The following is a 115,343-nucleotide window of genomic DNA, read 5'->3' as shown; positions in this document are numbered from 1 at the left end:
CGTCAGCAGCCCCTTCATTCAAATAAGCGCGCTGTCCAGAGCGGATAGTAGTAATTAATGACCCAGTCGCGTGCACTTAATAACCCGTGCTGGTGTCCCTGTAATTTGTGGATCTATTATGGAATCAACAGAAAAGTTGACCGATACCAACGCCATTCTGGCATATCTTTACGAGACGTTCCCGTTATGTTTTATCGCTGAAGGCGAAGCTAAGCCTCTGAAAATTGGTTTATTTCAAGACTTGGCTGAACGGTTAGCCGACGATTCCAAAGTCAGCAAAACACAGTTACGTATTGCTATTCGTCGCTACACTAATAGCTGGCGCTATTTGAAAGCCCTAAAAGAAGGCGCACAACGCGTTGATTTAGATGGCAACCCATGTGGCGCGTTAGAAGCTGAGCATGTAGAACATGCGCAGAAAGCGTTAAAAGAAAGCCAAGACAAGGCACGTGCTCGTCGTCAAGAAGCCAATAAGGCGGCTGGTAAAGATGAGCAGAAGCCACGTGATGCAGCTAAACGCAAACCTCGCGCTAAAGCAGAATTTGCTAAAAAAGCCATCGGTAAAAAACCAGCAGCTAAAAAAGTTGAAGCTCCAGCAGTGAATCTTGTGCCTGCTGAGTTGTCTCAATTGTCATCTGGTCAAAAAGTTAACGTTAAACTGGGGGCAACTCCGGTACCAGGTGTGATTAGTGATATCACCAAAGAAGACATTCAGGTTCAACTCAATACAGGGTTGACTGTGAAAGTAAAAGCAGAGCATATTCTGCTGTAACAAGGATAGATACTTAGGAGTAACTTGCTGATGCGAAAGATTATTATAGCTGCGTCCATGGCCAGTATGTTGTTGGGTTCTCAGGCGTTCGCTATAGCTCCAACAATTCCGATCGGCGAGTTACCTGAGCTGCATCAAGAGCCCCAACATCAGGTTACTAGTAAACGTGTCGCCGGGCTCTTCACTCGCTCTCACTACCACCGTATTGCGCTAGACGACCAGTTTTCCAAGGCGATCTTTGATCGCTTTTTAGAACAACTGGACTATCGCAAAAACGTCTTGTTACAAAGTGACGTCGATAAATTCAAACAGCAGTACGCCACCAAATTTGATGACATGATCAAGAGTGGCCAACTGGAACCTGCTTACCAGATGTTCGATTTAGTGCAGAATAAAAGCTATGAGCGTTTTGCTTATGCGCTGACTTTGCTTGACACTAAAATGGACTTCACCGTGCCTGGCGACAAATATGTCTTTGACCGTAAAGATGCTGCTTGGCCGAAAGATGAAGCAGAGCTGGATGAATTGTGGCGTCAACGCGTTAAGTACGATGCTCTGAGCTTGAAGCTTACCGGCAAAGAATGGCCTGAAATTGTTGAAGTGTTGCAAAAACGCTACAACAACGCCATCAAGCGCATGAAACAAACCAACAGCGAAGATGTTTTCCAAGGTTTGATGAATGCATTTGCGCGTAGTATCGAGCCGCACACTAGCTATCTGTCACCACGCAATGCTGAACGTTTCGAGATGGAGATGAACCTCAGCCTTGAAGGTATCGGCGCCGTATTGCAGATGGAAGATGACTACACTGTTATCAAAAGTTTAGTCGCCGGTGGCCCAGCAGCCTCTAGCGGTAAGCTGGAACCAGACGACAAAATTATCGGTGTTGGTCAAGACAATGGTGAAATCGTTGATGTTATCGGCTGGCGTTTAGATGACGTTGTTGACCTGATCAAAGGGCCAAAGGGCAGTGCAGTAACCTTGCAAGTATTGCCGAAGAAAGGTGGCAATGCAGCTAAGCCATTCAATGTGACTGTGACCCGCGACAAAATCCGTTTGGAAGACCGCGCTGCCACTTCAAAAGTGATTGAGCCAGAAGCAGGCCCGTATGCACATCGTAAGATTGGCGTGGTTGAAGTGCCGGGCTTCTACATGAACTTGTCTAATGATGTTGCTAAAGAGTTGGAAAAACTTAAAGCGGATAAAGTTGAAGGCATTGTACTGGATCTGCGTGGTAACGGCGGTGGCGCATTAACTGAAGCCACATTGATGACAGGTCTGTTCATTGACCAAGGCCCTGTAGTGCAGATCCGTGACGCATCAGGCCGCATCACAGAAAACCGCGATAACGATGGTAAAACATACTACGACGGCCCACTGACCGTGCTGGTTGACCGTTATTCGGCGTCTGCTTCAGAGATTTTCGCAGCGGCGTTGCAAGATTATGGCCGCGCGTTGATTGTGGGTGAATCCACCTTTGGTAAAGGCACCGTGCAACAGCATAAGAGCCTTGGTCGTATCTATGACATGTACGACAAGCCGATTGGTCACGTGCAATACACCATTGCTAAGTTTTATCGTATCAACGGTGGCAGTACTCAGCGTAAAGGTGTAACACCAGACATTCTGTTCCCAACAGCGTTGGATGCCGGTGAATACGGTGAAGCCGAGCAAGATAATGCCTTGCCATGGGATCAAGTACCGCCAGCGCAATATCAGCCGTTGAACAATGTGACTAACGCTGAAGTTACGGTATTGGATAAGGAACATGAGCAACGTATCGCGAAGAATGTTGAGTTCTCTTATGTTCAAGACGATATCAAATTGTTCCGAGCTCACCACAAAGAGAAGAGCGTTTCTTTAGTGGAAAGTGAACGTCTAAAAGAGCGTGATGACGAAGATGCTAAAGCATTGGTGCGTTTGAATGAACGTCGTCAAAAGCACAACCTCAAGCCATTAGCCAAACTTGAAGATGAAGATGAGGTCAGCAAAGAAGAGCAAGAGATTGCTAAACCTGATGTCTTCCTTGATGAGGCGGCGTATATCACCCTAGATATGGTGGATTACAAAGCCAAAACTAGCCATAACAGCTAGAATAAATACCAAATAAAAAAGCGCGCATAATGCGCGCTTTTTCGTCAAATGACTGCATGATGCAGCATCGTAAAAATTCAATCAGAGGCAGTACTATGTCAGATAATCAAACCTCTCCCGTGACTGCAGTACAACCAGCAGCCAAACGTCTTGCCGATTACCAGCCGCCAGATTACTTGGTGCCAGAATTGAATTTAGCTTTCCGTTTAGCGCCACAAACCACTCGCGTGACCGCCGTAAGCCAAATTGAACGCAATGGCGAACACCAACGCCCATTAGTGCTAGATGGCGAGCAACAACAGATTGAACAGGTATTAGTCGACGGCGCCGAAGTCCCTTATGAACAAGCGGATGGTAAGCTCACGATTGCCAACGTGCCTGCTAAATTTGAACTGACGGTTGTGACAATCATTGACCCACAAGGCAATTCAAGCCTTGAAGGGCTGTATATGTCAGATGGGGCTTATTGCACCCAATGTGAAGCCGAAGGTTTCCGTCGCATTACCTTCTATCCTGACCGCCCAGACGTATTAGCGTGTTTTTCAGTGCGTATTGAAGCGCCGACAGAATTTCCTTTCTTGCTGAGCAACGGTAATAAAATAGAAGAGGGCAGCTTAGCAGACGGCTGGCACTATGCTTGTTGGCAAGACCCATTTCCAAAACCGTGTTACCTGTTTGCGCTAGTGGCAGGTGACTTTGATTTGCTGGAAGACTGTTTCACCACCAAAAGTGAGCGTGATGTGAAGTTGCAGGTGTTCGTCGACAAAGGCAATTTGAATAAAGCGCATCACGCTATGGCATCGTTGAAAAAAGCGATGGCATGGGATGAAAGCCGTTTCGATTTGGAATATGACCTCGATATCTACATGATTGTTGCCGTCGACTTTTTCAACATGGGTGCGATGGAAAACAAAGGTCTCAACGTGTTTAACACTAAATATGTGTTGGCCGATGAGCAAACCGCCACCGATGAAGACTTCCATGGTATCGAATCGGTGATTGGCCATGAATATTTCCATAACTGGACCGGCAACCGTGTCACTTGTCGTGATTGGTTCCAACTGAGCTTGAAAGAAGGCTTAACGGTGTTCCGTGATCAAGAGTTCAGTTCAGATGTTGGTTCGCGCGCGGTTAACCGTATTCATGCCATTAAAGTGATGAAGAACCATCAGTTTGCTGAAGACGCGGGGCCAATGTCGCACCCAATTCGTCCAGAAGAAGTGATCGAAATGAACAACTTCTACACTGTGACTGTGTACGACAAAGGCGCAGAAGTGATCCGCATGATGCATACCTTGCTGGGTGAGCAAGGTTTCCAAGCAGGGATGAAGCTCTATTTTGAACGTCATGATGGTCATGCGGTGACTTGTGATGATTTCGTACAAGCGATGCAAGACGCCAGTGGTAAAGATTTGACGCAGTTCCGCCGTTGGTACTGCCAAGCGGGAACGCCAGAGCTGACGGTGACTGACAGCTATGATGCCGATAAAGGTGTATACCGCCTCGACATCAAACAATTCACGCCAAGCCGCGCTCATGAAAAACCAAAGCAGCCACTGCATATTCCGTTCAGCGTAGAACTGCTCGATAACGACGGCAAAAGCTTAGTGAATGAACTGTTGGAGCTGACTGAAGCTTCTCAACATTTCGAGTTCGCCGTATCGGGTGGTGCGTCGGTGCCATCACTGCTGCAAGATTTCTCTGCGCCAGTGAAATTGCATTATCAATATTCTACCGCTCAGCTATTGGTGCTGATGGGCTTTGCCAGCAGCGAAGTGGCTCGTTGGGAAGCCTCAGTATCGCTGTTTAGCCAAGCGGTATGGCAAAACGTGGCGCGGTTGCAACAGCAGCAAGCGATGAGCTTAGATAGTAGTGTGATTGATGCCTTCCGTGCCGTGGTACTACACGCCAGCCAAGACCACGCGCTATCTGCGGAAATGTTGAAATTTGCTACTGCCAACTCGTTGATTGAGCAGGTCGAACAGGTTGATTTGGACGCGCTGTTCAACGCCCGTGATTTTGTTATCGATGCTATCGCCGATGCTACTGAAGATGAATTGCTTGCGCGTTATCGCGAGTTAGCGGGGCAAGACAGTGCCGCTAGTCGCAGCTTTAAAAATGCCATGTTGGCGTTGCTGGCGCGCAGTGCTGATGGTCATGAAAGCCTATTAACGCAGCAATTTAGCTCAGCCGTTGGTATGACCGATGCGCTTGGTGCATTGGCCGCAGCGGTAGCGGGTAACGCGGATTGCCGTGACGAATTGTTACAGCAATTTGGCGACCGCTGGCAAGATACCCCACTGGTGATGGACAAGTGGTTCATGCTGCAAGGTTCTATCAACGAAGACAGCGTGTTTGAGCGTTTGACTAAGTTGCAAGATCACCCCGCGTTTAGCTTCAACAACCCTAACCGGGTACGTTCGCTGCTGGGCGCATTCGCATCGACTAACTTGTCGCAGTTCCATCGTGCAGATGGCGTTGGTTATCAGTTCCTGACTGACGTGATCAAAAAGATGAACGGTCTCAACCCGCAAATTGCGGCGCGTATTATGACGCCACTGATCCAGTTCAGTAAGTTTGATGCTACACGTCAAAACCAACTAAAAGCCTGTTTGCAACAGCTGTTAGATATGCCGGATCTGTCTCGTGATGTTTATGAGAAAGCTTGTAAGGCGTTAGGACAATAGTGGATGCGTGAGTTTGTTTTTCGAATGAGTGTCAGCTTTGACGAGTTCAAGCCTTTTTATCAAGGCATTGCAGAAAACGTGCAAGTGACTGATATCAACGGTTTGGTGCTACGGATTAACGGGCGGCATTTTCGGCAGTTTCTTACCGCCAGTGGTATTCACGGCACCTTTAAGTTGCTGATTGATGATCAAGGCCGATTTCAGTCGTTGAACCTCATTAGATAACCGATTTATTAGCCACCCGTTTGGGTGGCTTTTTGTAGGCACTTTTTGCCAATGGTCGGCTTTATTGACTATTAGCAAATGTTAACAGTTATTGTTTTGTCGATTAGCCTAAAGTAGTGTTATCGGTATCACTGTGGGTATCGGTGGGGCAAGTGTCCAGATAACGGTTCAGCAACAGTAAAAAAATCTTTACTGGTGTTGGATAACATATTTATTTCAAACTAAAATTTTGCTCGAAATGAAGAATATTTGGTAATAAACTGCGGCACATGACCTCGGTCACACTCTTTATTCTAGGCCAGGGTCTGTAAAAATCCCTTAAATGAAAAAGCGTTCGACCGACGCTTAAGGAAACCTCATTATGGCTTTGAACAATTCAACGCCCTCCGTATTGCTGGAAAATGTTGTCAGCCTAATTCATAGCAAAATTGCGCATGATCATGCCAAGCAAGTCGAGCAATTCGCCACTTGTATGTATGCGCACATGTCAAAAGATGATTTACGCGCTCGCAATGATAGCGATCTTTATGGCGCACTTTTGAGCTTATGGAATGCGCTCGACAAGACCGAAATTGGCCAAACTCACATGCGCGTGTTCAACCCTAGTCAGTCCAAGCATGGCTGGCAGAGCACGCATACCGTGATCGAAGTTGTCCAACCGGATATGCCGTTCTTGGTGGACTCGCTCAGCATGGCGCTGAGCCGTATCGGTATCACCGCGCATATGATGTTGCACACGCCGTTAGCGATTGAACGCAAAGGCAACCGTATTGAGCGTGTCACACCGGTAAAAGGAAGCAGCGACAATAGCGATAAAGTCGCTGTTTTTCTAATTGAAATCGACCGTCAAAGCAGCGAACAAGATTTAAAACTAATCGAAAAAGAGCTTGAAACAACGCTGGCTGACGTGGCTGCTGCTGTAAGTGATTGGCAGCCGATGATGGAAAAAATGGCCGATATCGCCGCGCAATTGCCTAAATTACCGTTCCCAGGTGAAAAGCACGAGCTGGATGAAGCCATTAGTTTTATCAACTATCTGAGTGATCACCATTTTACCCTGCTGGGTTATCGCTACTATGAACTGCGTCGTATCGAAGGTGATGTTGAGCTAGTGCCAGATATGAACTCTAGCCTTGGTTTGATGAAAAAACCGAGCAAAGATCAACCTGAGCATGGCTTACGCTTATCTAACTTCTCTGACACCGCTCGTCGCCAAGCACTCGATAGCAAAGTGCTGGTGCTGACCAAAAGCAGTGCCCGCAGCCGTGTACATCGTCCTGCCTACGTTGATTACGTTGGCATCAAACGTTTTGACGAGCAGGGCAATGTGATTGGCGAAGCGCGCTTCGTGGGTCTGTACACGTCAAATCTGTACAACCGCAGCCCTCGCGCCATCCCAATGCTGGCGGAAAAAGTGCAACGCGTGATGGATATGTCAGAACTGACCCCGCGCTCACATGATTTCAAAACCCTGCTTAACATTCTCGAAAACTTGCCACGCGATGAGATCATTCAAGCCTCGGTGGATGAGTTATACGAAATGTCGCGTGGCGTACTGGAAATGCAAGACCGCGACAAATTACGTCTGTTTGTGCGTAAAGACGGCTATGGCCGCTTTATCTCTTGCTTGGTGTACGTCTCTAAAGAACGTTACAACACCCGTCTGCGCCAAGACACTCAGCGTATTCTGGCCGAAAGTTTTAAAAGCTCAGAGGAAGTGGAATTTACCACGTACTTCTCTGAATCCTCGCTATGCCGAACCCACTATCGGGTTAAGGTAGACAATAACAATAATATGGAAGTCAATGTGGCACAGATAGAACAAAACCTGATTGAAGCCGCCCGTTCATGGGACGATAAACTCTCTAGCGCGCTGCATGCCTCCGCTGGCGAAGAGTTAGGTACCCGTTGCTTCAAACGTTACGCGAGTGCGTTCCCACAAAGCTACAAAGATGACGTACTGCCGCCATCAGCTGTGGTGGATATTCAACAACTGGAAGCGCTGGACGATGACCATCGTCTGGGCATGTTGTTCTATCAACCACAAGAGTCTGCTAAGCAAGGTAACAAAGTTCGCCTGAAACTGTTCCATAAAGACGAGCCAATCCATCTGTCAGATGTGCTGCCAATGTTGGAAAACTTTGGTCTACGCGTGATTAACGAACGTCCATATGAAGTGATCACCGCCGATGGTGCGACCTACTGGATCCTCGATTTCTTGATGACCGTCCAACACGCAGTGTCTGATGAAGTTGTCGATAGCCAAGATCGTTTCCAAAACGCCTTGTCGCTGGTGTGGAACAAAACGCTTGAAGATGATGGCTTTAACCGCTTAGTGTTGGCAACCAACCTGACTGGACGTGAAGTCTCCGTTGTGCGTGCTTACGCAAAATATATGCGCCAAATCGATGCCACCTTTAGCCAAGCCTATATCGAAGAAACCTTCGCTCGTTACCCACAGATTGCTGATTCATTAGTGAAGATGTTTGTGCGTAAATTCAATCCAAAATTGAAGACGCGCACCACCGCTAAGTTTGTTGAACAGATCAATCTGCGTTTAGAAGATGTCGCTAGCCTCGATGATGACCGTATCATCCGTCGTTATCTGGATTTGATTAACGCGACGCAGCGTACCAACTTCTATCAAACCACCGAAAGCGGCGAATTCAAGAGCTACGTATCGTTCAAGTTTGCGCCAGACCAAATCCCTGAGATGCCAAAACCGCTGCCTAAGTACGAAATTTTCGTCTACAGCCCACGGGTTGAAGGTGTGCACCTGCGCGGTGGCCGCGTAGCGCGTGGTGGTTTACGTTGGTCAGATCGCCGTGAAGACTTCCGTACCGAAGTGCTTGGTCTGGTGAAAGCCCAGCAAGTGAAAAACACCGTTATTGTACCGGTGGGCGCCAAAGGTGGTTTCGTCTGTAAACAGATGCCACAACAGGCGTCTCGTGAAGCCGTATTCCAAGAAGGCCAAGCGTGTTACCGCCTGTTTATCCGTGGCTTGTTGGATATTACCGATAACATCGTCAATAAAGAGATTGTGCCGCCCGTTGATGTGGTTCGTCACGACGAAGACGATCCCTATCTGGTGGTTGCTGCAGACAAAGGTACTGCCACGTTTTCTGACTTAGCCAACAGCATTGCTGAAGAATATGGCTTCTGGTTAGGTGATGCGTTCGCGTCAGGTGGCTCACATGGTTACGACCATAAGAAAATGGGGATTACCGCACGTGGCGCTTGGGAATCTGTAAAACGTCACTTCCGCGAAGTGGGTATTGATTGCCAAACCACAGAGTTTACTTGTGTGGGTATCGGTGACATGGCCGGTGATGTGTTTGGTAACGGCATGCTGCTGTCTGAGCACACCTTGCTGCAAGCGGCATTCAACCACATGCACATTTTCATTGATCCAACACCAGATGCTGCAAGCAACTTCGCTGAGCGTCAACGCCTGTTTGACCTGCCACGTTCAAGCTGGGAAGACTACAACAAAGCGCTGATCTCTAAAGGCGGCGGTATCTTCCTGCGTAGTGCGAAATCGATTTCATTAACACCAGAAATGAAACAGATGATCGGCACGAGCAAAGCATCAATGACCCCGAATGAGCTGATCCGTGAACTGCTGAAAATGCCAGTCGATCTGTTGTGGAACGGCGGCATCGGTACCTACGTTAAATCGACCAAAGAAACCAACGCTGAAGTGGGCGACCGTGCTAACGACGCACTGCGCGTTAATGGTAATGAAGTACGTGCCAAAATCATCGGCGAAGGCGGTAACTTAGGTTGTACTCAGTTAGGCCGTATCGAATACTGCGCTAACGGTGGCCGCATGAACACTGACTTCGTGGATAACGTGGGCGGTGTGGATTGTTCCGATAACGAAGTGAACATTAAGATTCTGCTGAACAGCTTAGTGGCTGAAGGCGACTTGACTGTTAAGCAGCGTAATGTGCTGTTGGTAGAGATGACCGACGAAGTGGCCGATATCGTCCTGCAAGATTGTATCGATCAAACTCGCACCATTTCCGTCACACAAGCGCACGCTGCGGGTCAGTTGAAAGAACACATCCGCTTTATCCACTACTTGGAAAAAGAGGGCAAACTGGACCGCGCATTAGAGTTTCTGCCAACCGAAGAAGAGCTGAACGAACGTCAAGCGGGCAACCGTGGTTTGACCCGTCCAGAACTCTCAGTACTGGTAGCTTATGCGAAGATGTTGCTCAAAGAGCAGTTGGTGACGCCAGAAGTGACTGACGATCCACATCTAAGCCAGTTGTTAGTGGATTACTTCCCGCACAAACTGCAACAACGTTATGCCGACAAAATGAGTTCACACCCACTGCGCGGTGAAATCATTGCCACATCGTTAGCCAACCAGTTGGTGAACGAAATGGGCTTAAACTTTGTGCAACGTATGCAGGATGAGACTGGTGCCTCAGTTGCCGAAGCCGCTATATGTTACTCTATGACAAGAGAAATATTCGGATTAGGTGATTTAGTTTCAACCATTTCGAAACTGGGCAGCACCGTTCCAGCGGTGGTTCAGAGTGAAATGTTGCACCAGTTGCGCCGTAATATGCGCCGTGCCTGTCGTTGGGTACTGCGTAACCGCAACCGCAGCTTGAACATTGAGCAAACTGTTAGCTTCTTCAAACCTGTGTTTGAAGTGCTGCGTGACAACGTCCAAAACTACTTAGTTGAAGACGAATGGAACGGTATCGATGTTGATATCAAAGCGCTGGAACGTGAAGGTGTACCAACAGACGTAGCCAACTTGGTTGCGAAAATGAGTACCTTGTTCTGTGCATTGGATATCGCCCAGATTGCCGAAATTGAGCACAAGCCTGTGGCACTGGTTGCTGAGACTTACTATAAGTTGGGCGCCAAAGTTGAGCTACACTGGTTCCTCGAGCAGATTACTGCGCAAACTGCAGCGAACCATTGGCAAGCACTGGCACGGGCAGCCTTTAGAGAAGAGCTCGATTGGCAGCAACGCTCATTGACCTCGGTGGTATTGCGTAATTGTGAAGATGGGGCGTGTGACTCATCTGTAGTGCTTACGCAGTGGATTGACAGCCATCAAAGCTTGTTGGAACGTTGGTTCAGCATGCTGGCCGATTTCAAAACCTCGGGTGTACATGAGTTTGCTAAGTTTTCGGTGGCGTTGAGAGAGCTAAATCTCCTTATTCTGCACTGTGAAGGGCAGCGATAAATATTATAAAATTTCAAGCCCTGGCATAATGCCGGGGCTTTTTTTAGGTCTTAGGAGAACACATGTTTTACGAACTCGCACAAAAGGTCATGTTTCAGATGGACCCGGAGCTTGCGCACAACTTTGCCATGAAAGGGCTTGGTACAACCGCAAACTCGCCACTGAACTGCTTTTACAAGCAGAATATTGCCCCTGCGCCAGTGACATTTATGGGGGTGACGTTTCCCAACCCTGTAGGTCTCGCTGCTGGTATGGATAAAGACGGTGAATGTATCGATGCATTTAGCGCCATGGGCTTTGGTCATGTTGAAGTCGGTACTGTGACACCTCGTCCACAACCAGGTAACGACAAACCGCGCTTGTTTCGTATTAAGCCTGCTAAAGCGATCATCAACCGTATGGGATTTAATAACAAAGGTGTCGATAACCTCGTTAAAAATCTTATTGCGAAAAAATCCAACGCGATCGTGGGTGTTAATATTGGTAAAAATAAAGACACACCAGTAGAACAGGGTAAAGATGATTATTTAATCTGTTTAGATAAAGTTTACCCATACGCTGATTATATCGCGGTGAATATTTCATCTCCTAACACACCGGGATTGCGTACGATGCAATATGGTGAGTTGTTAGAAGATTTGCTCAGCAGTTTAAAAACTCGTCAGAAAGAGTTGGCTGAGAAATATAAAAAATATGTGCCGATTGCACTAAAAATAGCTCCAGATTTAAACGAAGACGAAATTCAAAAAATTGCTGATGCATTATTAAATAATGAATTCGATGGCGTTATCGCAACCAACACCACTTTGAGCCGTGACGGTGTGAGCGGTCTGGCTAACGCTAACGAGACTGGCGGCATGAGCGGTAAGCCACTCAACGAATTGTCTACCAAAGTGATCAAACAGCTAGCGACATGCCTGAAAGGGCAGATCCCTATTCTTGGTGGTGGCGGCATTAGCAGCGCAGAAGATGCGCTGGCAAAAATGGATGCTGGTGCGACTATGGTGCAAATCTATTCTGGCTTTATTTATCAAGGGCCGAAATTAATTAAAGAGATTGTTGATGCTTATCGATCTAAATAAATAGATCCGATCGAAATCTCGACATTTGATCTAAAAAGGATCGCGATTGCGATCCTTTTTAGATCTTGTTAAATAAAAATATTTTTGGAAATTTCATCTAAACTGTTGTAATCTTGTTCAAATAATAGCAACTTAATTTTGATATTGATTAATTTACCAGCTAAATTGTAATCGGATAAATAATAAGGCCACACGGATTACGCTATGTTATTAATGCCTGATAAAACTTGGCAGTGGAGATATAACACCTCGTTCGATGTGTTAAGTATATCTCTGGGCGCCGATATGGAGTTTCTTACTCCCTATAAAAGTAAGGTGTTGATCCCAGATGCATTCGGTGCAGCTGAGTTCGATATTGAACATGCGCGTTATTACATGGACATTGTCGAGCGGCTAAGTAAGCGCATGTCACTGGCAGACGCCTATCTAGTGCAGGTAGCCCTGAATGCTACTGCTGCGCGGTTTATGCAAAAGCCACAAATGCCTAAATCCTGGTTCTTTGAGTCGAGCGATGTATGTGTTTATAGCGAGCCCGGCAAGCTGTTTGATTTACGTTGCAATGGCGACCGTGTATTGGTGTTGGTGGTAGAAACCAGTTTGCAGGCGTCATTGGTGATGTTGCTTGATGAATGCTGCGCCTTGAGTGATAGCAAGCAGCTAAAGCGGTTTGACACCATTAAGGTGATGCACGATAGATTGCATCCGCTGCGGGCGCAGCAGCAGATTGTCGCAGCATAAAATAACCGCAGATATTGCGTAGATGTAAATAGTGTTAACATAACAAAGGCGATCATCATGATCGCCTTTGTTGATCTTGCACAATGATCGCACTAAACGATCGCGCCGCGCTTATTTGGCATTACGGTGACGCTTCGCCAGATTGGCGTGAATTTGCGCCAAACTCATCTCTTGGTCTTCCAGCAGCACCAGCAGGTGATAGATCAAATCAGAGGCTTCATTCACCAGCTCTTCTTTATCATGTGTTGCCGCCGCTAATGCGGTTTCTAAGCCTTCTTCGCCCACTTTTTGTGAAATACGCTTAGTACCACGAGCAAACAGCGATGCGGTATAGCTGCTGCTTGGGTCTGCATGTTTACGACCGTGGATCAAGGTTTCTAATTCGTGTACGAAAGGATGTACTTCATCGCCATCCCAGCAGCTCTCAGTACCATTGTGGCAGGTGGGGCCAACGGGTATCGCTTGTACTAGCAGTGAGTCGTTATCACAATCGACGGCGACTGACACCAACTGCAAATGGTTGCCTGAGCTTTCGCCTTTGGTCCACAAACGTTGTTTACTGCGGCTGAAAAAAGTCACCAATTGCTTATCAAAGCTGGTTTGCAGCGCTTCGGCGTTCATATAACCCAGCATCAACACTTTGGCAGAATAGTAGTTCTGCACCACGACAGGTACTAAGCCCGCTTGTTTTTGCCAATCAACGCCGCTGAGCAGCGCTTGTTGCTGCTCGTTGGTCATCGTAAAAAGAGTGTCAGTTTCCATGCAAAATCCTGTTATTAAGCGATGCGTTGATGGCGATCATCAGCGCGGATGCAGATCTGTTGTTCACGTAGATACTGCTTCAAATCGGGGATGGGAATGATGCCTTTGTGGAATACGCTGGCGGCGAGGGCGGCGTCCACTTGGGCTTCAACAAATACGTCGCGGAAGTGTTCCATTGCACCGGCGCCGCCGGAGGCAACTAATGGCACATCACACACTGAACGCACTTTACTCAGTTGCACTAAGTCATAGCCTTGGCGCACGCCATCAGAGTTCATGACGTTTAATACGATTTCACCACAGCCTTGTTTCTGCGCTTCTTCCACCCAGTCGAGGGTAAACCATTGAGTGTCACGGGTAGCGGCTTCATCCCCGGTAAACTGCTTCACTTTATAGCTGCCACTGTCGGCATCAAAGAAAGAGTCGATACCCACGACCACACACTGACGGCCAAACTCGTCGTGTAAGCGACGGATCAAACTTGGGTCTGACAGTGCAGGGGAGTTTACTGAAATCTTATCGGCACCAAAGGCGAGGATCTCGCGCGCTTGCTCGATGGTTTTAATGCCGCCAGCCACACAAAACGGAATATCAATCCGTTCAGCAACACGGCTCACCCATGACTTATCGACTACGCGCTCATGGGCACTGGCAGTGATATCGTAAAACACCAGTTCATCGGCGCCTTCTTCGGCATAACGTTGTGCTAATGGCACAATGTCGCCGACAATTTCGTGGTTACGGAACTGCACGCCTTTAACCACTTTGCCTGCTTTCACATCGAGGCAGGGAACTATGCGTTTGGCCAGCATGTGATTGCCTCCTGTACGCTGAATTGATTGGTGAGTAACGCTTTGCCAATAATGATGCCACTGGCGCCGCTGTCGCGCACTGCGGCGACATCGTCCAAGGTGGCTATACCGCCCGATGCTTGCCATAGGATTTCTGGAAACTTCTGTGCCAGCTCCTGATAGAGTGAATTGTTAGCGCCAGTCATAGTGCCGTCGCGACTGATATCGGTGACTAAAGCGTGCTTGAGTCCAACTGGGGCATATTCTGCCACCAGTGATTCCAGCGTTTTACCGCCGCCACTTTGCCAGCCGTGAACCGCCACGATTTTTTCACCCTCAGCGTTAATGTTCACATCGAGCGCCAGACAAATTGCCTCAGCACCAAAACGGACAAACCAGCTTTTTACTAGCTCAGGTTCGCGCACCGCCAGTGAACCAATGACCACTCGCGATACGCCGCAGGCCAACAGTTCTTCCACTTGCTCGATTGAGCGAATACCGCCGCCAACTTGCAGTGGGGTGTTTAAGCCTGCTGCCAGCTCAGCAATCAACTGAGTTTGGCGTTTGGCAGGATCTTTAGCGCCAGTTAAATCCACTAAGTGCAGTTGCTTTGCGCCTTGCGCTTGGTATGACTGCAATTGTGCTAGCGGGCTTAAATCAAACGTCGTTTGTTGGCCGTAATCTCCTTGGTAGAGGCGTACTACTTGGCCGTCAATCAGATCGATTGCAGGAATGATCATGCCACACCTCCGATCACGCTAGCGTTATAGGCGGCCAAGCTATCGCTATCCATCTTGAGAAAGTTGGCTAACATTTTGGCGCCTACCGCAGCGCTTTTTTCAGGGTGGAATTGCAGCCCCATGAAATTGCCATCGGCAATCGCCGCACTAAATACTTCACCATATTCACTGGTGGCAATGCTGTATTCGCTCACCGGCGCGCAGAATGAATGCACAAAGTAGACAAAATCTCCGGCATTGATGCCATCAAGCAGGGGATGTACTTGGCCGTTTTTGAGCACTGGCGTTAATTGGTTCCAGCCCATGTGCGGCGTTGGCAAGTTTTGCGTATCGAGTGCGCGCACTTCGGTAGGAATGAGCTCAAGGCATGGCGTATCCGCAGCAATGGCACCTTGTTCGGTGGATTTGCTAGTCATCAACTGCATACCGAGGCATACGCCCATCACTGGTTGAGTTAAGCCTTTTACGAGTTCAACCAGATTTTTCTGTTTCAGCGACGTCATCGCCGCCGGGGCACTGCCCACACCGGGCAGTACCACGCGGGTGGCCGCTTTAATGGCATCAGCATCGTCAGTCACTAACACATCAGTGCCTAAACGCTCAAACGCAAAGCGTACTGAACTCAAGTTGGCACAGCCTGTGTCAATGATAACGGTCGCTGCTGTCGTCTTAGTCATTACAGCACTCCTTTACTTGATGGCAGCGCGTCGCCTTCTACTTTGATGGCTTGGCGTAGTGCACGGCCCAGCGCTTTAAATAGCGCTTCCACTTTGTGGTGTTCATTTTGTCCGGTACAACCAATGTGCAGTGTACAACGCAGACCATCAGCAAATGAGCGGAAGAAGTGTGGCACCATTTCGGTGGCCATACCGCCGACCGCATCGCGCTCAAATTCACCCGTGAACTTAATAAAAGGGCGGCCAGAGAGATCCAGCAAACATTCACCGCTGGCTTCATCCATCGGTAAGCTAAAGCCAAAACGGCCAATACCGCGTTTGTCGCCTAATGCCTGACGCAGTGCATCGCCCAAGGCTAAGCCGGTGTCTTCTACGCTGTGGTGGTCGTCAATGTGCAAATCGCCTTGCACTTGCACGCTGAGGGTGAAATTACCGTGGGTAGCGATTTGATCCAACATATGGTCAAAAAAGCCGATACCCGTATTGATGCTGTTGCCACTGGCGTTATCTAAATCGACCTTGACGCGAATATCCGTTTCTTTCGTGGTACGCACCACTTCCGCTTGGCGGCCTCGATTCAGCAGCTGTTTGCAGATCTCATTCCAGCCCAGAGTTTCACGATCGTATTGGAAGCTTTTCAGCCCCATCGCATCAGCCAGTTGTACATCAGTAATGCGATCGCCAATGACGGCGGAGGTGGTGAAGTCCACTTTGCCGCCAGTGAGGTAATCTTTCACTAAGCCGAGTTTCGGCTTGCGGCAGCTGCAGTTATCGCCTGGGAAGTGCGGGCAGATCAGTACATCGTCGAATTTCACGCCTTGGCTTGCAAAAATCTGCATCATCAGTGCATGTGGTGCATCAAAATCCGCTTGAGGAAATGAATCTGTGCCCAAGCCATCTTGGTTAGATACCATCACGAGGCGATAACCGGCTGCCATCAGTTTTAACAGTGCAGGAATGGCTTGTGGCTCAAACGCCAATTTATCGAGGCGATCTAACTGTTTGTCAACGGGGGGCTCTTCCACTAACGTGCCATCACGGTCGATAAAAAGAATTTTCTGAGTCATAGGGTATTTACCTTTAGTGCCGCTGAAGCGGCTTCATTGTTCTATTTAGCCATTGTGTGGCTTACGCTAAAAGCTGCTGCAACACCGTGATAATTTGGTCGGTTTCGCGTTCGTTAGTAAAGCTGAAACGGATGGCGTCCACCAAGCGCGGATCGCGATAGGCGCGCGCGACTATGCCCGCATCTTTTAAGCCGTTGCTGATCTTGGCAATATCATCAAAATACACCAACAGGAAGTTAGCTCCACTCGGTACGACCTTAGCGCCAAGGTCGGTTAATGTCGCAGCTAAGCGTTGTCCTTGTGCTTTTAACAGCGCAACATCCGCCAACATATTGGTGATGCCGTCATCACTGAGTGCTTGTACCGCTAAGGTCGATACTGGCAGAGGGACTGGATACGGCGCAATCACCAACATAATGATGTCGATGATGTCAGTGCTTGCCATTAAAAAGCCACAACGAGCGCCAGCTAAGGCAAACGCTTTTGACAGCGTGCGTAAAATCACCAAGTTAGGGTAGCTTTCAAGCAATTTTGCCACGCTGTTTTCTGGGCAAAATTCGATGTAGGCTTCGTCTACAACGACCAATTGGTCGGGCAGTTGTTGCAGTACCTGCTCGATACGCTCAACGCTTAATACTGTGCCAGTTGGATTGTTAGGGTTGCAGATGAACACCAATTTGCAGCCTTTAACACCGCTGATATCGCTCGGCAGTTGATAATCTTCGCTTAAGTTCAGCGCATTTACCCCAACATTGAAGGTTTTAGCACTGATGCTGTACATGCCATAAGTTGGGCCAAAAATAGCGATGCTATCGCGGCCGGGAATACAAAAGGCACGGATCAGCAGTTCAATCGCTTCATCGGCACCACGACCACAGACGATGTTGGCCGCTGGAACATTGCTGTATTTGCTATACGCTGCAATGAGCTCCGGTGGTTGGCATTCTGGGTAGCGGTTCAAGCGCGCTAACTCAGTGCGGTTAAATGGGCTTTCATTGGCGTTGATCCAGATATCACCACGGCCACCAATACGGCGCGCGCTTTGATAGGGTTCTAAATCTAACAGCTCAGGGCGCGCAAGGCGCTGCGCCAAATTCAGGTTGCTCATTTCAGTTGCTCCGACCAAGTAGTCGCTTCGGTTTCAATGGTTTGTAAACGCAGGGCTACCGCATTTTTGTGGGCATCTAATTGCTCGGCGGCCGCTAAGGTCATCACCGCTTGCCCTAAATTTTGTAAGCCAGTGGCGGACAGTTCCTGCACGGTAAAACGGCGTGAGAAATCTGCCAGACTTAGGCTAGATACGGTACGGCTATAACCGTAGGTTGGCAGCACGTGGTTGGTGCCACTGGCGTAGTCGCCCACCGATTCTGGCGTAAAGCGACCGAGGAATACCGACCCCGCTGCACGGACATATTTGAGCACTTCACGTGGTGCTACTGTTTGTACAATTAGGTGCTCAGGGCCATATAGGTTGGAAACCGCTGCCGCTTGTTGCATATCATCAACCAGCAGCGTACGGCTGCAAGATAGCGCTTGGGTCGCAATCTCGGCCCGTGGCAGTTGGGCTAGCTGTTGCTCCAGCTCCACTGCAACTTGGGCGGCCAGTGTTTCACTGTCGGTAACGAGCATAACTTGTGAATCGGGGCCGTGTTCGGCTTGTGATAATAAATCAGCGGCGATAAACGCAGGTGACGCGTCTTTATCAGCAATCACCAATACTTCTGACGGGCCAGCCGGCATATCAATGCTGACGCAGGCGCGAGAGTCTTGTGACACTTGGCGTTTAGCTTCAGTCACAAAACGGTTACCTGGGCCAAAGATTTTGTCGACAGGCTTAATGGTTTCAGTACCAAAGGCGAGGGCGGCGACCGCTTGTGCACCACCTGCTTGATAGATTTCATTCACGCCGCATGCGGTGGCTGCGTAAACAATTGCATCATTAATCGGCGGTGGGCTAACCAACACACGGCGCTCACAACCAGCGATTTTGGCAGGCAAGGCCAGCATCATTACGGTGGAAATCAGTGGCGCACTGCCACCGGGAATATACAAACCTACCGCTTCAATGGCTTCTGTGCGCAATTCGCAACGGATGCCCGGCTGGGTTTCTAACGAAATCGGCGCAGGCTTCTGTGCGGTGTGAAAAGTGTTGATGTTGCGCATTGCCTGTTGAATGGCGGCTTTTAACTCGTCACTGACACGGTCACAAGCGGCGTTAATTTCGGCTTCTGTCAGTTGGATATTATCTACATCAGCCTTATCAAAGCGGGCGGAATAATCACGCAAGGCGTTGTCGCCGTTGGCAATAACAGTGTCGATAATCTCACGCACGGTGACTTCTAACTGTTGGTCACCTACCAGTGGTGAGCGGGTTAGCGCAGCTGTTTGAGCTGCACTATCCAACTGATTCCAATTAAGCAATTCCATCGCCATTACCCCATCATTTTTTCAATCGGCATCACCAGAATTGAAGTAGCACCTAAGGCTTCCAACTCTTCCATGGTGTCCCAGAATAGGTCTTCACTGCTAACGGCGTGGATAGCAACGCGGTTAGTGTCATCGTTTAAGGGTAATACGGTAGGGTTTTCCGCACCCGGCAGCAGTGACACAATCTTGTCCAGCTTGTCAGTTGGTGCGTGCAGCAGAATGTATTTACTTTCACGAGCGCGGATTACGCCATTGATGCGGCTCATCAGTTTGTTAATCAGTGCTTGTTGTGCTGGGTCTTGCGTTTGATTGGATTGGATTAAACAGGCCATAGAGCGGAAGATAACATCGGTTTCGTACAGACCGTTGGCTTCGAGCGTGGCACCCGTTGACACTAAGTCACAAATACCATCAGCTAAACCTGCGCGGGGGGCAACTTCCACTGAGCCTTTCAACATACAATCGCGATAAGCAATGCCTTGTTGGTTCATGTAGCGACGCAGCAGGTTAGGGTAGCTGGTGGCCAAACGCATGTTGGCAAGGCTTTGTGGACCGTCATATTCGACTTCATTTGGCACCGCCAAAGACAAACGGCAAGCGCCGAAGTCGAGTTGACGTAGTTTGTTCACTTCAGCATTTTTACCCAGTGCTTCGCGTTCTAGCTGCTCTTCTTCCAGTACGTTTTCACCCACAATACCGAGGTCAACCACACCGTCCATCACCAAGCCCGGAATATCATCGTCTCGTACCCGCAGTAGATCCAGCGGCATATTATCAGCGTGCGCGATAAGGCGTTGTTCGTTAACGTTAAATTTTACCCCGCACAGCTTGAGTAACTGCTGCGATTCTTTTGATAAACGTCCAGATTTTTGGATGGCGATTCTGATGCGTTTCGTTGAAGTCATTATGGTTGTTCCCCTGATTATTGATTCGTAAATTTGGCCCAGATAACAAAAAACCCCCGGAATTCCTTCCGAGGGTTATAAGTGATCTTGAATCAACCGCCAGAAGGAATGTACCTTCGGCAGTCAGCTCCGAAGGCTACCGCTTATGATGGTGGTGATGGTTGCCGAACTGGAACTGAGTCATTAACTAAAATCCTGTTATATAAACTTAACTGACTTTGCAATTAAGTGAAATTCTTTGGTGTTTACTGCTAAGCAGCAACAATGTGTTGGTAACGGTAATCTGTTCAAACTGAATTTGCAAGCCCCAATTTTGTATTTTTTAATGATGAGTTTATTGGGCGGTATTAGCTGGGCTTGTGTTATGCAACAGGTGATTAGCACTTGTGGTCGCCACATAAAAAGCGATAATTCAGCACAGCAGTTATTACCAAGCTTAGTTTGCTGGAGTTATCTATCCGTCGCTTGCAACAAGAAGTATCGCGTATCTTCGCCGAAAATGGCGCGCTCGCCAGCGGTGTACGCGGTTACAAAATTCGCCATGAACAAGTCACCATGTCGCAGGCCGTTGCGGGGTTATTATCGAGCACGCCACTGTTTGATAAACCCACTAAACCGCTAGTGTTGGAAGCGGGTACTGGCGTGGGTAAAACGTTTGCCTATTTGGTGCCAGCACTGTTATCTGGTCAGCAAGTGATCATTTCTACCGGCAGTAAAAACCTGCAAGAGCAATTGTTTTATAAAGATATTCCCGCCTTGCTCGACTTGCTGCAAATCTCCCCTAAAGTGGCGTTACTTAAAGGCCGCAATAACTACTTATGCCAACTGCGATTAGAACAACAGCTTAACGGCGCGCAATCGCTCGATGAACGGGTACTAGATGATCTACTGCGCATTCAGCTGTGGTCAGCTGCAACCTCGGACGGCGATCTCGGCACCATCGCCAGCGTGTCGGAACAATCTCACGCCTTGCTGCTGGTGGCCTCCACCAAAGAGAGTTGCACTGGTAAACGTTGTCCGCATTACGACGCCTGTTTTACTCGCAAAGCGCGGCTCAGAGCGATTGATGCCAAGCTAATTGTGGTCAATCACCACCTGTTTTTTGCCGATTGGGTGTTAAAAGACACAGGATTTGCCGAGCTGCTGCCGGATGCTGATGCGCTGGTGTTCGATGAGGCGCACCAACTGCCCGATATTGCGGTGAGTTATTTTGGTCAGCAGTTATCGCTTAACAGCTTGTATCGCATGCTCGAACGCATGGAAAAGCTGTATGAAGCCGAGTTTCGTGATACGCCACAACTGGGCGAGTTAATTCGACGGCTAATGACCCGTCTGCGTGATTGGAGCGCTAGCTTAGTTAATCGAGATATGCTCGATTGGCGCATGGTGCTGGCGGATAAAACCCTCGCCAGCCAAAGCTGGCAACTGTTGGATGAATTTCACACCCTTGAGCGCGTGTTGCTCGGCAACGTAGGTCGCCACGATGATCTCGACGACTATTTTGAAAAGTGGCAAGAACTGACCAGTAAATTCAATCATTTTTTGGCTTGTGATAACCCACAAGCGGCGTACACCATTGAGCCGAGTAAAGACCTGCCGTTGCTAAGAATGGCGCCCATTGATGTCACCAAAGAGTGCCAAGCACTGTTTAATGATGAGAAAAAATGGGTGTTTACCTCGGCCACCTTACAGGTCAACCGCTCGTTAGCGCACTTCAGTAAAGGGCTGGGCTTAAAAGAGTGTGACGAACTTATTCTCGACAGTCCGTTTAACTATCAACAAAACGCGCTGTTTTGTGTACCACGGCAACTCGGCGACGTGCGCAGTAATAGCGATTATCAGTTCAGCCGCTGGGTAGAGATCTGCATGCAGGCGATCAGTGCCGCCAAAGGCCGCACTTTTATTTTATTTACCAGCCATCGCATGCTCGAAAAAACCGCCCGCGCGCTGCAAGGCCGTTGTCACTATCCGCTATTAGTGCAAGGCACTGCCAGTAAACAAAGTCTGTTGAAAAAATTCCGCCAACTCGGTAATGCTGTCCTGCTTGGCACCGGCAGTTTTTGGGAAGGCGTTGATGTGCGTGGCAAACTGCTATCGTGCGTCATCATCGATAAGCTGCCGTTTGTCTCACCCGACGATAATCTGTATCGCGCCCGCGCCCGCGCCAATGCTATCAGCCAACGCGGTGGCGATCCGTTCCGTGATATTTCCCTGCCACAAGCGGTGATTGCACTCAAACAAGGTTTCGGTCGACTAATCCGTGATGAACAAGATGCTGGCGTGCTCATCCTGTGCGACAACCGTATCGTTAATCGCGACTACGGCGCCGCGTTTTTGAACTCGCTGCCGCCAATGGCTCGCTCGCGGGATATGGCACGGGTGGTGCATTTTTTGGAGCAAATCAAATGATTTTCATCATTTGATTTGTGGGGGCGGTGGTGTTGGCTGTTTGTTTTCAGGTTTCATGTTGGAGGTATTGTTGCCTGCAAACTTTTGCGTAGTTAATTGCCTGCAGCAGGGACATGCATGGATGCATTAATGCCGTGGAGGACAGGACGTCCGAGAACGAATTATGTGCATGCAGCCATGTGGCACGATGTGAATCCATCCTTGGAATCTCAACGCCTGCTAATTAAATCCATGTAATTAGCCAGCTCGCCATCCTTAGCTCGCGCTCATAAGTACATCGCTACGCGATATTCGCCTTGCTGGCGACGGCCACAAGTCCGCATGTGCTGGGAATTCTCGGCGTTATCCTGTGACATTTGTGTTTGTTGAAGATGGATCAGAGTAAAGCATTTTTGCCCATTTCCTTGTCACACATGGCTGGTTAAGCTTCGAATGAAGCTAGCCAGTTGACCAAATTTTAGTAATGCAACAAAGTGATATGGTATTGGGAAGCTTAGGAGGGACTAGTTCAGTGAATGTTGCTCAAATATACAAGAAATGGGATATTCCTTTTATCTTGATAGGTTCAGGAAAAGTGGTTCCTAGAAGTTACGCAATTCGTGTCATTGAAAATATAATCAACGATGGATTTGTCTTGTTAGGGTACGACGCTTTTGCGGTTTTAGCTGATGGGAAACGTTGTCCTGTGATCGACTCAGATGCTTCATTTAGTAGAGCACACCAACCTTCCGCTCAAGATATTGGAAACTCAATTAAGGACGATCCTCCTGAAATTTCACATTATGAATTTGTTTTCATGGCAGAAGAATAATTGGAATGTGTCTATTGCCCCAAAACGACTTAACTCGGCATTTTCCTGTAGTCAAAGTTGGAATAGAACTAATTCTGGACGACAAACTGGAGATGATTAGACGCCGCCAAAAATTAGAAGAAGCTAGTAAAGCTATCCATCAGGCAGGTGTTGAAATTGGACAATGAAACTAATCGGGTAGCCGGAGGTATCCAGCCCCACACCCCCCTGTATGCGGTTCCGCACAGGGTGGTTCATTTAGAATAGTGAAGCGCGATCCAACCATCTCGCAGTGAATAAAGCGCTTCGGATGTTAAGTAATCAAGTGATAACGGCTGATTGATCCCCGGAGATTTTGCACTACGCCATGGCCCTTTGCTGGCAATACCACACGCAACTGCTGCTTGAACATGCACACCCAGTCTTATTAAGTTTCGTACCTTGGTACGCGGTTTCCGCCACTGACGCCAGTAGGCCATTCTTACTCTGCGCCGAATCCAATGATCCAGTTCGACACATCGCTGATATCCACTGGCGATAGCAAAGTAATTGACCCAGGCTCATATGATGTTCTTGTTCATCAGCTCGCAGACTTGCTCGCGGCTTCCTCCAGACAAGACCTCGTGGTTTTGCCCTTGCCATTCGCTAGTAGTTAGCGTTCAATAACAGTTAGTTAATTGAACGGTGGTCTTCCTACAGAGGACTTTCACCTCAATGAGTTCATACCCATACTAGGCGTTCGCTGGTAAGCGGAAGATTCACTAGAAAAGGATTATCTATGTTTAAAGAACCGATAAAATCATCATTTGCAACGGTACAAATAGGTGTGGCCAAGGCGGATGGTAAGCTGTCATTGACGGATACAGAGGTTGTTTTTGTCCCATTTAATGAGCAGCTTGGCCTCGGCCCTTACCATATCAAACGTGATGAAATAAAGTCAGTGATTCAAGATGTGGGTAAGGGGGGGGGGATCATTCCGATCACAACCGATGCGATTCGAATCACTTTATCAAATGAGTCGACGTTTGTTTTTATCACGGCTAATCCGAAACAATGGGTCGAAATTTTCAGTGAAATTACCGGCTAACAAGGCGTTACAGTGGGGCTTGGCACGCTTGGCATTTTCAATTTGCGTTTGGTTTAGTGGTCACGCGTTGCCAGCCCTTAGGCTGGCGTTGAACTGTAAAAAGGAGCTACGGTGGGAAATAATAGGGAAGTTCAAGTTCTGGAAGCTGAAGAATTATTGCGTAAAGCGATGCTTGAGTCTGACACCGTTACCTTAGACAAGCTATTGTCAGCCAATCTAATATTTACGAATCATTTAGGTCAAATCCTTGGCAAAAAAGATGATTTAGAGGCACATAAATCAGGTTTGTTGCACATATCCAATATTTCTGTCGATGATCAACAGATTAAATTACAAAAGGATACAGCGGTTGTGTTTGCCAAGGTAACAATCAATGGTAACTATGATGGTAATCCAGCGAATGGAACATACATGTTCACCCGAGTTTGGCAAAATACAGAAGGTAATCACTGGGAAGTAATAGCTGCTCATTCCAGTGTGCTTAGCGTTAAAAGTATGAAGAATGAATACGCACAATATATGATCTCTTGGATCGAAAAGAGCGATCCGCAGTTTCACCCCCCAATTTCTGACTGCTATGGCACACTGAAAGCGTATTGGTTAGATTCGGGCGTGGACTTCAACGAAGATGAAATGAAAGAGAGGCTGTGGTCATGGGTAGATGGTAATGGTGGGCCAAGAATAACCAGCGACAAAGAAATGGCTTTAGCTCGTATGGTTTTATGCCTCGCCTACAAAGATAAAGAAACCATGGATGAACTCAAAGATGTAGGGTTCTTCGAAGATTTATTAGAACAGTATGGGTATGCTAGGTCAGAGATAAATCGCATCTATGAGCAGCAAAACTTTTAGCAAGACCAGACGCAATCGCCCACTTCGTAGGCTGGACCTGCGTGCTCCGGCCAGTGCTGGCGGTGTTAGGTGAATAGGGATTTGAGCATGACTGAAGATATAGAGCATGATGACTTGCCCGTTCTTTGTTCCGATTGCTTCAAGGACGAAGGGCTAAAAATTGATGCGTCCAAGAGTGGTCTGGAGTTAGAAGAGCCATGTCCAAACTGTGGAAGCCTAAAAGGGCGTAAGCTTACGAAAAAGCATATTTTAAGCGTCGCTTGGAGATTCTTTGTAAGCGGGACAACCATACGATGTCAATATGGTGCAGCTCCAGTTATACAATTCAATGAGCATCAATATGGCAAGAGCGATATGTCACCTTCTCCGTGGCTTAAAAATGACATCAAATTAATTGAAGACGCTGCGGGGATTGGATTCTTCCATTATGGCCCCCGCCTTTGGATGGTTGGCGACGTCGAACCTCTCAAGGCCTTAGAGGATGTTAAGACGCGTCAGAACATCGTTGACCGAATAATAAATGAGTACCCAGAAAGAACTCTCGCCAAAAACGAGAGGTTCTATCGTCTTCGTGTTAGTCCAAATCGTCCAGATGATCCGCTTGAATATGACAGTCCGCCTGTTGCCCTTGCGGGTAAAGGTCGCTTAGATTCAACCGGATTCCCAGTCATGTATGGGTCACAGGATATTGACGTCTGCATCCACGAATGCCGCGCCGCAGCGGAAGATGACATTTACGTGGCCACTCTGGCGCCACTCCGTAATTTGCGCCTCTTAGATTTGACCCATGTTTTAGAAGAAACATGCACAGAATTCGAAAGTCTAGATATGGCAGTTCATATGCTATTTCTCGCGAAGTCTCATTCATACGAAATTTGTCGCGCGATTGCGTTAGCTGCGAGGCACGCTGGATTTGATGGTGTAATTTACCCTTCATTTTTCAGTTTAATTCGCACAGGGGGACATCCGTTCGAGACATCCTATGGCCTTTCCTTACGTCGATATCATCCAGAGCGAGAAAAATATGCTCAGGTATACACGATTGAAAACTTCGCATTGTTCGGGCGTCCACTGGAAAATGGTTTGGTGAATGTTGAATGTCTCAATCGATTGGTTCTCACTCGGGTAGGATATCAGGGACATTTTGGGCCAGTCACATATTAGTATGCAGCGAAATAGACAATATTTGCTAAGGTTCTAAGAAATTAAATATCCGTGATTATTTTAGGAATGATAGGTATATCGTTGTGGATAACAACTTGCTTTCGGCACATCAAATCACCTAAAAATTTGCTGTATGCGGGCCCAACTACGCGCCGCAAGCTTGTGGTTTGCTGTGCAAACTTTACCACATGCGTGCTCTGCTCCCGTTGGGCCGGTAAGCAAGGCGTTATGTGTATAGTCATGGCCACTGACTGAATTTAAAGTACGCCTGCTTTCCTGAGCGTATTCGTGAACTGAAATCTGTAACGCCCCTTAGATTATTTGGGGCAATAAAAACTACATAGTAAGAGCTGGTAATGACGTTGTATTTCAAAAAAATTAGTCGCTATTTTCGCCAATCATTGATCGACACCGACAGGCTCTGTCCTGAAGATAGGGATATTATTCCGGCGTTGGGGGCTGAAAAAAAACAGGACCCACAAGCCGATTATGTAGCTCTATCTACTAACCTTTGGCAGCAGGGGCAAGTCGATCCCAACTTGGCTGAGCAAATCATTGAAGCGCATCAACCTAAAAACAAGCCACCTCTAAAGCAGCTAGAAATTGTGATCTTCCCCCGTGTCGATCACCTCAATTATCAGGGCGGAGAAAGTGACAAGCGAAAACGCCGCGTATTGATGCCCTTAGTTGTGTTTGCCAATTTACTGCGTGATGGTAAGTTGCAGCCAACCAATAAAGCACCCTGGATACCGCGTATCTGGATTGGTCCAACCCAAAGTGCCACGCAGCCTTTCACAGAAATGGGCTTACTGGATGCATTTTTTACTCAGCACCCATTTGAAGGTATGGACAACTGGTCGCAGCTCACGGCTTATTGCACCAGACTGTTGTGCAAAGCAACCGGTGAAACTTACCGTGAAGCCAGTGATAAACGACCTGCTACACAGCTGAGTGAGCTGGCTATATCACCCGAATATTCATTAAGCGACCAGTGCTTATTGCAGTTGAATACGCCCGTTGTAGGTGCGAAAAGTAAGATGCTAAAGGTGCTTGACTTTATGATAGAGCATGGGCGCTTCCCCAAGCTCTATCAGGTATACAGTAATCGTAATGGTTCCAAGCTAAGAGCGCATATTGATAAACAAAACAGTGCAGAACTAGCGAAACAACATGTGGGCCAGATGTCGGGGGAGTTTCCGTTATCCGTTAAACAACGCAATGCACTGCATCACTTTATTGAACAAAAGTCAGGTGAGATTCTGGCAGTAAACGGGCCACCGGGTACGGGAAAAACAACCTTGTTGCGCTCGGTTGTCGCTAATCTCTGGACACAAGCGGCACTGAGTCAAAGTGACGCGCCATTAATAGTTGCCACCTCAAACAACAATCAGGCTGTAACAAATATTTTGGAAAGCTTTGCTCGAATTGACGAAACAGGGTTAGATGAATGCCTGAAAGGCCGCTGGCTACCAGAGGTAGACAGTTATGGTTTGTATTTCTGTTCAGGTTCAAAAGCTAACCCAAATAACTCTTATCGCTACGCTGGCCCTAAAGGCGAAGGGTGTATGGAAAGATGGCAAACTCAGACCTTTGTCATTGATGCACAACAACATTTCCTTGCTAAAGTCAAAAACTGGAAGCAACGTGAGTGTAAGAGTGTTGATGATGCGTTAACTACCTTGCACAAAGAAATGTGCGCAACTCAGCATAAGATCAGGCTGGGTTTTGACTATTTAGAAGCCTGGCAGTTGGTTTTATGTAACATTGAAAAGCAATATGGCTCACTGGAATCACTAAAGACACGCATTGCTGAGACCAAAGCCGCCATTACCGAACATTCTTTGACCTATAAACAAGAGAAAGCTCTACTGGATGCGGTTTATAACCTTTGGGAATCGCGAAAATGGTGGGTCTCTTTATTGATGTGGTTGCCCATGATTCGTAAGCAAGAATCACGTAAGACAGCGCGATTGCTGAACCAATGGGACAAGGTGCTCGGAGTTTTCAGCGATGATGAGGTTGAAGTGGCGCTGAACCAACAAATGGCGGGAATCCGTACCCAAATCAGCCAACTGGAACAACAGCTCTCAAAGGCGGAAGACTGTTTATCGCATTTTCAGTTGCAGCAGGAAAATCTCAATACTTGGCTTGCACCAGCAGAAACGCAGACGCTGTTTAGCAAAACAATGCCCGAGCAAGTAGCGGAGCTGAATGACCGTTACTACCGTTTCCGCCTGTTTAAGTTGGCGACGCACTACTTTGAAGGGCGTTGGCTAAAGGAGACCAGAGCTTTTGTTGAAAGCAATGATCAAGACAAAAAATCACCATTTAAACTACTACGCAAGCTCCGACGCTATGCCAAGTTAACGCCTTGCTTTGTCTCTACCTTCTATATGGTACCAAATACATTCATGGCGGGAGAGTTTAAAGATGAGAGTTGGACAGACCTGCCGCAGCTAGAAGAGATTGATTTGCTTATTGTGGATGAAGCAGGCCAAGCCCTACCAGATATCTCCGCAGCCAGTTTTGCGCTAGCGAAACGGGCAATAATAGTCGGAGATACTGACCAAATAGAACCAGTATGGAGCATTCCTGCCAGTGTCGATCGCTCTAACTTGGCCCTGTTCAAACTATTGGAAGATGAGCAAGATTATGAACGATGGCTAGGCAGTGGCATGCTGGCAAGCAGTGGGAATGTGATGCGACTGGCGCAAAGGCAATGTCACTATCATCAGTTTGACCAACTGCAGCGAGGTCTATATCTCACTGAACACCGTCGCTGTTTTAACGATATTATAAGTTATTGTAACGACTTGGTGTATCAGGGAATACTAGAGCCTCTTCGTGGTAACGTTAAGCACGACGTTCCTTGGGGTACAATGACCTTACAGTCTGTTTATTCGCCCTCTCAATCGTTTGGTGGTAGTCGAGGTAACTTTGGAGAGGCAGAAGCGATTGCTCAGTGGTTGGTGGCACAATATGACGCGCTGCTGACCTACGCAAGGCAACAAAATAAGGAATTTCAAGCCATGGACGATGCCGATGTGCTGCGTCTTACTGTCGGTATTATCACGCCTTTTAGCAAACAGGCTGGCTTAATTCGCGCTGAGCTCCGAAAGGTAGGTATTGAAGGATTGACCGTAGGCACCGTGCATAGCTTGCAAGGAGATGAGCGCTTGGTTGTACTGTTTTCTAGCGTATACGGCGAAAACAATAAAGATAGCAGTAAATTTTATGACGCTGGTCCGAATATGTTGAATGTTGCCGTGTCCCGGGCGAAAGATGCATTTATAGTATTTGGAAATCCGAATGTGTTCGGAGCGAATGTCGCAGGCTCGCCATCAGGCTTATTGAGGCAACGCCTTGTATTAAAAAATGATATTCCAAGAGCAGAAAAAGCAAACTATTCGCTTTCAGTTGGGTAAACACATAACAATGTGCAGCAGTTCGCAGCCTTTAGTTGTCGAACTCGCCCGCTCTCCGCTGTACAAGGAGTTAACCCATTGATATTTCTATCCGAAGTAAGCGCATTAGAGTTAGGGCTTTAACTCAGAAATGTCCAAAAACTCGTTGCTAACGCGGAGTATTTTAGGCCAGTACCATTCCTATTTTGGGCGCCTCTGGCGGCGCGTGTTTAGTTTCAAATGACGCCATCGGGCGATGGCCTATTCGCCGCATCTTCCTATGACGACTATATTGCTGTAGTACTATTCGTCAGTGTGTTAGGGCTTCTGGGACGTCTATGGCGTTAAAAAGGTCGTGCGAATGTCTGATGGTGAGCTGAATAAACCCAAATTGCTGATTGTTGACGATGTGGCTGAGGACTAACAAATACGCTTCCCCAGCTAGGGGCTATGGGTTACAACACTTGCTTGGCGTCGTCAAACGCCTTTATGCTGAGCAAGTATTTGACAAGGAGTTAGCAAAATAATGTCAGTTGTTTTACCTCAAGGATGGGCCTCAGTTTCAGTGCCAGCCAGTTCGACCATGCGTGCCTACCAAAAAACCTATGCTGATGGTTTAGATGTTGTGTTGAGTATTGAGCATAGCGATAACGTGTACCAATTGTGGTCGTCGGTAGAGCATCGTTGCTCTGGGCCGGTAAAAAATATGGATTCTGCCCATACGCAACTTGATACCGCGATAAACGCGGCGGTAGATGAAATGGTTGCATGGGATAAAGCATAACGCGGGTGAGTTAAAACGTATGGCTTAGCATTACGCCGTGTTAGACTTGGCTGGTAGCTGCGGATGTTAGCTGGCTTAATCTTGACCTTGTATAAGCGGAAACACATCAGCCATACACAGATATTTATCCGCGCTTATTATCGAATCGTTGTTCTTTTTCTTGCCAGATGATGTCGCTGCGCGTTTCTACGGTGCTGCACTGAATTATCAACCCACCAAAAAGATCGTGGACATGTGATTGCTATGCTGCGCGAAGCTCTTCGCTAGTGTGGTGACAAATTACACTAGCTATTGCCATTCTGTTACAAATTAGTTACCCCTAAACCCCGTAAATTCGGCCTGCTAATGTTAAAAATGTTATAACATAGCGCTCTTTATTTAAGCCCCTGATTGAGAAGGACACTGAATGAGAGCGCGAAAGACGCATCTGCTTTGGTTAGCGCCAGTAGTTGGTTTACTGGGTAATATTTCAGCAACCCATGCTGCAATTCAACAAACAAAAGGCGACTTCGAAGATAAGTTTCGACAACTTGATGAAGTGCTGCCAACCCCAAACGTCTACCGTAATGCGGCTGGCGAAGCCGGGCACCAATACTGGCAACAACAAGTTGACTACGTGATTAAGGCGCAGCTCGACGAGAACAAACGCCGCATTGACGCCACTGAAAGTATTACTTATCACAACAATTCACCTGACACGCTGAGGTACTTGTGGATCCAACTAGATCAAAATAAGTTCCGCCCTGATTCTATGTCCGCGCTGACCGATACCTTTGGTGGTAACAGTGGCCGCGGCCCAGCCTCGCAAGTTGCTAGCAATGATAAACCGGCAAAGCTGAGTTTGAGTGCATTGCGTCGACAACATTTTGTGGCCGATCATCAGCTAGGCTTTCAAATCAATGCCGTTAAAAGTGACGGTGATGAGCTGCATTACGTGATCGTAGGCACCTTGATGCGGGTAGATTTGGCCTCGCCGCTAAAGTCCGGTAAATCGGTGAAGTTCTCAATCGATTATGGCTACAACATTGTTGAAGAAGATGCGGTATCAGCCCGCTCTGGCTACGAGCATTTTCCTGATGACAAGCGTGAAGGTGGCAACGATATTTTCTTGTTGGCGCAATGGTTTCCACGGTTAGCGGCTTATACCGATTACGAAGCATGGACCAATAAAGAGTTTTTGGGACGCGGCGAGTTTACCTTGGAATTTGGTAACTACGATGTGTCGATGACCGTACCTGCGGATCATATTGTGTCGGCGACCGGTGTGCTGCAGAACCCGAAAGATGTACTGACTAGCACTCAGCGCGATCGTCTTGAGCAAGCTAAAACCGCCAAACGCCCTGTCTTTATCGTGACCGAGGAAGAAGCGCTCGAAAACGAAAAAGCGGGTACCGATAAAACCAAAACTTGGCACTTTAAAGCCGACAACGTGCGCGATTTTGCTTGGGCATCTTCACGCAAATTTATGTGGGACGCCAAAGGTATTGAGCAGGGCGGTCCGCAAAAGCATGTGATGGCGATGTCGTTCTACCCGAAAGAGGGTGGCGATTTATGGAAGAAATATTCCACCGAAGCCGTGGTGCATACGCTGGATGTGTACAACCGTTTCACCTTTAACTATCCGTATCCAACGGCACAGTCGGTAAACGGTCCGGTAGGCGGCATGGAGTATCCCATGATCTCCTTCAATGGCCCACGTACTGAGTTGCAAGACGACGGCTCACGCACTTATTCCTTATCTGAAAAACGTTTTCTGATTGGGGTAGTGATCCATGAAGTAGGGCACAACTATTTCCCGATGGTGGTGAACTCTGACGAACGCCAATGGACGTGGATGGATGAAGGGCTAAACAGCTTCTTGGATGGCGTGGCTGGTCGTGAATGGGACCCAGATATCCCGTGGGGCGTAGAGCCGCGTGATGTTGTAGGTTACATGAAAGGTTCATCACAAGTGCCGATCATGACGCAATCCGATTCGGTACTGCATTTAGGGCCAAATGCTTACACCAAACCAGCGGTAGCGCTCAATATTTTGCGCGAAACCATCCTTGGCCGTGAGCTATTCGACTTTGCCTTTAAAGAATATGCGCAGCGCTGGATGTTTAAACGCCCAACACCATCCGACTTTTTCCGCACCATGGAAGAAGCCTCAGGCGTGGATCTTGATTGGTTCTTCCGTGGCTGGTTTTACACGACCGATCACGTCGATATCTCTATCGACCGCGTTTATAAGCTGCGTTTAGATACCAAAAATCCTGATATTGATTTGCAGCGCCAACGCGAAGCGGAAATGGACAAGCCGCTGTCACTCACCGATGAGCGTAACCGCAATGAAGGCCGCAAGTTGTGGGTAGAACGTTTTGAAGATATTAAAGACTTCTACGACGACAACGACCAATACACGGTGACCAATAAAGACCGTAACAAGTATCAAGAATTCCTGAAAAAGCTGAAACCATGGGAACGCGATACGCTGGAGCGAGCGGTACGTGAAGATAAAAACTACTACGTGATGGACTTCAGTAATCTGGGCGGTTTGGTCATGCCAATTCTGTTGGAAATGGAATTTGCTGACGGTACCAAAGAGTCGATGCGCATTCCGGCAGAGATCTGGCGTCGCAGCCCGAAAGCCGTGTCTAAGTTGATTGTTACTGACAAGGATAAAGAACTTTTAAGCGTAACCGTCGATCCTCGTTGGGAAACGGCAGATGTGGATGTAGAAAACAACTACTACCCGCGTCGCATTATTCCTTCACGCATTGAAGCTTACAAAGACAAAAAGAGCGAAAGCCGCGTCAACATGGATCTGATGCAAGACAGCAAAGCGGAGTTAAAGACCGAGTCAGAAGATGAGTCCAAAGACGAGGCAAACAATGACGAATAAGCCAACGCGCCTTATTCATCGGAGTTTACAGCTGAGCTTGGCATTGTTGCTGATGCTGGTGACGCAGCTTGCGGCTGCGCACCAAATCAAAGCGGCTATCACCACAGTATTGTTTAACACGCATACGCAGAATATTGAGGTGATGCACCGTTTTAATCTGCACGATGCCGAGCATGCGGTAAAAGCACTGTTCGACAAAAAGGCCGATATTCTTGGTGATAGTGCAACTCAGCAAGCATTTGCTGATTATGTGGCCGAGCGGTTTGCGTTGTTAAATGCCAACGGTGAACCGTTGATGCTTAACTCGGTGGGCTACGAAATTGAGGGCAAGTTTTTCTGGGTTTATCAGGAAACGGCGCAACCGCCAGAGCTACGTGGTTTAACTGTTCGCCATGATGCACTACGCGATTTGTGGCCAGCGCAGATTAATACCCTCAACGTTGAAGGACATGGTGACATCAAAACGCTGACATTCCGCGATAACGTGGAACTGCTCAATGTTGAGTTTGATGCGCAGCCTAATTAAGACGTAATGTTTGCGGGTAAAATTACCACTGTTTAACGCCAGTCAGCGCTTTACTGACTGGCGTTTTTAATGCGTAACAACCGTGTTGAGCTTACTGGCGAAGACCTGCTTTTGGTGTTATCTGGCCTGCGTATGATTCAATAAACGCCAACGCACGATGTGCTAGTCAAGTAGGGTGAGCTAGGCTAGGCTATAGTACATGTTCACTATGTTTATCAATACTGTTGACGAATATCGCCTTTATGACACTGCAAAATAGCACGGCCAATAAGTTTTGTATTACGGTTCTGTACCGCGTCGAGCCCGGTTGCTTAGGGCCTGCCGGTATGGACTATATCGAAGCGTTTTGTGCCTACGCGCAAACCGAGTTTGAAAAGCTGGCCTATGACGCCATGAATTGGTCGATAGCGCCTCGTTACGACAAAACCTTGCCGGAAATTCAATATCAGTTGGCGGGCAAAAGTCTTTCCAAAACCCAAGCCACGCTCTATTTTACCAAGAAAGGTCTAGAACTTGAGCGTTTTGAAGAGCTCCTAGAACTCAAAATCGCCGACTTAATCGAAAAACATTTAGGGCGGCATTAAATTTCATTATGGCTGGCTTAATGACACAAGGAGTTCGTAAAATGGATGTAAGTTACGCAGTAAAACAAAGTGCCAAAGGCTGCGTGGGCGGTGTCATTGGCTATTGGCTTAATAAGTGGCTGGCAATATGTCACGTTGCCATACACATTGCTTGTTGCTGGTGGCATGTTCGGGGTGTTGTTTGGGGGTTATATGTGGAAGAGTAATAAAGCCTCATTCCGTGTAATAGACAATCATACCAAACACTAAAGTTAATGATTAACCACAATAAGTGGATTCAGTTGACCTTCTAGGATATATGCTTTAGCAGTAAAGATAGCGTATTAAAAAAGCAGGCTATGCCTGCTTTTTTGGTGTTTGAGTCTCACTCATGGTTAAGCTTTTTTGTCTTCCGCTAACCATTGGGCGAACTGCTTGGTGTAGTAGCTCACAATCACGCTGGCGCCGGCACGTTTGAAGGCGATAAAGCTTTCAGTCACGATGGCGCGTTCATCAACTGCACCTGCCATAGCGGCAAACTTCACTGAGGCATATTCACCACCCACGTGGTATGCCGCCAGCGGCAAGTCAGTGCGATCACGCAGACGTGCCAGTACGTCTAAATAGGGCAGGCCGGGTTTCACCATCAGAATATCTGCGCCTTCTTGTTCGTCGAGCATGGCATCAACCAATGCTTGGCGGCCGTCAGCGCAATCCAGTTGATAACCTTTGCGGTCGCCTTTCAATTCACTGGCAACGGCTTCACGGAAAGGACCGTAGAATGCTGAGGCAAATTTGGCTGAGTGCGCCAGAATGGATACGTTCTCATAACCCGCAGCATCCAAACCATCGCGCATCGCGCGGATTTGGCCATCCATCATGGCTGATGGTGCCAGCATATCGGCACCCGCTTTGGCGGCGCATACAGACTGTTTAACCAAGTTTTCTACGGTGACATCGTTACATACATGGCTGTGACCATCGATGATGCCGCAGTGGCCGTGGTCGGTATATTCGCAGAAACAGATATCTGGAATGACCACCATGTCAGGCGCAGTAGCCTTGATGGTTTTGATCATGCGTGCCAGCAAGCCGTCATCATTCCAAGTATCGCTACCTTGGGCGTCTTTATGGTGAGAAATACCAAAAGGCATGATGTAGCGCACGCCCAGTTGTTGCAGCTCTTTGATTTCCGCTTCAAGCATGCTTTCAGGGAAACGACTGATGCCCGGCAGGGTTTTAATCTCTACCGGCTCAGTGATGCCTTCTTCAACGAAAATACAATGGATTAAGTCGTCCAAGCTGATGTGGTTTTCACGCACCATGGCTCGTAAAGGCTCAGAGCGGCGCAAACGGCGCATACGGCGTAATGGAGCGACAAATTTGGTTTGGCTATCTGACATGAGCTTTCCTTAGTTAAAACTGCTGCGGCCCGCGCAGGCGAAAGGCGTACTTTACTTGAGATTGCACCATTAGAGTGTGCTTCTATAGCAAGTGCTGACAATATAGGGGGTTTACTTAAGCAAACTATGAAATCGATCACAAATGTTTTGTTGTGATCCCTCGGTGAGTACTTGTTAGCTGCACAAATCATCAACAGTTAGCATGCTCGAGGGCAAACTCCGGCCATTGGAATCAATGGGTTTGGTGGTATGATTGCGACGTTTTTTTATTTGCCACCGATGTCGGCACCAAAAAAGGTTTAGTGATACATGAGCTCCAATGCTTCCAGCTTGCCAGTGATTCTGGCACTCGACACTTGTACTGAAAATTGCTCCGCGGCACTGAAAACCGCTAACGGCCAGTGGCATGAGCGGGTAGATGCGCCGCGTGAACATAGCCAGCGCTTATTGCCGATGGTGCAAGGTTTGCTGCAACAGGCGCAATTGAGTATGGCGGATGTGGGGTTGATTGCTTATGGCCGCGGGCCCGGAAGCTTTACTGGTATTCGGATCTGCACCTCAATGACGCAAGGGCTAGCGTTGGCGCGCGAAATTCCGGTCATTGGTATTTCTACGCTGGCGGCGATGGCGCAACAAGCGATTAGCGAACATGGGGCTGAGCAAGTGTTGTGTGCCATTGATGCGCGTATGGGCGAAATTTATTGGGCGGCCTATCAAGCTGTTAATGGTATGGCGGTGGAAGTTGCTCCAGAGCAGGTTTCTGCGCCGGAGGCATTAGCCGTACCATTTGAAAATGCCAAACCGATCTACTGTTGCGGTACCGGATTTGAAACCTACGCCGATTTGCTGCATATTAACCCGCAGTTAACATTGCTTGACGCCGTGAAATATCCCGATGCCAATGCTATGCTTGCTCTGGCTGAACGCGGCTTTAATGCTGGCGAAGCAACTTCAGTTGATGAGCTGAAACCTGTGTATTTGCGTGACACCGTGGCATGGAAAAAGCTGCCAGGCCGCGAATAAACTCAGCGGGTTGGGTGTGAACGATTCATGCCCACTACCGCAAAAAGATGTGTGGTAGTTAACGTGCGAATGGATTAAGACAACTATGGCAATCTCACCAGTTTCGATTAATAACACGCCGAGCTTGACGCAAGCTGTGGCGGGCAATCGTCCTGCTGCGCAGCGGGAGAAGGTGATATCGCCAGAAATTACCGCTGAACAAGCCACACGTTCGATTACCATTGATAGTGATGTGGTGGATGCAAAATACCAAGCTAGCCTTGAGTATGACAGCGACACCAATGCCCACTCCAAGGCCATTTCTCAATATCTGTTAACGCAACATGCCGATCAACGTGACACCATTTCCAGCATGGTGGGCGTCGACGTCTATGCCTAGTTCTCTTCCATCTGCTGCTGAACACCGAATTCCTGGCCGTGGTCAATTCATTGTTGAATTGATTGTGGCGCTGATTTTGTCCCGCGCACCTTATATCTCGATCCCGTTTAAATGGTTGGAGTGTTACTTCCACGAACTATCTCACGCATTAGCCACACTACTTTCGGGTGGGCGCGTGGATCATATCGAGCTCTTTAGTAACGGCGCTGGCTTGTGTTTTTCCAGCGGTGGTTGGCAAACGTTTATTGGTTTTAGCGGCTATGCTGGTGCCGCTGGCTGGGGGGCACTGCTGTATTTTCTTGCCTGTAGCCGTTATGCCGCTAAATCGGCTTATGCTTTGATGGGCGCAGGTGTGCTGTTCACCATGCTGCTATGGGGCAGGGATGTGCTGACCATTTCCATCATGCTTGCGCTCGCTGTACTGTTTTTATTGCCGCTGAAGTTTTATCGCACTGTGATTATGCGCGGTAGTTTGCGCTTAGTGGCACTCATTGTGTTACTCAACGCCTTATCAAGCCCAGCGGTGTTGCTGGGGATCAGCGTTCGCAGTGATGCCAGTAACTTAGCACAGCAAACCTTCATTCCAGCTTTCGTTTGGGTGCTGCTGTGGTTTACCTGTGGTCTGCTAGCGTTAATGAGCTGCTGGTGGCGAATTAACCAAGCGCGTGCAAATGTTGAATGACATCAGTTTTTGTGAACATAAATTATATAAATCGTCATGTTAGACACTGACAAATCCGCTCAACTGTGGCAACCTTGCGCCGCCGCTGAACCGCTGTCGTTTGAGATAGGGGAGCAGCACTATGCCGCGTTAGCTTGGGGTGAGCCACATCTGCCGTTGATGGTGATGTTTCATGGTTGGTTAGACAATGCCATGAGCTTTGCACCATTGGCCGAACAGCTACAACAGCATTTTCGTATTATCGCTTTTGAGTGGCCGGGTCATGGCCGCTCTGCTTGGCGGCCGGGGAGTTATCCGTTGCAGTGGGTCGATTATCTGCTGGATATGGATCGCCTGCTGGCGGTGTTGCCGCAGCAACCACAAGTGGTTATCGGTCATTCACTCGGTGGCATTGTCGCAGGCGCTTACGCTGCGCTCAATCGCGATCAATTTGCTCAACTTATTTTGATTGAAGCATTCGCGCCGTTACATGAAGCGCCGGAGTTGGCGCGTGGCCGTTTGCAAAAGAGTTTGCGTCAACATCGGCAGCGCACGACTAAAGCGCATCATTATGTTGAGTTAGCGCAGCTGGTTGAACAACGGCACCAACTGACGGGTTTAGAACACCATTGGTGTGAACTGATCCTCGCGCGCAACTTAGGCGAAGATGAACGGGGTCATTATTGGCGGATTGACCCGCGCTTGCGGTGGATGAGTCCAACGCGCATGACGACCGAACAGGTGGCGTCTTTGATGACGACGGTGCATGTGCCCACCTTATTGTTGTATGGCACTGAAGGCTTTGCTCATGTGCAACAGCAACTGCCGTTGGCGCAGCAATGGTACCAATCGCTCACTTGTCAGCAGTTGAAAGGGCACCATCATTTGCATATGACCCATGCTGTCGCTACAGCGGAAGCGATAATTCGCTATGTTTCAGCGACAAAAGTCTAATGACGGTCGCTAGGAAATTCGCCAAATTTATGTGAAGATGATCAAAATTCAAACGGGCGTATGATTTTTGTCACAGAACAAAACGCAGCGCTCAGTGTGGCCAATTATGGCTGCCGGAAAACTATAAAAGATAATGGCATGTGTCCGTCGACACTCAGCAGCGACACCAGACGGAATTGCTACCGGATAATTAGGAGAGATTTGTGGATCTACGCTGGATAAACCAGTTACCTGCCGAGGTGCCTGCTGAAATCGATGCGGATCGTTTTCCTTCTTTAGTGGCGTTATTTGACAACGCCGTTAAGCACTATGCGGACCAAACTGCTTACGTCAATATGGGCGTAGGGATGTCTTACCGCAAGTTGGAAGAGAAGAGCCGGGCATTTGCCGCTTACCTCCAACATGATTTGGGGCTGAAACGCGGTGATCGCGTCGCCTTGATGATGCCAAACTTGTTGCAATATCCCATTGCCTTGTTTGGTATTTTGCGTGCCGGTTTAGTGGTCGTTAACGTGAACCCACTGTACAAACCGCGCGAATTGAAACACCAGTTAGTAGACTGCGAAGCCAAAGCCATTGTCGTGGTATCTAACTTTGCCAATACCTTGCAGCAAGTGCTTGATGAAACGCCAGTAGAACATGTCATTATCACCGGTATTGGCGATCTATTAGGTGTACCGAAACGCACTTTGGTGAATTTTGTTATTAAGTACATCAAGCGCATGGTGCCTAAATATCACCTGCCTAACGCTATCTCTATGCGTAAAGCGCTGCGTGCTGGTGGGCATCACAAATTTACGGATCTGCCATTAACGGGCGATGATCTGGCCTTTTTGCAATACACCGGTGGTACTACGGGTGTGAGTAAAGGTGCGATGTTGACCCATCGTAACGTCGTCGCCAATATTCTGCAGGCTGATGCCACATTTTCACCACTGTTGGATGATGGCAAAGAAAATGTGGTTACTGCTTTGCCGCTGTACCATATCTTCGCGCTGACGGTAAACTGCTTCCTGTTCCTGCATAAAGGTTCACAAAATCTGTTGATCACCAATCCGCGAGATATTCCCGGTTTTGTTACAGAGCTACGTAAATTCCCATTTACCGCAATCACAGGCGTTAACACCCTGTTTAATGCTTTGGTGGCTAATCAAGAGTTTGCGCAGTTGGATTTTTCCGGCCTGAAACTCACCGTGGGTGGTGGTATGGCGGTACAACGTGCCGTGGCAGAAAAATGGCAAGCGATGACCAAAAGCAAGTTGTTGGAAGGTTATGGTTTGACAGAAGCTTCACCGGTTGTAGCGGCCTGTCCGCATAATCTGAGCGAATATAACGGTTCTATCGGCTTTCCACTGCCATCAACCTTGATCCAGATCCGTGATGCTGAAGGTAACAGCTTACCGCAAGGCGAAATTGGCGAGTTATATGCGAAAGGCCCGCAAGTGATGAAAGGTTATTGGAATCGCCCAGAAGAGACCGCCAAAGTGATAGATGCCGATGGTTGGTTAGCAACGGGCGATATCGGTTATATGGATGAAACCGGTTTCTTCTATATTGTTGACCGTAAGAAAGACATGATTTTGGTGTCTGGCTTCAACGTGTTTCCAAATGAAGTGGAAGACGTGATCGCGCTGCATCCTAAAGTGGTGGAAGTCGCTGCCGTGGGCGTTGCTAACGATGCCAGTGGTGAAATTGTGAAAGCATTTATCGTCGCCAAAGACAAATCTTTATCGAAAGATGAAATTGTCGCCCATTGCCGTCAGTATTTAACGGGCTATAAGGTACCAAAACTGGTAGAATTTCGCGATGAACTGCCAAAGAGTAATGTCGGCAAAATCCTTCGAAGAGAGCTTCGTGAGGAAGTAAAATCCGCCTAGTTACTGAAAGCCGGCAAAGATGTCGGCTTTTTTATGGCCGCTGTCGCAGAGTTAAACAGGAGTATGTTTTGCAAAAGTTTGTGTACGTTGGTACTGCTGATGCATTGCAAGCATTAGTCACGCAGTACCAGCGCAGCCCATTGTTGGTGCTTGATACTGAGTTTGTTCGCACACGCACCTATTACGCGCAGTTAGGGTTGATTCAAGCGTTTGATGGCACCACGTTAGCGCTGATTGATCCAGTAGCGATTAAAGACTTATCGGCGTTTTGGGCGCTACTCACCGATAGCAATATCTTAAAGTTGCTGCACTCTGGCAGTGAAGACTTAGAAGTATTTGCCCACCTTGGTCAATGCCAACCTGCACCGCTGTTAGACTCGCAGTTAGCTGCGGCACTGGCAGGGATGGGCCATGGTTTAGGTTATGCCAAACTGGTACAACAACTGTTGGATGTTGAGCTGGATAAAGGCGAATCACGTACCGATTGGTTGAAACGTCCGTTGAGTGCAGCACAGTTGCAGTACGCGGCGAATGATGTTGATTACCTGTATCAGCTGTATCCCAAACTGTGTGCGGCGTTGGAACAACAAGGCCGTATGGCGTGGGCACTCGAAGAAAGCCAACGTATGACCGAAGGCCGTTTGGATGCACCAGATCTACAACACGCCTACTTAAAAGTGAAAAATGCCTTTCAGCTAACCCCAATGGAATTGGCGGTATTGCGCGCGTTGGCAGCGTGGCGTATGGCGAAGGCGATTAAACGTGATTTAGCGGTTGGCTTTGTAATGAAAGATCACACGCTGTTAGCGCTGACCAAAAAACAGCCGACCTCACTGAATGAGTTACTGCAATCACGCGATCTTTCTGAACATGAGAAACGTATTCACGCCAAAGAGCTTGTGAAAGTGATTGCCAATGCTGATAAGCAAAATCTGCCTGAACCTATTGATGTGCTGGCTTTAAAACCAGGTTATAAATCGGCATTTAAGGTAATCAAAAATACGATTGTGGCGATTGCAGAAGAAAAACAGGTGCCGATCGAACTGTTGGGTTCAAAAAAATTGATCCATGAGTATCTGGAATGGTTATGGGCGCAGAAACAAGGCGCACAGCCGTTGGTGCTACAAGGTTGGCGCGGTTCACTACTTACTGAAGGCTTAGCCGCAATTGAGCCACAACTGCGTTAATGGGTAGGTTAAGCTAACTAGTCGGTTGCCGCCTAATTTAGCGCGGCATGCAAACGTAAGCGCTTAGCGATACAGACCAAGGCATGTCATTACGACATGCCTTTTGCTTTAAAGTGGGCACAATAAGCGCGGTCCTCTTTTTGGATATGCTTAATCAGCCAGTCTTTCAAAAAGCCCATCAACTCATCACCAATATCTTCACCTGCTTCCACGCGTTTTTGGAATGCCAGCACTTGGTCAACTAAGCGGGTATGGTTGGCGCTATGCGCTTGCTCCTGCGGGTATTGCAGCAACTCAAACAAGGTCTCTTCGTACTTGAAATGGTTTGCGGTGTAATCAATCAGCCCTTGCACCACGCGTTTGATGGATGCCGCACCATAATTATGGTGCAACAAGTAATACAACTCGTTGATTAAGTTGACCAAGGTTTGGTGTTGGCGATTGATTTCAACCAGTCCTAAGTCTAAGTCGGCATTCCACTCCATAAGCTTCGGCCGTAGTTTGTCTTCGCGTTCCACCTGCTCACTATCCACATTAAAGCGATGCAGCAGCGAGGTGATCTCTCCGGCCATGTTGCGCACGGTAACACTTGCCATCAAGGTTTCTTGGGTCGCAATCACGTTGTTATCTGACTCTTGTTCAATCTCACTCAGATATCGATTTAGCTGTTCGGTTTCGGCCAGTTGCTCAGCTGACAGGGTAGAGATGTTATTGCTCAGCTGGTCCAGGTCACTGATTTGCTGATTCAAAGTGGTAAAACTGCTTTCTGCCGCTTCGGCTGCGCTAAAAGCGTTGTCGATACGGCGCTTGTTGCTTTCCATGGCGGCAACTACAGCTTCAATCTGTGTTTGCAGGTTGGAGATCTTGTTATCAATATCTTGGGTAGCGGTTTGGGTTTTTACTGCCAGTTTGCGTACTTCGTCGGCGACCACGGCAAAGCCCCGGCCGTGCTCTCCTGCTCGGGCTGATTCAATGGCTGCGTTGAGCGCTAGCAGATTGGTTTGCTCGGCAATGGTGGTAATGGTATCGATAACCTCACCAATGTGAGCACTTTCGCGCCCCAGTTCGGCGAAGTGGGCATCGGAACGTGAATACTGGCTGCTCACCTCTTTGAGCGTGGTTTCAAGCCGTTTCATCGCCTGAATACCTTCGCTCGCTTGAGTGTTGGCCGCCGAGGCTTGCTGATAGCTCTGCTCACAAAAATCGGAGACTCGCGCCGAGATGTCCAGCAGTTGATTAATGGCTTGCTTGGATTGGCTCACGTCTTCTTTCTGTTTAATTGCGCCGCGTTTGGATACTTCAGAATCTTTCTGCACTGTATTGGCCACATTGAGCATGTGGGCGCTGGTTTTGCCAAGAAAATACACCGTGCGTGAAACGTCTTCACCGATGCGGTTAATGGCGCGAAACAAGGTGCCACCAAGTTCACTTGTTTGGGTAATCCGGTTGCGCAGGTCACCTTGGGCCAACTCCAGTGCGGTGTGACGCGCGTTTAAAATAATGCGGCGAAATAAGGTTAACAACCAAGTGATGCCCACGGCGTAGAGCATTAATAGCAATAACAGTAGCCATTGCTGCTGTTGGAAGAGGTAGCCAGCAATAGGCAGTAGCACAACTACAGCGATGGCACTCCCTGCAAGTGGTGATATATTCATCACCCGTGACATTCCTTTATCTAACATTCGAGGCCTCATTTGGTGAGCGGAAAATGGTGCTTAGTAATTATATTAGGCTATCGCTAATGTAACTATTGTCAAAAAGGCGTATAGCATTGATTGATTTGGGGAAATTTTGATCAAAATGTCATGAGTTGCGAGTTGCGAGTTGCGAGTTGCGAGTTGCGATTGAAACCCGGGTTAAAGCCGCTAGCGACTTCGTGTAGCAAATGTTGCGAGGCGATGTTCAACTCAGCCAACAGGCATGCATGGCCACAGAATGTTGACCTGATGCTACCCAGACAGCATCATCATTGGCAGTATGCTACGCATTTTAGCGGATGATTAGATGGGATTTGAACGAATTCAAGGTAGTCGCTACCTAGGGACTGTTTATCTTTGCTGGTTGTTTTTGCAGCAGGCAGCGCGTGATTTAGGCAAGGCAGGTGATGTGCCGTGTAGTTATTCTCCACCAACAGCGCCTAACGCTGAATAAATTGCGCGCTGTCGCTGCCCGAAGGGTTCATTTAAACGCCTCCTGAACTTTGTTGCGCCCAGCTTGCTTAGTTGACTAAGCGTCGCTGGTCTCGCCTCGTTCATAATGCGTTTATTTTGAACAAAAATTAAACACTAAAGATAAACAGCCCCTAGTTGAACAACAGTCGTTATCTGTCATTTATGACAGATTTACAACGCGACTCACTATCACCTACGGTGAAAACGTCGTCTTTTCTAAGTTAATGATGTTTACGCCGATACGACATACTGCTGAGTTTGTCGTTAATTCAACGCGCTACACGCTTAAGGTTAGCTGGTTGCCGATTTGGTGCGCCAAACTTATGCAAGGTGAAGACATTGTCATCTCAGAACTGCTGCCTAAACGTCGGAAGCGCTCACTGATTTTGCTTGGATACTCTGGGTTCATGCTGTTAGCTAAGGCTGCATTTGCAGTGATCAAACCTTGAGAGTGTTTGAATTAAACCGACATTCAGAGCAGTAAAAGCTGAGTACCAGCTCTGTTATATCAAAGTTGACCGACGTTAACTAATGATTCAGAGTATTGCTTTGTTGGTAAGGATTGCGGCCTAACTGTATGAGACTCGTGGGAAAGTTAACATCTTGGAATGATGAAAAAGGGTTTGGCTTTATCACACCTTCCAATAGCCCTCAGCAACTTTTTGTACATATCAGTGCGTTTCCGCGTTATGAACAACGCCCGAGTATCAACGAATTTTTATCATATGAGGCGCAAGTCGGTAAAAACGGAAAGCCTCAGGCGGTGCGTGTTCAGCGCTTGGCAAATTCATCTTCGCGTAAGCGAACCACACAAGGTAAATCGGTCAATGTGACCAGCATTCTGCTAGTTGCAGTTGTGGTCGTGACCGTTGGCTTTGCCGCTCGCTCGTATTTTAGCCGCTATTCACATCGATTAGATTTAGAGCAAGGTAAGATTGATCAAGCGTTGATCCCCGCTGGCTGTGATGGCCGAACCATGTGTTCGCAAATGACATCTTGCAGCGAAGCCAAATGGTTTATCAATAACTGTCCGTTGACCAAAATGGATGGTGATCACGACGGTGTACCCTGTGAGTCACAATGGTGTAGTAACTAAGTGTTTGGCTAAGACATTGTGCTACAGTTTGCCTGCTCCAAAGCGGAGCAGGCGATAGCAAAACTTAGTCGTACATCAGTTCCAATTGCATCAGCAGCATCTCTTCACCGCCACTGATTTTGATATCTCGGCTGTTGCAGGCCGGGCAGAGATAGGCGATGTCATCGGGAATGGAGTGGGCACCGCAGGCATGACAGTCCAGCTCCAATGGGGCAATTTCCATCTCTAACTCAGCTCCACGACAAATGCCATCTTCGCGGAAGGTGTCAAACGCCGTTTTCACCAGTTGCGGTTCAACGCCGCTGAGCACACCGATTTTAACGGCGACTCGGGCAATGCCAGTGGCTTTGTTCTCGGCGGCGAGTTCTTCGCATTGGTTGATTAAGGCGCTGACGATAGAAAACTCATGCATTAGCAGATCCTCGGCAGTAGCTCGCCTTGTGGCAGATCGAGATAACGTTTGCTGCCCCAAGGGGATTGCATGATCACCTTGCCTTGATGCTCTTCAGTCACGGTACCGATAATGGCGGCATCGTGGCAGCCGCAGAAGCGATGCATGATTTCAACCGCGGCTTCAGCGGCGGCTTGCGGCAGGGCAATGACAAAGGTCCCTTCGTTCGCCAAGTCCCACGGTTCAAAGCCATAAAGCTCGCATACTCCGCGCACTTCATCACATACTGCAATGTGCTTTTCTTCAATATCAATACCGACATTGGCGGCCTTGGTCCATTCGTTCAGCACTGCGGCAATGCCACCACGGGTTGCGTCACGCATGGCGTGCAGTTCGAGATTGGCAGCAATTAAACGTTCGACTACTGACCACAAGGTGGCGCAGTCTGAGGTGAGTTCGCTTTCAAGCTCTAGGCCTTCGCGGGCGGTCAGAATCGCTGCACCATGGCGACCGATATCGCGTGAAAGAATAATGGCATCGCCGGGGCGAATGGCACTGACGGAGATCCCTGGTTTGATGATACGACCAACGCCGGAGGTATTGATAAATAAGCCATCAGCGCAGCCTTTAGGCACCACTTTGGTGTCACCGCAGACAATGTGTGCACCAGATTTTTTCAGCTCTTCGGCCATGCTATTAACGATGGTTTTGAGTTTATCCAGTGCAAAACCTTCTTCGATGATAAAGCCGCAGCTTAAATATTGGGGTTCGGCGCCCATCATCGCCAGATCGTTTACTGTGCCAGCAATCGCCAATTTACCGATGTTGCCGCCTTGGAAAAATAGCGGGGCAACGGTGAAAGAATCGGTAGTAAAGGCGGTCGCGCCATTTAAATTCAGCGCGGCGGCATCTTCTTCACGGCGCAAAATCGGGTTGTCGAAGGCATCAAAAAATAGTTTGCCAATGAGCTCTGCCATTTCGCGGCCACCGCCGCCATGACTCAATTGAATTTGGGTAGGTTTCGCCATGATTTACTCCACTCCGGCATAGCGATAATAGGCGTTACAGGCGCCCTCTGAGCTGACCATGCAGCTGCCTAATGGTGTTTGCGGGGTGCAACCGCGTCCAAACACGTTGCAATCTTTCGGGTTCGCTTTGCCACGCAGGATGTCGCCACACTGGCAAGCTTTATGATCGTCGATCTCTTTAACGGGCAAGCGATCAGCAAAATGCTTTTCAGCGTCGCGGTGGGCATATTCAGCACGCAGTTGCAGTGATGAGTGGGCAATCGGCCCCAAACCTCGCCAACGGAAGCTGTCACGCACTTCAAAAAACTTATCGACTTTTTGTTGCGCCACCACGTTGCCTTGCTCGGTCACAGCGCGTTGATACTGGTTTTCTAACTCGGCGCGGCCAGCCACTTTCTGCTTAACAATGGCGAGGATTGACTGCATAACATCGACGGGCTCAAAGCCGGCAATCACCACGGGGGTTTGATACTTATCAACGGTAGGTTGGTAGATTCTGCTACCGGTGATCACACTGACGTGTGACGGGCCAATAAAGGCGTTCACTTTGGTGTCGGGATCGGCCATCACTGCATCAATCGCCGGTGGCACCAATACGTGGTTGATATGAAACAGTAGGTTATTCAAGCCCAGTCTTTCGGCTTGTTCCAGCAGCACTGCTGTCATTGGTGTTGAAGTTTCAAAGCCAATGGCAAAAAACACGACGGTTTTAGTTGGGTTTTCTTGGGCTATCTTGATGGCGTCTAGCGGTTGATAGACCGGGCGGATATCACAACCTTTGGCGCGAAATTGCGCCAAGGAGCCTTGCGAACCCGGCACGCGGATCATGTCACCCAAAGTTACTAAGATGACATCGTCAATCGCCGCTAGCGCGGTGGCTTGGTCGATGCGCTCTTTCGGCATAATGCACACAGGGCAGCCGGGGCCATGGATGAAGTGAATATTGTCCGGCAGCAGTTGTGGCAAACCAAACTTCATAATGGTGTGCGTGTGACCACCGCAGACTTCCATCATATAGACGGGTTCTGGCAGTTCGTTAGCGAGTGCCTGGATTTGGCGTGACAACTCACTGATGGTTCGCGGATCGCGAAAACCATCGTACAGCTGTTTAAGTTGCAGCTCAGGCATCTTCCTCAGCCTCCAGCTTTTGCACAATCTCTTTGTACAGTTCGAGACTTTCAAGCGCTGAAGCGGCATCGATCTTATTCATCACAAAGCCGATATGGATCAGTACATATTCGCCAATGGCTAACGGTTCATCCAGCAGGTGACAACTTACCGTACGTTTAACACCTAAGGTATCCACGGTAACGCTGCCATCCTCGGGATGTAGCTCAACAACCTGCGATGGAATAGACAAACACATTAGGCTGGCTCCTCAGTTTTGCTGCCAAACGTGGCAAGCTCGGTGGCAAACCATTGCGCCACGTCTTTCATGCTGTCAGGCTCTTTGACGGATACGTTGATCACGCGTGCATTAGGGTTAAGTTTCAACACCGCAGCCTTAGCCACTTCAGGATCAAAATCGAAATAGGGCAGCAGATCGCATTTGGTGATGAATACCACGTCAGCTTTGCGGAACATCACCGGATATTTTTCAATTTTGTCTTCGCCTTCAGGCACCGATACCAACACCACATTTTTGTGGGTGCCGACGTCATAGCTGGCAGGACACACTAAGTTACCGACGTTTTCGACAAAGCAGATGTCCATGTTATCTAGCGGTTGTTGATGCAGTGCGCCGTGTACCATAAAGGCATCTAAATGGCAGGCGCTACCCGTTTGAATTTGTACTGCATTAATGCCTTTGGCCTTCAAACGGTCGGCATCGCGCGAAGTTTCCAAGTCACCTTCAATCACGCAGTAACGCTTGTCGGTGTAGTTGGTTAAGTGCTCCAGCAGGGTAGTTTTACCGCTACCTGGACTACTCATCAGGTTAAACGCCATGACGCCGTGTTCTTCAAAATGCTCACGGTTGTGGGCCGCTTCGATATCGTTCTTATCGAGGATTTTATGAATAACGGATAAGGTTTTCTTGTCGTTTAACTGAGGGTTAGTCATCAGATGATCATGGTTATGATCGTGGTGATGGGCATGACCTTCACCTGTCAGTGAACATCCGCAATCTTTACACATATCTACTCCGATATTTCCTGTGAAACCGCTTGCTGCGGTTTAGCTGAATCCTTTGCGATCTGCTTGAGTTGGTGCAAACCGTACCAAAGTTGTCCGAGGGCAATACCGCCATCATTAACGGGCACCAGCCCTTGCGGTAACCAAGAGATGCCTCGAACACTAAATTGCTGCTGACAAAACTCAGTCAAACAGCGGTTTTGAAATACACCGCCGGTAAGTACCACGGGCAGCGGTTGCGCTAGCCGTTGTTGTGCGGCGCTGGCGGCGTCACAAATCGCGTTACCTAACGCATGAATAAAGCCCAATGCTAGCGCTTCAATTGATGCTCCACTGCGCAAAGCGTGGACAACATCAACAAATAACTGCTGGCTTTGCCAACTGCCGAGCGGCAATTCCGCGTCGCTATTGCTCTGTAATTGCAGAGGATACGGCATAACATCACTTGCTAATGCGCGCCTTGCCGCACTTTCAACTAAAATGCCGGCTTGGCCTTCAAACTGTGTGTGTTCCATTAGACCAAGCAGCACCGCGAGTGCATCAAATAGTCGGCCGACTGAATGGGTCATTGGCATTTTGCCACTGCGCATGACTCGCTTGAGGTTATTGAGCATGCTCTCGCGTTGTTGGGCAAAGCAGGGTAGTTGCCGTAATGTGGTGTTATCGAGCTGCTCAGTCAGTAGCGCGAACAGCAAGCGCCACGGTTGTTCAATCGCTAGCTCATTGCCGATGAGTGTCAAGGGCTGCAGGCTGGCTAGGCGTTGATATTGGTGGTTGTCGGCCAGTAGCAGCTCGCCGCCCCAAAGTTCACCGTTATCGCCAAGGCCGGTGCCATCAAAACTGAAGCCCAGCACTTGGCCGTGATAATCATTGGCGGCCAATGTGGCTAACACGTGGGCATAGTGATGTTGCACGCTGATAGTTGGCGCGTTTTGCTCATCCGCCCAGCGGCTAGAGGCATATTGCGGATGCAGATCGCGCACGATATGACTGGGGCTAAAGCGATACATGCGTTGAAAACTGGCTAAGGTGCGCTGAAAATAGCCCTCGGCGCCGATACTGAACAGATCACCAATGTGTGGGCTGAGGCAGAGGTTATTACCGATGTTCAGCGCCAAGGTGTTCTTTTGCTGCGGCCCCACGGCGAGTACAGCCAGATCGGCAGCGTCGATAGTTTTACTGGGTAGTATCAGCGGCGCATAACCGCGGGCTAAGCGCAGTACTTGCACGTCATTACCTACCAGTTGTACTACCGAATCATCACAACCATTAACAATCGGGCGGTTGTGGTCGAGCACGGCATCAACCACGGCAAACGGCGCTTGTGCCAGCTGCTGAAGAATGTCGCTGCTATCGGTGATAATTGGCTCGCCAGCAAGGTTGGCGCTAGTGGCAACCAGCGGAAAATCGAGCGCATCTAACAATAGCGTATGCAGCGGGGTGTAAGGTAAAAATAAGCCGACGCGGTCAATTGTTGGTGCGACTAACTCACTTAATGCAGCGTCGGTGGCAGCGGTATTTTTAGCGAGTAGTACGATCGGGCGTTCTTGGCTAGTCAGTAGTTGCCATTCAGCGTCACAACCAGTGGCGTAAGCTTGCGCCATCTCTAGGCTAGCAACCATCACCGCCAGCGGCTTGGCTGGGCGCTGCTTACGTTGCCTTAATTTGGCCACTGCGTCATTAGAGGTAGCGTCGCAGACTAAGTGAAAACCACCTAAACCTTTAATTGCCAATATCTCACCGCGCTTGAGGGCGGCTACGGCCAGCTCAAAGGCGGCGTGTCGTTGGCCTACTGTCTCGCCGTTGCTATTGAGTAAACGTAGCTGTGGCCCACATTTTGGGCAGCTCACTGGCTGGGCGTGGTAGCGGCGGTCAAGCGGGTTTTCATAGGCGACGCGACACGTTGGACACATGTCAAATGTCGCCATGGAGGTGTTCTGCCTATCGTATGGCAAGTGATTAATAATGCTGTAGCGTGGGCCGCAATGGGTACAATTTACAAAAGGATAGCGATAGTGGCGGTTATTCACATCGTGCATTTCAGCCAAGCAGGCGGGGCAGGTGCTTTTATCACTACTGACCACCGTTAGCGCATTATCGGTGCTATCACTTTTTTTGATGGAAAAGTCGGTTAACTCGCCGTTTGGTGCAATGGTTTGCTGCTGAATATCATCAAGCCGTGCTAATGGCGGCCTGTCAACATAAAGTAAGCTATCAAATTGATTGATCGCACTAGCGGTGCCTTGCACGACAACCGTGACACCTTCACCATTGTTGAGCACATGCCCGGTCAATTGACAGCGTAACGCGAGTTGGTAAATCCACGGACGAAAGCCCACACCTTGCACTATGCCGTGCATGCGATAACGGCGTGCAATGTACGATATAGCGTCAGGTGTGGTACTCATGCTATTTGCCTCGACGTTGACGTAAGTACAACGCGCCACTGGCCAAAAGTGCACCATCGAGATCTTGTTGTTGGCTGCTTGCCATCGGGAAGTTTTTCCCTAAGCGCAGCCCCAAGCGTTTTACTAGCACTGGGTTAGTGAACTCATCACCAGCGAGATAGACGCATTTTATACCGACATTCAGATCTAACCGCTCAATCCAGTTGGCGATAAAGTCTGCCAAGGAATCGTTCATCGCAAACGCCAGTTTGGCTTCATCTTCGTCACCCGCGAGGCGGAAGCTGACTAAGCTGCCGATAGCTTTGGTCCAGACAAAACTGCTATCACTGCTGTCGTCTACTTTGGTCAGCGGGAAATCAATCCTTGGTGAATTTGCACTGCGATTGCTCATCGCTGCGGCAATAAACGCTTGGGCCAATGCTTTGGCGTTATCCGCTTGAATGCCAACGATGACTGCAGCGACGCTCCACAATGCTTCTAACGAGGCAACACGGGTGACACTGGAGAGATCTAACGCCAGTAACCGCTGTTCGATCTCTGGGTGTTTGGCGACAAACTTTTGCCATACCGCGCCGTGCTCACTTTGCTGCATCGCGGCCGCAATAGCGCTGCCTGCGCTCGGCAATTTAGGCAGAGTGATAAAAGGGGCAAAGGTGCCGTTGCTATCGCAGGTGACAATCTTGCTATCAAATTGACGGCTAAAGTACAGCAGCGCGTAATTACTGTGTTGTGCAAACTCGGCGGCTAGACCCAAAGCGGCGCATTCGGCGGCTTGAGCGGCGTTGGTGCTGTCCCAGACTTGGGCATCGCTAATAGTGCTTTCAATCACAGGCTGTTTGTGTGAACCGCTACTGTGCGCCACATAGGCACCAAAGCGAACATCGTCGTGTAACGGCTCTTTCAATGGGGCGCCGGTGCTAGCGCTGCTGAGGTGGCTACTATTGGCATGTGCGGGAATATCAGCTCTCAGAATGTTGGCAAACACAGGCTGCTGAGCACCGCTAATATAGATCCAGTCAACGCCTTTAACGCGTAGCAGCTCACACAACACTTGTTGTAAACGCGTGGCGGCAAAACCGACCGGCAATAACGCTGATGTTAGTTTGAGTTCGGCTTGCGGCTTAAGTAGCAACAACGGCTTCTCAATTGATGATAGCGACAACACTTGACGGTTTTCTAACACAAACTGTTGGCTCAGTGTGTTGGGATTACAGATCAACACAGCGCAATCAGCGCTGGTCATTGGCTGACGGCTTAGCTGAATGTTGCCGTGCACGTCGGGTAGGGTAATCGTGCTACCGTCTAGCAATTGCTTGGCGAGTTGGACTAAGTCAGCGGGCTGCAGCGCGGCCAATTCTGGTTTGCGAGTGATCGCGACTTCGCCGTGGCAATGGGCACAAGGCAAACTCAGCTGGGCAAAGTGGGGATGTTGGTTGTCACCAAATTGCGGTTGGCAATGCTGACAAAACGCTAATGTGGCGTTGGTATCTGCCAGCGGTTTATCGCTACCGAGACGCTGCTCAATCGGAATAATCCTTGATTCAAGCAGGTAAGTGCTGATTAAAAAGTCTTGTGCCAGCGCATTTGCTAAGGCTTCTAACGCTGCTTGCTCGCCTTCGGCTTCAATAAAATAGCGCCATGTGATTGGCAGTTGCTGCAGCGCAGCGTCACCTTGTACCTGCACCGCTTTCAAACCGACGGTTAGCGTTAGCGGTTGGTAATTAAGATATTGATTACATAAGTAACCGTACCAAGGCACTTGACGAGAGCAGTCAAACTCAAATCTAAGCAGTTTCATATTATTCAGTATCCTGAGTTTCCGTTGCGTGTGGCAGGTGGCCACTTTCCCGATCGCCCATCGATAGACGCGGAATGTAGGAAAGAGGGATGAGTTCGGCAATATCGGTGTTACCGACTTTTTGACATTGCCAACCTTGCTGAGTGAGATAATTAATTAAGGTACGTTCCATCACAGGTACGGCGGCTGCGATACGATCGGTCAGCCCTAGGGTCATCGGCTCGATAACTGTCGGGGTTACCCCCAATACCATAGTGTGTGGACGGTCGCCGACCATCTCCATCATGGTTAGCGTTTGCAGCATTTCCACTTCGTGGGCGCTGCCTTGCCAATCAATTTCGGGTGGGGCGTTATCAAAATCAAAGAAATAAACTTCGCCCGGGGCACAGCCAGCCGCATTGACAGTATCAACCACAATAAGTGATGGATATTGCGCAAGAATTGGCGTAAGACCTTGGGCAAGCGTACCACCGTCGAGCATCACTAATTGATGCTCTGGGTGGCTGAACTGGTAGTTCTCGTGAATATAATTGACAAAATGTACGCCGATACCTTCATCGGCGTACAAGACATTGCCAATTCCCAATAGCAATGTATTCATTGGGCTCCTAGTGTTTCTCTGGGTGGTAGTCGTAGCCAGAAACAATCGAATCAACAGAGTTGTGTTTGAAACGAATGCCCATCCAGACTGCCATGTAAACGTGGATAACTAAGAAGATAATGAATACCCAGGTGATGTAGTGGTGCCAGATGCGCACCTGAGCTAAACCACCGAGTAATTCAGTGCACCAGCTTGCTACACCCCACAATGCACCACCCAAACCTTCATGGTAGATGTTGGCGTACAGGATCAGACCTGAGATACAGATCAAGAACGCCATTACCGAAATCATCAGGTAGGTCATGTATTGCAGTGGGCCATATACCCCTTTGTGATCTAAGTGACCCATCCAGAAGTAAGACTTAATCTGGATGATCCAGCTGCGATAATTCAGTACGTCTTGTAAAGAACGACGTTCAATGTCGTTCTTACTAAAGAAGTACAAATACGCGCGAGCGAGTGTCACCGCACACAAAATAAAGCCAAAGATGAGGTGAGAAAAACGGATCCAACCTTGTACGAGTACGTCGGTTGAAGCAGAACCCACCACAAATGGCCATGCGATATAAAAGCCAGTTGCTACCAGTGCAACAATTGACAAAGCACGTAGCCAGTGAAAAATGCGGACCGCAGCCCCAAATATTTTCACCTGCTCATAGGAAACTCCAGCTTTTGACATGGTACACCTCCTTAACAGGCGCTTGGGTCAATGCGGAATTCACCCAAAGATTGTCCTTTGTAATCCATCACATGTACTGCACAAGCCATACATGGGTCGAAAGAGTGAATAATACGCACTACTTCCAACGGCTTAGTTGGATCTTCCAGTTGTAGACCCATCAATGATGCTTCGTATGGGCCAATTTTGCCGTTAGCATCTTTAGGACCAGCGTTCCAAGTGGTAGGTACCACCGCTTGGTAGTTTTCCACTAAACCGTCTTTGATGCGGATCCAGTGGCTCAGCATGCCGCGTGGTGCTTCAATCATCGCGTGACCAACATATTCTTTGCTGGAATCGATGTTGGGTTCAACGTAAGTGGTTTCGTCAGCCAACAGGTTGTGTACCAAGGCATCAAAGGTTTTTACTGCTTCTTCGGCAATGACGCTGGCTTGCAACATACGGGCAGCAGTACGGCCTAAGGTAGTGAACAGTGCCTCAACAGGTAACCCCGTGGCTTTCAGTAAACCATTGACAGAATCAACTACGACTTTGTTACCTTTGGCATAGTTGACCAACATACATGCCAGTGGACCGACTTCTACAGGTTCACCGTTGTAACGAGGTGATTTCACCCAGCTGTATTTCTTGTCACCGTCCAGTGTTGGCAGTTTGCCGTAAACGGTGTCGCGTTCTACCAAGCCTGTGTAGTTAGGCACGGTCGTACCGTCATACGGGTGTTGAGGTTTGTCAGCGGTATACCAAGCGTGGGTCACATCTTCAGCAATCATATCTGGGTTGATGTCTGTCACATTGCCCAAATCGCCATTGAGGATCACGCCTTGTTCGAACAGGTATTCTTGGTCGCCAAGCGCAATTTCGTTAGTCGCCATGAAGTTTTTGATGTTCACGCCACCCAGCACTGAAGGTTCAGTACCAAAGGCTGCCGCAGCCATCACGATATCTGCACGGTAAGCGCGTTCGATAAAGTCCTGAACGATTGCGTGTTTTTGTTTCCATTCCTGCAGACGAGCAGGGCTCAGCATGTCACGGACAGAAGTTACACCACCAACAACTAAAGATTGTGGGTGAGGTTGTTTACCACCGAAGATAGCCATCATTTCTGCGGCAATACGCTGAACTTCTAACGCTTTCAGGTAGTGAGATAGGGCGATCAGATTTTGTTCTGGTGAGAACTTGTAAGTTTTGTTGCCCCAGTAAGCGTTAGCAAATGGGCCTAACTTACCTGTTTCCACAAAGCCTTTCACACGTTCTTGCACGGCACGCAGTTCACCATCGCTAGTGGCGATTGGGTTATGGACGTATTCGTGAGCGATTTGTGATGCCTTTACTGGATCAGCACTCAGTGCTGAAACCACGTCTACCCAGTCTAAACCGTGTAGGTGATAGAAATGCACAATGTGGTCATGCAGCATCAAAGAGGTATGCATCAGTGAACGCAGATAACGAGCGTTCAATGGAATTTTCAAACCCAGTGCGTTTTCAACGGCTTCAGTACCTGCGCGATAGTGTGAATAGGTACACACACCACAGATACGTTGCACCAATAGACCAACGTCCATTGGAGTACGGCCTTTCAAAATAACTTCCAGACCACGCCACAGCGTTGAAGAAGACCACGCATTTTGCACAACATTGTTTTCATCAACTTCTACTTCAATACGCAAGTGGCCTTCGATACGAGTAATTGGGTCAATAACGACGCGTTGATTCATTTAATTAGTCCTCCTTGGAACCGGCAAATACACTAGCAACAGCATGCGCGCCGATACCAACAACGGTCGCTGCGAGAATAACACCACCAATGGTGTCAGCAGTTGCATCAAGACCATGTAGCAGTTGACGGCCAAGAGGTTTTTCGAAGTCTGCCATGTCATCCCAGAAGTTAGGTTCTGAACACCCCATACAACCGTGACCGGCCAATACTGGCCAGCTAACATGGTGGTTAAAACGTTCGGTAGGGCAGTTGTTGTAAGTGTAAGGACCTTTACAACCTACTTTGTACAAGCAGTAGCCTTCTTTAGCGCCTTCATCACCGAATTTTTCAACAAATTCACCGGCGTCAAAGCGACCACGACGTTCGCAGTTATCGTGTACGCGAGCACCGTAAGCCCATTTGGGACGGTTAAACATATCCAATGCTGGCAAGCGGCCAAACATGACGAAGTACATCAATGTACCCACGATATTTTTCTCACTTGGTGGGCAGCCACCCAAGTTAACCACGGCTTTGTCGATGACTTCATAAACACCTTTCGCCCCAGTTGGGTTAGGTGCAGCAGCCTGTACGCCACCGAAAGAAGCACAAGTACCAACAGAAATGATCGCAGCAGCGCCTTCGGCAGCTTCTTTGATAATTTGCATGCCAGTATGGCCTTTACAGCCTACGGTAAGAAATGTGCCATTGTTGGCAGTTGGTACAGCGCCTTCAACGGCTAGCAAGTAGTTACCTTTGTATGCTTCCATTGCGTGTTCGAGGTTTTCTTCTGCTTGCCACCCCGCTGCAGCCATCAACGTTTCGTGGTATTCAAGTGAGATATGGTCGAAGATCAGCGAGTCTAGGTTAGGCGTATCAGTACGTACTAGTGATTCAGAACAACCAGTACATTCTGCTAAGTGCAACCAGATTAATGGTACGCGATCGGCTAACTCTGCCGCTTCTGCTACCAAATTGGTAAAAGGCAGTGGCAGTGCTAGTAATGCAGTAACTGAAGCGCTCCATTTCATGAAATCACGACGAGTGATCCCAAGTTTGAGCATACGCTCTTGTAAAGACGTTTCTTGACGAGGAGGAAGTTGGCGTAATGCCTCTAACCGCTTCCGACCTTGTTCAAAAAGGGCTGAATGTGTGTCCATGTTATGACCTTTTATGTTTTTTGAACGGGCTTTTTTGCGTTATAGCTCACACGGCTAACGGCAGCGATCTTAGGGGGCAACCATTGAGGGATGTTTGAGTTACGTCAACATTTCCGAGAAATTGGGACTCTTGAAAAATTTAGATTATTAGAATATGAGCAAGATCAATCCTAAATGGACGAATTGGGACATTTTGACCACATGGGTTTTGAAAGATTTAATCACTAGATTACAGTGGATTAGAAGTCATTTTTACCGAAAATATGCATTAAATTATTAAGTAAATCCTTAATTGGTGTGTTTTTGTTCTAATATTTGCATTGGAAATAACAAAAGTTGGCGTGAAATTTGTCACTTTAACAGCGTTTTTCGGTTAGCGTGCTGTTTAATAAAGCGATAACTCCGCCGCAAAATAATGCGACGGAGTTCACGCATACTAACGATGTTACTGTGAGCTTAGTCCGAATGTTTCGGGTGGTAGTCATAACCCGACACAATTGCATCTACCGCGTTATGTTTAAAGCGAATGCCCATCCATACCGCCATATAAATATGGATCACCAGAAAGATGATAAATGCCCAAGTGACATAATGGTGCAGAATACGTATCCAAGCTAAGCCGCCAAACGCCTCTGTAACCCAAGCCGCCGGGGCCCAGAGTGCACCGCCCATACCTTGGTGATACACGTTGGCATATAAGGTCAAGCCGGTAATACACATGAACAAAGCCATTAACGTCACGGCGAGATAGGTGACATATTGCAGTGGGCCATATACGCCTTTGTGCTCTAAACCACCAATCCAAAAGTAGGACTTAAGCTGGATTATCCAGCTACGATAATTTTTCACGTCCTGAAAAGAACGCCGTTCAATATCGCTTTTGCTGAAAAAGTATAGATAGGCGCGTATTAATGTTACAGCGCACAAAATAAAACCGCAGATTAAGTGAGCGTAGCGGATCCAACCTTGCACTAACACATCGGTGCTATCTGCGCCTACGAGATAGGGCCAAGAGATATAGAAGCCAGTCGCGGTCAATATCACAATTGAAAGTGCCCGTAACCAGTGAAATATCCTAATGGCGGCACTAAACACTTTTACCCGTTCATATGCGGGAGTGGCTGTTGCCATAAGTTCCTCCTTAAGCGGCAGTTGGGCCGACACGGAATTCACCCAATGATTGACCTTGGTAATCCATCATATGTACTGAACAGGCCATGCATGGGTCGAATGAGTGGATGATTCGCAGCACCTCTAACGGCTTGGTCGGATCTTCAAGCTTTAATCCCAACAATGAGGCTTCATAGGGGCCGATGTTGCCATTAGCGTCCATCGGGCCCGCATTCCATGTGGTTGGCACCACCGCTTGATAGTTCTCAACTACACCATGCTTGATACGCACCCAATGACTCAGCATACCGCGGGGCGCTTCAATAAAGGCGTGACCGACGTACTCTTTATTCGGATCAATCTTGGGTTTGACGTAAAGCGTTTCATCGCTGGCAATATTGGTGATGAGTGCATCAAAAATAGCGTGGCATTCATCAGCCAATATCTCAGTTTCGATCATCCGCGCTGCGGTACGTCCTAAGGTAGTGTACAGCGCCTCCACTGGCAGGCCCGTTTCATTTAAGAAGCTATTGACTGCATTAACCACTTTTGGGTTACCGCGGGCATAGTTCACTAACAAGCAGGCCAGTGGACCGACTTCCATCGCTTCACCGTTATAGCGTGGTGATTTGACCCAGCTATATTTCTCGGCCTCATTAATCGCGGGCAGTTTGCCGTAGATGGTATCGCGTTCGACAAAACCGGTGTAGTTGGGAATGGTGGTGCCATCATACGGATGCTGAGGTTTGTCTGCAGTGTACCAAGAGTGGGTCACGTCTTCGGCAATCAAACTTGGGTCAACATCGGCCACTTTGGTTAAATCGCCATTGTGGATCACCCCTTGCTGATACAGATACTGACCATCGGCACCATAAAACTCGTTGGTGCAGATAAAGTTATGCACGTTGACGCCCCCCAGTACTGAAGCTTCACCGCTAAAAGCATCGGCAGCCATGCGAATGTCAGGATGGTAAGCACGTTTGATAAAATCGCGCACAATGGCGTGTTTAGCCTGCCACTCTTGCAGTCGTGCCGGGCTTAACATATCACGTACCGAGGTGACGCCACCGACAACCACTGATTGTGGATGCGGTTGTTTACCGCCAAAAATGGCCATCATTTCGGCCGCAATGCGCTGTACTTCAAGCCCTTTGAGATAGTGAGACAGGGCGATCAGGTTTTGTTCTGGTGAAAAACGGTAAGTCTTATTGCCCCAATAAGCGTTAGCAAATGGCCCCATCCGGCCTTTATCGACAAAACCTTGGACGCGTTTTTGTACGGCACGTAAATCACCTTCGCCTGCCGCCAGAGGTTCATCCGTGTATTGCAGGGCAATTTGCGCCGCTCTGGCGGGATCAGCACTCAGTGCCGACACCACATCAACCCAATCCAACGCATGCAGATGATAGAAGTGCACAATATGGTCGTGATAGTGCAGGGCGCTCATCATCAGTGAACGCAGATATTTGGCATTGAGTGGTATCTGCACCCCAAGCGCGTTCTCTACGGCTTCGGTACCACAACGATAGTGCGAATAAGTACAGACGCCACAGATGCGTTGCACCAGTAGTCCGACATCCATTGGTGTGCGACCTTTAAGAATGACCTCAATACCGCGCCAGAGCGTAGATGATGCCCACGCTTTTTGGATGACGTTTTGCTCGTCTACTTCCACTTCGATACGTAGATGACCCTCAATACGAGTAATTGGGTCGATAACAACACGTTGATTCATTGATTAATCCTCTTTGGAATGAGCAAACAAACTGGCCACCGCATGGGCGCCGATACCGATAACTGCTGCGCCTATAATTACCGCGCCAACGGTGTCAGCGCTGGCGTCTAAGCCATGCAGCAGCTGTCTTCCAAGAGGTTTTTCAAAATCGGCCATGTCATCCCAAAAGTTGGGTTCGGAGCAACCGATACAACCATGTCCCGCCAGCACGGGCCAACTTACGTGACCATTAAAGCGTTCTGTTGGACAGTTGTTGTAGGTATAAGGGCCTTTACAACCGACTTTGTAGAGGCAGTAGCCGTCTTTCGCATTGTTGTCACTAAACTCTTCGACAAATTCACCTGAGTCGAAGTGACCGCGACGTTCACAGTTATCATGCACCCGCGCGCCATATGCCCATTTAGGACGGTTAAACATGTCAAGTGCAGGTAGGCGACCAAACATGACAAAGTACATCAGTGTTCCGACGATATTTTTCTCGCTCGGCGGGCAACCACCAAGGTTGATCACGGTACGATCAATCACTTCATGTACCCCCTTAGCTCCGGTTGGATTTGGTGCAGCGGCTTGCACGCCACCAAAAGAGGAACAAGTGCCCACGGAGATGATCGCCGCCGCGCCAGCCGCTGCTTCTTTAACTAACGCTAACCCGGTTTTGCCTTTGCAGCCCACCGTCAGAAATGCACCGTTATTGGCGGTTGGTACCGCGCCCTCGACTGCCAACAAATAGTTGCCGTGAAATTTGCTCAACGCATGTTCAAGATTTTCCTCTGCTTGCCAACCTGCGGCCGCCATCAAGGTTTCGTGATATTCAAGCGAGATATGATCGAAAATCAGCGTATCGAGGTCGGGCGTATCGGCGCGAGTAAGTGACTCAGAGCACCCCGTACATTCGGCCATGTGCAGCCAAACCAGAGGCACGCGGTCAGCAAGTTCAGCGGCCTCTGCCACTAAGCTGCTAAAAGGAAGCGGAAGTGCCAACAGTGCAGTCACTGAGGCGCTCCATTGGAGAAATTCACGGCGAGTAACGCCGTGATCTAACATTTTATCTTTGAGTGATTCCTGCTGACGTGGAGGCAATTGCCTGAGGGCGTCCAGCCGTAGTCTGCCTTGCTCAAAGAGCGCTGCATGTGTATCCATGGATTAACCTTAATTTATTGATATTGCTCAATACGCACGTCGCGAAAGGCGTAGCGTCACACCGAAGCGGCAGGACCGCTTCAAACTCTAGGAAAGGTACAGTCATTCAAGAATGGCGAGCTCGGGAAAAGGTGAGATCGATCATGAATTAAGACGAATGGTGACAATCTAGGCAATGTAACTAATGAAATATTGATCCGGATCAACAATCATTAGAATTAGGTTAAAAATGCTGCGTTTTGAACCAATTATCAGACTGATGCTCAAACATCACAGAGATTATTGGTCACGCTATTAATGGTGCTACCGCCATGCAGTGTGATCTTCCTTTTTGTTCGTGAATAAGAAGCTCTTATTATGCGCATACTGTTGATTGAAGATAACGATTTACTCGCCCAAGGCCTGCGGCTTAGCCTTGAAAAGCTGGATATTCAGGTGGACCATGTGACCACCATCAAACAAGCGGAAGCCGCGGTGTTGAATGAAGCGCTAAGCGCCATCGTGTTGGACTTAGGGCTGCCAGATGGTAACGGTCGCAGTTTGCTGCAACAGTGGCGCCGACGTGGCATTGATATTCCTACCATAGTGCTGACGGCCAATACTGACTTTGATACTAAACTTGCCTGTCTTGATATTGGCGCGGACGACTACCTTGCTAAGCCGTTTGATGTGCGCGAGCTGGTGGCACGGGTTAAGGCCATTGTGCGTCGTCATCACGGCATGGCGGAAAACAAGCTGGAAGTTGGTTCGTTATCGATGGACTTAAACACCCACGATGTCTCTTTTCGTGGTGAAACCATTCAGCTATCAAGACGTGAATTTCAACTGTTGTTAGAGCTGGCGCAATCGGCTGGGCGGGTATTAACCCGCGGTCAACTTGAGCAGCTAACCTACGGCTGGGATGAAGTCGGTAGTAACTCCATCGAGGTGCATATTCATCACCTACGCAAGAAAACCACCACCGAGCTGATTAAAACCATTCGCGGTATCGGTTATACCTTGGCTGAGGTGGAGTAACTATGTCACTGCGTTTAACCATGATCGGCGTGATGCTGCTTGGCATCTCGCTGTCTATTGGTATCTCCACTTGGTTGAGTACCCACGACTCTGAGCAGCAGATTGAAGAGCTGTTTGATGCGCAGATGCTTCAAAGCGCCAAAATGATGGAAATGTTCTACGGTGCCCAACCGAAAGATCATCGCGAAAACTTGGTTGAGCATCCGTTATTACTTGAAATCACGCCAGCGAAGTATGAAACATTTCACCAAGATGCCAACGCCGAGTCTTTGGCCTATGAACAGAAGCTCGCCATTCAGATTTGGAATCCTAACGGGCAGTTGTTAGTGCGTTCAGCCAACAGCCTGCCATCACCAATGACCGAGTTTAAAGTAGGTTATCGTGAAATCACCATGGGTCATCGCCTATGGCACTTGTATACCTATTATTCGAAAGCGACTGATGTCTGGATTATTACTGGCCAACGTAATGATGTACGCCAAGAACTGGTTGATCAGATCATGGGCAATAGCGTTTTGGGACCAGCGATTATCTTTCCGCTGGTCGCACTGTTGATGATTTTCCTGTCATATTGGTTGTTTGAACCGGTACAAGAGCTAGCGCGCCGATTGCTACAGCGTTCTCCCGCCGACCTGACGCCCATTCATATGAAATTGCCGAGCGAGTTAGTGCCAGTACGTGATGCGATGAATGGTTACATTGAGCGTATCGGCGATGCGATGGTGCGTGAACGCAAATTTAGTGGTGATGCCGCCCACGAGTTAAAAACGCCACTAGCGATTATCAAGTTGCACCACCAAGGCCTTGAGCAGACGCAAGATCCCGCCGAATTGCAGCTGCACCATGCCGCTATCGATAAAGGCATTGTGCAGATCAGCCACACCATCGAGCAGTTATTACTGCTATCGCGGGTTGATTCGTTAGCAGGCTTAAACGTTGAGGCGGTGTCGCCGGAACAACTGATTAATGAAGTTTTGAACGATCTTCTGCCGATTATTGAACCTTATGACTGGCAGCTAGATTTTGCCGCAAATCTTAAAGCTAACGGCGATGGTTTCTATCTCAAGTTGGTGTTTAAAAATATTATTGAAAACGCCTGTAAATACTCGCAAGGCTTCAGCCCAATTAGTATTCGGACTTGGGCAGACACGAAAGAGCAGATGGCGGTGATTCAAGTGTTGGACTCAGGGCCAGGACTCAGTGAAGTAGATTGCCTGCAAATCAAAGAGCGCTTTTTCCGGGCGGCAGGGGAGAAAGTTTCAGGCTCAGGCTTAGGGTTATCTATTTGTGCGCAGATTGTTGAGTTGCACCATGGCCTGTTAGACATTCACCCTGGTAAACCACGTGGGCTGGATGTTCGAATATATCTGCCATTAGCACAACCCAAAAAATTAAATGCTTAAACTACACCGGCGCGGCTAAGGCGAGCAAGATTAACGCCTTTAAGCGCCGAAATCTGGTTCACCAGATGATTTACCTCTTTAGCTTGGCCTTTCAAAATAATCGTTTCCAAGCAGCGGTGGTGATCGATGTGCACATGGGTACTACACAGAATGTGCACTAAGTGATGGTGTTGTATCTCAATCAACTTTTCTGACAAACCTCGTTGATGATGATCGAAAATCAGCGTCAGTACACCCACCACATCTTCAACGCTGTCATTCCACTGTTTATCCACGATGCGGTCGCGGAACAGATCGCGAATATATTCAGAACGCGATTGATAACCACGAGAGGCGATATCAGTTTCAATCTCTTCAAATAGTGATTGGGGTAGGGAAACGGTAAACCGTTGAATTTCATCGTTTGCCACGGTAACTCTCCGCTAAATATGCACGATAGAACTTTACTGTGATAATAAAGGCGCGACTGTGAGACATATCGCGCCCTTATTAAAGTAAAAACGCGCACGAGGCGCGTTTTTGCGTAGCTTAGAAGTTCGCTGTACGCGGTGCCCGAGGGAACGGGATCACGTCACGAATGTTGCTCACGCCAGTCACATAAGACACCAGACGTTCGAAACCTAAACCGAAACCTGAATGCGGTACGGTACCATAACGGCGCAGGTCACGATACCACCAGTAATCTTCTGGGTTCAGATCCATCTCCGCCATACGAGCGTCCAGTACGTCCAAACGTTCTTCACGTTGTGAACCACCGATGATTTCACCAATGCCTGGGGCCAATACGTCCATTGCCGCCACGGTTTTACCGTCTTCGTTAAGACGCATGTAGAACGCTTTGATATCTTTTGGATAGTTTTTTACTACCACAGGGGCTTTGAAGTGCTCTTCTGCCAGATAACGTTCGTGCTCTGATTGCAGGTCAATACCCCATTCAACTGGGTATTCAAACGTCTTACCGCAGTTTTGCAGAATAGTCACTGCATCGGTGTAATCCACTTGTGCAAAATCGCTGCTGACGAAGTTTTCTAAGCGTTCAATAACGCCTTTGTCTACACGTTGTGCAAAGAACGCTAAGTCATCACGGCGTTCTGCCAATACTGCGTTGAAGCAGTACTTCAGCATCTTTTCTGCCAAACCTGCAACATCATCTAACTCGGCAAACGCTACTTCAGGTTCAACCATCCAGAACTCCGCCAAGTGACGGCTAGTGTTGGAGTTTTCTGCGCGGAAGGTAGGGCCAAAGGTGTAGATTTTTGACAAAGCACAGGCGTAAGTTTCGCCGTTCAACTGGCCAGATACGGTCAGGAAGGCTTCTTTACCGAAGAAGTCTTTGTCGTAATCCACTTTACCGTCAGCGGTGCGTGGCAGGTTTTCCATATCCAGTGTCGAAACACGGAACATTTCACCCGCGCCTTCACAGTCAGAAGCGGTGATCAACGGCGTTGATACCCAGATAAAACCGTTTTCGTGGTAAAAGCGGTGAATTGCTTGAGATAGACAGTTACGCACACGCATAACTGCCCCCATGATATTGGTACGTGGACGCAAGTGCGCCAATTCACGCAAGTGCTCAACGCTGTGGCGTTTTGCTGCCATTGGGTAAGTATCAGGATCTTCTACCCAACCAGTAACTTCAACCTTAGTAACTTGCAGTTCAAAGTCTTGGCCAGCACCTGGGCTTTCAACAACTTCACCCGTCACAACTACGGAGCAACCAGCCGTTAAGTGCAGCACTTCGTCATTGTAATTTGGCAAGCTGTTAGGCACTACGCCCTGGATTGGATCGAAACAAGAACCATCATAAACCGCGAGGAATGAGATCCCAGCTTTTGAATCACGGCGTGTACGAACCCAGCCACGTACTGTGACTTCGCTACCTACCGGATGCTCACCTTTAAATACAGATGCGACAGATGCAACACTCATTATTGCTTTGAACTCCACTGAAATAAAACACTGCCTGTTCTTGGTGTTACTGGCATAAACGCGCGACAACACCTATTTTGATCACACAGCAAAAAAATTTGGAGGTTCATATTACCTTGCTGGTGGCTTTTCTCAAGCTGAAAAAGGTATTCTTCATGTTGATCAAGGATTTTATGTGGTAGGAGTCTTAAATGAACAAGTTGCGCGTGTTGCAATTGTTGTTGGCCGCCTTGTCAATTGTTGGCTGGGGGCTAGCTGTATACGCGCTGCTGATATTTGACGAGGCTCGCCCAGACAGACAAGTGGGCTACTTTCTCAGCCGTGGCGTGCAGGTGAGGTTGCGCTGGGAGCCAGTAGCAACGGCTCATCTGGAACAGATCATCTGGAGCTGCGCGGTGATTAGTTTGCTGAGTTTGTTGGTGAACTGGTACTGCGCCAGTCATAGCCGCATGGGCTACTGGTTTAATATCCCATTACTATTATTGATTTCGATCACTTCTGGTCTGTATCTACGTTTCTTAATCTAATTGACGGCAGAAAGTATCAATGATGGCTGCCGTTGCGCCCCAAATCAACCGCTGTTGGTAGGGAATAAAGGTGATCGGCGTTGGGTGCTGCCGACGCGAAAACCATAAGGTTTTACGATGTTGAGGCGCCAGTAGAAAAGCCAGCGGGACACTAAAACTGTCGGCCACCTCATTAGCATCTAATATCGGCGTAAACGCTTCATGTACCAACCCCACCACAGGCGTGATACTAAACCCAGTTAAGGTGTGGTGTTCCGGCAAGCAGCCGAGCACTTCCACCTGTTGCGGTGCTAACGCCACTTCTTCCCATGCTTCCCGCAGCGCAGTAGCGATAATGTTATTGTCTTGTGGCTCCGGTTTACCACCAGGAAACGCTATCTGCCCTGGATGCGCCTTGAGGTGCGTGGGGCGCTCGGTCAGTAACAACTCCACGCCACGTTCGGTTTGATAAAAGGCTAATAATACGGCCGCTGAGCGCAATCTAATGCCTTCGGTTGCCACTCGGCGCGGCTGCGGAGTCGCACTTAAGGCAAAACGGGTACGCAGTTGCGCCAGATTTTCCATGGGGCTAATTATCCTAATTTGCGGTTGGCGGCGATAAGATTGGCAGAATCTTACTGACTTTATCAAACGTTTCTTGATATTCCGCCTCGCCTTCGGAATCAGCGACAATCCCCCCCCCAGCCCAGCAATATAGTTGACCTTGCTGGCCGAGCAAGGTGCGGATCGTAATGCTGCTATCCATGCTGCCATCTTGACTGATATAGCCAATAGAGCCGCAATAGATGCTGCGCCGTGATGGTTCTAGTTCGTCAATAATTTCCATGGCGCGGATCTTTGGTGCTCCAGTAATCGAGCCTCCGGGAAACGCAGCACGTAACAAATCACTTGCGTGTAAGTTGGCTGGCAGTTGGGCGGTCACGGTACTCACCAGATGGTGTACCGCTGGAAAACTCTCAATGGCGAACAGTGCCGGCACGCTGACACTGCCAGCAGCCGCGACTTTGCCAATATCGTTGCGTAGTAGATCAACGATCATTAAGTTCTCGGCGCGGTTTTTCTCCGATTGCTGCAGTTCGTCTGCTAATTGCGCATCTTGTGTCGAATCTGCTGAACGAGGGGCGGTGCCTTTAATTGGTTTGGTTTCAATCTCGCCGCGTTCACTGAGTTTTAAAAAACGCTCTGGTGAAATCGACAGCACGCTTAAACCATCCCATTGGAAAAACGCGGAGAACGGAGCCGCATTGCTTGCCCGCAACAGTTGATACGCCAGCCATTCATCGCCTTGGTAAGCGGCATTAAACCGTTGCGTTAGGTTGATTTGGTAACAGTCACCGCTGTGCAAATAGTCCTGAATTTGCGCAAACTTGGCTAAATATTGCGCTTTAGTGAGCTGAGTTTGCCAAGCGGAAGTTAGGCGGAAATCGGCGAATTGTGGCGCTGCATTATCAATAAGGCGCTGCAACCGAGCGGCGAGGGCAGATAGATCCATCTCGGCGTTACCGCTCACTAATTGCCATTGTTGCCCAACAGGTTGTTGGCTATCCCGTATTAAAGCCCATGCATAGATGCCTGCCGCCAAAGCTGGAAAGGCTAAGTCGTCGATTGCATGGCTGGGTAACTGTTCGTAGTGTCGGCCGAGGTCATAACTCATCGCCATAATGGCGCCGCCACTGAACGGCAGTGTGCTTGCCAGCGGCTGCGGAAAGTAATGGGTGAGTTGTTCATGGACAACTGCAAGTGGTTCTTGCGTCGTTTCAGTTTGATGGGTGAGCTTGCCAGCTGTATCAAAATGCTGCACTTGGCATAGTTCGATACCGTCTTTAGTCGTAGTTGACACCTTGGCTAGCGGTTCAGCAGCGATGATATCGAAGCGTGCATCGGCATGATTGGCATCGGCTGAATCGAGTAACACAGCGTATGATAATTGACGTAACGCACTGAAAACACGGACAGTGCTGAGTTGCCAAGGCAGAAATAAATGATGACTATTTGTCGAAACTGAGATGTCGGACATCCTTTTTACAACCTAAAATGTGATGTAGCCCAAACTGTGGTGAGAGGTTATTATAACCGCCAACCTATACCAAGAACCAATCTGCCTTTGGTAACTTCGCGTTATTTAACGTGTTTACTGCCAGTTTTTCGTGCAATGGCAGCTATCTTCATCCCTGCTTAATCTGTTGCTGGGGAACAAGGTTAAGCAGCACCATGAAGGCGAAGGGCAGCGATGCTATGGAGCGCAAACATGTCTGTTATTAAGCAAGCCGACTTCATCGACAGTATTGCCGATGCACTGCAATATATCTCGTATTACCACCCGAAAGATTTCATCGATGCTATGGCGGAAGCCTACGAGCGCGAACAAAATCCCGCCGCTAAAGATGCGATTGCCCAGATCTTAATTAACTCGCGTATGTCGGCAGAAGGTCACCGTCCGTTGTGCCAAGACACGGGCATTGTCACCTGCTTTGTCTACGTGGGTATGGGCGTACAGTGGGATAAAACCGATATGACCATCCAACAGATGGTGGATGAGGGAACTCGTCGCGCGTATACCAATAGCGATAACACCTTACGTGCATCAATCGTTGCCGATCCTGCGGGTAGCCGTAAAAACACCCGTGATAACGCCCCCGCAGTGGTGCATATTGTGTCGGTAGCTGGCGATCATATTGAAGTTGCGATTGCGGCCAAAGGCGGTGGTTCTGAAAATAAATCCAAAATGGTGATGCTCAATCCATCGGACGATGTCGCTGCATGGGTGGAGAAAACGCTGCCAACGATGGGCGCGGGTTGGTGTCCTCCGGGCATGCTTGGTATCGGCATTGGTGGTACGGCTGAAAAGGCGGCGGTAATGGCTAAAGAAGCTTTGATGGAAAGTGTAGATATTCACGCTCTGCAAGCTAAAGGCGCGGAAACCACTGAAGAAAAACTGCGTTTAGAAATCTTCGAGCGTGCCAATAACTTAGGTATCGGTGCACAAGGTCTTGGCGGTTTAACTACGGTGCTGGACGTTAAAATTAAAACCGCGCCGACACATGCTGCGTCAAAACCGGTGGTGATGATCCCTAACTGCGCGGCCACCCGCCACGTACATTTCCATTTAGATGGTAGCGGTCCAGCAGAACTGCCTGTGCCATCGCTCGCCGACTGGCCTGAGATCACCCGTGAAGCGGGTGAGAATACTCGTCGCGTGAATCTTGATACCGTTACCCAAGCTGACATTGAAAGTTGGCAAAGCGGTGACACGTTACTGTTGTCTGGCAAAATGCTGACAGGGCGTGATGCGGCGCATAAACGTATTCAAAGCTTATTAGAAAGTGGCGAAGGGCTGCCGAAAGGCGTCGATTTTAAAGGTAAGTTTATTTACTACGTGGGACCGGTTGATCCGGTTGGTACTGAAGTCGTTGGCCCAGCAGGCCCAACCACCAGTACCCGTATGGATAAGTTTACCGAGATGATGCTGTCACAAACCGGGCTGATGGGCATGATCGGTAAGGCCGAACGTGGCCCAGCCACTGTTGAGTCAATCAAAAACCACAAAGCGGTGTATTTAATGGCGGTTGGTGGTGCAGCCTATCTGGTATCAAAAGCGATTAAGAAAGCCCGCGTGATCGCCTTCGAAGATCTTGGTATGGAAGCGATTTATGAATTTGATGTCGAGGACATGCCTGTTACTGTAGCGGTTGACTCCAACGGGGTTAACGCTCACGATATTGGTCCGGCTGTTTGGAAAGTGAAGATCCAAGAGGCCAAGTAATAGAGCTTCCTCGAAGGGGCCGCAATGGCCCCTTTTTATTGACTTAAATTAAACTCCTTAAGAAGAGCAATAAATGAAAATCAACAAACTTGGTGTAGCGCTTTTAGCGGCAGGTGTTTCGCTCGCAGCCAGCGCTGCAGATAAAACACCTTTCACTGTGCAAGATCTGGTTAAGCTTAATAAACTGCACTCTGTTGCAGTGTCGCATGACGGCAGTAAATTGATTTATGGTTTGAAAACCGTAGACGATACAGGCAAGGGCGATTCCGATCTTTACCTACTCGATTTAACTCATAAAGATGCTAAACCCTACCGCCTGACCAGTGCCGCAGGTACTGAGCATGACGTGGCGTTTAGCAGTGATGACAACAGCATCTATTTTGTGGCTGCACGTAATGGCAGTAGCCAACTTTATCAACTGCCACTGAACGGTGGTGAAGCGCGTCAGGTATCTGACTTACCGCTAGATATTGAAGGTTACAAACTGTCTAACGATGGTAAGCGTGTCGTCATGAGCATTCGCGTATTTCCTGAATGCCCAACATTGCAGTGCTCGGCGGATAAGTTCAAAGCGGAATCAGAACGTAAATCGACGGGCCGTGAATACAGCCAATTGATGGTTCGTCACTGGGATACATGGTTTGACCATGCGCGTAGCCATTTGATTGTGGCGCCAATTGTTGATGGTAAGTTGGGTGACACTGTCGATGTGACCCAAGGCCGCGATACTGAAACGCCGCCAAAACCTTTTGCTGGTATGGAAGAAGTGACATTCTCCACCGACAGCAACTACGTAATTTATAGTGCGAAAGCGCCATCAAAAGATCAAGCGTGGACCACGAACTACGATTTGTGGCAAGTGCCTGCAACCGGTGGTGAAACTATCAATCTGACTGAAGATAACCTCGCGTGGGATTCTCAAGCGGTATTTTCAGATGATGGCCGCTACATGGCGTATCTGGCGATGAAACGCCCGGGCTTTGAAGCTGACCGTTTCGGCATCATGTTGCGTGATACGGTTACTGGCCAAACCAAAGAAGTGGCACCGTTGTGGGATCGCAGCCCATCGTCGTTGAGCTTTGGTAAAGATAACAACACCTTGTACGTGACTGCTCAAGATGTTGGACAAGTATCCGTGTTTGCCATCAACACCCAATTTGGCGACGTACGCCCACTATATAACGATGGTAGCAACAGCCTCATCGGCATGGCGGGTGACCGTTTGATTATCCGTCACTCATCATTGGTTGAGCCGGGCGATCTGTGGTCGATGAATATGGATGGTCAAGACTTACAACGTCTGACCAATGTAAACCGCGCCAAATTGGACAAGATCAAGTTTGGTGATTTTGGCCAATTCAGCTTTAAAGGTTGGAACAACGAAGAAGTGTACGGTTACTGGTTGAAACCCGCTAACTTTGAAGAAGGCAAGAAATATCCCGTAGCCTTCCTTGTACACGGCGGCCCACAAGGCTCTTTTGGCAACAGCTTTAGTTCGCGTTGGAACCCAGAGTTATGGGCCGGTGCCGGTTATGCGGTAGTCATGGTCGATTTCCACGGTTCAACGGGTTATGGTCAAGCCTTTACTGATTCAATCTCTAAAGATTGGGGCGGTAAACCGTTAGAAGATCTGCAAAAAGGTCTGGCGGCGGCAGCCAAGCAACAGGACTGGATTGATGCTAATAATGCCTGTGCGTTGGGTGGTTCATACGGCGGTTACATGATGAACTGGATCCAAGGCAACTGGAGCGACGGCTTCAAGTGCTTGGTTGACCACGCAGGCTTGTTTGACATGCGCTCTATGTACCACGTGACTGAAGAGTTATGGTTTCCTGAACACGAGTTTGGCGGCACTTATGAGCAGTCAAAAGAACTGTATGAGAAGTTTAACCCAGCCAACTACGTGCAAAACTGGAAGATGCCAATGCTAGTCATCCACGGTGAGAAAGATTTCCGTGTGCCTTACGATCAAGGCTTAGCGGCGTTCTCATACATGCAACGTAATGATATTCCATCCGAGTTGTTGATTTTCCCTGATGAAAATCACTGGATTTTGAATCCTCACAACCTTGAGCAGTGGTATGCCAATGTGTTGTCTTGGATGGATCGTTGGACAGGTAAAACTGTGCAATAACATCTTCTAAGGTGTCGATAAATCTCATATATACTTATATGTAGATGCGGCATCATCTCGCTAAAGCCGATGGAAACATCGGCTTTTTTGTCGCTTAATTACACAGTTACGTTCATGATGTGGCTGTTATGTCAATTTATGTCAGGCCATTAACCTGTGGTTAAGCTAAAACTCCCTAAATTGAATAGCACGCCAGACGAAATTTTGAAAAGAACTGTTTGTTAAATAAAAATAAAATATGTAATCAGTGTTACTCGCTAGATCGGATTATATGCCCGTTTGTTTATGTAATTGGTCACAAGCGGCAAAGAAGGTATCGCTAATCTGTTCGCTTTGCGATAGTCCCAGCGAAAATGCGACAACCGCTCATTATTTAGCTGATTAGTATGCTTACTAACGCTTTATTTACATTGGATTTAGTAGTAGCTTATTAGCGTATTTTATTTCCTTTCTCTTTTTGAAAGTCCCACCACTTTTGGGGCAAAAATTGTCTGCTAATTCAGAGCTTCCATCTTGTATAAAAGGTTCGTCATCGATGCTAAATAGAATCGGAAAAATAAACGTCTTGGCCCTTGTGGTCTCCATTGGACTGTCAAGTACCGCTTTTGCTAGCGTTAATCCTACAACGCCATTGATCCAAGAAGGAAAAGTCGAGTCCGTTTTGGCGCCTAAATCAGCGGCGATGGAAAAAGACAAACCAGCAGACAATGCGATTAAAGCGCAATTTGCTAAGAGTGGTATCTTTAGCTCTGACACCGTAAAACGGTTAGCTAAATCTTTATCTGAAAAGCCATATCAAGCGCCGGAAGAAAACCTGCCAGCGCCGCTGAACAATATGACTTACGAGCAATATCGCGATATCCATTTCCGCCCAGATGAGGCGATCTGGAAAGGCACTAAACTGCCTTATCAGATGCAGATGTTTCACCGTGGCTTTTACTACAAAAGCAAAGTGGAGTTGGCGCTGGTAAACGGTAACTTAGCTACACATTTAGCCTACAACCCAGAATACTTTAATGCGGGTAGTGTGTTTAACCAGCCGTTGCCAAAAGGTGATATTGGTTACAGCGGTTTCCGCTTGCACTATCCAATCAAACGTCCTGATTACTTCGACGAGCTGTTGGTGTTTCAGGGGGCTACCTATTTTCGCGCATTAGGTAAAAACAATACTTACGGCATTTCAGCCCGAGGCTTAGCCTTGAAAACCGCTGACGCTGAAGGCGAAGAGTTTCCGGTATTTAAAGCATTCTGGATTGAAGAGCCGCAAGCGGACTCTAACTTGATGGTGATCTACGCCTTGTTAGACAGCCCAAGCGTGACTGGTGCTTATCGGTTCTCAGTTCGTCCAGGGGATAACACCCAAATGGACGTTGAAGCGGTGTTGTACCCGCGCGTTGACCTAGCAAAAGTTGGGTTGGCTCCGGGAACCAGTATGTACCTGCATTCATTGAACGGCCGTCAGAACACTGACGACTACCGTCCAGAAGTGCATGATTCTGATGGTTTGCTGATGCTAAACGGCCGCAGTGAACGCCTGTGGCGTCCATTGGCTAACCCACGTAACCTGCAAATTTCCGCGTTTATGGACAACGCTCCGCAAGGGTTTGGTCTAATCCAACGCCAGCGTAACTACAATGCTTATCAAGATATTAATGCGCAGTACGAAAAACGTCCGAGCTTGTGGGTCGAGCCACTAGGCAACTGGGGCCAAGGTTCTGTGGTATTAACTGAGATACCAACTGATGCAGAGATCCATGACAACATCGTCATGTTCTGGCGTCCAAAGGATACCTTGAAAGCCGGCGGTGAATACCGTTTTGCCTATCGCTTAGTCTGGGGTGAAGAACCTTCTGTTAAAGCGGGTAACGTGACCGTTGAACGCACCGCTAGCGGCCGCGCCGATGTGGCGAAGCCAACACCAAAACGTCTATTTGTAATTGACTATTCGTTGAATGGTGCACCGCGTCCAGCAACTATGCCGACTGCCAAAGTCGAAGCCTCAAACGGTGCGATCAGTAACGTACAGGTACAAGAGAATCGCCACAATGGTGGTTATCGGTTGACCTTCCAATTTGATCCAGCCGATGCGACGGTATCAGAGTTGCGCGCCGAACTGCAATTTGCTCAGCCAGCGGTTGAGCCAGTTGATACGCAAGGGATCGGCAAGGTTGAAACTTGGTTGTACCGTTGGTCTAAATAGCAGGAGAGTTACATGGAGTCTCGTTTCAGCCATAGTCTGATTGAAGAGCAACATCCTGTGTTAGAGGGTGGGGCGGCTATGCCGCCCGAAAAGCCGCAGCCTATGCCTGCGCAAGATTTGCGTAAATTGAGTAAGGGATTTCCGCGAAATAGTATTAACCCTAACGGTGTTAAATCCAAAGTGAGTCGCCGCGTGTTAGTGGTTGGTTCCGCGTCGGCTATTTCGTTGTTTGCGATCTACGAAATGCTGCAAGTTTTCAGTGTCGCCTCAGTAACGCCGTTGGAATATGTGGTGTTAGCCTTGTTTGCGATCAACTTCTGCTGGATTGCATTGGCATTTAGTGGTGGTGTGGCTGGCTTTATTACCATTATGTCACGTCGTTTCAAACCGCGTAGTAATACCACCGAAGACATACTTACCGATAAAGTCGCGGTATTGATGCCAACCTATAACGAATCGCCAGACCGAGTATTCTCAGCGGTAGAAACTATGGCGATGCGCTTGGTGGAATACACCAAAGATACCCAAGAACATCAGCAGTTTTCGTGGTTCATTCTGTCAGACACGACCGACCCAGATATTGCCTTAGCCGAAGAACAAGCATTTTGGTTATTGCGTAAGCGCGTTGCCGGCAAAGTGCAGGTGTATTATCGCCGCCGCCGCAAAAATACTGCGCGTAAATCCGGTAACGTGGCAGACTTCTGTACCCGTTGGGCAGCACATTACGAAAGTATGCTGGTGCTGGATGCCGATAGCTTGATGCAAAGCCATTGTATTCTTGAGCTGGCTAAGCGTATGCAAGCAGATCCTGACGCTGGCTTGATTCAAACCATTCCTTACTTGGTAAGTGGTGTGACCGTGTTGGCGCGATTACAGCAGTTTGCCGCGCGTTTTTATGGCCCAGTGATTGGTACTGGCCTAGCATGGTGGGTGCAAAAAGAGGGTAACTTCTGGGGCCACAACGCCATCATTCGTGTGAAAGCGTTTGTTGAATGTGCCGGCCTGCCAACCCTGAAAGGTAAGCCACCGTTTGGTGGACATATTTTGAGTCACGATTTCGTCGAAGCGGCACTGATCCGCCGTTCAGGTTGGAGCGTTAAAATCGCCGCTGACTTGCCGGGCTCATTTGAAGAATGTCCGCCATCAATGATTGATATGGCGATCCGTGACCGTCGTTGGTGCCAAGGTAACTTACAGCACAGCCGCATTTTGCCAACCAAAGGCTTACATTGGATCAACCGTTTGCACTTAGTGACCGGCATCATGTCCTACCTGTCATCACCGTTTTGGTTGATGTTGATTCTGGTTGGTTTGGCGTTGGCGTTGCAAGCGCACTATATCCGTCCCGAATATTTTACCGATCAATTCTCGCTGTTCCCTAAATGGCCAGTGATGGACTCAGACCGCGCACTGCGGCTGTTCTATATCACCATGGGCATTCTGTTTGCGCCGAAGATTTTTGGCTCAATTTTGTTATTCACTGACAGTAAACAGTGCAAACAACTGGGCGGTAGAGTCAAAGTTATTGGCAGTATTTTGCTAGAGATTATTATCTCTGCGCTGATTGCACCTATCATGATGTTTATTCACTGTGGCGCGGTGTTTGCTATTTTATCAGGGCAAGACAGCGGCTGGGCGCCACAGCGCCGTGACGATGGTAGTTTGCCTTGGAAAGATGTGTTGTATCGTCACCGCTGGCACATGGTGTTAGGCATTGTGATCAGCTACTTAGCCTATTTGGATTCGTGGGTGCTAGTGGCTTGGCTATCTCCTGCATTGATCGGTTTGTGGATTGCTGTGCCGTTATCGATGGCAACGGCATCGCAGAAAATTGGGCGTTGGGTAAAATCGAAGAAACTGCTGGCAACGCCAGAAGAGATTGAACCGCCACAATTGATTATTGCCGCTGCTGAGGCGCGTAAAGCCTATGAGCGTTCACTGACGCAGATCTGGCATCTACCCGGTTTGTTAGAACGTCCAGAACTGATGGAACTGCATATGGCGATTATGGATAAGTTGCCGACCCATGTACCCGGTGGCCAAATTGAAGCGCTGGATGCGATTGCTCGCGTCAAAGTGCACGAAGCACAAAGCCAGCAGCAACTGCTCGGAGTGCTCGATAACAAAGAGCGCAGTTATGTGCTGGGTAATCCATTGTTGTTGCAGATGATGCAGAAACTGCCCAAAGAACATGCTGAAAACGATGTGATTAGTATCTGCTAAGTTATACACCGCAGTTGCTCAGTCAATAAAGAATGCCGGACGCCATAGTGCTCCGGCATTCTTTATTGACTAAGAAGCGTGATCGCATCGCCGCTTTGAAGTGAGGTGTTTGCTAAGTTTGCCAATAGCGATTAAATTAAACACTCGTTTGAAATTGCCGAGGCTAGTCATGAGTTCATATCACGCACCAACCGACGAGATGATGTTTCTATTGCAGCGAGTATTTGATGCACCTTCTGTATGGCAATCGTTGCCCGCACTGGCAGATAACATCGATATCGACACCGCCGCGGCAATTTTAGATGAAGCCGCCAAGATCAATGGTGAGTTGGTCGCACCGCTCAATCGCAGTGGTGATGAACAAGGCGTGAGCTTTACTGACGGGCAGGTGTTTACGCCTGCGGGCTACCGTGATGCCTATCGCCAATATGCCGAAGGTGGTTGGGTGGGCTTGTGTGGCGAACCCGAGTTTGGCGGTATGGGCATGCCGAAAATGCTGGGAGTGTTGGTGGATGAACTTGGCTACAGCGCCAACAACGCCTTTAATTTGTACGGTTCGCTCACCGCTGGGGCGGCGCTGTGCATTCATGCGCACGGCGATGAGCAACTCAAACAGCGTTTTTTGCCTGGCTTGTATTCTGGCGAATGGGCAGGTGCGATGGATATGACGGAACCGCAAGCGGGTTCCGACTTACGTTGCATCAGTACCAAAGCAGAACCTCAAGCTGACGGCAGTTATTTAATCAGCGGCAGTAAGATTTTTATTACTGGCGGCGATCATGATTTGACCGAAAACATTATCCACCTCGTGCTCGCTAAAATTGCCGGCAGTGAGGGCATCTCTCTGTTTGTTGTGCCTAAACTCAAAGTGGATGCTGAAGGCAATTGCGCGCAAGCTAACGGGGTAAGCGCTGGGGCAATTGAGCACAAAATGGGACTGAAAGCATCGGCCACCTGCGTGATGAATTACGATAATGCTGAAGGCTTTTTGGTGGGACGCGCTAACCGCGGTTTAGTGTGTATGTTCACTATGATGAACTACGAGCGCTTGTCGATTGGCATTCAAGGACTGGGTAGCGCCCAAGCGTCATATCGCATGGCGGCTAACTACGCCAAAGAGCGTTTACAGGGCAGTGATAGCCACAACGCACAGCAACAAGCGCCGATTATCGTCCATGGTGATGTGCGACGTATGTTGCTCAACAGTCGCTGCTTAACCGATGCGGGCAGGGCGCTGGCGGTGTTCACTGGTTTACAGTTGGATTTAGCCAAATACAGTCAAGACAGCGAGCAGCAAGCATATGCCACTAAGCTGGCAGCGCTGCTCACTCCGGTCACTAAAGCGTTTCTTACCGACCGAGGTCTAGAATGTGCCATCAATGCCCAACAGGTGTTCGGCGGTCATGGTTATATCCGAGAAACGGGAATTGAACAGTGGGTACGCGATACGCGTATTGCGCAAATTTATGAGGGCACAAACGGCATTCAAGCCATCGACTTTGTGGGGCGAAAATTGATCGCTGATCGCTTGAGTACCGTCAGCGAATTATTCCATCAGCAGTCGTTGCAGCTGGCCCAGTTTAGTGACGTTCCCTCTCATTTAATCGCACAACAACAAGCGATGCAGGATGAGTTTTTGTCCGCACTTAACGACGTGATGCTGGCCAAGGAGCAAGACAGTCATCTGATCAACGCGGTAGCGGTTGATGCGCTGGATGCGTTTGGTTATTTGATGTGCGGCTATTTTTGGCTGCTGATGCAACAAACGGCGCAGCAACATCAAGCTACGTTGCCTCAGGATTACGTCAGTAGCAAAGCGCAACTCGCCGACTACTATTTTGCGCGGTTAGCGCCTCGTTTTACGATGCATTTAGCCAGTGTTAAAGCCGGTTCAAGCGCAACCATGCAGCTGGATGTTGCCGCGTTTTAATTGGCAAGCGCAGTGTTATTCAATAATGATTAGCGCTGCGCTTTGTCGGGCGCCTTGCTGGCGTTAGGTGTCGCTACTTGTGGTGTTTTGGCTATCGCTCGGCGCTGCGACAGCTGTTTTACTAATTGTTTAAGCAGCGGTGGGGCTAATGTCGTTGGATGGTATTGGCTGGCAGGTAAGCCGGTTTCTAACAGTACAAACGGGTACAAAGCCGCTGCGTCACCAACACCTATCTCAATAAAGCCTGCCAGATTGTCAACCCCCGTCATACTGCCTGTTTTTGCTCTTATCTTGCCGCGTAATTGCGGATTGACGAAGCCGCGCTTGTATTGGAGTGTACCGTTATTGCCTGCTACGGGCAGTGCTTTGATGAGCCAATGCAATTGCTCATCTCGTTGCAATAACAGCAGCAGTGAAAACAGCTGTCCTGCGCTGACTTGGTTGTAGCGGGATAAGCCAGAACCATCGACAATATTGGCGTTGGTCAGGTCGACCCCAAGTTCAGCTAAGGTTTGTTTTAGCGCTAACGCGCCATACTCAAAACCGCTGTGCTGAAATAGTTGCTCGCCTAAACGCTTCAGTACACTATCGGCAATCAAATTATCGGATTTGGCTAACATCTCAGTCAGCAGCTGCTGTAACGGCATTGACGGAAATTGGCTGATTAAGGTGGCCTTTGTCGTATCCGCTGCCGCGACTTTAATCTCGCCATTAATGTGGAATGTGTTGCCGACTTGCTGCTTGATTTGCGCTTGGATATAAGCGGCAGGGTCAACAATCGCCACTTGCAGTGGCAGTGGGTCGCGTAGTTGGTAACAGCCTGTCAGTTGGTATTGGTTCCCTTGCGCATGACCCAAGTGCAGCTTACATAAGGCACTCGGTGCTTGAGGCTGATAACTGGCGCGATTGTCGATGGTTAACGGATAGTTTAAATGCACACGGCTAGGGTAGACCGCTGGCGTAGTCACCTTGGTTGTAGCCTCCGTCAGTTGTTTTTGCTGCGGCTGAATACTGGTGACGGCACCTTTTACGCAGTTTTTATCGAGGATCAGTTTGCCAACCGGTGCCGCAAAGCAAACGCCAAGATCATCCCATAACCAACCCGCGCCCCATTGGGGGCCGTCATCATCAGCCACCAGTAGTAGGTCTCCGTTTACTTCGGTAATACCTGCTTTAGGCACTTCAGCTAACAATCGCCCCAGTTGCCCACTGGTTAGCCGTGGGTCGCCATCAAACTTGAGCAACAGGTTGCCGTTGAGTTTCTGGCCTTGAATCTGCCCTTGGTAATAAAGCGCGGTACTGAATACAAAATCTGGCCCTAGCACTTTGGTGGCGGCGACGGCGGTAAACAGTTTCTGTGTACTGGCAGGAAGTTGCAGTTGTTGGCTATTGAAGTCGATCAAACGCTGACCGTTGGGATCGGCCACAATTAATGACACATTGGTATTGTTGGTTTGCAGCGTTTGCCACGCAAAATCACTCTGTGCCGCATTGGCGAAGCAACTTGCCGCATACATTATCATGCTCGCCATTAGCGTAATGGCCGAGGGGGAACGTCGGGCGGTGAGGGCGTGGCATTGTTTCTTCATCGAATACTAACTGGGTAAGTGATTATTCATCGGTATCATCTGATACCATCAAGCTATAAAGTTTCAAGGTAACAAATACCACTAATACCAGAAACAGTGGCATCACCAAGGCGCCCAACCAATCTTTAAAATGGAAGATCCCCCATGCCGCCGCCAATGTGGCCAACAGCGTAAACCATAGCTCTTTTTTCATGCAAAAACCTTTCTATATACAATATTACTGCGTACTATTTTGCCCGCAGTATAACTCGCTAAACCACTGATAGCGGGTATTTATCGTCGTAAAAATAACAAATTGGCGATTTCTGAAGCAAATTAAGCTTTTGGCTTAGCGGTTCGCCGAGAAACTGCTTGCCGATGCGGCCACAAGTCGGTAAGTTCTTATCCCTTATTTTGGCAGCAGCTTTTTGCTGGGCAAGTGATATAAGTTCCCGTGGTGGAATTATAGATAGGAGGATATCTTGCTGGACCATTCTGGCGGCATTGCCATTAGCCCTGAGAACATTCATTGGCTACTTACGCCGATTCATTTCAGGGAAACACTGCTTGAACAGATCAAGCAAGCACAAAAAGTCATCTATATTGCAGCACTGTATTTAGAAGATGATGATGCTGGACGTGAGATCCTCGATGCACTGTTAGCTGCCAAAGCGGCCAATCCACAGCTTGATATTAAAGTTTTCGTCGATTTTCACCGCGCCCGCCGTGGCCTAATTGGCCAAAAAGGCGATAGCGGTAACTATCTGTTGTACCGTAAATTGATGCAGCAAGCGGCTACGCCATTTGCTATCTACGGTGTACCGGTAAAATCGCGTGAGTTCTTAGGGGTGTTGCACCTCAAAGGCTTCGTTATTGATGACAACGTCATCTATAGCGGCGCTAGCCTGAACAACGTGTATTTGCAAAAGCAGCAACGCTATCGCTTGGATCGTTACTATCTGATCAACTCCGCTGAACTGGCGGCCAGCATGATCGATATGATTGACCAAGATATTTTGGCCGATGAAGCTGTTGTTAAACTAACCGATGACAACTGCTGTAAACCCGATAAAAACCAACTGCGCGCGTTTAAGCAGCGCCTTGCTCATGCCTGTTACCGTTTCCGTAGTCAACGTGCTGGCTTGCGGGTGACACCTTTGGTGGGGCTAGGGCGCAAAGGTAACAAGCTGAACAATGTGATTTTGGAGCTGGTGAAGTCGTCGCAGCGCGAAATGTTCATCTGTACGCCATACTTTAATCCGCCATATTCATTGTCGCGGGCGATCAGTCGCCAACTGCGCCGGGGTGTGAAAATCGATATTATTGTCGGTGACAAAACCGCTAACGATTTTTATATTCCGCCGGAAAAACCGTTTTCGACCATTGGTGCCTTGCCGTACTTGTATGAGCAATCACTGCGTAAGTTTATGAAGCGTCAACAATGGGCAATTGAGAAAGGGCTGTTGAATGTCTATCTGTGGAAGCATGAAAATAATAGCTTCCACCTGAAAGGCATTAGCGTAGATCATCAGCAACACTTACTGACGGGCAGTAACCTTAATCCACGTGCATGGGCATTGGATTTAGAAAACGGTCTATTAGTGCATGATGAGCAGCAACAGCTAAAAGAGAAGTTCGTTGATGAGCAGCAACGTTTGCTGGTGCACGGTCATAAGTTAAATCATTACCGAGCGCTCGATACACTGCAGCAATATCCGGCACCCGTGAAGAAGATTCTCAACCGCATCCGTCGCTTAAAAGCGGATTTATTGCTACGGCGCATTCTGTAATCGGTAGGGGCTGATTATCTGAGGTGTTTAAATGAAGCCTTCGGGCAGCGGTAGAGCGCAATTTATTTGGCGTTGGGTGTTGTTGGTGGAGAATAATTCCACGGCACATCACCTGCCGTGCCTAAATCATGCTCTGCCAGCTGCAAAAACAATCAGCAAAGATAAACAGCCCCTCACTAACTAGGTACACAAGATTGTCGTTAGACGTTGAAGTTAATTGCGCCGCCAATGCGCAACAACCGCTGCATGCGGTGCATCGCTTGTTTGACTATCGGCAATCTCTGGCCACTCGCCCTTACGCCTCGCGCGGGAACAAAGTGGTGCGTTGTCGTCGCTGCATGTTGCCACAAACTGTCTGTACTTGTGCATGGCGCAAGCCTTGTCACAGTAATGCAGCGTTTGCATTGGTGATGTACGACACCGAAGTACTCAAGCCAAGTAATAGTGGTCGGCTGATTGCCGACCTGATCCCAGATACTTACGCCTTTTTATGGTCGCGCACCGCACCAGATGCCGGGCTCTTGGCACTACTGGCCGATCCGCAGTATCAGCCTTATCTGGTGTTTCCAGCAGAATATGCGCTTGAGCAGCAGCAAGTGGTAGCGCAATTGCCACAGGCAATTGAAGGCGCATCGGCGCAGAAGCCACTGTTTATTTTATTGGATGGCTGCTGGCGCGAAGCGGTGAAAATGTTTCGTAAAAGTCCCTATCTGCAAACGTTACCCATGCTGTCATTTAGTCCTGAAAGCATTGCCCATTATCGCCTGCGCAAGGGGCAGCGTGATTTTCAATTAGGCACTGCCGAAGTGGCAGTGCTGGCACTACAAGCATGTGGTGAACAAGCCAGCGCGGCAGCACTGGCGGATTGGTTTAATCTCTTTGTGGAATGCACCTTGTGGGCTCGTTGCCGCGATAAAATGGCGTCAATGGATAGCATTGCGGCGTTGCGCGAACTGGTGGCGCAACGTTAACTCAGTTTTTACTGGTGTGTTTTAGAATGTCACCCACCAGCTGATGAGCCATTTTGATATCTCGTTCACCCAATTGCGCTACACCGTCCAGCAACCACTGTTTTAATTTGTCATCCTGTTGATTGCCCAGTTGTGCCATGGTTTGCAACACCCGCTTTTTTAACGCCTGAGTTTGCTGCTCATCGGCAGCCTGTTGCTGTAAGCCGATGCGTTGGTCTGAACGTTTCATACCTAACTCATAGCTGTACACCATCACCGCTTGCGCTAAGTTAAGTGATGGATACTCACCAGCTAATGGCACATAGCTGTAGAGATCGCACAGGGCCAAGTCGGTATTCGACAAACCGCTTGCTTCACACCCAAACACAATCGCTACACGAGATTGTGGTTTATCTGCCAACAGCTGGGCGAGTTCGTCTGGACTATGGAAAGTATGCGGGCTGCTACGATCACGGGCTGTGGTAGCCACTAGCAGGTCAAACTCGTCTCGCAGTGCTGCCAAGCTATCCGCTGTACGAACGTTGCTTAATATATCCTCTGCGCCACAGGCCACCCATTGCGCTTCTTCTTCAGTATGAGCTTGTGAATCAACCACAATTAACTCACCAAACCCTTGGGTTTTTAAGGCGCGTGCCGCTGCACCTACGTTAGCCGCACGCGCAGGGCGCACCAGAATAAAACTCAATGACATGACAGCTCCTTATTTTTATCGCCACATTATAAAAGGGTTTACTGCAAAATTGCTGTTTGTTTTGCCGTTAGGTATGGGGGCGTTGTGCGCTAACGTTGGATTTTTGCGCAAGTTGACTGCGATATGCGTCAGCCGTTGCCAGCGGCATATCGCCAACTTAGGCAATGGCTAACTGTGGCTGTGAAAAATAGCGACAAAAAAATAGTGTTAGCTCGTACGCATTTTGCTCGCATCCCCATTTGCATTTTGTTTGAAACTAGAATAGTTTGAGTATCAAGTTAATTGACTATCAAACGAATTGGATTTTTGTCATGGCTCAGCAATTTCACTCAACAACCCGTTGGCAACAAACGCATAATTTTAGTCACGTGAATGAAGGGGGGGAACGCAGTACTAAACTGGTGTTAGTGTTAACCCTGATCACTATGGTGGCTGAGATCACCGCCGGTACGGTGTTCGGCTCGATGGCATTGCTGGCCGATGGTTGGCATATGGGCACTCATGCCGCGGCATTTATGCTGACCTTATTTGCTTACTCATACACCCGTAAGCACGCCAACAACCCACGCTTTAGTTTTGGTACGGGCAAGGTGAGCGTGCTAGGTGGGTTTACTAGCGCTGTCGCGTTGGGCTTAGTGGCGATTCTGATGTTGATAGAATCAATCATGCGCTTGCTGCATCCTGAAAATATCCAGTTTGATCACGCAATTTTGGTGGCGGTGATTGGTTTGATTGTCAATGTGGTGAGCGTGTTCCTACTGAAAGATAACCACAGTCATCACCATCATGGTCACGACCACGGACACCATCATCATGATGACCATAATCTAAAAGCTGCTTATTTCCATGTGTTGGCCGATGCGTTGACCTCACTCTTAGCGATTGGGGCCTTGATGGCGGGTAAGTACGCTGGCTTGACTTGGTTAGATCCGTTGATGGGCATTGTGGGGGCCATCATTATCAGCCGTTGGGCATGGGGCTTGGTTAAACAAACAAGCCCAATTTTGTTGGATGCCTCTGTCGCACCAGCGATGAGCCAACAGATTATCGCGAAGATTGAAGCGGAACATGATCATAAAGTGATTGATATTCACGTATGGCCAGTCAGTGCTGACAACCATGCAGCGATGGTGACTTTAGTTAGCCATGAGCCTAAAGCCGCAGATTATTACCATGCATTACTGGCAGATATGCCGCAGATTGACCATCTCACCGTAGAAGTGAATCGCTGTGACGATTGTCACCAAGCGGAACACCCCCGTGCAAGCTGTTGCCAGCAAACTAACCTGCATGACCATGGGCATTCTCATCACCATCATCACGGTCATCATTAAGGAAGGGACGTTGTATGGCAACTGACGTAATCCAGCAGCAGATTAACCACGCAGTCATTGAATTTTATGAGCGTCTTTCTTCATGGGAGCAAAGTGTGGTGCGTGATCAAGGCGTGTCGTTAGCGCAGATCCATGCGGTTGAAATCCTTGGGGCAAATGGTCCATTGCGCATGAAAGACCTCGCCGACAAGCTGGGGGTTACTACGGGGACACTTACGGTGCTGGTTGACCGCTTGGTTAAGAATGGACTGGTTGAACGCCAGACAACCGAGGGCGATAGACGTGCAGTGTCGGTTAATCTAACAGCAACTGGGCAACAGATGTTTGCTGAGCATGACCAGCTACATTTGCAGTTAACCAAGGAGATGACCACCAGTCTCGATGCCACTGAATGTCAGCAATTTTTGAGTTTTCTTGAGCGTATCAATCGCGCCTTTTAAATGATGAATCGCCGACTAATAGGATATTTATTGGTCGGCAAAACCTCTTAAGCAAACCTTAAGTCCTCAAAGCTACAAATACTATGTTGATTGTTAACCCATCGATGTATATCGGATGCTTACAGGACTTCAGGTGCTTAAATCGCTCTCAGTAAATCGCGTTACTTTCTTGCTGGCACTGTTTTTTGTGATGGTGTTTAACCTGCCGTTTTTTGCGGTGGTAAAAAGGGGCTTAGAACACCAGGCGCATATCGATCCGCTATTTGTTGCCACCATTCCGGTATTCCTTGTTGCCATTCTGGCGGCGTTGTTTTCTCTGTTTAGTTTTCGCTATCTACTCAAACCATTTTTTGTGGTGCTGATTTTACTGTCATCCAGCGTGTTTTTTGCCGCCTTTAAATACGGGGTGGTGTTTGATACTGGCATGATTGAAAACACTCTTGAGACCAACAGCTCAGAAGCGATGACCTACCTTAATTGGTCGTCAGTAATTAATTTTCTGGTCACTGGCATTTTGCCCTCGTTGTTGTTGCTTAAAGCCGATATTGCGTATCGCCCATTCGTTAAGGAGTTGGCTCGTAAAGCCTATTTCATTGTGGGTAACATCTTAGTTGCCGGGATGATTGCTTTCGTGTTCATGCAAAACTACGCGTCATTTTTGCGTAACAACATGGAAGTTAAACGATATCTTGTCCCCAGCTACTTTGTTGGCTCAGCAATTAAGTATGTTGATCAGCACTATCTACAAGCACCGCTGGTATACCAACCGCTGGGATTAGACGCAAAAGCCGAACCTATTGCACCGCAAGCCAAACCGCAATTGTTGGTGATGGTAGTGGGGGAGACTGCTCGAGCGATGAACTACCAATATTACGGTTATCAGCGCGCGACCAATCCTTATACCCAGGCCTACAATTTACAGGCGTTTGACGACGTACAATCTTGCGGCACCGCCACAGCGGTGTCTTTGCCTTGCATGTTCTCGCGTATGAACCACAGTGATTACGATGGTCGCCGCGCCAAGGCGCAAGATTCCGTGTTGGATGTACTCAACCATGCCGGCATTGAGGTGTCGTGGTTGGATAACGATAGCGGTTGTAAGGGCGTGTGCGATCGCGTTGCCAATACAGTGATAGACGTCAACATGGATTCGCCACTGTGTGACGGCAAATTCTGTAAAGATCAGGTGTTGGTTGACGCCTTAAACAACGCCTTAGCGACGCCAACAACTGGCGCTAAAAATCGTATCATTGTGTTGCACCTTATTGGTAGTCACGGGCCAACGTATTACCTCCGGTATCCCAAAGAGCAGCAAAAATTTATGCCGGATTGCCCGCGCAGCGATATCCAAAACTGCACCCGTGAGCAGTTAATCAATACTTACGACAATACCATTTTGTACAACGACTACATTCTGTCCGAAGTGATTCGTACCCTACAGGCACAACATCAGTATCAACCCGCGATGATGTACCTGTCAGATCACGGTGAATCCTTGGGGGAAAAAGGTTTATACCTACACGGCACACCGTACAATTTCGCCCCTAAGGAGCAAACCACCGTACCTTGGTTGGTGTGGTTACCAAACGAATTTGCGAGCGCTAACGGCTTGCAAGTGCAGTGCGTTAAAGGCTTAACCGCGCAGCAGGGCATCAGTCACGATAATCTGTTTGATACCTTGTTAGGCATGTTCAACGTGCGATCTCAGGTGTACCAAGCTGATAAAGACTTATTTGCCCGATGCCGTGGTTAGCGGCTTTGCGCTGTGATGACTGACAACGCCACAATAGCGCGAAGGCTTGGTTACCTTCATAAGACGCTAGCCATCTTAGTCTCTGTTATCGCGTTAGCCGTGTGATGTTAGGTTAACTCTGGCACGTTATAATTGCCCAAATTTTGGTAATCAGAGCTTATGCCATTGCCGACCTGAGGCAGCGGATTAACGATGTAATAAGTAGGTCAGACAGCATTGCCAATGGTGAGGTTATCATCGCGCCAGAGGCATATAGCGATGTATTCACTGTAAATGAGGGGGATACTGCACCGCATATTCACTGCTCTGTTGGGCCGGTAAGCAAGGCGTTGCGCCAAAGATCGGATGAACATCCATACTTTTGTGCAATATCCTGATAATTTGAATGTTCTGGCTGCCAATTTGTTGATAAAAAATAACGTGAGTTCCTTGGGGAAATTTCCGATATCCTTCTCTGATATCGTCACATGTTTTGCCAATATCAGGATTTTCTGCAAATAGCCAAAAAGATTCGTCAAATTGTTTAAGATAAACGTTACGCTGTTCTGTGCCCCAACGTCGAGAAGTAAAGAGAGCGATGTCTTTTAAATCTGATTTCGCCTTATTGGTGAGTTGGAATGGCTTCATTCTCTTTCTTCGTTATCGAGTTCATTGACAAATGAATCAAGGTCATAGTCAGCCATGCCACTTTCTTCGCCTTCAACCAGAAGTTGGCGTAGTGTATTCATTTTTGTTTCTTGGGTTTCAAGCAAGCGCAAAGCAGAACGAATGACTTCACTTGCAGAACCGTAGCGCCCACTTTTGATTTGCTTCGCAATAAAACCATCGAAGTGTTCGCCTAAAGTAATACTCGTATTTTTAGCCATCACAGCCTCCTTAATACCAAATAATACCTAATTATGGTATCTAAAGGGCTTCGGGGCAAGTGGCGGCGCATAATCGGGTAGCCGGAGGTATCTAGCCTCCAGCTCTCACACCATCGTGCATGCGGCTCCGCACAGGGCGGTCAATCTAGAACACCTAGCGTGTTATTTGGCTAGGACAGTGAACGGCAATCCATCCATCTCTTTGTGAATACAGTCCTGCTTTCTTCAAATACTCATTACTCAGCGCTTGCTGTATGCCTGGGGTTTTCGAGCTAAGCCAAGGGTCTTTACTTGTAAGCTCACCAGTAACAGCGGCTTGGATCCTGACACCTCGTTTAAGTAAACTCTGCACCTTAGTCCGAGGCTTCCGCCACTGACCCCAGTAGCACATATGCACTCAACGACGGAGCCAGTGGTCTAAATCGACACAGTGCCTGGTAAGCGTCACCATTGTGCCTTCCAGCTCCAATAGCGCTAATAACTCGGGTAGCGCGGTAATCTCGTTCGATTTTTCATCCGTCCGTCGCTGCCCTAGGACTCCCCCGTTTTTGGTCGCAAAAGCACTTGTCATGTGCAAGGGCAACGCGAACTGTATATTTAGGATGGCAGATTTGCGAGATAGTAGTGGCTGACTAGCCGTTAGTTTTTAATATTTGCATGGCTTATGGCTTATGGCTTATGGCTTATGGCTTATGGCTTATGGCTTACCGTTCATCCTAGCTTCTACCTTACATTCCACGTTATGATTAGCGCACAGGATGTAGATGTATCTTAACAGCGGTTGTTAATTTGATGAAAAATAAAACAATTATTTCACTTTCTGTCGTTGCTGCGCTGCTTGTTTGCCTTGCCTTTTTAGTGCTCGGTTTTATTTATGATTATGACAGCGACGTTGAAACTATGTATCAGGGACTGACGCATAACGCTGACGCTTTGCTGTTTTTTCTGACGATTTTTGCCGATACCTTTGTCGCTGTGGCGGTGTTGTTATGGGGATTTATACGCACATCAACAACGCGAAAGGTGGTGACATCTTCTGTGGTATTCGTCATCGCTACCGTTACCATCATTCGCATCTACTATTTTGACGATTTTTATTTCGACTACATCGTTAAAGATAATCCCTACGACGGCTATTTCGTCAGGGACGCCGACAAAGACACCGAGAGCGGTGCCAACTTCAAAGATCAATATCCCGAATATTTCCGCGACACTATCGGTAACAGCCGCATCTTAGTCGATAAGTACCGTGCGTCGCTGTATGGCAATAGAGCCAGTATGGCGCTGGATTACAATATCTGTTTAAACGGTAACGACATCAGTTTTGTGGCCGTGTTTGATTATCTTGAGACGGCCGATTATTGCAAACCTAAGACGTTGAATGTGCAACAGTCAATGTCTTTTACGCTGACGCCACTTGGCGATAACAGCTTTTACTGTGAAGAGTGTAAAAATTATCTGCTACCGATTTATTGGAAGCACATTGACGAGCATTAATGGCGTTTGCGTGTGCCTATTGCTGGGTAATGAGCGCTAGCATTGGCCGTAAGCGGCAACGGTAGCTAGCTGATAAGGGAGGGGGAATCCCTGTAATATTTTGAGTTTTATCGCGTGGCGCATTTTTGTGTTAACGCATTATAGATAGCGTGGCTCGTTGAATGTGAACCGTTGTAGGCTTCGCACTATCAGCTAGCAAAATTGTCGTCATGAAGGTGCGCGCCTTCGACTCACAATGCATGAAGGATTATGATAGCGGCTGGGAATGACGCACATTTGCCATAGGGCATTAGCGTTTGAAATAACAAAAGGGAAATATGATGGGTAAAACAATTGTTCTGGCCTTTGGCTTACTGCTATCGGTTGCGGTACAGGCACAAGAAGCTAGCCGAGCTGATGTTGAAGCGCTGTTGGAAGCATCAAACATGAATGCGATGATTGAGAATATCTACGATCAATCCAGCCAAATGTTTAACGGTATGGGGAAACAACTGGGCATTAAACCCGACGAGCAAGCTTTATTCGAAGCATACATGGCGCAAGTGACCAGCGAGATGCGGAAAGAAGTTAGCTGGGAAAAGATGAAAGAGCCGATGATTCAGATCTATCTCAAGCATTACACCGATAAAGAAATCAAAGACATGCTGGTGTTCTATCAATCTGAAACCGGACAGTCTATGGTGAAGAAAATGCCCGCAGTCACCCGAGACTCACTCATGTTGTCACAGCAGATGATGCAGAATTTTATCCCTAAACTGCAAACGCTGGCGGAAGATTTCAACCAAAAGCTGCAGGCACATCGCCAAGCTAAATAACCCATCATTAGGAGCAAGTGTACGATACGGCGCTTGCTCCTTTTGTTTGGTATCAACAGTGATCTAATGGATGAGAAGAACTAGCGATGAAAGTGTTAGACAGCGAAAGTTGGGCTTGGTTTTTGTTTGAGCATGATGGCGACCTGTTGTTAGATGCTCATTGCAGCATGAGTGCGGTGAGTTATAGCTTTATGATCCGCTTGAATGGCGAGGAGCGAACGCGTTACTTACATGAAGGGCGCAGCTATTTGTCCTCGCTGGCGCACGCGATTCATTATTCTGTGCCTATCTCCAAAAACACCGATTCGATTTATCAGAACCGCGATGTCCATAACGATTTTGCCGAATTAGCATTGACTGCCATTAAGGATTGGCGAGCGCATACGTCGCAATCAGCCGCTGATGAGTAATGTCTCGTCCTACCTAGATTATTTATAAGCAAGAACAGCTTGAAAGAGACACATGAACAGCCACCGTACAATGTTCTCAAAAAGGCAACATCTGGGATCTTGATGATATTTACGAGGGCAGGTGGCATAACAGATCTTGGCTGCCTCGGCGCTGAAAAAATTTGCTAAGTGCGCGTTGGTAACGCAAATTAATTGGTACTTCGCTGGCGTCAGCGATTTCTGTGACCATTGACGCGGTAGGTGATAATAAAGCCACACGTATGTTAACCATGAAAGAGGCAAGTGCTACGGATGCAACGGCATTGGCACAGCAAATGGATTTAATCGAAATTGAACAAAAGGATAATAGTAAGCTTATGAAAGCTATTCTCGCTGTGACTTTGGGCGTTTCTCTATTAGTTGGTTGTGCGGACAGTATCAATATCACTCAGAATATGGCAGCCAAAAAAACGGTCATTCCTGAGTCCACTACTGTCTATATAGCGTTGCCCAGAGATGGCAGTTATGGCAACACAAATTATTCGGGCTCTGGAAAAACAGTCGCAAGCATTATCAGAGCCGCATTCTTAAAACATCTGGTAGATGTTGACGTTGGACGGGATTATCAATCGTACAAGCAAGCGTTGGCATCAAGTGCATCTCAACCAGTAGATTTACTGGTTTATCCTTCAATTTTACATTGGGAAGATAGAGCTACAGAGTGGTCTGGTATCCCCGATAAAGCCAGTATCAAAATCGTTATCTATTCGCTAAGCGATGAGAGCGTCATTTCTTCAGTCACCATTGATGGGACAAGTGGATTAGCTACTTTTGGTGGGGATCATCCACAAGATCTATTGCCAGAACCTGTTGGTACTTATGTTGATTCGTTATTTTGATTCGTTCAAAACGAATGATATGTCTATATTGTTGTGTTGCTAGCTTAATAGGCTTGATGATGAAAACGCTCGTAAAAATAATCATATTTGTACTATGTGGGCTGAGTATATTGGGTGGTGTCGCCGCCGCGGCAAGCAAGTCCTTTGAAGGGCTCAACCTCAATAAGCTGAAGCTGCCACGGCAAGTCATTGGTTCGGAAAAGGGGCTTAATCTGCTGCAGGTTGTTGGGGTCGCATCGAGCAGTTATGGGGATTACGAATATCTCGACAAAAATAGTCGCTCTACCAGCCAAGTACATGCGGGCACTATTGTGGTAGCAGTGTTGCAATATGGCTACGGCAACGCCAACGCCGCGTCATTGGCGGCATCGGAGCCAGATGATACGAATACGGTCACCTTTTGCGGCAGCTTGAGCAATATACATAACTGTCGGGCAGGCGAGAAAGTATCAGGCTGGATCTATTTTTATCAGTTCAATCAAAGCCAAGGCGGTTACTTCACTATGTCGGCTAACTCAACCGCCGCGCCTTTCGGCACCTCAAAAGTGGCTATGACGATTAAATCTCGCCAGTGGCACTAACCATAGGAAAAGCGTTCAACAGATCAAATTGTGGGGGATTAGTGAAAGTTATTGAGAACAAACAAAAACAGCCTCAAATGAGGCTGTTAGTCGAGCGTTTAGTTCGCCGCGTTACTTGAGACCATATTGTTGCTGGAATCCGCGTCGTTAGCTTGCACCAAATCAATCGCAGTCTGCTGCCCAACACCACCACCAAGCGCTCGGTAGAGAGTAATCATCGCTAACTGGCGATCGCGCTGTGCTTCACTCAACTCTAGCTCGGCAGTAAAGTGATTTCGCTGTGCATCGATCAAATCAAGCGAGGTAGCCACCCCGTTTTTATAGCGCAGTTGAGCTAAGCGCAAGTAGGCGGATGATGCATCCAACAACCGGCGTTGTTCAATCCACACCTGTTGCGCCCGTTGGTAATCATTCATGCCGTCTTTCACTTCAGTGTAGGCATTCAATACCGCGCTGCGATAAGCCAACAACGCTTGTTGCCGCGTTTCTTGCGCAATCGTCAGCTCTGCATCTAACTTGCCTGCATTGAAGATTGGCGCCGTTACCCCACCCGCCAGCGACCAGGCGACACTGCGTGCTTTGAGAATATCATCGAGTGATTCCGACTCTCGGCCATAGGCACCAGTGATAGTGAAACTTGGCAGCTTGGCTGCTTGCGCAACGCCTACATCGGCGGTGGCGGCAATTAATGCTTGCTCGCTGGCTCGCAGATCGGGACGTTGTTCCAGCAAGCGTGATGGAATCCCCGCGACTAATGATTCTGGGAATTGCTTATCTATATCCAAGCTGACGGTGTCGATGTCATAACTGTATTCACCCAGCAAAATACGCAGCTGATTGCTTTTTTGCTGCCGTTCATATTTCAGCTGCGGCAGATTGACCATGGCGGTTTGATATTCCACTTGTACCTGACGTACATCAAGGCCAGAAATTACCCCGTTTTGATGACGCAAACGCGCAATGGTGAGCTCTTTAGCACGTAACTCGGCCGTTTCTTGCGAGATTTGTAGCCGTTTTTCGATATCAGCTAACTCGTAGTAGGCGGCAGCCACTTCACTGATCAAACTGACTTTAGCGGCCAACAATAACTCGGCACTGGAGAGGGTATTCGCCCATTGGCCTTGGTCAGCGCGGCGTTGCGCGCCCCAGATGTCTAGCTCCCATGACGCCTCAACGCCCAAAGTGCGGGTTGAGTCATACAGACCACCGCTGTTGGTCAGGCCGCTATCTTTGGTGCGTTCGGCACCGACAACGCCGTTCACTTCTGGCCAGCGGTCCGCGTTGGTCACCGTCAAACTGGCTTTGGCGGCGCGTAAACGGCTTTGCATGGTGGCTAGCGATAAGTTGTTACTTAACGCATGCTCAATCAGCTTTTGCAGTTGTGGATTAAGGTAAAACGCTTGCCAATCTTTTACCGAACGGGCTTTGTGATCTTGCTGCAAGCTGGTGCTGTATTGCTCCGGCATTTGCAGATCGGGCGCTTGATAATCAGGCCCCACCACACAACCTGAAAGTAATGCCACGGTTAACATGGCTAACGGACGTTTAATCATGCTCCACCTCCGTGGCAAAAGTGCTCTCTGGTGTGATTTTCTGACGCAACCAACCGGCGGTGGTGACGAAGAATAACGGCACCAGAATGATACCGATACTGGTCGCCAGAATCATACCGCCCAGAATGGGAATCGATACCGATTGGCGGCTCACCGAACCAGGCCCGCTGGACATAACCAGTGGCAGTACGCCAAGAATAAAGGCGACGGAGGTCATCAAGATGGGTCTAAAGCGCATGGCGGCAGCTTTAAGTGCGGCCTCGGTGCGGCTCAAGCCTTCGCGATACAACTGGTTAGCAAATTCGACAATCAGAATGGCGTTCTTCGCCGCCATACCAATCAGGGCGATAAATGCCACTTGGAAGAACAGGTTGCTCTCCATGCCGCTGGTCAAGGTGGCAATGGATGCACCTAACATGGCAACAGGGGCGATCAACAGTACGGCAATTGGAATGGTCCAACTTTCGTACAGCGCCGCCAAGAATAGGAACACGAACAGCAAGGCTAGACCAATCGCAATCGAGGTTTGGTTAGCAGAACGTACTTCTTGGAAGGTGATACCGGTCCATTCATAGCGGAATTCTGGTGGTAGCATCGGCTTCGCCACGCGGTCAATCGCTTCAATCACGTTACCGGTGGAGTAACCTGCGTTCGGCACCACACTAATTGCCGCACTAGAAAACATGTTGTAGTGGGTTACACTGGCGGGGCCAACCGTGTAATCAAAGTCGGCCAGTACCGAAATCGGCACCATGGCACCTGAGGATGATCTGACGTAAAATTCCTTAATTTGATTAGGGTATTTACGGAAATCTTCCTCAGCTTGTACCTTAACGCGGTAGACGCGACCGAACAGGTTAAAGTCGTTCACGGTTGAGGAGTCCGTCAGCGTTTTGATGGTGGCGTAAACGTCTGAGACTTCGACACCGAGTGCCATCGCTTTGGCTTCATCTACGTTAACTTTTAACTGTGGAATCGCGCTTTGCAGTGACAAGCTGGCATTGGCGACTTCAGGTTGTACTTTCAGTTGCTCAATCAGGTCGTTGGCACTTTCTACCAAGCCTTTAAAGTTGGTGCCCGAGGTATCCTGTAACACCATTTCTACGCCAGAGCCGTTACCTAAGCCTGGCACGGCGGGCGGCATGTAGAAGTTGAACTCCGCCTCAAGCACTTGATTGAGATCGGCTTTGATCTCTTTCATCACTTTTTGAATGGTCTCGTTAGAGGCTTTACGTTCTTCCCACGGCTTGAGGATCACCTCAAATTCGCCGTTGGCTTGGTTTGACCCTGAACGACGGTTTTCACCTGCAAGCGTAAACGAGAAGTCCACCGCTGGATGACTCAGCACATGACGTTCAGCAATTTTCAGCACTTTTTGTGTGCGGTTAACCGTTGAGCCAGCAGGCAAGGTCATGTCGATAAAAAAGCGGCCTTGGTCTTCATTCGGCATAAAGCTTGAGGGCAGGTGGCTCATGATGTACCACACCGCCAGCACCATAATGCCAAACACCGTGTAGCTGCGACGGGCGTTACGATTGGTCAACGCAACCAAGCCCACATAACGGTCGGTCAGCTTATCTAGCTGAGTGTTGACCCAGAAGAAGAAACCACGAGTTGGCGCATCGCCCGAACGCAGCAAAATAGCACATAGCGCAGGGCTCAGTGTTAATGCGACAAACATTGAAATCAGTACTGCTACTGCAATCGCGATGGCAAACTCGCGGTACATAATGCCGGTGATGCCCGCGAGGAACGACACAGGCACAAACACGGCGCACAAGACCAACGAGGTGGCAACCAAAGCGCCAGACAGCTCTCTCATCGCTTGGCGAGCAGCGGCCATTGGGGTCATGTTTTCTTCGTTGATCAAACGTTCAACGTTTTCCACTACCACAATGGCATCATCCACCACAATGCCAATAGCGAGTACCAATGCCAGCAAACTCACGGTGTTGATGGTAAAGCCAAACACCAACATTACCGCCAACGTACCAATTAACGATACCGGTACGGCAATGGCGGGGATCAAGGTGGCGCGCGCATTTTGTAGGAACAGGTAAACCACCAGAACTACCAACACGAGCGCTTCTACCAGTGTGTGCGCGACTTCTTCAATGGAGTTTTCAATAAAGTGTGACGCATCATAAAACACCTGCCAGTCAACCCCTTGAGGAAACTTAGAGGAGAGTTCCGCCATGGTTTGCTTGACCTTTTTGGTCACTTCCAACGCGTTAGCGCCCGGTAGCAAGAACACCTGCAAAATGGTGGCGTTTTTACCGTTAAGCTGTGATTGCAGGGTATAAGCGGACGAACCTAGTTCTACGCGTGCCACGTCACGCATGCGGATCAGCGAACCATCAGGGTCGGCTTTAACGATGATCTCTTTAAACTCATTCACGCTCGATAAGCGACCACCAGCCACAATTGGCAATGTCATGGTGATGTCATCACCGTTGGGTTGGGTGCCGATAGTTCCCGCTGGGGTTTCTTTGTTCTGCGATTTAACCGCGGCGATGATGTCGGAAGTGGTTAAGCCCAAGCCCGCCATCGCGTCAGGTTTTAGCCAAACACGCATCGAATAGCTGCGCGACCCTGTGTTGCGGGTGCGGCCGACACCGGGAATACGGCGTAAGGCCGATTCAATATTGATGGTGGCGTAGTTGGACAGATAGATCTCGTCGTAACGATCATCACTGGACGTCAACGCTAGTTTCAGCAGTTCCACTGACGCGTCTTTAGAAACAGACACACCTTCGGTCTGCACGTCGATAGGCAAATTACCCAAGGCTTGCTGAGTCGCGTTTTGTACGTCGACCGCGGCCAAGTCAGGGTTGGTGCCCACATCAAAAGTGATAGTGACGGATGATGAGCCAGAGTTGGTACTCTTGGAACTCATATAAATCATGTTTGGCACGCCGTTAACTTCTTGCTCTAACGGGGTGGCAACCGATTCTGCCGCAGTGGTTGATGCAGCACCTGGGTAAGAGGCCGAAATACTCACTTGCGGTGGCGTAATGTACGGATATTGATCCACTGGCAACATGAACATAGCGATCATGCCAAGTAACACGATGACAATGCTGATCACGCTGGAGAAGATCGGTCGGCCGATAAAGAACTGAGCCATAGATTAGTGCTCCTGTTCTTTAGCTTGTTGTTCTAGGGCTTTGGCTTTTTCTTCTTCATCCATCTGCTGTTGATAGGTTTTCGCATCTAACGGCTCGGCTAACTGTCCGTGACGTACGCGGTGCATGCCTTCAACAATCACACGTTCGCCTGCACGTAGGCCGCTTTTAACCACAATGCCTTCCGGCCCTTGGTGTTCGATCAGAATAAAGCGACGTTCAACCCGATTATCAGGCAGTACGACCATCACATAGACGCCGCCTTGATCCACTTGGATGGATTGTTGTGGAATGACGATTGCGTCGTGGATTTCATCTAATTTGATGCGTACGTGGGTATATTGCCCTGGCAGCAACTCTTTTTGCGGGTTAGGCAATACCGCCCGTACCTCAAAGGTACCAGTGCTAGAGTTCACTTGCGGATCAGTAAAGCTCACGCTACCTAAGTAGTTGTAGTCACTGTTATCTGGCAGGGTAATGCGCACAAAACCACCTAAGGCTTTTCCTTCGGCTTCGGCTTCACGCTGCTCGTTAAAGGTGGTCATGCGGCGGCGGGCATTGAGGTAATCCAGCGCTGACATGTTAAAGCTGACGTAAATCGGATCGACCTGTCTGACGCGGGTCAAAAGTGATTTGCCTTTGCTGCCCACCAAGGCACCAATATCGACTTCTGAACTACTTACCATGCCATTGATCGGTGAACGCACCTCGGTATAGCTCAGTTCTAGCATCGCTTCTTCTAACTCAGCCTTCGCTCCGGCTAAGCTTGATTTTGCTTGGGAAACGGCAGAAATGGCGTTGTCGTAATCCAACTGACTGGCAGCATCTTGCTCATAGAGTGGCTTTAAACGGCGCGCATCGCGTTCGGCTTTTTCAAACGCGGCTTGTTGGGCGTCTACTTTAGCTTTTAGGCGACTAACCACAGCGGTGTAGGGTTTGTTGTCGATGTTGTACAGCACATCGCCCGCTTTTACTGCGGCACCTTCAGTGAAGCGCTTTTGTTCGACGAAGCCATCAACGCGGGCGCGAACTTCCACATCTAACGATGCTTGAGTGACACCAACATAGTTGCCGTATACCGGCACATCGGCCTTTTGTACGGTTTTGACTACCACTAGCTTAGGGGTGATTTCGGGCTGTTCAGGGCCGCAACCAGCCAATAAAAAGCTAGCGGTTAACAGACTTAAGGTTGTACCGACTTGGCGGCACCGGCGGGTGATTGCTACGCAAGGCATAGACAAAGCAAAGCTTGGCGACATATTGAGTTCCAATTGTGAGCAAAGACTTCGAGGGCAATGAATTAACGAAAGTTTATCATTATTGGCAATTGTATGTGGCCGGATGTTATATGGCTCGTTTGCCCGATACATTACTAAATGAGTGTTTGTTGTCGAAATTTACACCAACATTTATTCATAAAAATAATATTTATCAGAAGATTAGCACCTTAATGCTGTACTCAGACTGAGTGGCAATCACTAACCTTTCAGCATGAAAACGTTGCTTTTTGAAAGTAAAAAAATCGACAATTAATGATGTTTATCCATCAGTTATCGAAATTCTGTGCTCAGTCGACTGTTATACCGATGTTTGATATTTAGTATAGCCGAAAGAGAATTGCCACAAGCTTTGCGAAAATACTAGCTTGTGGCATAAATATTATAATTAATAGCTAATTAGTAAGCTGCGATTTAATATTGTCCATCAGGTAGCTAGTGAAGTCGTCACCATGATGCGCCAGCATTTTCGGGAACATAGAAATCTTAGTCAATCCTGGGAAAGTATTGATCTCATTGAGCAGGATTTCACCTTGATCGCTCAAGAAAAAATCGATACGTGATAGATGACGCAGTTTCAATCCTTTAAAGACGCGTACGGCATAGTCACGGATCTCGGCAACTTGCGCTTCGGTCAGATTGCTGGCTTCAACTTGCGTAGTCGCGTGACTGTTATCGGCGTATTTTTCTTCAAAGGTGTAGAAGGTGTTATCGGCACAGATAATTTCCCCCGGTTTGGTGGCAATCACTTGGCCTTGGTATTCATACACGGCAACTTCTAGCTCACGGGCGCGAATGGTCTTTTCTACGATCACATACGGTGAATAGCTGAATGCGCGGGTCAAGGTCTCTTTGATTTCGTCGCGGTTATCGACTTTGAAGCAGCCGACAGACGAGCCTTGTGAGGCGGCTTTGATAAACAGCGAGCCCCAAGTATCAAACGCGTGTTCACAACGTTGCAGCGATTCATCATCGACTTGATTCACAAACAGGTATGGCGTGTTAGGAATGCCAAGCGCAGTAAACCACATTTTGGCGGTGATCTTGTTGAAGCAGTTGCTGCTTGCTTCAGAATCACAGCCAAAGTAGGGCAGATTGATCAAATTAAAATAGGATTGAATGTCGCCCGTTTCACCGGGATAGCCGTGAATGCAGGGGATCACATAATCAACGCGCCACGCGTCGGTGTCGTCTTCAAAACGAATTTCACGACGGTTGGTCAACTCACATTTTTTACCCTGTTGGGTGCGATATTCGCCTTGGGCGTTAAGCTCTAACCACAGTAAGTTGACGTCATCGCGCTGTGATAAACAGGATTCAAAATAACGTGCAGATAACAGTGAAATATCGTGTTCGGCGCCACCGCCACCACATAACAGCAAAATGTTGATCTGAGTATTCAAGTAAAGCTCCCGAGCTAAAACGACCAGACAGATTGCCTTCATTATGGCGTAAACCTTTGACGCTGTTAACGCAAATTCAAGGCTTTGTGCGCTATTGGCTAAATTGTCGGCGCATTAACCTGCGGTGTTAACAACGCTTTGTTGTTTCCGAGCGACTGTTGGTCTTTCATGTTTGAGTTTTGTTCAAATTAGGCAGGTTTGAACGAGCCGCCACCATTGAACTAAGCAAGTGGGTCAACAGCCCCTAGCGACCACAAACGGCTCGCAAGCCCAGAGGCGCGACGGGTGAGTTGCGTCACCGCTAAATTAAATACTGACGGACGGCCGCTACAGCTAAAGTGCAGCTTGGCGCGAGTAATGCCAGTGTAGAGCAATTCGCGGCACAGCAACTGTACTTGTGGTCCACGCGGGTTAGGTGGCAATACCAGCGTTACCGCATCAAACTCACTGCCTTGGCTTTTATGTACCGTCATCGCAAAGCAGGTATCGTGGCTTGGTAAGCGTGCGGGTAATACTTTCATCATGCTACCGTCGGCGCGTTCAAACCATGCCATCAAGCGCCCTGTTTGGTTATCGTGCAACACAATGCCGATATCGCCATTAAACAAACCCAAGTTGTAGTCGTTATTGCGGATGATGATGGGCCGACCACGGTAGAACTCTTGCCGCGGTTCAATCAGCTGAGCTTGGCTGAGTTGACGGAGCACCGCGATGTTGATGCCGTCTACGCCATATTCACCTGAACGCATGGCGCACAAAATACGAAATTGATTGAATGCTTGCAGCACTTGCTGTGGCTCTGCGTTGTTGGCGGCTAGCTCAAGGTAGGGGCGATACTGCGCCACACAATGTTGCAGCAATGCGCGCTCGTTACTGCTGTCACTTTGCTGTTCAAACCACGCCAGCTCGGCATATTGCTGGCGCCAAACTTGGCGGACTGCCGCCACATCACCTTGGTTTACTGCGTTGGCTAACAGGCCAATACCCGCATCGCCTTTAAAGCGGTGGCTATGGCGCAGCATACATAAGCTGTCGCCCAGTGCGTCTTGGCGGGTACCTTGTGACAGTGGCATGCCACACAAAGCAGTTAAGCGCGCGGCTTGCTTGGCGGAGTATTGCATCTGCCAAGTATCATCCACCCGTAAACCATGGCAGATATCGGCCAGTACGGCACCGGCTTCTACCGAGGCCAACTGATCTTGGTCACCCAGCAAAATCAGTTGGGCGTTATCGGGCAGGGCATCGAGTAACTTGGCCATCAGCGGCAAATCCACCATTGACGCTTCATCAACAATCAATAAATCGAGCAGCAGCGGGTTATCGTGATGATGACGAAAACGCGAATCATCGGGGATCACCCCTAATAAGCGATGAATCGTAGCGGCTTCTTCAGGGATCGATCTTAGCGCGGCTTGCAACGCTGGTGCGCTGCTAGCGAGTTCTGCTTGTAAGCGCGCTTTGGAGCCTTTGATGGATTCGCTGAGTCGGGCGGCGGCTTTACCTGTGGGCGCCACCAAACGCACGTGCAGCTCGGGTTGCAGTTGCAATAACGACAACAACACTTTGGTAACCGTGGTGGTTTTACCGGTGCCGGGGCCGCCAGTAATGATCGACAAGCGCCGCGTTAGGCTGATGGCGGCGGCGACTTTTTGCCAATCGATCGCAGCGCTTTGTTGTTGAAACAGCGTGCTGAGTAACTGACTCATTTGGGCGGCAAGCGCCGGTTCGCTATCCAAGCGCTGCGCTATCTGGTTATCGCTGGCAAGCGTCAACAATTTATTGGCAACTTGTTGTTCGTAGCGCCAGTAGCGACGCAGATACAAGCGCTGTTCTTGTAGCACCAATGGCCGACTGTGCGCGTCGTCCAGCTCGCCAGCTTGTGGTTGCCACACCAACGCGGATTGCGCTAACCGCTGGCTTAGCTCAGTGGCTAATTCGTGCTGACTGATTAACTGGCAGCTAACTGGTGCTGCACCGTTTTGCAGCTGCGCCGCGGTTAACGGTCTTAACCCGAGCGGATTGCTGGCGTCGATGTGCGCCAGCGGTAAGCAACTGTGCTGGCTAGAGAGTTGCTTCGACAGCAAGGTCAACAGCAGTAATAGCAGCGGTTCAGTTTCGCTGACTAAGTCACTCAGTTGCAGCGCAAAGTGGCGATCTAATGCGGTGAGAGCGCCTTGTTGCTCGGCCAGTTTTAACAGCTGCGGCAACGGATGTGAGCACTGTAGCTCGATATTGGTGCTGAGTGTGTCCATTAAAATAATCCCAAATCCAGTTGTCCGCCGTTGGCTGGCGCAGTATCGAGCGTTTGTGGCTTAATTGGCGCGTTGTCGTCGGCTGTCAAACGGCCAGAAAATAACAGATCCAGCGCGTCAATTAACGCTTGTGGTGGCCGGTCATAATAAATACCCGCTTGCGGATAATCAGGCGACATGCCGCGCAGGAACAGGTAATAACAGCCGCCAAAATCATGTTGATATTGATAGTTCGGCAAACGGCGGCGCAGATGGCGATGCAGTGCCAAGGTATACAGCAGATATTGCAGATCGTAGCGGTGGCTCAGCATCGCTTGCTCAAGATTATCGCCGTGATAATCGTCAAACTGATTGCCTAAATGGTTCGACTTATAGTCGGCGATATACCAGCGGCCGTTGAAGTTAAACGTTAAATCGATAAAGCCTTTAAGCATGCCGCGCAGCAGCTCAAAATTAAGATCGCTTTGGTAGCCATATTGCGCCAGTAGTTGATTGAGCGCGTGGCAATCGAGTTGGGCAACAGGCAGGTAAAATTCCATCTCGGCAATGATTTGCTGCTGGCTTAGTCCGCCTAGTGTTAATCCCGCATCGCGCTCACCAAATGGCGCTGCCAAAATGTGTTGATACCATTCCAGCAGTATCGGTTGTTCGGCGTCATTAATGCCGTATTGGCGCATGGCGTTAGGTAGCACGTCGCTCAACGCTGCGGCTTTATCGGCGGCATCAAAGTCGAGGTCTTCCAACACTTGGTGCATAAACGACCCCGCATTGGCGCCTTTTTCAAATAGAAAACGCGGCTCCGGCAGTTGCTCTGGCTCCGGCTGTTGCATGAACAGCGGATCGTCAATTTCATCATCCATGCCCGGTGTTTGCGGCGGCTGTTCGTCACTGAGTACGGCATGGCTGCCGCCGTGGCCCGCTTGTTTTACTAAACCGCTGTAACTGCCTACCCGCCAGTTTTGTCGCTCGGGCAGGGTTAAGTTCAGCGGCGCTAATGGCGCTTGGGGCGCATCACTGTCGGTTAAGTTGCCGGAATACTGCGGCGTGATGGTCTCAAGACTAATGATCTTCGAGGCTAACGGGGCCAACTGTTGCTGCATGGCGGCAAAGTCAACATCGCTGCTGCTAAAGCCGAGGAGATAGCCAATGGCGCTTTCGGGCAGATGGCTGGTAATGCCTTTTTTGAGCACGCGTGAAAAGTTTGCTAACGACAGATAACAGCGATACACCGGCCGTGTGAGCGCGACGTACAGCAAACGTAGATCTTCGGCTAATTGCTCTTGTTGCTGTTGTGCTTTGGCATCGTCACTTTTATCTAATGACCAAATCAGTTGGTTATTACTGTGGTACAGCAGTGGATCGGGCGTACGACTATTGTTATTAACGCTGACAAACGGCACGAAACAGACTGGATATTCCAGCCCCTTACTTTTATGAATGGTGACAATTTGCACCAAGTTTTGTTCGCTCTCCAATCGCAGCTGTTGCTCTTCGCCGTTCTGTGCTTCTAATAACTGTTGCTCAAACCAATACAGCAATGCCGCTGGGCCATCCAGCTCCGCGGATTTTTGTTGCAGAAGTTCGGCCAGATGGCGCAGGTCGGTGAGGCGACGCTCGCCGTTGTCTTCCGCCAACATCCGTTGGATCAGCTCTGTATCTGCGGCCAGTTGCATAATGGCGGGCATGATGCCACGGCTGAGCCACAGCTGTTGCCAGCGCTCAAACTGCGTGAGCCACAGGGCGCGCATCTCTTCTTGCAAGTTGAATTGATGGATATCTCCCACACTCAAACCGAGCAAATTAGTCGCCATGGCACTGCGCAGGGCAAACTCATCACGAGCATTGATTAACGCGTGCAGCAGCAAGGCTAATTCGTGTGCTTCAACGGTGTTAAACACGCTGTCACGACTGATAAATACCGCGCCAATATGGCGTTTCGCCAGTGATTGCTTCATGGCGGCGGCTTCAAAGTGATCCCGCACCAGCACGGCAATGTCTTTGGCGAGCAGGCGTTTTTGGCCGTCTTTACTGACGATTTGGCTATCTTGCTGCAATAAGCCAAGAATTTGCTCCGCCGCGTCTTCTGCCAGTAATGCGCGTGCCGTTTCTTTATTCAAGCCGTGCTGTGGGTCTTCGGCCAGCAACCGCAGTTGTAGCGCATGCTGGTTACCCGCACTAACCAACTGTTTTTGCTTGGCGGCGTCGGGCACGGCCACCTGTTCAAACGGAATATCTTCCCCGGCAAACGGCGCCGCATGTTGCCCAAACAGGGTATTGACCGCGGCAACCATATCGGCGCTAGAGCGATAGTTAGTACCGAGGGTGTATTGCCCTTGGGTGGTGTGTTTGGCGGCTAGATAGGTATGAATATCGCCGCCGCGAAAGGCGTAAATGGCCTGCTTGGGGTCGCCGATCATCAATAAACCGCGGCCTTGGTTGGCGGTGGGCTCAACAGCACTAGCATCGTCATTGGCATCAGCAGCGGTTAGCGGCAACGCTTGCTGATAGATGCTGGAGAAAATGGCGAATTGCAGCGGATCGGTGTCTTGGAATTCGTCAATCAATGCCATGGGAAAACGTTTAGCGATCTCTTGCGCCAGTAGCTGTCCCGCGCTGATGCTGGCGTCATCGTCTGCTTGATAACCCAGTGCGGTGGCGAGGGTAGACAGCAGATCGTCTGGCGTCAGCACGTTACGTTGTGTTTTTTGCTCAGCGAAGCGGCGGCGAATATTCTCTCGTGCCAGATATAAAAAGGCTGGCTCGACGCCGCTCAGCTGGCTATTAATCTCGTCAATCAGCGCCAGCAGCGGTGCTTGTTCAGGCGTGGGCGCCGGCGCACTGTTTTTATTGAGACTGAGTTTGGCCAGCGACAGTTTATCTAAGGCGTCTTCTGGAGGAATGGGGCGGCTAGATTGCACCCAACTGTCCATGCTTTCAAAGGCGCTTACCAGCTTGGGATAACCTTCGGCCTGTTTGCCGTAACGGGTGCCGTTTAGCGACAAACTAAAGAGTAATTCTAACAACCCTTGACGCGCCGCCGGCCATTGCTGCTTTAAGCGGGTAATCGTTGGGGCTAAACGTTCGGAAAGCTGCGCGAAAGGCAGCGGCTGCGGTTTGGCAATGGCGTTGTTATTACCAAGCAGGGCGCGCAGTTTTCCTTGTAGCTCCTGTGGCTCTTTAAACTTGCTGTAGATGATCTGCGCCATTAAGCCGTTGAGTGGATAACAGTGCTCGCGCCAAAAATCGCGCACGGCGTGGTGCAGGTATTCACTGTCATCTAGGCTAAATTCCGCTTCAAACAGTAGGCTGGATTCAAACGCGAGATCGCTCAGAATGCGCTGGCAGAAGCCGTGAATGGTAAAGATCGCCGCTTCGTCGAGCGATTTCAGCGCTAAGTCGAGCCGAGTCAACGCATCACGGCGCTGCTCGCTATTAAGTTCTGCGAGCAACGCGTTAATAAACGGATCGTTCTCCGGTAAACCTAAACAAGCGCGATAGGCTTGGCGAATACGGCCACGAATACGATCGCGCAGCTCTTCGGTCGCGGCGTTGGTAAAGGTGACGACGAGAATTTGCTCACAGGTCAATGGGGTGCAACCCACGCCCAGCAATAACCGCAGATACAAGCCGGAGATGGTGTAGGTCTTGCCTGTGCCGGCGCTGGCTTCAATCAGCCGAGCGCCACTGAGGGGTAACGTCATCGGCTCCAGCAGTTGCGGCGTTGGGCGAGTGCTGGCTGCGGCGGGTTGGTTGGCTGCACGGGGCTGCATATTGCCAAGTTCTATCTCTTTGCTCATGCGTTTGCTCCTTCTGCGCCGCCGTGGCTAACGTAATCTGCCAGCTCTTTGAGTTTGCCTTGATGGTATAAGCCCACGAGCGGCGTGAGCAGCGTTAATGTCGGCGTGCCGAAGTTAGCCTCGTCAAAATCATCGGGAAAGGTGAAACAACGCTGCCAATGGGGCTCGCTACCTTCACCGGGATACATGCCGCCTTGCCAAGTGCTTTGTGCATCGTTCAAGCGGCCTGCATGATCTTCTGCGCTACTTTGGGCGTAGGCCAGCGCGGTGTTGGGCGGCAGCATTAATGGCTGCTGCTGGCCTTGAATAAACCGCTGTAGCCATTGCGTCAACTGCTGCACTGCTTGCTCGGGCAGCAGCGGTGCAAATGCGTGGAAGTCATGCATATCGAGCAGGTAGCTGTGACGCTGCACGCCCATTGCGTTCATAGCGAGATGGCGTAGATACAGACGGATAATATCGCGGCCTTTGGCGCGGCCGGGGCGTAGGTCGACTAAGCCTTTACCTGCAACGTTGTCTAAGTGACCTTGTAGGCGCAGCTTGAGATCACTCAATGGCACATCAATCAGGAGTTTCTTTTGCGAATCACCACGCAGATACAAACTGCGTTCGAGGATTGGCGCGATGTCACGGCGGTATTCATTTAATGTCAGTTCATCAAACGGTGCGTTGGGTAAACGGCCGCTGGCTTTGAGTTTTTGGCTCAGTTCCACATCAAGGATGCCGTCGTGTTCCAAAGCATCAAACAGCATCAGCGATTGCAGCTGATAGCGTTGAAATGCATCGGGTTTAAATGGCTCATCGTTATCATCCGCATTGAGTGACAGACTCAAATCCAGCTTCAAGCTGCGGTTGAAGAAATACTGGGCTGGATTGCGATAAAAACGCACCAACGCCTGTAGCTCGATGATGTCATTGTCGTCGCTGACTTCGGTATCGGCAAGCGAGAGTGGCGCGCCGTCCATAAATTCAGGTCGCGCTTGCTGCAATGGCGTAGGGCACCATTGTGGCGAAAATGACGGCGTTAGTGGTAACGCGTTGCTGCTAAGAAGTTCTGGCTGATACAGACTGACGTCAAACGGTTGTAACGGCTGCTGTTTGATCAAGCGGGCGTTAATCGCCTGTTCTAAGGTGGCCAGTTGTTCACCATCAAGGCGTGCGCTGATGTCGAACTGCGGCAGCAACGCGGCTGGCACACAGGTCAGTTGGCAGTATTCTAATAGCTCGGCGATAAGCATCGACGGATTGCGCGGGCTGTTGTCTCGTTGTGAACGGCCAACATAGCTGATGTATAGCTGCTGCCTCGCTGACAACAGCGCTTCTAAAAATAGATAGCGGTCATCTAAGCGGCGCGAACGGTCGCCTTTGCGTGGTAAACGTTGCGCCATCAAATCAAAGCCGACGGGATGCTGCACGCGCGGATAGAGGCCGTCATTCATCCCTAACAGGCAGACAACTTTGAAGGGAATTGAACGCATCGGCATCAAGGTACAGAAGTTAATGGCACCAGCGAGATAGCGCTGCCCCACGCGTGACTCTTCCAACTGGCTGCTAAACCATTGCTGTAAAATTGTGTTGTCGAGTGGCTCAACAAATCCTGCTGTGAATAATTCTGACTCAAGTTTGGCGATCGTGCTGTTGATGGTCATCAAAGCTTGCGTGTCGCGCTCATCTTCAGCGTCATAGAAGTCTGCACATAATTGGCTGAGTTGCTGTACGCGAATATCAATCGTTGCGGGTTCGGCCAATTGCTGGCTTATCTCATCAATGCTTTCAATAAAATTGAATAGTTTACCCAGCGCCTGTGCATTTTGGCCTTCTACGCCGGGCACGGCCAATTGGCCGTGGAACAGCTCGGCATCATCTTCAAGCGCGTAGCCCAAGATTAACCGTTTCAATCCTGCCGCCCATGAGTTCTGTTCAAAGGCGGGCAGTTGTTGCTGGGTTCGGCTTTGGGCGCTGCGGCCCCAACGCACTCCCGCGCGGTCAAGCCATTGGCGTACTAGCGCGAGCTCGTCACTATCTAAGCCAAAACGCTTGAGCGTTGCGGGCACTTCTAAAATGGCGAGAATATCGGTGAGCGCAAAACGGCTGCGATGGATATCTAGCAATGCTAAAAAGGCGCTGATCAGTGGTGACTCTTGGCTGGCGCCACGGTCAGCAATGGCATAAGGCAGATAATATTGGCCATCGCGCCGAGAGAACACCGCATCGATATAGGGGGCGTAGGCGGCAACATCCGGTAGCATCACCACAATGTCTTTGGCCTCTAGCTCTGGATGGTTCGATAACATCCACAGCAGATGATCGTGCAGGGTTTCCACTTCACGCAGTGGCGAATGGCAGCTACGCAACAGCAGTGATTGGTCATCATCAGTGAGCACGCGGCGGCCATCGAGGCTTAAATACAACTCACTGTCTGGCCCGAGCAACTGGCCGCGGGTTTCCATCTCTAAAATGTCTTGCTGAATGCCTTGCAGCAGGGTGGCGTCCCCGTTGGGATAAAACAGATCATCACCCAATTCAATCGCTTCAGGTGGCAATTCCAACATCAAATCCAGCAGTTCACGGCCGAGTTTGCCGTTGTTTGCCAGCAGCGGATTGCCAACAACCAGATCTTTTTGCCAGTTCTCTGGCAGTTGCCGTTTGGCACCATAAGCAAGATTGATGCGCGCCCGTGCTTTGGGGTTAACAATATCGCCCCAATAGTGCTGACAGGGGCTGAGGCTTAATACTGTCACCGGAATGCGATGCCCCAATGCTTGCAGCACACTCAACGTTTGCGGTGGTATGGAAGAGATACCAAAAACAAACAAGCGTGCTGGCAGCTGTGGCAAGGCCTTAGTGTCATCTTCAAGGATAGCCACCAGCGCTTCATGCAGATTCGCTCGGTGGTAGGCGCTTTGGCCCAGTTGGCGGTTAAACGCCACCAGTTCTCGCCATAACGCTGGTTGCCAAGCTTGCTCGTCACTGAGGGCGAACGGCGCTTCATTGGCTTCCCATGCGGCAATCCAGTCTGGGCGATACACCAAGTATTGGTCGAAGATATCGGCGATACGCGCCGCGAGTTGATAGCGCTTGAGTTCCGGTTGGCTGGAATGGCTATCTAGATAACGTTTTAACGGCGCGTACAGCGGTTGGTCGATTAAGCTCGGCAGCAAGCTTAGCAGCTTCCATGTCATCGCCGCCTTGGTAAAGGCGTTTTCCTTAGGCACGTTGGGCAGCAGAGCGTGGCAGAGCTCCCAGATAAAACTCGACGGCAGCGGAAACTCCACTCCAGCAGCAATGCCGTTATGTTTGGCAATTTCGAGTCGCAACCAAGTGGACATGCCGGGGCTTTGTACCAAAATCTGCTCGATAGCGAGGGGCGATTGGCCGGATAGCGGCTCACTTAACTGATCGGCGAGGGTGGCCGACAGCAGTTCCATTTTGTTGGACTGAATAAGTTTAAACATAGTTACGACGATAGTGTCCTGATGCTATGGCGCCTTGCTTGGCTAATAACGCGATTGTAATGTGCAACCGCACTAAGTACCAGTTATCGCTGTGGTAAAAAACAGCGGTTATTGCTTTCAATAAAATCGAATTGGTGACGATTCATTTAGGTGGATTACGCGAAATGATTTTAACAATCTCTTTGCTTTTATTGGTAAATTCTTTTGTTATTGCCTTCAATTTATTTGTTGCAAGGTTTTGATATTTCAACTGTAGGTAACCGTTATTCCACTGCTGTAACTGCTGGTGGTACTGGGGCCAGTGTTGTTGTAGTCGTGCGGTAAAGTCCATTGGCCCCATGGCCAACTCGCGCTTAACGCCCATCTTGGCACTGGCCTTAGCCACGGCATTGAACTGGCGGTCAACGATAGACAGGCGGCTTGGTAATCGTAGCAAGCCGGTCGACCAAGCAATCACCAGCAGCACGATGGAGATTACTGTAATGAGAAACAGTGCAATGCGTAGCGGTGTGACTTCACCCAGCAGTTTTGCTAGCAGCTGTTGTTGACGCTGTTCGTCAAAGCCCAGCACCCATACCGTCCAGTAGTAATCGAGATTGGCAAACTGCTGCCGCAGTGCGTTAAACCAACTGCTGTTGCGAATGGCACTGAAGCTGGCATCTGCTAAATAGCTTTCCTCTGGACTAAATAGGCTGTCAAAGCCTTGCTCAATACGTTCGGGGGCAATCATAGCGGTTGGGTCATAACGTACCCAACCTTGGCCGTCGAGCCATACTTCACTCCATGCATGTGCCATATATTGATAGACCGACATATAACCGGCGCTGGCGTTATAGATCCCCCCTTGATAGCCCGCCACAATACGTGCAGGTAGGCCAGAAGCTCGTGCCAACATGGTGAAGGCGCTGGCGTAATGTACGCAGAAACCTTGGCGCGAGCTAAATAGAAAATCATCGAGCTGATTTTGTCCCAGCGCGGGCGGCGATAAGGTGTAGTAAAACGGCTGCTGGTTAAACAGTTGCATCATCGCCGTCAGGCGCTGACGCGGATTTGGATACTGCGCTGCCAGCCGTTGTGCCAGCGCAAGCGTTTGCGGATTTCGATCGTTAAGTACCGCCAAATTTTCTCGGCGATCACTGGCTGACAACGGATCATCAAGCGCTGCGTCGAGTCGGCTCCGTACCTGATACTGAAATTGTTGCTCGACCGGTTTCAGTGAGACGAGGCGATAATCAGGCAAATTTTTCACTGTGCGCGTGTTACTAGTGGCGCGGTCTAAGGCAAATAGCCAACGTTGGCTACTGCGCTCGGCAATGACGGTATAAGTTAAACTGTTGCTGGCAGGAGGAGCCAGCGCCTCTTTAATCGCATACGGGCGATACCAGTTGATGTCGCGTACATCGGCGGCTTGTTGCCACGTGCGGCCATCATAGTCACTCAAAACCATGGCGCGCCAATAGAGCTGTGGCGCTGCGGGCGGTTTACCATCAAAGGTTACACGAAAGGCGATCGCTTGTGAGCGGGTGAGTTGCGTAATATCGCCAATCCGCAGTTGATCCGATAAGCCCGTCGTGGCGCTTTTACTTTGTGGCACTAACCACAGCGGTGACAATCGCGGCAAAATCACAAACAACGCAACCGCCAAGGGCATACTTTGCAGCATTAATATTAGCGCCTGACGACCTTGCAGCAGCCACGCTTGCTGTCCCCGATACACACTCAATAACGTGGCGGTATTGATGGCGCACACCAATAGACTCAATAATGCATCGCTAATGCCTTGCTTATCAATAAAGGCGAGGGCAATCAGAAAATACCCCGCCAGCACGATAGCAAGAATATCGCGCCGTTCGCGCATCTCAATGTATTTAAGGGCGTAGCCTAAGATCAGCAAATTGATCAGCGCGTTGAGCATACCAATCTCACGGCTTACTAATAGCAAGGTGGAACCAGCGGCAATCGCTAAGGTGGTGACTAGCCAACGTGGCGGTTTGGCCACGCGGCCAAAGTAGATACCGATACGCCACACAAAGCAGATGCCACAAATCCCCAGCGTGGCCACCGCCGCTTTGTCGACGAGCGGCAGTAGCACCGCGATATTGCAGCAAAGCAACCAGGAGAGCGTGTGGCGGCTGATGTTATCGTGCGCTTCGCTCATAGGCGCTCCTGCTGATAACACGCCAGCGCGGTTAAACATTGCAGCCGATGTGTTTGCCCTTGGTTGGGGGCAATACGCATTGAGCCCAACGCTAGCCCCCAATACTGATTGGGTTGTTTGGCAAGTTCATCAATTTGATAACTGAGTAACGACAATTGCTGCTCGAGTTGTTGCGCGTTGAGATTGGCCGCCAGTGTGAGCCAGACAGGTTCCCCCGCGGGCGTAGTGAACTCTTTGGAGAGCATGCCACGCTCCTGCGCCCATTGTTTCCACGCGACCTGTTTGAGTGATTCGCCGGGAATGTAGTTACGTAGTCCGGCGTATTCTTCGACACCTGCTAACTGCTTGCCCGTACTGCCAATATCATCATCCAAGCGGCGGAGGGATTGTTGCCCCTGCTGGTGGGCCGGAAACACGATATGCAGGGTGTTGAGATCGAGCCAAGACCAGACGCGACACAGCCCCAGTGGGTAGCGCGACTCAATCCGTAAACGACCAGGGTCTAGTCGTCCGCGCTGTTGGGTTTGCAGCGCCACCACCCGCTGTTGCGGCTCTAAGGTCACTTCGGCAACCCGTAGCGGGTTTTCTATCTGAAATGACAACTGCAATTGATACAGCGGCCGAGCGGCACTGAGTTTCACGGGAATAGACAGTTGCTGTCCGGCATAGGTATGTGCCGATCCCGCCGAGACAACGGTGAGTCCGGCGAGATTTCGGTAGCTGTGCAAAATGGTGCTAATGAAGATACTGGCGAGCAGCAACGCCATGCCGATGACGAGGTTATTTTGGTAGTTAGTACCAAACAGAAACAGCAGCACCACCAGCATAAGCCACAACACGCCAAAGCCACTCGGCAGAATAAAGATACTGCGATGACTCAAGGTTTGTTGTTCCGCCGCGGGAATTCGATGGCTAAGCCACCGGTTGAACCACTGTTTCAGCATCACGGGCATAAGATCACCGAATCGGATTCACCGCCGCCAGCAACTTGGCTGACAGCTGCTGGCCTTGGGCTTGACTGGTTTGACGAATACGGTGTTCAGCCACAGGGGTAAATACCGCTTGCACATCTTCCGGTACTAGATAATGGCGCCCATCCAAAAATGCCCACGCTTTGGCGGCGGCTAACAATGCCTTAGTGGCTCTGGGAGACAAACCGTAACCCTCGGTCAATTGGCGCGAAGCGTTGATCAGTGCCAGCAGATAATTGAGCAGTGCATCGGAGGCGGTCACCGCATCACACTGTTGCTGCATCTCACTCAAGCTTATTGGGTCGATACATTGCGGCAGGGTTTTAATAGTTTCGCCCTTTAGCATGGCGAGTTCCGCTTCTTCTGACGGATAACCGATCGATAGCCGCATCATAAAGCGATCGAGTTGCGATTCGGGCAGGGGAAAGGTGCCAGATTGTTCAGTAGGGTTTTGCGTGGCAATCACAAAAAATGGTTTAGGCAGGTGGTGCGTCACGCCATCGACGGTGATCTGTTGTTCCGCCATCGCCTCGAGTAGCGCACTTTGGGTTTTAGGACTGGCGCGGTTAATCTCGTCGGCCAAAATCATCTGGCGAAAAATGGGGCCCGGATGGAACACAAACTCCGCCTGCTGCTTATCAAAAATGGATACGCCAAGAATATCGGCGGGCAGCATATCGCTAGTGAACTGAATGCGTTGATGGCTCATGCCAAGGGTTTGCGCCAATGCTTGCGACAGGCTGGTTTTACCCATGCCGGGTAGGTCCTCAATCAGCAGATGGCCGCGCGCTAGAATACAGGTGAGGGCTAATTTGACGACCCGAGGTTTTCCAATCAACACCTTCTGCAGTTGCGTGGTGATGGCATCTATCGGTTGTGGCGGCATCATTACGTCCTAGGATAAGTAAACCAAGTGATCACAGTATAGGTTTATAATCAGTAACTTGAACTTAAAACTCATCGAAAAAGCTCAAATTGATCAACGCTATATCCAGCAACCACTTGCCGCATTATTGCGTTATCTATCATTGGCTTCACGTCTCTTGCTGTATTTTCCCGTCAAAAAAGTTACTTAATTACCAATATTAGAACTAAGCCGTCAATCTGTTCACTGGTTAACCAGTTTGGTTAAAAAAGTATATCGATATTGAAAATAGGCGTTTACAGAACACAAGAATTGTTTAATATACGTTCTATAATGTAGCGTCAGAAATTTGACACTATGGATTTTGGTTACGATTTTGATGAGACGTAACTTTTCTATATCGCTATGGATGGCGTGAACTTAGGGCGCTTGATTCAATGAACAGCTATGACGATATCGCGGCGTTAACGTCGAAGATTTCTCAGGAAGAACTAAACTTTCAGACATTTAACGAAAAAGCCGTTACCACGACTTCGTCATGGGCATTGTTGAACGAGTTACTGCATGGTGCAGAGCAACCTAAAGCCAGCCAGCCTGTTGCATGGGCAGCAGCGCCAACCGCAGCGGTTAAAGCGCAACCCGCTGTGACTACCTCTGTGGCAGCAGCAAGCGTAGCGCCTGAAACCACCCCCTCAACCACCAGTCCCGCAGGCGGACTTAGCAGTATTCTCAAGAAGGCCACTCGATGAACCTCGTATATTTAACCTCACCTAAAGGCGGCGTGGGTCGTACGACCTTGACGGCTAATTTGGCATTTGCCCTACAGCGTCTAGGCCATCAAGTGGTGGTGTTGGATCTGGATGTACAAAACACCTTGCGCCTACACATGGGCTTAGCAGTGGGGGAACATCGCGGCGTTGTGGCGCAGTCGCAACATAATAGCGACTGGCGCGAGCATATAATCGAAACACCAAGTGGCGTGGGGTTGTTGCCGTATGGTCAGGCAACGCGTGCACAGCGTGAAGGCTTTAACTCGCTACTGCGGCAGGAGCCGGATTTTCTGGAACTACGACTTGGCTCGTTGCTGCATCAACCTGGCTGTATCACGCTAGTGGATCTGCCGTCTGGCCCAAGCTCAGGTTTAGAGGCGGTCAAGCGTATGTCTGGATTGGGCATTGTCGTGATGCTGGCTGATGGTTGCTCCGCAGCAACATTACCGCTGGTACAACAAGAAAATTACCTCGGCCCGGAGATCGCCCAACGTGCGCTATATGTGATCAACCAAGTCTATATTCGCAGTCGCCTTAATCGAGATTGTGTCGAGTTTTACGAACAGCGCTTAGGTGCCGCCTTGTTGGGACGCGTTCACCGAGATGAAGCGGTACCCGAAGCCACCGCCTCCAAACAATCGATTTTTGAATATGCGCCGACATCGGCGGTTATCCAAGACCTCGAAGACATCGCCCGTAGTATCAGCCGCGCGTTGCCTGATGCTTATGGCCACGATTCAATGAAGTTCTCGCTGAGATAAGCCCCATGGAACAACAAGCTAAGACCTTTAGTTGGCTAAAGGTGTGGAACGTTATTGCCGTCGTTGCACTACTGTGCATCGTGCTGCTGATTGTGACCACACCGTTAGATATGGAAAACCAAACGCTGTTTGCGGTGTCAGGCATCATTTTGTGCTTAGTGATCGGCCGCATTCAATCACCGTGGGCGCGCTTAGTGCTGCTGATGGTCAGCGTCGTCATTTCAACGCGTTACCTATTTTGGCGTGCCACCGATACCTTGGTGTACAGCACGCCGTTGGAAACCGTGCTTGGTATCGGTTTGCTGCTGGCGGAAGTCTACGCTTGGCTGATTTTGGTGCTGGGCTTTTTTCAAACTGTATGGCCGTTGGATCGCAAGATTGTGCCACTGCCTGCAGACAGCAATTTATGGCCAACGGTTGATGTTTATGTACCCACGTACAACGAAAGTTTGTCGATTGTACAAGACACCGTGCTGGCCGCGCTGAACTTAGACTATCCCAAAGACAAACTGCGGGTGTATCTGCTCGACGATGGCCGTCGCCCAGAGTTTGGTGCCTTTGCCTCCGCAGCGGGGGTGGGATACATCACTCGTAGCGATAACAACCACGCCAAGGCGGGTAACCTCAATAATGCCATGAAACTCACCAGCGGTGAGCTGATCTGCATTTTTGACTGTGACCACGTGGCGACACGGATGTTTTTGCAGGCTACCGTTGGTGCGTTTTTGAAAGAGCCCAAGTTGGCGCTGCTGCAAACGCCGCATCACTTCTATTCGCCCGATCCGTTTGAACGCAACCTGCATACCGCCATTGATATGCCGGGTGAGGGCGAGCTGTTTTATGGCCCAGTTCAAAAGGGCAATGACTTTTGGAACGCGGCCTTCTTCTGCGGTTCGTGTGCGGTGATCCGCCGTACTGCACTGGATGAAACCAACGGCTTTGCTACCCAAACCGTGACCGAAGA

At 49.0% G+C, this 115,343-nt stretch carries 89 protein-coding genes and 3 pseudogenes (1 of these 92 cut by a window edge); 46 read left to right on the top strand and 46 right to left on the bottom strand.

What is annotated here, in order from left to right; genetic code table 11:
- The first annotated feature begins 118 nt into the window (after window positions 1–118).
- The 7 genes from proQ to ACN0TT_RS03395 all read left to right on the top strand — a co-directional run bounded on the left by proQ (window position 119) and on the right by ACN0TT_RS03395 (window position 12,810).
- On the top strand, window positions 119–772 hold the full coding sequence (proQ, locus tag ACN0TT_RS03425; protein ID WP_417760740.1) for an RNA chaperone ProQ: 654 nt from the start codon (window positions 119–121) through the stop codon (window positions 770–772).
- A gap of 30 nt (window positions 773–802) precedes the next feature.
- Window positions 803–2,866, top strand: a complete 2,064-nt coding sequence (gene prc / locus ACN0TT_RS03420) for a carboxy terminal-processing peptidase (RefSeq protein WP_417760739.1) — start codon at window positions 803–805, stop codon at window positions 2,864–2,866.
- Window positions 2,867–2,961: 95 nt separating this feature from the next.
- Window positions 2,962–5,553, top strand: a complete 2,592-nt coding sequence (pepN, locus tag ACN0TT_RS03415; protein ID WP_417760738.1) for an aminopeptidase N — start codon at window positions 2,962–2,964, stop codon at window positions 5,551–5,553.
- A 3-nt stretch (window positions 5,554–5,556) separates the two neighbouring features.
- Window positions 5,557–5,778, top strand: a complete 222-nt coding sequence (locus tag ACN0TT_RS03410; RefSeq protein ID WP_417760737.1) for a DUF2835 domain-containing protein — start codon at window positions 5,557–5,559, stop codon at window positions 5,776–5,778.
- A gap of 361 nt (window positions 5,779–6,139) precedes the next feature.
- Complete coding sequence (locus ACN0TT_RS03405) at window positions 6,140–10,990, top strand: NAD-glutamate dehydrogenase (protein WP_417760736.1); 4,851 nt, start codon at window positions 6,140–6,142, stop codon at window positions 10,988–10,990.
- A 62-nt stretch (window positions 10,991–11,052) separates the two neighbouring features.
- A complete protein-coding gene (gene pyrD / locus ACN0TT_RS03400) occupies window positions 11,053–12,072 on the top strand; it encodes a quinone-dependent dihydroorotate dehydrogenase (protein ID WP_417760735.1) in 1,020 nt (339 codons plus the stop codon).
- 204 nt (window positions 12,073–12,276) lie between these two features.
- Window positions 12,277–12,810 (top strand): cell division protein ZapC, encoded by a 534-nt coding sequence (locus ACN0TT_RS03395; protein ID WP_417760734.1) that lies wholly within the window; start codon window positions 12,277–12,279, stop codon window positions 12,808–12,810.
- Between the two features lie 111 nt (window positions 12,811–12,921).
- Here the strand turns inward: ACN0TT_RS03395 and hisIE are convergent, their stop codons facing one another.
- The 8 genes from hisIE to hisG form a co-directional block, all read right to left on the bottom strand.
- Window positions 12,922–13,572 carry a bifunctional phosphoribosyl-AMP cyclohydrolase/phosphoribosyl-ATP diphosphatase HisIE gene (gene hisIE, locus ACN0TT_RS03390; protein WP_417760733.1) on the bottom strand — a complete coding sequence of 217 codons (651 nt, stop codon included), beginning with the start codon at window positions 13,570–13,572 and terminating at the stop codon, window positions 12,922–12,924.
- Window positions 13,573–13,586: 14 nt separating this feature from the next.
- Window positions 13,587–14,384, bottom strand: a complete 798-nt coding sequence (hisF, locus tag ACN0TT_RS03385; RefSeq protein WP_417760732.1) for an imidazole glycerol phosphate synthase subunit HisF — start codon at window positions 14,382–14,384, stop codon at window positions 13,587–13,589.
- On the bottom strand, window positions 14,366–15,103 hold the full coding sequence (gene hisA, locus ACN0TT_RS03380) for a 1-(5-phosphoribosyl)-5-[(5-phosphoribosylamino)methylideneamino]imidazole-4-carboxamide isomerase (RefSeq protein WP_417760731.1): 738 nt from the start codon (window positions 15,101–15,103) through the stop codon (window positions 14,366–14,368). Before hisA ends, hisF begins: the two co-directional genes overlap by 19 nt.
- Window positions 15,100–15,780, bottom strand: a complete 681-nt coding sequence (hisH, locus tag ACN0TT_RS03375) for an imidazole glycerol phosphate synthase subunit HisH (RefSeq protein ID WP_417760730.1) — start codon at window positions 15,778–15,780, stop codon at window positions 15,100–15,102. Before hisH ends, hisA begins: the two co-directional genes overlap by 4 nt.
- Complete coding sequence (gene hisB / locus ACN0TT_RS03370; RefSeq protein WP_417760729.1) at window positions 15,780–16,847, bottom strand: bifunctional histidinol-phosphatase/imidazoleglycerol-phosphate dehydratase HisB; 1,068 nt, start codon at window positions 16,845–16,847, stop codon at window positions 15,780–15,782. Before hisB ends, hisH begins: the two co-directional genes overlap by 1 nt.
- Before the next feature lie 61 nt (window positions 16,848–16,908).
- On the bottom strand, window positions 16,909–17,955 hold the full coding sequence (gene hisC, locus ACN0TT_RS03365) for a histidinol-phosphate transaminase (protein WP_417760728.1): 1,047 nt from the start codon (window positions 17,953–17,955) through the stop codon (window positions 16,909–16,911).
- Window positions 17,952–19,274, bottom strand: a complete 1,323-nt coding sequence (gene hisD, locus ACN0TT_RS03360) for a histidinol dehydrogenase (RefSeq protein ID WP_417760761.1) — start codon at window positions 19,272–19,274, stop codon at window positions 17,952–17,954. The genes hisC and hisD overlap by 4 nt, the downstream gene beginning before the upstream one ends.
- Window positions 19,275–19,279: 5 nt before the next feature.
- Entirely contained in the window at window positions 19,280–20,179 is a 900-nt protein-coding gene (gene hisG, locus ACN0TT_RS03355) for an ATP phosphoribosyltransferase (protein WP_417760727.1), read from the bottom strand.
- A gap of 441 nt (window positions 20,180–20,620) precedes the next feature.
- On the opposite strand from hisG, the gene ACN0TT_RS03350 reads away from it, so the two are divergent.
- Together ACN0TT_RS03350 and ACN0TT_RS03345 are read left to right on the top strand one after the other, a co-directional pair.
- Complete coding sequence (locus ACN0TT_RS03350; protein WP_417760726.1) at window positions 20,621–22,588, top strand: ATP-dependent DNA helicase; 1,968 nt, start codon at window positions 20,621–20,623, stop codon at window positions 22,586–22,588.
- Window positions 22,589–23,099: 511 nt separating this feature from the next.
- Window positions 23,100–23,399, top strand: coding sequence for a hypothetical protein (locus ACN0TT_RS03345; RefSeq protein WP_417760725.1), 300 nt, complete (start codon window positions 23,100–23,102; stop codon window positions 23,397–23,399).
- A gap of 233 nt (window positions 23,400–23,632) precedes the next feature.
- On the opposite strand, the pseudogene ACN0TT_RS03340 reads toward ACN0TT_RS03345, so the two are convergent.
- Window positions 23,633–23,935: pseudogene (locus ACN0TT_RS03340) on the bottom strand (group II intron maturase-specific domain-containing protein); the annotation flags it as partial.
- Window positions 23,936–24,156: 221 nt separating this feature from the next.
- Between ACN0TT_RS03340 and ACN0TT_RS03335 the strand changes: the two are divergent.
- The 8 genes from ACN0TT_RS03335 to ACN0TT_RS03300 all read left to right on the top strand — a co-directional run bounded on the left by ACN0TT_RS03335 (window position 24,157) and on the right by ACN0TT_RS03300 (window position 34,663).
- Window positions 24,157–24,465, top strand: coding sequence for a hypothetical protein (locus ACN0TT_RS03335; RefSeq protein ID WP_417760724.1), 309 nt, complete (start codon window positions 24,157–24,159; stop codon window positions 24,463–24,465).
- Window positions 24,466–24,576: 111 nt separating this feature from the next.
- Window positions 24,577–25,317 carry a nuclear transport factor 2 family protein gene (locus ACN0TT_RS03330; RefSeq protein WP_417760723.1) on the top strand — a complete coding sequence of 247 codons (741 nt, stop codon included), beginning with the start codon at window positions 24,577–24,579 and terminating at the stop codon, window positions 25,315–25,317.
- An 87-nt stretch (window positions 25,318–25,404) separates the two neighbouring features.
- Entirely contained in the window at window positions 25,405–26,481 is a 1,077-nt protein-coding gene (locus ACN0TT_RS03325; RefSeq protein WP_417760722.1) for an RES family NAD+ phosphorylase, read from the top strand.
- Window positions 26,482–26,837: 356 nt separating this feature from the next.
- Complete coding sequence (locus ACN0TT_RS03320; RefSeq protein ID WP_417760721.1) at window positions 26,838–29,906, top strand: AAA domain-containing protein; 3,069 nt, start codon at window positions 26,838–26,840, stop codon at window positions 29,904–29,906.
- 505 nt (window positions 29,907–30,411) lie between these two features.
- On the top strand, window positions 30,412–30,669 hold the full coding sequence (locus ACN0TT_RS03315) for a hypothetical protein (protein ID WP_417760720.1): 258 nt from the start codon (window positions 30,412–30,414) through the stop codon (window positions 30,667–30,669).
- 406 nt (window positions 30,670–31,075) lie between these two features.
- A complete protein-coding gene (locus tag ACN0TT_RS03310; RefSeq protein ID WP_417760719.1) occupies window positions 31,076–33,553 on the top strand; it encodes a M1 family metallopeptidase in 2,478 nt (825 codons plus the stop codon).
- Window positions 33,554–33,605: 52 nt separating this feature from the next.
- Window positions 33,606–34,079 (top strand): DUF6702 family protein, encoded by a 474-nt coding sequence (locus ACN0TT_RS03305; protein WP_417760760.1) that lies wholly within the window; start codon window positions 33,606–33,608, stop codon window positions 34,077–34,079.
- A 242-nt stretch (window positions 34,080–34,321) separates the two neighbouring features.
- On the top strand, window positions 34,322–34,663 hold the full coding sequence (locus ACN0TT_RS03300; RefSeq protein WP_417760718.1) for a hypothetical protein: 342 nt from the start codon (window positions 34,322–34,324) through the stop codon (window positions 34,661–34,663).
- Between the two features lie 374 nt (window positions 34,664–35,037).
- On the opposite strand, the gene hemB is transcribed toward ACN0TT_RS03300, so the two are convergent.
- A complete protein-coding gene (gene hemB, locus ACN0TT_RS03295; protein WP_417760717.1) occupies window positions 35,038–36,045 on the bottom strand; it encodes a porphobilinogen synthase in 1,008 nt (335 codons plus the stop codon).
- Between the two features lie 309 nt (window positions 36,046–36,354).
- Here hemB and tsaB point away from each other — a divergent pair, with 309 nt between their 5' ends.
- The 6 genes from tsaB (at window position 36,355) to rnd (ending at window position 42,126) form a co-directional block, all read left to right on the top strand.
- A complete protein-coding gene (tsaB, locus tag ACN0TT_RS03290; protein ID WP_417760716.1) occupies window positions 36,355–37,068 on the top strand; it encodes a tRNA (adenosine(37)-N6)-threonylcarbamoyltransferase complex dimerization subunit type 1 TsaB in 714 nt (237 codons plus the stop codon).
- Window positions 37,069–37,153: 85 nt separating this feature from the next.
- The gene (locus ACN0TT_RS03285; RefSeq protein WP_417760715.1) at window positions 37,154–37,447 is read left to right on the top strand and encodes a hypothetical protein; all 294 of its coding nucleotides are present in this window, start codon (window positions 37,154–37,156) and stop codon (window positions 37,445–37,447) included.
- Window positions 37,440–38,129: a M50 family metallopeptidase gene (locus tag ACN0TT_RS03280; RefSeq protein WP_417760714.1), complete on the top strand. Its 690-nt coding sequence runs from the start codon at window positions 37,440–37,442 to the stop codon at window positions 38,127–38,129. Before ACN0TT_RS03285 ends, ACN0TT_RS03280 begins: the two co-directional genes overlap by 8 nt.
- A gap of 36 nt (window positions 38,130–38,165) precedes the next feature.
- Complete coding sequence (locus tag ACN0TT_RS03275) at window positions 38,166–39,062, top strand: alpha/beta fold hydrolase (RefSeq protein ID WP_417760713.1); 897 nt, start codon at window positions 38,166–38,168, stop codon at window positions 39,060–39,062.
- A gap of 203 nt (window positions 39,063–39,265) precedes the next feature.
- A complete protein-coding gene (gene fadD / locus ACN0TT_RS03270) occupies window positions 39,266–40,939 on the top strand; it encodes a long-chain-fatty-acid--CoA ligase FadD (protein WP_417760712.1) in 1,674 nt (557 codons plus the stop codon).
- A gap of 68 nt (window positions 40,940–41,007) precedes the next feature.
- Complete coding sequence (rnd, locus tag ACN0TT_RS03265) at window positions 41,008–42,126, top strand: ribonuclease D (RefSeq protein WP_417760711.1); 1,119 nt, start codon at window positions 41,008–41,010, stop codon at window positions 42,124–42,126.
- 89 nt (window positions 42,127–42,215) lie between these two features.
- On the opposite strand, the gene ACN0TT_RS03260 is transcribed toward rnd, so the two are convergent.
- Complete coding sequence (locus ACN0TT_RS03260) at window positions 42,216–43,808, bottom strand: bacteriohemerythrin (protein WP_417760710.1); 1,593 nt, start codon at window positions 43,806–43,808, stop codon at window positions 42,216–42,218.
- A gap of 322 nt (window positions 43,809–44,130) precedes the next feature.
- On the opposite strand from ACN0TT_RS03260, the gene ACN0TT_RS03255 reads away from it, so the two are divergent.
- Entirely contained in the window at window positions 44,131–44,277 is a 147-nt protein-coding gene (locus ACN0TT_RS03255) for a hypothetical protein (RefSeq protein ID WP_417760709.1), read from the top strand.
- A gap of 606 nt (window positions 44,278–44,883) precedes the next feature.
- On the top strand, window positions 44,884–45,393 hold the full coding sequence (locus tag ACN0TT_RS03250) for an excalibur calcium-binding domain-containing protein (protein WP_417760708.1): 510 nt from the start codon (window positions 44,884–44,886) through the stop codon (window positions 45,391–45,393).
- Between the two features lie 64 nt (window positions 45,394–45,457).
- On the opposite strand, the gene hypA is transcribed toward ACN0TT_RS03250, so the two are convergent.
- The 14 genes from hypA to hyaA (ACN0TT_RS03180) form a co-directional block, all read right to left on the bottom strand.
- Window positions 45,458–45,805: a hydrogenase/urease nickel incorporation protein HypA gene (gene hypA, locus ACN0TT_RS03245; RefSeq protein ID WP_417760707.1), complete on the bottom strand. Its 348-nt coding sequence runs from the start codon at window positions 45,803–45,805 to the stop codon at window positions 45,458–45,460.
- Window positions 45,805–46,812 (bottom strand): hydrogenase expression/formation protein HypE, encoded by a 1,008-nt coding sequence (gene hypE / locus ACN0TT_RS03240; RefSeq protein WP_417760706.1) that lies wholly within the window; start codon window positions 46,810–46,812, stop codon window positions 45,805–45,807. The genes hypA and hypE overlap by 1 nt, the downstream gene beginning before the upstream one ends.
- 3 nt (window positions 46,813–46,815) lie before the next feature.
- Window positions 46,816–47,940 carry a hydrogenase formation protein HypD gene (gene hypD, locus ACN0TT_RS03235; protein ID WP_417760705.1) on the bottom strand — a complete coding sequence of 375 codons (1,125 nt, stop codon included), beginning with the start codon at window positions 47,938–47,940 and terminating at the stop codon, window positions 46,816–46,818.
- A complete protein-coding gene (locus ACN0TT_RS03230) occupies window positions 47,933–48,178 on the bottom strand; it encodes a HypC/HybG/HupF family hydrogenase formation chaperone (protein ID WP_417760704.1) in 246 nt (81 codons plus the stop codon). The genes hypD and ACN0TT_RS03230 overlap by 8 nt, the downstream gene beginning before the upstream one ends.
- Window positions 48,178–48,948, bottom strand: coding sequence for a hydrogenase nickel incorporation protein HypB (gene hypB, locus ACN0TT_RS03225; RefSeq protein ID WP_417760703.1), 771 nt, complete (start codon window positions 48,946–48,948; stop codon window positions 48,178–48,180). Before hypB ends, ACN0TT_RS03230 begins: the two co-directional genes overlap by 1 nt.
- 2 nt (window positions 48,949–48,950) lie before the next feature.
- Window positions 48,951–51,353, bottom strand: a complete 2,403-nt coding sequence (hypF, locus tag ACN0TT_RS03220) for a carbamoyltransferase HypF (RefSeq protein ID WP_417760702.1) — start codon at window positions 51,351–51,353, stop codon at window positions 48,951–48,953.
- Window position 51,354: 1 nt separating this feature from the next.
- On the bottom strand, window positions 51,355–53,151 hold the full coding sequence (locus ACN0TT_RS03215; protein ID WP_417760701.1) for a NiFe hydrogenase: 1,797 nt from the start codon (window positions 53,149–53,151) through the stop codon (window positions 51,355–51,357).
- Window position 53,152: 1 nt separating this feature from the next.
- Window positions 53,153–53,752 carry a HyaD/HybD family hydrogenase maturation endopeptidase gene (locus tag ACN0TT_RS03210; RefSeq protein WP_417760700.1) on the bottom strand — a complete coding sequence of 200 codons (600 nt, stop codon included), beginning with the start codon at window positions 53,750–53,752 and terminating at the stop codon, window positions 53,153–53,155.
- A 7-nt stretch (window positions 53,753–53,759) separates the two neighbouring features.
- Window positions 53,760–54,431 (bottom strand): Ni/Fe-hydrogenase, b-type cytochrome subunit, encoded by a 672-nt coding sequence (gene cybH, locus ACN0TT_RS03205; protein ID WP_417760699.1) that lies wholly within the window; start codon window positions 54,429–54,431, stop codon window positions 53,760–53,762.
- An 11-nt stretch (window positions 54,432–54,442) separates the two neighbouring features.
- Complete coding sequence (gene hyaB, locus ACN0TT_RS03200; RefSeq protein ID WP_417760698.1) at window positions 54,443–56,146, bottom strand: nickel-dependent hydrogenase large subunit; 1,704 nt, start codon at window positions 56,144–56,146, stop codon at window positions 54,443–54,445.
- 4 nt (window positions 56,147–56,150) lie between these two features.
- Entirely contained in the window at window positions 56,151–57,287 is a 1,137-nt protein-coding gene (gene hyaA / locus ACN0TT_RS03195) for a nickel-dependent hydrogenase small subunit (RefSeq protein ID WP_417760697.1), read from the bottom strand.
- Between the two features lie 456 nt (window positions 57,288–57,743).
- Window positions 57,744–58,418, bottom strand: a complete 675-nt coding sequence (cybH, locus tag ACN0TT_RS03190; RefSeq protein ID WP_417760696.1) for a Ni/Fe-hydrogenase, b-type cytochrome subunit — start codon at window positions 58,416–58,418, stop codon at window positions 57,744–57,746.
- A gap of 10 nt (window positions 58,419–58,428) precedes the next feature.
- Window positions 58,429–60,132, bottom strand: coding sequence for a nickel-dependent hydrogenase large subunit (locus ACN0TT_RS03185; RefSeq protein ID WP_417760695.1), 1,704 nt, complete (start codon window positions 60,130–60,132; stop codon window positions 58,429–58,431).
- A 3-nt stretch (window positions 60,133–60,135) separates the two neighbouring features.
- On the bottom strand, window positions 60,136–61,272 hold the full coding sequence (hyaA, locus tag ACN0TT_RS03180; protein WP_417760694.1) for a nickel-dependent hydrogenase small subunit: 1,137 nt from the start codon (window positions 61,270–61,272) through the stop codon (window positions 60,136–60,138).
- Window positions 61,273–61,629: 357 nt separating this feature from the next.
- Here hyaA (ACN0TT_RS03180) and ACN0TT_RS03175 point away from each other — a divergent pair, with 357 nt between their 5' ends.
- Together ACN0TT_RS03175 and ACN0TT_RS03170 are read left to right on the top strand one after the other, a co-directional pair.
- Window positions 61,630–62,289: a response regulator gene (locus tag ACN0TT_RS03175; RefSeq protein WP_417760693.1), complete on the top strand. Its 660-nt coding sequence runs from the start codon at window positions 61,630–61,632 to the stop codon at window positions 62,287–62,289.
- 2 nt (window positions 62,290–62,291) lie between these two features.
- Entirely contained in the window at window positions 62,292–63,692 is a 1,401-nt protein-coding gene (locus ACN0TT_RS03170) for an ATP-binding protein (protein WP_417760692.1), read from the top strand.
- Here the strand turns inward: ACN0TT_RS03170 and nikR are convergent.
- The gene (gene nikR / locus ACN0TT_RS03165) at window positions 63,689–64,102 is read right to left on the bottom strand and encodes a nickel-responsive transcriptional regulator NikR (RefSeq protein WP_417760691.1); all 414 of its coding nucleotides are present in this window, start codon (window positions 64,100–64,102) and stop codon (window positions 63,689–63,691) included. The genes ACN0TT_RS03170 and nikR overlap by 4 nt on opposite strands.
- Window positions 64,103–64,220: 118 nt before the next feature.
- Window positions 64,221–65,621 (bottom strand): asparagine--tRNA ligase, encoded by a 1,401-nt coding sequence (gene asnS, locus ACN0TT_RS03160; protein WP_417760690.1) that lies wholly within the window; start codon window positions 65,619–65,621, stop codon window positions 64,221–64,223.
- A 191-nt stretch (window positions 65,622–65,812) separates the two neighbouring features.
- Here asnS and ACN0TT_RS03155 point away from each other — a divergent pair, with 191 nt between their 5' ends.
- Window positions 65,813–66,148, top strand: a complete 336-nt coding sequence (locus ACN0TT_RS03155) for a hypothetical protein (RefSeq protein WP_417760689.1) — start codon at window positions 65,813–65,815, stop codon at window positions 66,146–66,148.
- On the opposite strand, the gene ACN0TT_RS03150 is transcribed toward ACN0TT_RS03155, so the two are convergent.
- Both ACN0TT_RS03150 and pabB read right to left on the bottom strand, forming a co-directional pair.
- The gene (locus ACN0TT_RS03150) at window positions 66,140–66,712 is read right to left on the bottom strand and encodes a CoA pyrophosphatase (RefSeq protein WP_417760688.1); all 573 of its coding nucleotides are present in this window, start codon (window positions 66,710–66,712) and stop codon (window positions 66,140–66,142) included. The genes ACN0TT_RS03155 and ACN0TT_RS03150 overlap by 9 nt on opposite strands.
- Before the next feature lie 13 nt (window positions 66,713–66,725).
- Window positions 66,726–68,165 carry an aminodeoxychorismate synthase component I gene (gene pabB, locus ACN0TT_RS03145; RefSeq protein WP_417760687.1) on the bottom strand — a complete coding sequence of 480 codons (1,440 nt, stop codon included), beginning with the start codon at window positions 68,163–68,165 and terminating at the stop codon, window positions 66,726–66,728.
- A gap of 231 nt (window positions 68,166–68,396) precedes the next feature.
- Between pabB and ACN0TT_RS03140 the strand changes: the two genes are divergently transcribed.
- The 5 genes from ACN0TT_RS03140 (at window position 68,397) to ACN0TT_RS03120 (ending at window position 78,398) form a co-directional block, all read left to right on the top strand.
- Window positions 68,397–69,911: a fumarate hydratase gene (locus ACN0TT_RS03140; protein WP_417760686.1), complete on the top strand. Its 1,515-nt coding sequence runs from the start codon at window positions 68,397–68,399 to the stop codon at window positions 69,909–69,911.
- Window positions 69,912–69,984: 73 nt separating this feature from the next.
- On the top strand, window positions 69,985–72,045 hold the full coding sequence (locus tag ACN0TT_RS03135; RefSeq protein WP_417760685.1) for a prolyl oligopeptidase family serine peptidase: 2,061 nt from the start codon (window positions 69,985–69,987) through the stop codon (window positions 72,043–72,045).
- 535 nt (window positions 72,046–72,580) lie between these two features.
- Window positions 72,581–74,245 (top strand): glucan biosynthesis protein G, encoded by a 1,665-nt coding sequence (locus tag ACN0TT_RS03130; protein ID WP_417760684.1) that lies wholly within the window; start codon window positions 72,581–72,583, stop codon window positions 74,243–74,245.
- A 12-nt stretch (window positions 74,246–74,257) separates the two neighbouring features.
- Window positions 74,258–76,468, top strand: coding sequence for a glucans biosynthesis glucosyltransferase MdoH (gene mdoH, locus ACN0TT_RS03125; protein WP_417760683.1), 2,211 nt, complete (start codon window positions 74,258–74,260; stop codon window positions 76,466–76,468).
- Window positions 76,469–76,637: 169 nt separating this feature from the next.
- A complete protein-coding gene (locus ACN0TT_RS03120; protein WP_417760682.1) occupies window positions 76,638–78,398 on the top strand; it encodes an acyl-CoA dehydrogenase in 1,761 nt (586 codons plus the stop codon).
- Between the two features lie 29 nt (window positions 78,399–78,427).
- Here the strand turns inward: ACN0TT_RS03120 and dacB are convergent, their stop codons facing one another.
- Window positions 78,428–79,915, bottom strand: coding sequence for a D-alanyl-D-alanine carboxypeptidase/D-alanyl-D-alanine-endopeptidase (gene dacB / locus ACN0TT_RS03115; RefSeq protein ID WP_417760681.1), 1,488 nt, complete (start codon window positions 79,913–79,915; stop codon window positions 78,428–78,430).
- A 94-nt stretch (window positions 79,916–80,009) separates the two neighbouring features.
- Window positions 80,010–80,180 carry a hypothetical protein gene (locus ACN0TT_RS03110; RefSeq protein ID WP_417760680.1) on the bottom strand — a complete coding sequence of 57 codons (171 nt, stop codon included), beginning with the start codon at window positions 80,178–80,180 and terminating at the stop codon, window positions 80,010–80,012.
- A gap of 268 nt (window positions 80,181–80,448) precedes the next feature.
- Between ACN0TT_RS03110 and pssA the strand changes: the two genes are divergently transcribed.
- Together pssA and ACN0TT_RS03100 are read left to right on the top strand one after the other, a co-directional pair.
- Entirely contained in the window at window positions 80,449–81,756 is a 1,308-nt protein-coding gene (gene pssA, locus ACN0TT_RS03105; protein ID WP_417760679.1) for a CDP-diacylglycerol--serine O-phosphatidyltransferase, read from the top strand.
- A gap of 194 nt (window positions 81,757–81,950) precedes the next feature.
- Window positions 81,951–82,727: a tRNA-uridine aminocarboxypropyltransferase gene (locus ACN0TT_RS03100; RefSeq protein WP_417760678.1), complete on the top strand. Its 777-nt coding sequence runs from the start codon at window positions 81,951–81,953 to the stop codon at window positions 82,725–82,727.
- Between the two features lies 1 nt (window position 82,728).
- On the opposite strand, the gene ACN0TT_RS03095 is transcribed toward ACN0TT_RS03100, so the two are convergent.
- Window positions 82,729–83,418 carry a tRNA/rRNA methyltransferase gene (locus tag ACN0TT_RS03095; protein ID WP_417760677.1) on the bottom strand — a complete coding sequence of 230 codons (690 nt, stop codon included), beginning with the start codon at window positions 83,416–83,418 and terminating at the stop codon, window positions 82,729–82,731.
- 311 nt (window positions 83,419–83,729) lie between these two features.
- Between ACN0TT_RS03095 and dmeF the strand changes: the two genes are divergently transcribed.
- The 3 genes from dmeF (at window position 83,730) to ACN0TT_RS03080 (ending at window position 86,945) form a co-directional block, all read left to right on the top strand.
- A complete protein-coding gene (gene dmeF, locus ACN0TT_RS03090) occupies window positions 83,730–84,752 on the top strand; it encodes a CDF family Co(II)/Ni(II) efflux transporter DmeF (RefSeq protein ID WP_417760676.1) in 1,023 nt (340 codons plus the stop codon).
- Between the two features lie 14 nt (window positions 84,753–84,766).
- Complete coding sequence (locus tag ACN0TT_RS03085) at window positions 84,767–85,192, top strand: MarR family winged helix-turn-helix transcriptional regulator (RefSeq protein WP_417760675.1); 426 nt, start codon at window positions 84,767–84,769, stop codon at window positions 85,190–85,192.
- 115 nt (window positions 85,193–85,307) lie between these two features.
- Window positions 85,308–86,945: a phosphoethanolamine transferase gene (locus ACN0TT_RS03080; protein ID WP_417760674.1), complete on the top strand. Its 1,638-nt coding sequence runs from the start codon at window positions 85,308–85,310 to the stop codon at window positions 86,943–86,945.
- A gap of 264 nt (window positions 86,946–87,209) precedes the next feature.
- Here the strand turns inward: ACN0TT_RS03080 and ACN0TT_RS03075 are convergent, their stop codons facing one another.
- From ACN0TT_RS03075 to ACN0TT_RS03060, 4 genes and pseudogenes are all read right to left on the bottom strand, one after another.
- Entirely contained in the window at window positions 87,210–87,572 is a 363-nt protein-coding gene (locus ACN0TT_RS03075) for a type II toxin-antitoxin system RelE/ParE family toxin (protein WP_417760673.1), read from the bottom strand.
- Window positions 87,569–87,811, bottom strand: coding sequence for a type II toxin-antitoxin system ParD family antitoxin (locus ACN0TT_RS03070; protein ID WP_417760672.1), 243 nt, complete (start codon window positions 87,809–87,811; stop codon window positions 87,569–87,571). Before ACN0TT_RS03070 ends, ACN0TT_RS03075 begins: the two co-directional genes overlap by 4 nt.
- A 154-nt stretch (window positions 87,812–87,965) precedes the next feature.
- A pseudogene (locus ACN0TT_RS03065) lies at window positions 87,966–88,241 on the bottom strand (group II intron reverse transcriptase/maturase); the annotation flags it as partial.
- Between the two features lie 9 nt (window positions 88,242–88,250).
- Window positions 88,251–88,391 (bottom strand): annotated as a pseudogene (locus tag ACN0TT_RS03060) (ISAs1 family transposase); the annotation flags it as partial.
- 212 nt (window positions 88,392–88,603) lie between these two features.
- On the opposite strand from ACN0TT_RS03060, the gene ACN0TT_RS03055 reads away from it, so the two are divergent.
- From ACN0TT_RS03055 to ACN0TT_RS03035, 5 genes are all read left to right on the top strand, one after another.
- A complete protein-coding gene (locus ACN0TT_RS03055) occupies window positions 88,604–89,308 on the top strand; it encodes a hypothetical protein (protein WP_417760671.1) in 705 nt (234 codons plus the stop codon).
- A gap of 317 nt (window positions 89,309–89,625) precedes the next feature.
- A complete protein-coding gene (locus ACN0TT_RS03050) occupies window positions 89,626–90,123 on the top strand; it encodes a DUF2059 domain-containing protein (RefSeq protein ID WP_417760670.1) in 498 nt (165 codons plus the stop codon).
- A gap of 86 nt (window positions 90,124–90,209) precedes the next feature.
- Window positions 90,210–90,533 (top strand): hypothetical protein, encoded by a 324-nt coding sequence (locus tag ACN0TT_RS03045; protein ID WP_417760669.1) that lies wholly within the window; start codon window positions 90,210–90,212, stop codon window positions 90,531–90,533.
- Between the two features lie 221 nt (window positions 90,534–90,754).
- Window positions 90,755–91,411 (top strand): DUF4823 domain-containing protein, encoded by a 657-nt coding sequence (locus ACN0TT_RS03040; RefSeq protein ID WP_417760668.1) that lies wholly within the window; start codon window positions 90,755–90,757, stop codon window positions 91,409–91,411.
- Window positions 91,412–91,467: 56 nt separating this feature from the next.
- Window positions 91,468–91,992, top strand: a complete 525-nt coding sequence (locus ACN0TT_RS03035; RefSeq protein WP_417760667.1) for a DUF4879 domain-containing protein — start codon at window positions 91,468–91,470, stop codon at window positions 91,990–91,992.
- A gap of 98 nt (window positions 91,993–92,090) precedes the next feature.
- Here ACN0TT_RS03035 and ACN0TT_RS03030 read toward each other — a convergent pair whose 3' ends face one another.
- From ACN0TT_RS03030 to ACN0TT_RS02985, 10 genes are all read right to left on the bottom strand, one after another.
- On the bottom strand, window positions 92,091–93,545 hold the full coding sequence (locus ACN0TT_RS03030; protein WP_417760666.1) for an efflux transporter outer membrane subunit: 1,455 nt from the start codon (window positions 93,543–93,545) through the stop codon (window positions 92,091–92,093).
- Window positions 93,538–96,672: an efflux RND transporter permease subunit gene (locus ACN0TT_RS03025; protein WP_417760665.1), complete on the bottom strand. Its 3,135-nt coding sequence runs from the start codon at window positions 96,670–96,672 to the stop codon at window positions 93,538–93,540. The genes ACN0TT_RS03030 and ACN0TT_RS03025 overlap by 8 nt, the downstream gene beginning before the upstream one ends.
- Before the next feature lie 3 nt (window positions 96,673–96,675).
- Window positions 96,676–97,929, bottom strand: a complete 1,254-nt coding sequence (locus ACN0TT_RS03020; RefSeq protein ID WP_417760664.1) for an efflux RND transporter periplasmic adaptor subunit — start codon at window positions 97,927–97,929, stop codon at window positions 96,676–96,678.
- Window positions 97,930–98,342: 413 nt separating this feature from the next.
- Window positions 98,343–99,350 carry a D-alanine--D-alanine ligase gene (locus tag ACN0TT_RS03015; protein WP_417760663.1) on the bottom strand — a complete coding sequence of 336 codons (1,008 nt, stop codon included), beginning with the start codon at window positions 99,348–99,350 and terminating at the stop codon, window positions 98,343–98,345.
- 221 nt (window positions 99,351–99,571) lie between these two features.
- Window positions 99,572–101,602 (bottom strand): exodeoxyribonuclease V subunit alpha, encoded by a 2,031-nt coding sequence (gene recD, locus ACN0TT_RS03010; protein WP_417760662.1) that lies wholly within the window; start codon window positions 101,600–101,602, stop codon window positions 99,572–99,574.
- The gene (recB, locus tag ACN0TT_RS03005; protein ID WP_417760661.1) at window positions 101,602–105,399 is read right to left on the bottom strand and encodes an exodeoxyribonuclease V subunit beta; all 3,798 of its coding nucleotides are present in this window, start codon (window positions 105,397–105,399) and stop codon (window positions 101,602–101,604) included. Before recB ends, recD begins: the two co-directional genes overlap by 1 nt.
- On the bottom strand, window positions 105,396–108,854 hold the full coding sequence (gene recC / locus ACN0TT_RS03000) for an exodeoxyribonuclease V subunit gamma (protein ID WP_417760660.1): 3,459 nt from the start codon (window positions 108,852–108,854) through the stop codon (window positions 105,396–105,398). The genes recB and recC overlap by 4 nt, the downstream gene beginning before the upstream one ends.
- Before the next feature lie 142 nt (window positions 108,855–108,996).
- Window positions 108,997–111,012 (bottom strand): transglutaminaseTgpA domain-containing protein, encoded by a 2,016-nt coding sequence (locus ACN0TT_RS02995; RefSeq protein ID WP_417760659.1) that lies wholly within the window; start codon window positions 111,010–111,012, stop codon window positions 108,997–108,999.
- Window positions 111,009–111,965, bottom strand: a complete 957-nt coding sequence (locus ACN0TT_RS02990) for a DUF58 domain-containing protein (protein ID WP_417760658.1) — start codon at window positions 111,963–111,965, stop codon at window positions 111,009–111,011. Before ACN0TT_RS02990 ends, ACN0TT_RS02995 begins: the two co-directional genes overlap by 4 nt.
- A gap of 4 nt (window positions 111,966–111,969) precedes the next feature.
- The gene (locus ACN0TT_RS02985; protein WP_417760759.1) at window positions 111,970–112,869 is read right to left on the bottom strand and encodes an AAA family ATPase; all 900 of its coding nucleotides are present in this window, start codon (window positions 112,867–112,869) and stop codon (window positions 111,970–111,972) included.
- Between the two features lie 416 nt (window positions 112,870–113,285).
- Here ACN0TT_RS02985 and ACN0TT_RS02980 point away from each other — a divergent pair, with 416 nt between their 5' ends.
- The 3 genes in view from ACN0TT_RS02980 to bcsA are tightly spaced (at most 5 nt apart) and all read left to right on the top strand, a layout consistent with a single transcriptional unit that may run on beyond the window.
- Window positions 113,286–113,597, top strand: coding sequence for a hypothetical protein (locus tag ACN0TT_RS02980; RefSeq protein ID WP_417760657.1), 312 nt, complete (start codon window positions 113,286–113,288; stop codon window positions 113,595–113,597).
- Window positions 113,594–114,379 carry a cellulose biosynthesis protein BcsQ gene (bcsQ, locus tag ACN0TT_RS02975; RefSeq protein WP_417760656.1) on the top strand — a complete coding sequence of 262 codons (786 nt, stop codon included), beginning with the start codon at window positions 113,594–113,596 and terminating at the stop codon, window positions 114,377–114,379. Before ACN0TT_RS02980 ends, bcsQ begins: the two co-directional genes overlap by 4 nt.
- Window positions 114,380–114,384: 5 nt before the next feature.
- Window positions 114,385–115,343, top strand: the 5' portion of a protein-coding gene (gene bcsA, locus ACN0TT_RS02970; RefSeq protein ID WP_417760655.1) for a UDP-forming cellulose synthase catalytic subunit. 3,367 nt of this gene lie beyond the right edge of the window; only the first 959 of its 4,326 coding nucleotides appear in the window; the start codon lies at window positions 114,385–114,387; its stop codon lies beyond the right edge, outside the window.

Origin of the sequence: Shewanella sp., from assembly GCF_048265805.1 — a bacterium.
Taxonomy (GTDB): Bacteria; Pseudomonadota; Gammaproteobacteria; order Enterobacterales; family Shewanellaceae; genus Shewanella.
The sequence above is the reverse complement of the archived record's forward strand: the minus strand, read 5'-3'. Positions and strand labels throughout refer to the sequence as shown.

Excerpts from the sequence above, each read along its gene's own strand:
- recC (WP_417760660.1), bottom strand. The coding sequence starts at position 108,854 with ATGTTTAAACTTATTCAGTCCAACAAAATGGAACTGCTGTCGGCCACC.
- bcsQ (WP_417760656.1), top strand. The coding sequence starts at position 113,594 with ATGAACCTCGTATATTTAACCTCACCTAAAGGCGGCGTGGGTCGTACG.
- pepN (WP_417760738.1), top strand. The coding sequence starts at position 2,962 with ATGTCAGATAATCAAACCTCTCCCGTGACTGCAGTACAACCAGCAGCC.
- ACN0TT_RS03150 (WP_417760688.1), bottom strand. The coding sequence starts at position 66,712 with ATGGAAAATCTGGCGCAACTGCGTACCCGTTTTGCCTTAAGTGCGACT.
- ACN0TT_RS02990 (WP_417760658.1), bottom strand. The coding sequence starts at position 111,965 with ATGCCCGTGATGCTGAAACAGTGGTTCAACCGGTGGCTTAGCCATCGA.
- ACN0TT_RS03050 (WP_417760670.1), top strand. The coding sequence starts at position 89,626 with ATGATGGGTAAAACAATTGTTCTGGCCTTTGGCTTACTGCTATCGGTT.
- dacB (WP_417760681.1), bottom strand. The coding sequence starts at position 79,915 with ATGTATGCGGCAAGTTGCTTCGCCAATGCGGCACAGAGTGATTTTGCG.
- ACN0TT_RS03405 (WP_417760736.1), top strand. The coding sequence starts at position 6,140 with ATGGCTTTGAACAATTCAACGCCCTCCGTATTGCTGGAAAATGTTGTC.
- ACN0TT_RS03045 (WP_417760669.1), top strand. The coding sequence starts at position 90,210 with ATGAAAGTGTTAGACAGCGAAAGTTGGGCTTGGTTTTTGTTTGAGCAT.
- ACN0TT_RS02985 (WP_417760759.1), bottom strand. The coding sequence starts at position 112,869 with ATGCCGCCACAACCGATAGATGCCATCACCACGCAACTGCAGAAGGTG.
- ACN0TT_RS03170 (WP_417760692.1), top strand. The coding sequence starts at position 62,292 with ATGTCACTGCGTTTAACCATGATCGGCGTGATGCTGCTTGGCATCTCG.
- ACN0TT_RS03255 (WP_417760709.1), top strand. The coding sequence starts at position 44,131 with ATGGGATTTGAACGAATTCAAGGTAGTCGCTACCTAGGGACTGTTTAT.
- ACN0TT_RS03070 (WP_417760672.1), bottom strand. The coding sequence starts at position 87,811 with ATGGCTAAAAATACGAGTATTACTTTAGGCGAACACTTCGATGGTTTT.
- ACN0TT_RS03175 (WP_417760693.1), top strand. The coding sequence starts at position 61,630 with ATGCGCATACTGTTGATTGAAGATAACGATTTACTCGCCCAAGGCCTG.
- ACN0TT_RS03130 (WP_417760684.1), top strand. The coding sequence starts at position 72,581 with ATGCTAAATAGAATCGGAAAAATAAACGTCTTGGCCCTTGTGGTCTCC.
- ACN0TT_RS03140 (WP_417760686.1), top strand. The coding sequence starts at position 68,397 with ATGTCTGTTATTAAGCAAGCCGACTTCATCGACAGTATTGCCGATGCA.
- ACN0TT_RS03230 (WP_417760704.1), bottom strand. The coding sequence starts at position 48,178 with ATGTGTTTGTCTATTCCATCGCAGGTTGTTGAGCTACATCCCGAGGAT.
- hyaA (WP_417760694.1), bottom strand. The coding sequence starts at position 61,272 with ATGGATACACATGCAGCGCTCTTTGAGCAAGGCAGACTACGGCTGGAC.
- asnS (WP_417760690.1), bottom strand. The coding sequence starts at position 65,621 with ATGAGTGTTGCATCTGTCGCATCTGTATTTAAAGGTGAGCATCCGGTA.
- ACN0TT_RS02980 (WP_417760657.1), top strand. The coding sequence starts at position 113,286 with ATGAACAGCTATGACGATATCGCGGCGTTAACGTCGAAGATTTCTCAG.
- ACN0TT_RS03185 (WP_417760695.1), bottom strand. The coding sequence starts at position 60,132 with ATGAATCAACGTGTTGTTATCGACCCAATTACTCGTATTGAGGGTCAT.
- ACN0TT_RS03030 (WP_417760666.1), bottom strand. The coding sequence starts at position 93,545 with ATGATTAAACGTCCGTTAGCCATGTTAACCGTGGCATTACTTTCAGGT.
- hisA (WP_417760731.1), bottom strand. The coding sequence starts at position 15,103 with ATGATCATTCCTGCAATCGATCTGATTGACGGCCAAGTAGTACGCCTC.
- dmeF (WP_417760676.1), top strand. The coding sequence starts at position 83,730 with ATGGCTCAGCAATTTCACTCAACAACCCGTTGGCAACAAACGCATAAT.
- hypB (WP_417760703.1), bottom strand. The coding sequence starts at position 48,948 with ATGTGTAAAGATTGCGGATGTTCACTGACAGGTGAAGGTCATGCCCAT.
- cybH (WP_417760699.1), bottom strand. The coding sequence starts at position 54,431 with ATGTCAAAAGCTGGAGTTTCCTATGAGCAGGTGAAAATATTTGGGGCT.
- ACN0TT_RS03110 (WP_417760680.1), bottom strand. The coding sequence starts at position 80,180 with ATGAAAAAAGAGCTATGGTTTACGCTGTTGGCCACATTGGCGGCGGCA.
- hisG (WP_417760727.1), bottom strand. The coding sequence starts at position 20,179 with ATGACTTCAACGAAACGCATCAGAATCGCCATCCAAAAATCTGGACGT.
- tsaB (WP_417760716.1), top strand. The coding sequence starts at position 36,355 with ATGAGCTCCAATGCTTCCAGCTTGCCAGTGATTCTGGCACTCGACACT.
- pyrD (WP_417760735.1), top strand. The coding sequence starts at position 11,053 with ATGTTTTACGAACTCGCACAAAAGGTCATGTTTCAGATGGACCCGGAG.
- hisF (WP_417760732.1), bottom strand. The coding sequence starts at position 14,384 with ATGCTGGCCAAACGCATAGTTCCCTGCCTCGATGTGAAAGCAGGCAAA.
- ACN0TT_RS03310 (WP_417760719.1), top strand. The coding sequence starts at position 31,076 with ATGAGAGCGCGAAAGACGCATCTGCTTTGGTTAGCGCCAGTAGTTGGT.
- pabB (WP_417760687.1), bottom strand. The coding sequence starts at position 68,165 with ATGTCCGACATCTCAGTTTCGACAAATAGTCATCATTTATTTCTGCCT.
- hisIE (WP_417760733.1), bottom strand. The coding sequence starts at position 13,572 with ATGGAAACTGACACTCTTTTTACGATGACCAACGAGCAGCAACAAGCG.
- ACN0TT_RS02995 (WP_417760659.1), bottom strand. The coding sequence starts at position 111,012 with ATGAGCGAAGCGCACGATAACATCAGCCGCCACACGCTCTCCTGGTTG.
- ACN0TT_RS03120 (WP_417760682.1), top strand. The coding sequence starts at position 76,638 with ATGAGTTCATATCACGCACCAACCGACGAGATGATGTTTCTATTGCAG.
- hypD (WP_417760705.1), bottom strand. The coding sequence starts at position 47,940 with ATGCCTGAGCTGCAACTTAAACAGCTGTACGATGGTTTTCGCGATCCG.
- ACN0TT_RS03025 (WP_417760665.1), bottom strand. The coding sequence starts at position 96,672 with ATGGCTCAGTTCTTTATCGGCCGACCGATCTTCTCCAGCGTGATCAGC.
- hisD (WP_417760761.1), bottom strand. The coding sequence starts at position 19,274 with ATGGAATTGCTTAATTGGAATCAGTTGGATAGTGCAGCTCAAACAGCT.
- prc (WP_417760739.1), top strand. The coding sequence starts at position 803 with ATGCGAAAGATTATTATAGCTGCGTCCATGGCCAGTATGTTGTTGGGT.
- hisC (WP_417760728.1), bottom strand. The coding sequence starts at position 17,955 with ATGAGCAACCTGAATTTGGCGCAGCGCCTTGCGCGCCCTGAGCTGTTA.
- ACN0TT_RS03075 (WP_417760673.1), bottom strand. The coding sequence starts at position 87,572 with ATGAAGCCATTCCAACTCACCAATAAGGCGAAATCAGATTTAAAAGAC.
- ACN0TT_RS03410 (WP_417760737.1), top strand. The coding sequence starts at position 5,557 with ATGCGTGAGTTTGTTTTTCGAATGAGTGTCAGCTTTGACGAGTTCAAG.
- ACN0TT_RS03300 (WP_417760718.1), top strand. The coding sequence starts at position 34,322 with ATGACACTGCAAAATAGCACGGCCAATAAGTTTTGTATTACGGTTCTG.
- hyaA (WP_417760697.1), bottom strand. The coding sequence starts at position 57,287 with ATGGACACACATTCAGCCCTTTTTGAACAAGGTCGGAAGCGGTTAGAG.
- ACN0TT_RS03280 (WP_417760714.1), top strand. The coding sequence starts at position 37,440 with ATGCCTAGTTCTCTTCCATCTGCTGCTGAACACCGAATTCCTGGCCGT.
- ACN0TT_RS03275 (WP_417760713.1), top strand. The coding sequence starts at position 38,166 with ATGTTAGACACTGACAAATCCGCTCAACTGTGGCAACCTTGCGCCGCC.
- ACN0TT_RS03260 (WP_417760710.1), bottom strand. The coding sequence starts at position 43,808 with ATGTTAGATAAAGGAATGTCACGGGTGATGAATATATCACCACTTGCA.
- hypF (WP_417760702.1), bottom strand. The coding sequence starts at position 51,353 with ATGAGTACCACACCTGACGCTATATCGTACATTGCACGCCGTTATCGC.
- ACN0TT_RS03095 (WP_417760677.1), bottom strand. The coding sequence starts at position 83,418 with ATGTCATTGAGTTTTATTCTGGTGCGCCCTGCGCGTGCGGCTAACGTA.
- ACN0TT_RS03155 (WP_417760689.1), top strand. The coding sequence starts at position 65,813 with ATGAACAAGTTGCGCGTGTTGCAATTGTTGTTGGCCGCCTTGTCAATT.
- ACN0TT_RS03035 (WP_417760667.1), top strand. The coding sequence starts at position 91,468 with ATGATGAAAACGCTCGTAAAAATAATCATATTTGTACTATGTGGGCTG.
- ACN0TT_RS03135 (WP_417760685.1), top strand. The coding sequence starts at position 69,985 with ATGAAAATCAACAAACTTGGTGTAGCGCTTTTAGCGGCAGGTGTTTCG.
- ACN0TT_RS03335 (WP_417760724.1), top strand. The coding sequence starts at position 24,157 with ATGTTTAAAGAACCGATAAAATCATCATTTGCAACGGTACAAATAGGT.
- hypA (WP_417760707.1), bottom strand. The coding sequence starts at position 45,805 with ATGCATGAGTTTTCTATCGTCAGCGCCTTAATCAACCAATGCGAAGAA.
- ACN0TT_RS03285 (WP_417760715.1), top strand. The coding sequence starts at position 37,154 with ATGGCAATCTCACCAGTTTCGATTAATAACACGCCGAGCTTGACGCAA.
- hisB (WP_417760729.1), bottom strand. The coding sequence starts at position 16,847 with ATGACTCAGAAAATTCTTTTTATCGACCGTGATGGCACGTTAGTGGAA.
- recB (WP_417760661.1), bottom strand. The coding sequence starts at position 105,399 with ATGAGCAAAGAGATAGAACTTGGCAATATGCAGCCCCGTGCAGCCAAC.
- ACN0TT_RS03395 (WP_417760734.1), top strand. The coding sequence starts at position 12,277 with ATGTTATTAATGCCTGATAAAACTTGGCAGTGGAGATATAACACCTCG.
- hypE (WP_417760706.1), bottom strand. The coding sequence starts at position 46,812 with ATGGCGAAACCTACCCAAATTCAATTGAGTCATGGCGGCGGTGGCCGC.
- ACN0TT_RS03215 (WP_417760701.1), bottom strand. The coding sequence starts at position 53,151 with ATGAAACTGCTTAGATTTGAGTTTGACTGCTCTCGTCAAGTGCCTTGG.
- hemB (WP_417760717.1), bottom strand. The coding sequence starts at position 36,045 with ATGTCAGATAGCCAAACCAAATTTGTCGCTCCATTACGCCGTATGCGC.
- recD (WP_417760662.1), bottom strand. The coding sequence starts at position 101,602 with ATGGACACACTCAGCACCAATATCGAGCTACAGTGCTCACATCCGTTG.
- mdoH (WP_417760683.1), top strand. The coding sequence starts at position 74,258 with ATGGAGTCTCGTTTCAGCCATAGTCTGATTGAAGAGCAACATCCTGTG.
- ACN0TT_RS03085 (WP_417760675.1), top strand. The coding sequence starts at position 84,767 with ATGGCAACTGACGTAATCCAGCAGCAGATTAACCACGCAGTCATTGAA.
- ACN0TT_RS03305 (WP_417760760.1), top strand. The coding sequence starts at position 33,606 with ATGCTGGTGACGCAGCTTGCGGCTGCGCACCAAATCAAAGCGGCTATC.
- ACN0TT_RS03325 (WP_417760722.1), top strand. The coding sequence starts at position 25,405 with ATGACTGAAGATATAGAGCATGATGACTTGCCCGTTCTTTGTTCCGAT.
- cybH (WP_417760696.1), bottom strand. The coding sequence starts at position 58,418 with ATGGCAACAGCCACTCCCGCATATGAACGGGTAAAAGTGTTTAGTGCC.
- ACN0TT_RS03020 (WP_417760664.1), bottom strand. The coding sequence starts at position 97,929 with ATGTCGCCAAGCTTTGCTTTGTCTATGCCTTGCGTAGCAATCACCCGC.
- hyaB (WP_417760698.1), bottom strand. The coding sequence starts at position 56,146 with ATGAATCAACGCGTCGTTATTGACCCAATTACTCGTATCGAAGGCCAC.
- ACN0TT_RS03210 (WP_417760700.1), bottom strand. The coding sequence starts at position 53,752 with ATGAATACATTGCTATTGGGAATTGGCAATGTCTTGTACGCCGATGAA.
- hisH (WP_417760730.1), bottom strand. The coding sequence starts at position 15,780 with ATGACTAAGACGACAGCAGCGACCGTTATCATTGACACAGGCTGTGCC.
- ACN0TT_RS03055 (WP_417760671.1), top strand. The coding sequence starts at position 88,604 with ATGAAAAATAAAACAATTATTTCACTTTCTGTCGTTGCTGCGCTGCTT.
- proQ (WP_417760740.1), top strand. The coding sequence starts at position 119 with ATGGAATCAACAGAAAAGTTGACCGATACCAACGCCATTCTGGCATAT.
- ACN0TT_RS03080 (WP_417760674.1), top strand. The coding sequence starts at position 85,308 with ATGCTTACAGGACTTCAGGTGCTTAAATCGCTCTCAGTAAATCGCGTT.
- ACN0TT_RS03320 (WP_417760721.1), top strand. The coding sequence starts at position 26,838 with ATGACGTTGTATTTCAAAAAAATTAGTCGCTATTTTCGCCAATCATTG.
- ACN0TT_RS03315 (WP_417760720.1), top strand. The coding sequence starts at position 30,412 with ATGTCAGTTGTTTTACCTCAAGGATGGGCCTCAGTTTCAGTGCCAGCC.